The sequence below is a fragment of the Archangium sp. genome, assembly GCF_036277355.1.
Taxonomy (GTDB): domain Bacteria; phylum Myxococcota; class Myxococcia; order Myxococcales; family Myxococcaceae; genus Archangium.
The window spans coordinates 1-83,799 of record NZ_DASUNC010000064.1; the positions used below are offsets into that span (position 1 = coordinate 1).

Here is an 83,799-nt window from a genome sequence, read left to right on the forward strand (position 1 = left end):
GGTGGGCAGTTGCAGCGTCTTCGCGCCCGGCCCCTTCTTGCGCGGCGGCGAGGGCATGCCGATGTCCTGGCAGCTGAGCACCGGCAGCAGCATGTACGTGAAGGGCTCGTCCTCCACCACCACGGTGGAGCTGCCCATGAATGTCTCGTTCTCGTTGCCGGGCGGTTTGGCGAAGACGCCTCCCATCGGGAAGTGCGGCGGCAGCGTGCGCCCGCCCGTGCCCGCCTGCGCTCGCGGCAGCCCGTTCACCACCACCGTCGCCCCGATGATGGGCAGGTAGTCGAACGGGTCGAACACGATTCCAATATGCGGATGGGGAATGGGTACCACCGGCCCGGGCGGGGTGATGATGAAGTGGATGTCCACGCCCAACACCGGGTCCAGGTGCTTCACCGCTGGCATCATCGTGGCTGCCCTCCCTCGGCCGGAGCCTCCGGCCGCCAGTCAGTGCCCAGGAGCGACTCCACCTCCGACTCCATGGCCCGCGCCGCCTGCGTCCCCTGCCGCCCGTGGCTCAGCCGCACCAGCGCCTCCGCCACGTAGGGCAGCGTCGAGGTGTCCCGCGTCTGCGCGTCCATGGCCCGGCCCACCTCCCACGCGCGCTGGCCGTGCTCCCACGCCCGCTCCACCTCCTTCGTCACCTCGTGGCACCAGCTCGCCATCCGCCAGCACTCCAGCTCCATGCGCGCGTCCTTCAGCTCGCGCGCCAGGGGCGCCGTCTCCTCGTACAGCGCCGCCGCCTGGGCGTACTCCTGGGCCGTCACCCGCGCGGCGCCCTGCGCCATGCGCGAGCTCAGCCGCAGCTGCGCTCCCTGGGGCTGTCCTTTCGCCGCGGACTCCCCGGCCGCCGCCTCCGCCTGCTGGTACTGCTCGAGCGCTTCCTGGGGCCGCCCCGCTCCCAGCAGCGCTCCTCCCACCGCGAAGTGTGCCGCCACCACCAATTCGTACAGCCCCTGCCCGGCCGCCACGGCCACCGCCTGGGCCCCCAATGTCCGCGCCCTCTCCACGTCCCTCTTCGCCGCCGCGTTGCCCAGGCGCACGAAGAGCTCCCGGAACTGTCCTCCGGGGCTGTCCAGGTTGCCGGCCTCCTGCGACAGCTCCTCCAGCGCCCGTCCCATCTCCAGCTTCGCTGGTATCGTCACCACCCGGTCGGGCCGTGTCTCCGCCAGTGGCTCCAACACCAGGGTCCTCGCGTCATCCAGCACCACCATGCGCACGTGGGCGGACCGCGCCTTCTCCACCGCGCTGCCCAGCCACTTCAGCCAGGCGCTCGCATCCGTCCCCTGCGTCGGCAGCAGCACCACCACCAGGTGCTCGCACAGGCTCTCGTAGTGGCTGCGCAGCGAGTCGCACGCCGCCAGGAAGGCGTCCACGTCCGTTCCCCCCTCCTTCACCGGTGGGCAGCTCCAGTCCGGCCACCCCACCTCCTCCAGCCCGGCGCGGCTCTCCTCCTCCATCCGCACCAGTGCCTCACGCAGTGCGTAGCCGTACCGCGCCGGCTCGTCGAAGGGCTCCTCCAGGCGCAGGAAGAGGTCCGGGCACTCCCCCATCCGCTCATCGCCCTCCTTCTCCAGGAAGGCCTCCACCATCCGCACCTCGTCCGGATCCACCACCCAGCGCAGCAGGCGCGCCTCGGGGAGCTGGGCGAATTCCATCCACTGGTCGTGGAGCAGATCCAGCCGTCGCTCCACCGCGTTCTTCCGCACCGTCATCGGTTCCTCCCAGCGCGTCCGGGTCGACGTGGAACTCCTCGTCCGCTCCATCACCCGCGGCTGGTGGCCCGCCTCCGTCAGCAGGGAGCGCGTGTTGGAGAGAGCATCCGCTGAAGCGAACGCGCTGAATGGCTCCCAGGGTAGACGAACGCTTTCATGCCCCTCAACCCTCCAGGCCGATTCCAATCACTCCATGCATTTCCGTCTGGATCGGGTCCTCCAGCGGCTCCGGCATCACCCACAGCGCCGTGGGCTCCGCGTAACCCTTTTCGAAGGAGTCGAGGATCGGCGGCCATCGGTCCCAGAACGTCGCCCAGCCGTACTCCGTTGGCTGCGAAGTGAGGGGATTGCCGTCCCGGTCCGCATGGGCATACGCGTAATCCGCCAGCGTCCACTTCAACGTGCCGAAGTGCACCCCCAGCATCGGCGTCATCGTCCTCATCACCTCCGGGCGTGACACCTCGTCCGTATATGTTTGCGCCGGCGTGAAGGCTCCCTGCACCGCGTCGTGCTGCTCCCTCCAGGCCAGGTAGTTGTTGGCCACCGCGATGAGGGCCTCGCGCTCCGTGCGCTCCTCCGTGAGCCGCGCCTGCTCGTACAGCGCGAACGCCGCCACCACCAGGCTCCGACCCTCCATTCCCGGGAAGAGCGCGTCGAAGGCATGGGGCCTCGGGGTGTCGTGCGCGTGGGCCCGCGCGGAGTCGTAGGCGAGCCGCGCCTCCTCGGGGCTCTCGCCGGCCAGCGCGAACTCCGACAGCACGCGCTCGGGCTTCACCTCGCCGGCCGACTGGCGCCACGCGAGGTACGCGTTCGCCGCTCCGCCGATGTCCGCGAAGATGGCCACGTTGCCTCCGTGCAGCGTGCGCTCCAGCGTGAGCACCACCGCCTCCGCCTTGTCGAGCGGCATCAGCCCCGGTGCGCCCGCGTACAGCGCGGCGAAGCGCGACGCGGTGGTGGCGAGCGTGCGCGGATCCGCCAGGGCCTCGCCGTTCATCCCCGTGGTGAGCGCGCCGAGCGCCGAGGCCACGTCCGTGGGCAGCCCCCGCACCACCAGTTCCAGCGCGAGCTGCTCCACCGACAGGCGCAGTGTGCCCGTGAGGCCCACCCGCTCGAGCGCCTCCAGCACGGACAGCGAGGGTCTTCCCCGCGCCGCGTCGAGGATGCGCCTCGCGAGCGCCGCGTTGAGCATGCCCTTGCCCGCGGCCTGCGAGGCGTGGGGCGCGAAGGCGAACCAGTTGGGGCGCAGGCCGCTCGTGCCCCCGGGCTGGAAGTCCGGGTCGAGCAGCGCCTGGAAGGCATTGGCGAGCTGGATGTAGCCCTCGGTGATGCGGCGGTTGTCCTCCAGCGGGGTGGTGTCTTCCGAGGCGCCAGCGGGTGGGGAGGACAGCAGGGCACTCAGCAGCAGCGTGGTTTTCAGCATGAGGGGCTCCCGGTGTGGGGTCGGGTAGAGGGGAGCCCAAGGTATTCATCTCCCTCTCCCGGGGGGAGAGGGGTTGGTTTCACGCGGGACGGAAGCGTGTCGCCGCCCACGTGGCGTCCACGGCCACCTGCGCAATCCCTTGCCAGCCGAGCCGCTCGACGGACTCCCAGCCCTTGTCCCGGTTGAGGTCCGTCTCCACCTTCGAGGACTGCTTCGGGTAGGCCATCCAGAAGAGCGTGGTGGGCGTGAGCACCGGGCCCAGCTCCGCCATGCGCTGGCCGAGCTCGGCCCGGTTGCGCACGAAGGCGAGGATGAAGGGCGCGCCCTTGCCCAGCTTCGTCCTCACCCGGGCTCCCTCGGGCAGCTCGCCCAGCAGCGCCACCGCATCCCCAGGAGCCCCCAGCACCACCGCCTCCATGCCCGGCTTCAGGAGCATCTTCTGCCCCAGGGGCTTGGTGCTCGGTGCCGGCCGCGCCGCCGGAGGGGAGGGCGTCTTCGTTACCGTCTTCTTCGCCGCGGTCTTCTTCGTGGCGCTCTTCTTCACGGCGGGACGCTTCGTGGGCTTGCGAGTCGTGCGGGCCATGCGCGCCTGTCTAGCACGCCGGTGGTCCGTCACGCCCCGACCCACGACGAGGGACACGCGACCGCTCGCGATGTGTCAGGCTCTCCGTCACGGGGGAGTGTGTCCTGGAGCCCTAATCCGGAAGCGTGAGCGTCACTGTCTGGGATTGCACGTGGCACTCGTCCTCGCCCACCGAGACCGATTGTCTCGCGGTGCGCTGGCCGTCCGCGCTCGTGGCCGTGATGACGTACTCGCCCGGTTGCTCGTACCCCGTCACCCATGTGTCGCAGTTGCCCTGCGCCTGCTCGCTGCCATTGCACAGCGCCTGCTGCTCGGCGCTTCCATCCCGCGTGAAGGTGACGCGGGCGTCCCGCACCGCGTTGCCTCTCGGGTCCACCACGTTCACCTGCACCGAGGCGCGTGCCTCCAGGGTGCAGAAGCGCTCACCGGGAAGCGCGCAGGCGGACAGCAGGGTGGACAGGCTGAGCATTGCGGCGATTCGCATGGGGCCTCCTCTCGTGGGGGAAGACCCTCACCCTAACCCTCTCCCAGGGGGAGAGGGGAGCTACGCGAGGCCCAGTCTTCCCAGCGTCACCTCGCGCACCTTTTGAATCCTGAACCGGTAGAGGAACGCGTCCGCGAAGTAGTGCGCCAGCACGATCGCGTTCGTCACCGTCACCCCCATCGTCCACAGCGGCTCCTGCCTCAGCAGGAACTTCGTCGCCGACCCTCCCGTGCTCCCGTCCACCAACAGCACGAAGGGACTCTGCGCCACCCCCACCACGATCAGCGGCAGCATCACCCCCACCATCGCCACCCAGACCGCGCCCCCTCGCAGCCTCGCCTCCTTCTCCCGCTCCGTCGGCTCCAGCATCCGCCCCGTCAGGAAGAAGTACTCCAGCCCGTGGATGCCCGCGCTCAGGATGACCCCCCACGCCGGCCACACCAGGTACACCGCCACCACCGCCGCGTGCCCCAATACGTACAGCCGCCTCGGACCGCTCGGCCCCGCCTCCCCTCGCAGCGCCGCCACCAGCAGCCCCACGAATACCCCCCACACCGCCAGCAGCACCCACGTCGTCCCGTACGGCAGCGCCCCGCTCTCCGTCTGCCCCACGTTCACCAGCGGGAAGTCCCCCGCCTTGCCCGTCATCGGCACCGCCAGCGTGCGCACCATCATCAGCACCAGCGCCAACGGCACGAACACCCGCTGCAGCCGGCGCTCGGCCTCCGACACCGAGGCCACTCCCGCCCCTCGCGCCTTCAACCCGTGCAGCGCCCACAGGCCCTTCACCTGCGACAGCGTGTGGTGCGCCGCCAGCACGTGCACCCCCGCCGCCACCATCAAGTCGAGCCTCGGCGCGTACTGGTTCGCGTACCACAGCAGCGCGAAGCACACCGCGAACACCCCCGCCGAGCCTCCCACCAGCAGCCTCGCCTGCGTGGGTGTCGTGTGCAGCAGCTCGCGCCGCACGCCCACCAGCAGGAAGGACAGGATGACGTGCGTGCCGTTGAAGAGCACGTACTGCGATGCCCACCGGCCCAGTGCCTGCGAGTACCCGTCCACGCCCTCGCCCGTGACGTCCGCCAGCCACGCCGAGAAGAGCGTCAGCAGCGCCGGCATCAGCAGCAGGCTCACGTCCACCCGTGGGGAGAACAGCCACAGGCCGTCGAAGCGGAGCGCGGCCGGGGCCGCCGGGGGAGCGAGTGCGGGAGCGGATTGGGACATACCGCGCCCAGTATAGGACGCTTGCCGCCTCTTCCCCGAGCCCGCCCGGCTGCTCCGCCGTCGAGCGCTCGACGTCCCCGTACGCATTTCTCTGGAAGCCGCCCCGCCGCCCTTAAGATGCGCCCCCTCATGCGCTCCCGCTCTCTTGTGCTCTCCGTGCTCGCGCTCTCCGCCCTCGGCGGCTGCGCGACCGCTCGCGGCCCCTCCGTCGCCGAGCCCGAGTCCGTCTCCCACTCCCAGCTCTCCGATGAGGGCTCCGCTGGCTCCGCTCCCACTTCCGCTCCGGCGGCTGCCGCGGCTCCCGCTCCGGCTCCCGCGGCGGCGGCTGCTCCGGCTCCGGCTGCTGCCCCCGCCGTGAAGGCCGAAGACCCTCACCCCAGCCCTCTCCCAGAGGGAGAGGGCGCGTCCGCGGATTCGCTCCATGCCCGCGGCGTCGAGGCCCTCAAGGCCAAGGACGCCCCCGCCGCCATCGCCGCCTTCTCCGCCTGCACCCAGGCCGCCCCCTCCCGCATCGACTGCCACTGGGAGCTTGGCTGGGCCTACTCCGTCCTCAACCGCTGGTCCGAGGCCCTCACCGAGTGGTCCTCCGTCCAGAAGCTCGACCCCAACTACCCCGACCTCGAGGACGCCCTCACCCAGGCCCGCGGCCAGTCCTCCCTCCAGCAGAAGCTCGCTTCCGCTGACTCGAAGGCTCCTCCCCGCGCCGCTCCTCCCAAGGACGCCCGCGTCCGCATCCGCGCCGTCGGCGATGTGATGCTCGGCACCGACTTCCCCGAGGGCCTCCTGCCCCCCGATGACGGCGCCTCCAGCCTCGCCGCCGTCTCCCCCCTCCTGCGCGACGCGGACCTCACCTTCATCAACCTCGAGGGCCCCCTCTGCGACAACGGCGAGACCAAGAAGTGCCGCCGCGGTGGCAACTGCTACGCCTTCCGCTCCCCCACCCGCTACGGCAAGTACCTCGCCGAGGCCGGGGTCGACCTCGCCTCCACCGCCAACAACCACTCCGGTGACTTCGGCGAGCTCTGCCGCCGCGAGACCGAGGCCACCCTCGACGCCCTCGGCATCCCCTGGAGCGGCCCCGCCGGCTCCATCGCCACCGTCCAGCGCAATGGGCTGCGCATCGGCATGGTCGCCTTCCACACCTCCGCCTCCTGCAACCACCTCAACAACACCGCCACCGCCACCGCGCTGGTGCGCCAGGCCCGGCAGAATCACGACCTCGTCATCGTCTCCTTCCACGGCGGCGCAGAGGGTGGCAAGGCCCTCAACATCCCCAAGGGCCGGGAGATCTTCTACGGCGAGGACCGCGGTGATTTGCGTCTCTTCACCCACGCCGTCATCGACGCCGGCGCCGACCTCGTCCTCGGCCACGGGCCCCACGTCGTGCGCGCCATGGAGTTCTACAAGGACCGCCTCATCGTCTACTCCATGGGCAACTTCGCCACCTACGGCTCCTTCAACCTCAAGGGCCCCCAGGGCCTCGGCATGGTCGTCGACGTGGAGCTCGACTCCCAGGGCCGCTTCCGCTCCGGCCGCATCCTCCCCACGAAGCAGGAGGGCCGGGGCATTCCCGTCCCTGACTCGGCTGGCGAGGTCATTCCCCTCGTGCGCCGCCTGACCGGCGAGGACTTCCCCGAGACCGGCGCCGTCATCGGCGCGGATGGCTCCATCTCCTCGCGCAAGGGCCCCATCGCCACGGGCGCGCAGTAGCGGCTCACAGGGGGGTCCACCGGGTAGGAGCACCGGGACGGATACCCTCAGGAGACACGCCCGTTGATGTCGTCCAGGAGATATGCGGAGCCCACCGGAGCTCCGCGCTCTGCACCGGGAGTGGACGGAGCTTCGCTCGATGGGCGGAGGTGGCGGGCGCGTCTGGAGCGAACAGCGGGAGGTCCCAGATTGCGTCCTCCTCTGGCGAGCGGAACTCATGGGATGCTGATCTCCCGCCGCTCGCGTGCGCCAAGCTCGCTTGACCGAAGCATCTTCACGGCGAAGAAGAGGCCGCCGCGCTCCGCCGCCCCGACGTCGATCACGTCAGCGAGGAGGGGGCGGCGGCACGCGGGCCACCTTCTTCGCGTGCGCGATGGCCTCCATGTGTTCCTTGCGAAGGGGGTTCTCTCGACGGAGTCGGCGCACTCTTCTCTCTGTGTCCTCCAACATGGCCCACGCCTCGCGAGCCTGTCGAGGGAAGAGGTCCAGTGCCTGCACATAGAGGCAGGTGACGTGGACGAGCATTCCCAGATCGCGAAAGCCGAGAGTCTGGATACGACGAAGCCACCGACCGAACTCCTTCCACGGCATGCCGAACCCGAATGCCTCGGTGAGGAGGGTCTTTGCGATGATGCGCTGCACCGCGAGGCGCTGGGCTGGAGTCCTTGCCTTTTGCAGCCAGCGTTTCTCCAGCTTCAGGAGTTCGCGCCTGCATTGCTCGTATGGCGCATCTGACTTCATGAACTCCATGAAGAGGAGATCGAGCTCCTCACCGAATGTCGGGGCGCGCTCCTGGTGTGGGGGTTCCATGATCAGGCTCCAGGACAGGGCTTGTCGTTGGCTTGCCACGGCCAGAATCCATAGCGCATGCAGGCGGCGTAGCACGCCCTGCACTGTGACTCACCCCAGACCCGGCCATCCATGCTTCCGCCGCCAGCCTGGATGCACGTGTGCACATCCAGAAGACAGAAGCGCCAGACCTACGGCGAGACAGATCGGAGGGCACAGTTGGCGGCCATCGACGACACGGACTTGTTGCATGACCGACTCCAGAAGCCGGGTGGGGGTCCGGCCGCCTGGGGTTATCGGGCGGAGGCTCGCCGTAGTTGCTTCCCCCAGGCTGTTCCCGATGCGGAGCGAGCATCTCCGATTGAAGGCTCCAGCGCAGGTACGTCGAGCAGGGCGTGTCATATGGTTTGACCGGAACACTCAACTGACTTCCGTGATGACGTAGACCAGCGAAGAGTGCCGCCGCTGACGGTTGTAGAAGACCTCTATGTACTCGTAGAGGGCCAGCCGGGCCTGCTCGTGCGTGGCGAAGCTGGTGGTGTAGACGAGTTCCCAGCGCCTGCTGGTAGTCGGTGCTGGCGTGCTGGCTGCCCCGGTCCGAGTGGTGCCACAACCTCTGCGGTGGTTGGCGTCCCTTGAGCGCCATGTCCAGGGTGTTGAGCACCAGGTGTGTCTTGCTCCACCACCCGCCAGCCGAACTCGACCGTCATGAAGCGGTGGGCCCCCTCCCGGTTGACGGTGTAACGGGTACGGAAGAGCACCGACCCCTTCCTCGCCGCCAGCGGCGTGAGCTTCACCTCCAGTGACGAGGGCCCCGTGGCCCCCGCGCTCCCCGCCACCATCACGCCCAGCAGCAGCAACACCTTCATCGCTCGTGTCATGGCGCGTCAGCCTGATGCGTCAGTCCCTCCCTGGGCCAGCCTTCCCGGTGGAGGCTCGTTTCTTTTTTGTGTTCATACGAATTCGCCACCACTGGAGGCTTGCCGGGTGTCTGCCCAGCCAGTTGGCGAGCATGCACTCGGCGTCGTGTGCGCAGGTGCCCACCGAGCACGCGTCACCCAGGTGCGTTACAAGGGTCGAGCCGTGACTGCCCTCCACCTGTCGCGCTTCTCCTCGCTCCGTGCTTTCGGGCACCGGAACTTCGTCTACGTCTGGTCTGGTGCGCTCGTCTCCAACATCGGTACGTGGATGGAGATGCTCGCGCTGGGTGTCTTCGTCACCACCGTGACGGGCCGCGCCGAGGCCACTGGCGGTATCGCCGCCATCACCTATCTCCCCGCCCTCGTGCTCTCTCCCGTCGCGGGGGCACTCGCGGACCGCTTCGACCGGCGCACCTATGTCGCCGTGGGCACCCTGCTGCACGCGCTGCTGGCCGGCATCCTCACCGCGCTCGCCTTCACCGGCCACCTCACCGTGCCCGCCGTGGGCGTCATCTCCTTCTTCAACGGCTGCGTCAGCGCCCTCACCAACCCCGCCTTCTCCGCCCTCGTCTCCGAGCTCGTCCCTCCCGAGGACCTCCACAGCGCGGTGAGTCTCAACTCGGCCCAGTTCAACCTCGGCCGCATCACCGGCCCCGCGCTCGCCGCCGTGGTGCTCTCCGCCCACGGCATCGCCTGGGCCCTGCTCGTCAACACGCTGTCCTTCGTCGCCGTCCTCATCGCCCTGGCCTTCGTGCGCCCCTCGGCCAGGGCCAACGCCCTCTCCCGGGACGAGCTCTGGCCCGGCATCGTCCGCGGCGCCCGCGTCGCCCGCGAGGACGCCGGCATCTTCCTCGCCATGATGGGCACCCTCGTCATGTGCACCCTCGTGGCCCCCTTCATCGGCCTGGTGCCCGTGTACGCCATCCGCGTCTTCAACCAGGGCGCCGCCGCCACCTCCCTGCTCGTCACCGCCCAGGGCGTCGGCGCCGTGCTCGCCGCCGTCGTGCTCGGGCCCCTCGTCGCCCGCTTCGGCCGCCAGCGCGTCCTCGAGGCCTGTCTGCTCGGCATCGGCCCCATCGCCGCCCTCTACTGGATGGCCCCCACCCTCCACCTCGCCGCGCTCGCCATGGTGGGGCTCGGCTGGTTCTACATGGCCACCCTCACCGGCCTGAACACGCTGTGCCAGCTGCGCGTCCCCCGCGAGCTCCAGGCCCGCATCCACAGTCTCTACAGCATGATGCTCGGCGTGGGGTACGCCGCCGGTGTGTGGGCCCAGGGCGCGCTCGCGGATCGCATCGGCGTGCGCTTCGTCACGGCGAGCTGCGCGGTGCTGTTCCTCGCGCTGGTGCTCACCCTGAGGCTGCTGCGCCCCCGCGCCTTCGACGCCACCGAGGCTCCCTCCAAGCTGGTGCCCGCGGTGGCTCCGGGCGCCGCCGTGCCCGTCGAGGGCTCCGGCGACTTCTGAGGCGCCTCTCCGGGCGGTTCAGGCTAGTCGTCGCGGCGCAGGGGCTCGTAACGGTCGTACACCTCCCGGGCCAGGGTCTGGAATTCCTCCTCGACCTCGGTGCCCAGGACCGTGCGGCCGTTCTCGTCGAGCGGCTGGGTCTTGGGAGCCCACGAGAGTTCCGCATCCAGGAGCCGCCGTGCCATGTCGGGGTGTCCCAGCTTGAAGAAGACATAGGCCAGCAGGGATTTCGTTTTCCCCATCTTCCGCGTGATATCCACCTCATGGATGACGGCGAGCGCTTCCTCGTAGCGCTGGAGGCCGATGAGGCACTGCCCCTTCTCGAGCCGGGCGGCCACGTAGTGTGGATTCGTGCGGAGCGCTTGTTCGAGCACCTCGAGGGCTTCTTCCCATCGCTTCAGCTTCGCCAGCGAACCGCCGATGTTCCCCAGCAGGAAGTTGTCCTCCGGTTGCATCTGCTGGACGGTCCTCAAGCAGCTCAGCGCCTCCTCGAACCTGCCGAGCGTGTCCAGGTAGTGCGCCCGGGCCAGCCAGTAGTTCGCGTTGCGTTGCTTGCACTTGTCCAGGCACGCCAACGCATCTTCACCGCGGCCATGGAGGTGGAGCCAGTCGGCCCTCCCCATCCAGGCCTTGTCATCCTCCGGGGCGAGCATGCAGAGCGTCTCGTAGGCCGCGAGCACCTTGTTCCTCCTGACCTCGTCATCGGGGATGACGGCACGTGTCTTCAGGAGCTTGATTTGTTTGTAGCGGAGCCTGATGTTCCCCGGGTCCCTGAGGAGCGCCGATTCACATTCGGCGAACTCCACGATCTTCAGGATGGTGTCGGCGAGCCTCAAGGCGGCGCCGCTGGGCCGCTTCTGGCTCGCGGCCTCCTCGGGCACCCGCGCGCGCTCTCGTTTCCGCCGGGCCTTCGCGAGGGAGAGGACCTCGGGTTTATTGGCCACGAAGTTGCGCAGGGTGACCTTCTGCCCGACCGCGAAGAGGCAGGCCGCGGGCATCACGGTACAGCCGAGAGGAAGCTCGATGGGGAGCGTCCGCTCTCCATTCACGATGAACGTGAAGGTGTCGCTCTCGGCGAGATCCAGCTCCACGGCGATCACTCCCGAGTCCGGGAAGGTCGGGAGGCCCGAGTGGAGGGCCTGCTGGCGGGTCGCAATCACTCCTCGCAGCGGATCGTACGACCAGGAATTGCCTCCCGCGCCCAGATAGCCCGGGTGCACCCAGCAGGCAGGCTCCAAGATGACGCCGACGCCGAGCTGCTGCTGCCGCGAGGACTCGATGACGAATTCCCAGTAGAAGTGGCTGCCCTTGAGCTCGCCCGTGCTCAGGGCGCGGAGGAACACCGGTTGGTACTGGGATGAGCCGGGTTTGTCCCAGGACAGCGTCAGGTTCTCGTTCGAGACGGTGAGCGGCGCCTGGACCGCCAGTCTGTCCCACGTGAGCCGTGTCTCCACGGGTGCCGCACTCGAAGCATCCTTCTCCATCGGGCAGGCCCTCCCCTCGGCGGGTGATGGCCTCCATTCTACCGGGATTTCCGGGCTCCGTCCCCGGTCCGCTCTCCCTCACGGGGGGAACACGGGGGCGGGCACCCTCACCCCGTCCCTCTCCCGGGGGGAGAGGGGAGGGGCTCGCAGAGGGGACTTCGGGACTGCGATTACTTCGCGTCCACCGTCAGGACCATCCAGCGGTCCGTGGAGTGGTCGATGCGCACGTTGTTCGCGCCCGACTCCTGCAACTGCACCAGCACCTTCTCCAGGAACTGCAGCTGCTCCTGCGTCGCGTCCACGAACACGTTCTTCGCGCCGCCGCCCTTGGCCTTCGGCTTCTTCGCCGCCGCCGGCGCGTTCGCGTCGCCCGTCAGCACCGGCGCCGCCGCCACCACCCGCTGCTTCTCCTCCACCGGCGTCTCCTCGGGCTCGCTCGCGCTCTCCTCCTCCTTCTCCACGCTCTCCGCCTCGCGCAGCGCCTGCTCGCGCAGCTCGTTGAACGTCTTCGCGTTCAGCGACGCCCCGAACTTGTCCTTGTACGCGTCCATCGCCTCGTTGCGGCTGATGTCCGGCTGGTTGCGGAAGAGATCGAGCAGGAACGCGTGGCGCTCCTGCGCCTGGTCCTGGGAAATGCGTGCCATCGTTGATGTCCTCGGTTTGCTGCGTACTGCGGAACTGCCGAACGCAGGGCGGCGCAAACTACCCGAGCCCCGCCTGGAGCGGAAGTGGCCCCCAGCGAACCCCCTCCCCACCTCCCGAGAAGCGCGCCGTCCAGCAGGTGGACATCGGCTCGCGATTCACCGGCTGGGGGGGAACACGGCCGCCATCTGGCGCAGCTGGGCGAGCAGCTGGCCGTCGCGGCTCCACAGCTCCGCCAGGTCATCCGCGTAGCCGTGCGCGGCGTGACGGGAGTGGCCGGTGCGCAGGTAGAAGGCGTCCGGCGCGGCGTCGAGCGGGAGCGGCGCGTAGAAGTGCGCCGTGTAGTCCATGGTGGCGCCGTTGCAGAAGCCGTCCACGCGGGCGAACGCCGCGGGAGGAAAGGCATCCAGCAGGCCCACCACCAGCGGCGCATCGAGCGGCGTGGGGACGCGCGGCCGAATCCAGCCGCCCACGCGGGCCTCGTCGGCGCCCGAGTAGGGCACCGCGCCCACGCACCAGCGGTAGTCGAACCAGGCGCCGAAGGTGGGCAGCATGGCGCTCGGCACGGGGGGCACGTCGTCCGGGGGCGGCACCCGGGGCGGGCGCGCGTCCGCGTAGACGAGCGGCGTCTCGCGCGAGGTGGCGAAGGTGGCGCTCGCCAGGCACGTCACCTGCCCGCCCTGCTCCATCCGCGCCGACAGGTGCGTCACCTGCCGCCCGGCGCGCTCCGTGCGCACCACGAGCGAGGCCTCGCCTTCCGCCACGGGCGCGCAGAAGTGCACGGTGAGCGAGCGCGGTGCACGGGCGGGCTCGTTCAGCTCGCGCATCATCGAGCGCAGCAGCGTGCCGCCGAGCATGCCGCCGTAGGCGCCGCGTCCCTGGAACCACTCGGGGCGGACGTGTCCCTGGTAGCGCCCCTCCCCGAGTGCTTTCCAGGTGGTGGCGTTGAGGAAGGGAGCGTCGGAGAGGGGAGCGGACATGCGATGCAACCTAACGAAGGACCGGGAGGCGGGCCACGCTCCGTGAGCCGGTACTCGGGCGGTGTGCGTACGGCGCGTGTCAGTGGAAGGCGCAAGTGCGTACGCCGCGTGACGTGGGGGCCCGGGAAAGTGCCCGCGTGGCCCGGGGTTGCCGTATCCCGGGCCGGTGCATGGAGGTTGCAGGGAGGGGAGCCATGTCCGGATTGCTGGGAGTGATGACGGCCCTGGTGATGACGGCGATTCCGCCGGGAGGGGGTGCTCCCGAGGAGCCGGTGCCGGGTGATGGCTGGGAGGGACGGACGTACGTGGGTGTGGCGGTGCCGCTGGCCGCTGACGGTTTCGCGCTGGAGGCCGAGCAGGAGCGGGACGACGGGTTCTCCGTGACGCTGGGGCTGCGCGTGGGCTTCAACCTGGGGAAGTGGATTCCCGTCTTCGAGGATGGGGCGCCCGACTCCCTGCGGGTGGGCATCGAGCCGGGTGCCCGCTTCTATTTGAAGGGCCCGGTGCTGGAGGGGTTGTGGGTGGGCCCGCGGCTCGAGGTGGTGCACGCGTGGCGCACGCAGGCGGTGTGGCAGGTGGGCGGCGCGGTGCTCTCGGGCTACAGCTTCCGGTTCGGCGATGGCTTCACCGTGCAGGCCGCGCTGGGCCTGGGCGCGCTCTACCGGCCCCCGATTCCTGGCTTCAGCCTGTGGACCGTGCGCGTGGCTCCGCGTGCGCAGCTGTCGCTCGGCTGGTCGCTGTGATGGGGCGGGCCGGGACCTGAATGTGTCGAAGAACGGCTATCATGTCCTGGTGCGGATGAACGGCCGCGCTTACGACGCATACACTGGAGCGGCCGGCATGCCGTGGGCGGAGTACCTGGGCCGGTTGGGCGCACTCTCGGACATCACCCAGAAGGTCATTGAAGTCCTGCCGGAGACGCCATGAGTCCTCCATCTGGAGCAAAGCCTGTCGTCCCCTTGCTTGACGTGTTGTTGCGCATCCGCGAGGACATGCGGAATCGCACATCGGGACCGTGTCTCTACATCGGCATGCCCGATGTGGACCGCATGGCGTGCTTCATCGGGGGGTATGGATGGTGTCTTCACCTCCTCGGGGTCGACGAAGGCCCGGATGCCTTGTTTGGCGAGTGGCTGCTCTTCATCAAGAAAGCCTGGCCGGGCGAGGGCTGGGAACCCGCCTATCTGGAGGAGTTCCACGGTGATCACCGGCGCGCCCTGCTCAAGTACCTGGACTTCGTCGCCGAGTTCCGCGCCCTTCCTCCCGAGGCCCTGGCGTCCATCGAGTGGCGTGGCAAGGGCGAGCATCCCTCGGTCCGGGTGCCATCCCTGGTGCCCGTGAATCCACCCCAACCCACGCTCGACATGCTGCTGGGGGTCCGTCAGGAGATCGGTGACAGGCAAGGACGGCTCTTCCTGTTCATCGGTCCCATCGAAGTGAAGCGGATGGCGGGCTTCATCGATGGCTACCGGTTGTGTCTGGCCCTCGCGGGCGCTCGCGACGAGGAGTACCCCCGCTTCGAGCTCTGGCTCCAGGAAGCGAAGGGTGTCCCCGCGGGACAGGACTGGACACTGCCGTTCCTCCAGGCCTGTCAGGGAGACGCGGAACGGGCCATCCGCCGGCTCCTCGAGTGTGTCGTGGAGTTCCGCTCGCTCCATCCGTCGTCCAGGTGAACGAATCCCTCCGGCTCTGCCGTGAATCCGACGCCTGGAGTGTCCTTCACTCCCCCCTCCCGCCGTTTGTCGTCACCCCCGCCCGCCGTTGCTTCAGGGTACGGCAACAGCAGACGGGGGGTTTTTCATGCAGTCCATTCCGCCTCATGCCGAGGACCAGGCCACGCGACAATCCCATCCGGGGCTGGGCCCTGAGGCCCCCCTTCACCCCGAAAGGCTCATGGACTCCTTCGACACCCTGTCCTTCGACACTCCCGGCGCCTGGGCCATGGCGGGCGAGGGCCGTTTCCTCCCCGCCGGCCCCGGTCTCCTCGAGTCCGAGGGCGGCTCCGGCCTCCTCTGGTACACCCCCTCGGAGTTCTCCGACTTCCGCCTCCAGGTGGACTGGCTCGCCCACTCCGTCGAGGACAACTCGGGCGTCTTCTTCCGCTTCCCCACCGCCGAACTCGCCCGCAGGCAGCCCGATTGGAAGGCCGGTTTCGAGGTGCAGATCGACGAGCGCGGCGTGGACCCCGAGCACGAGACCCGGGGCCGTCCCCGCATGGGCAGCCCCCTGCACCTCACCGGCGCCCTCTACACGCTCGCCCCCGCCCTGCTGAAGGCCTCGCGGCCCCTGGGCGAGTGGAACTCCTTCGACATCCTCGCCCGAGGCCTGGAGCTGCGCGTCGTGCTCAACGGCGTCGAGGTGTGTGTCTTCACCGCGCCCACGCACAAGCCCCGCTCCGGACGCATCGGCCTGCAGGCCCACCACGCGGGCTCGCGCGTCCGCTTCCGCGCCCCCCGCATCCAGCGGCTCACGTAGCGCGCGAGGCCTGCTTCTCCACGTACTCCTGCATCTTGTCCAGGGTCTGCCAGCCCGATGGCGATCGGCGCGGCCACCGGCGGCACCCGCCCCGCCAGTCCGCACACCAGGGACAGGCGCGCCAGGGGGTTGTTCTGGCGCTCGGCGCCCACCTCCTTGGAGGGCCATCGAGGCGGCGGGGCCCTCATGGGCGCAATCTCCCACGCGCCGGGTTCCTCGTGCACCCGCCTGGCGAGCGGGCGCCCGTCCCTCCCCGGGAAGCTTGGAGCGTCCCCGGTGCGCCCCACATTGAACCTCGGAGGGTCGCGCAACCCCGCGCGTCCGCATTCCACGAGGAGCCTTCACCATGGCCGACAATGAGAAGCGGAGGAAGTACGACCCCGTGCACCCCAAGGAGCGGGAAGACGAGAAGCCTCCCTTCTCCCCCGATCGGGTCGAGCGCGGTCTCGAGGCCGATGACACCCTTCCCCTCTACGCCGCGGACTCCATCCACGGCACCCGCGAGCAGAAGTTCGCCCTCGACAGCGATGCCGAGGTCGGTGGGTATGTCCCGGACATCCGCAGCCCCATCGACGAGGCCGATGAGGAGATCCGCATCCTCCGCGGACAGGAGGAACGGGACAAGGAGCAGGACTGACCCGGTGACGCCCGGGTTCCCTCACGGTGGGGAACCCGGGGGACAGGCACCCTCACCCCGGGGGGCTTGCCCCCCCTTTGAACGACGGGGGGCTCCTCTCCCGGGGGGAGAGGGGAGAGTGGGGTTACTTCTTCGCTGGAGGTGCCACCGGCTCCCGGGCCACCAGCTTGCCCAGGTTCATCGGCCCCACCTGCTCCTGGATGACCGCCGGGTCTCCCACCAGCACCACCTGCATCGCCGCCGGGCCCAGGTACGCCTCCGCCACCCGCTGCACCTCGGCCGGCGTCGCCTTCTCCAGCCCCTCCACCGTCCGCGCGAACTCGTCCATCGGCCGGCGCAGGAAGAACAGCGACGCCGCGCTCGAGCCCAGTCCTTCCACTGACTCGAACTCGCCCGGAATCGCCCGGATGAGGCCCTCGCGTGCCGCCGCCAGCTCCTTCTCCGTGATGGGGCGCTCCTGAATCCCCTTCATCTCCCCGAAGAACTCGCCCAGCGCCGGGCCCGTCACGTCCTTGCGCACCGCCGATGACGCCGTCAGCGGCCCCACGCCCAGCCGCGCGTCCGCGCTCGCTCCCGCTCCGTAGCTGTACCCCTTGTCCTCGCGCAGGTTCATGTTCAGCCGGCTGCCGAAGAAGCCGCCGAACACCGTCGTCGCCAGGTCCAGCGCGTACTCGTCCGGGTTGCCCACCGCGATGCCCGGCCGGCCCACGACAATCATGGTCTGGTCCAACCCCGGCTTGGGCACGTACACCACCTGCTGCCTCGGCGGCGCCGCGGGCGTGGGCGGAACCGGTGGAGGCATGGCGTTGGCCTTCCAGTCGCCGAAGTACTTCCGGGCCAGCCCCACGGCCTCGTCCAGGGTGATGTCCCCCGTCATGACGAGCGCGGCGGCCTTCGGGCCCACGCTCTTGCCGTAGAAGGACTTCACGTCCTGGAGCGTCAGCGTGTCCACCGTGGCCGGCAGTCCGCTCACCGGGTGCCCGTACGGGTGCTCCGGGCCGAACACCGCGTCCAGGTACGCCTGCTGCGCCAGGAAGCCCGGGCTGCCCATGGCGCGCACCAGCTCGGCCAGCTGCAGCTTCTTGCGCCGCTCGAAGTCCTTCTGCGCCAGGTTCGGCTTGCGCACCACGTCCGCCAGCAGCGCCAGCGCCGCGTCCGCGTGCCGCTTCAGCACCCGCGTCCCGACGAAGGCCCCATCCGGGTTCACGCTCACCGCGGGCGACACCCCGAGGTCCTGGAAGGCCTGATCCAACGCCGTCGTGTCCTTCCCGGCCGCGCCCTCCAGCAGCATCTTGTACGTGACGTCCGCCAGGCCCCCCTTGCCCTTCGGGTCCTGCGAGCCTCCCGACGCGAACGCCACCCCCGTGTACACCAGCGGCAATTCCTTGCGCGTGCTCACCAGCACGGTGAGCCCGTTGTCCAGCTTCGCCTGCTCGAACTTCGGCAGCACCAGCTCGGGCGGCTCGCCGGGCTTGGGCGGCTGCTCGCGGAAGGCGTTGGGGTCTTCCCGCGGCGGAGCCGGCGTCTCGGGGGGCTTGGGGGCCTCGGGGACGGGCTCGGGGGCCGTCTTGCAGCCGGTGGCGAGCGCCAGCACGGACAGGGCGATGAACAAGCGGCGCATCAGTGGGTCTCCTTCGCGGCCGAGATGGGGCCCTTCTGCGCGGGCACGGCGTGCAGCACCACGCGGGCATTGGGCTCGAGGTACTCGCGGGCGAAGTCGCGCACCCGCTCCGCCGTCACCGAGTCGTACCGCCCCAGGTCCTCGTCGAGGTAGCCCGGGTCTCCCGTGTAGTGGTTGTAGCTCTGCAGCACGTCCGCCTTGCCGCCGAAGCCGCCCACCGACTGCAGCCCCGCCAGCATCTGCGTCTCGAAGCGCGTGCGCGCCCGGTCCAGCTCCTGCTGGGTGATGCCGCCGCGCCGCACCTCCTCCAGCACGGCGTCGATCTCCTGGACCAGCGCGTCACTGGACACGCCGGGCCGGGCTGTCGCCTCGATGAAGAAGACGGACTGGGCCCCGAGGCTCAGCTCGGTGGAGCTCACGCTCTGCGCCAGGCCCTTCTCCAGCACCAGGCGCTTGTAGAGGCGGCTGGACTTGCCGGTGGCCAGCGCGTTGGCCAGCATGTCCGCGGTGGCGTCCTGCTCGGTGAAGTACGGCGGGGTGAGCCACGCCATCGTCACCTGCGGCAGCGTACCCACCGTCTCGTCGTGGCGGATGACCTTCTCGTGGGAGATCTTCACCGGGGCCACCGTGGGCTTCACCGGCTTGGGGCCGCTGGGCAGCGTGCCGAAGTACTTCTCGATGAGGGCGCGGGCCTCCTGGGGATCGAAGTCCCCCACCACCGCGAGCGTGGCGTTGGCCGGCGCGTACCACGTGCGGAAGAAGGCCTTCACGTCCTCCACGGTGGCGGCGTCCAGGTCCGCCATCGAGCCGATGACCTTGCCGTGGTACGGGTGGGGCGCGGGGAAGAGCGCCTTCCAGAGCTTCTCCTGGGCGAGGCCGTAGGGGCGCGTCTCCACGCCCTGGCGCCGCTCGTTCTTCACCACCTCCTGCTGGGTGCGCAGCTTCTTCTCGTCGAGCGCGTCCAGCAGGAAGCCCATCCGGTCGCTCTCCAGCCACAGCGCCGTGGCCAGGTGGTTGGTGGGCACCGTCTCGAAGTAGTTCGTCCGGTCGTAGTTCGTCGTGCCGTTGAGATCGTTGGCCCCGAGCTGCTCGAGCATGGCGATGTGCACGTCGTCGGGCACGTGCTTGGAGCCCTGGAACATCATGTGCTCGAAGAGGTGCGCGAAGCCGGTGCGGCCGGGCTGCTCGTTGTAGGCGCCCACGTGGTACCAGACATTCACCGCCACCACGGGCAGCTTCTTGTCCTGGGCCAGGATGACTTCCATGCCGTTGGGCAGCGAGTACTTCTCGTAGGGGATGGCCAGTGCCTCACGCCCGGGGGCCAGCGGCTTCGCCTCTTGCTGCTGCTGCTGGGCGAAGGCCGGTAGGCCGAGGGCGAGGACGGCGGCGGTGATGAGCGCTTTCTTCATGCGGTGTAGGTGCCTCCTCCTCGGTTACGGAGGCAACCGCTTAGCACGTGCCTCGTTCCTCGTAGAGCGGGAATGCCCCCGGGAATCGGGTTTCGGGCACGGGGTTGTTTTACACCCCGTTACCAGGAGTGCCCGGGTGGTCGTCTCTTGCGTCTTCAAAACGTGCGGCGCCAGAAGACGAAGGGGCTCATGAGCGGGCGGTCGTGATGGGGTGGGCTTGGGGTGGTCGCCCGAGCAGCACGGCCGCAACACGCCTCGTGTCCGAGACGGAGCAGACGATGGCGCGTTCGGGAGGCGTGTCTTTCTGGACAAAAGAACTGATCGCCATGCAGACGGCAACCGGGCCACTTGCCGCTCCAATTTCCCCAAGGGACTCACATGGCAGGACGAAGCGGCACTGGTTGAAGTCGATGTGTTGGTTCAGTCTCACCTGCGCATGCCCCCAGGTATGGGCCTTCCACTCCTCTCCGTTGAGGTCAAGCAGAACCTCTCCTCGAAACGGCTCTTCCAGGACTGGCCCGAGCACGCTGCGCTTCAGCATCTCCGCCAGCGCGAGCCCCAGGCCCGGCGCGCTTGGTTGTTTCTCGTTGAGAGGGCCATCTAATGCGACCGCCTCGATGTGCGCACCAATGGTCGCGCCTCTCGCGCGTGCCGAGGATTCAGATTCGAGCAACAGACAGGCCCCCGCTTCTCCTGGCATGGCTCCGGTCTGGCGCGTGGGGGTCTTCAATCGTCTGTGTTGGGCGAGCCAATCCAGGCTCAGGGGATCGATGTAGGAGTCCGCCCCGAGGATGACGACACGATCCAGGCGGCGTGTCGCAAACTCGGCTTGGGCAAGCTGGACGGCTTCGGCCAGACCACAGTGGCCGCTTCCCAGTGCTCGCACGAAATTGTTGGCCACGGGAATACCGAGCAGGTCGATGAGCGGCCGTGCGTAGAACTCCAGGAGTGCTTCCGGTTGCGTCTCAAGAGACCAGAAAAACCGCTCCCGATCGATGATGGGCGCCAGCACGATAAGGCCGGTGCGGCGCCAGAAATCGAGCGAAGATGGGGAGGGGAGCGCTGAGGCATGCAGCATGTCCTCGAAGCTTCCCGCGGCCAGCCTCACCCAGGCACCTGCCTGAAAGAAGCCCTCCGCGTAACAGCTCGCAGGGTACCCCTTGGCGGGTTCTGCTCCACCCTCGCCATCCTCTACCACGCACCCGACCAGTGGTTGAGGACGGGAGATGCCTGCCCTCATCGCCGCGCAACTGCCCACCACTCCGTAGCCCAGGGCACTCACCATACCTAGAGCCGTGACGCAGGTTCTCATCTGGCGTGGTTCCTCTTAGCTGAGGTCGTAGTAGGAGGCGATGTGCCTCCAAGCATCCGGTGGTGGAAGGCGCGCCCGGCTCAGCATGCGAGCAACAGATGGCGCGAGAGGATGGTGCTCGGCTGGAGAGAGTCCGGCCTGCTCGGCGAAACGGAGCAGTGCCAACAGTTCCACCCAGAGACGGCTGGTGGTGGGAACGTCGTCCGGTGGAATCCGTTCGCCCTCGAGGCTTTCATGGATGTCCTTCTCCCGTTCCTCCACGATGCGTGCCAGTGAGTCATCGAAGAGCTTCTGATCGACAGTCAGATAGGAGCGGCATAGCCCCAGCCGTGGATCCCCTGCTCCTTGGAGCACCTCTTCATAGCGCCGCAGCAGCGCTTCGAGCCGCTCCCGAGGTGCTTGCTGGGCGAAGCGATTCATGAGGAAAAAGGCATAGAGGAAGTCATCCTCGTACTCCTCTCCCTGGTGCCAGCTCTGGCGTGAATGGCACGCGATGGCGGTCGCGGCCTCGCGATCATTGCAAGCGACGGCATCGAAGAAGGGTTCAGAGCTACTGGTGCGCTTGAGCTCGTCACCCACGCCCTCCAGGAAGAACAGGAAGGCTCGGGCGCTCTTCGAGAGATCCTCGAAGAAGGCATCCGGAAGTCCGCTCAGGAAGAGTTTGCAGATCCCCATGCGCCGATACTGGGTACAGAACGCCAGCATCTGCGCATGAGTGACCTTCCGGCGGATGACGGCCGGGTAGGCGTCCTCCAGGGAGATGCCGCACGACTTCTCGATCATGAACAGAGGGGTCCCGTACATGGATGGCTCTCTTCCAGCAGAGGCCCAAGGCAACCGAAGGGTTGTCGCCCACTAGGCGGATTGTTCCAGCTTCGTCAGGTACACGTTGGTCGGGTTGAGCTTGCGCAGTTCATCCACGAGCTGATGGCTCAGCACGCGGACATATGGGTCTTCCTTGATGCGGAAGAAGCCAGGGGCGGAGTGCAGCTTTTTGGGATCGAGGACGATCTTCTCGACTTCGACGATCTCCCCTTCATCGTAGATGATTTCGCTCTTCTCCAGATCGAGGCAGTCGAAGGTCCCCAGCGGGTTGATGATGAAGTAGTCGGTGCTTGCCACACGCTTCTTGTGGTCGTAGAGCGTGAAGGGTAGGCACTCCATGGGGACGCCCGTGCGTTCGAACACTTCCTTCATGCCACGCTCCACCACCAACAGGTTGGTGACGGTGGCGAGCAGGGAGGCGAGCTTGATGCCGGGGGACTCCTTGCGCATGTACCATTTGGCATCCTGCGGGTATTTATCCCCCATGGCGATGCCTTGAGACATCCGGTACTTCAACATGTTGGTGCCTTCGGGTTCGCCGTAGAGCACGCAATAACCGGGGTCGACTGCGGGGCTCATGTTGATCGAGAAATAGTCCATGATGTCGAGGGCTATGATTTTGGGCGTAGGAGCGGGGGCAGCGCAGATATCGCCTCTCCTGGGTTTTCATTGCCGAACTGGGTGACCTTGGCGTAGCAGTGTTGCGAGAGGACCTCCAACCGTTTCTTGGAGAGTTTGATGACGGGCCATGGGTCGCAGTTGGTTTGGCGCTCCCGGTCGCATGTGGCTTTGTACGAGTCGATGATGCTGTCCAACCGTGTCCTGACGTTCTGATTGTATTCCCTATGATTGAGCTTTGAGCCCTTCTCTTTGACGATTGAATCGTCTTCCAGGACGAGGTGGCGCGGCAAGTCCAGGACGCGCGCGACCTCTGTGTCCATGGGCAGGAGGATGACGTTGATGTGGTGATTGACGTTATACTCGGCGTGCAGAAGTCCTTCCCTCACGAGTTGACGGCAGTCATCCTCGGCGATTTCGTTGATCACCGTATTGAGCGTTCCCTTGGGGATTAGGTGGTGCGCGTTGTTCCAGTAGGGCCAGGTCCAGGTTGTGAAGTTCTTGCCCTGCGGGATGCCCTTACCCACTGCATCCGTCGCATTGGAGCGGAGAGGGCCCGAGACGTACCAATCTCCCTCTTCTGGGAGTTTGATCCTGTCGCTGTATTGAGTGGGCGAGGGGAAGCGTGACTTCCTCTTCGTGGTATATTGGGAAGTAGGTAGGAATCCAGAGGTGACTCGAGGATTCTTCTCAAGGTATTCGTTGGCCTTCTCCTGAGTAACGGTGGGATTCTTGTCGTAGACGCCTTGGCGCGCTCTGCGGGACTCGCGCACAGCCTGCCAGCGATAGGTGCAACTGCAGGCATCATCGTACCGGGTCGAGTGACCTGTCAGGCATGCACCACCCTCTTCGGTGCCATTGATTTGCTTATGGAGTTTCTCATCTGCCTCGCTGGGAAAGTGTTTCGGCGTCTTGGCCATGGCGCGTCCCTCCTCTAGACCTTCTCCTTGCAAGCCAGGCAGTTGCACCCGTTCTGGGTGTTCTTCATCGCGACGACAGGAGGTTGAATCAGCGGGAAGGGCGGCGTGTTCTTGTTGTTGTGCAACATGAGGTCAAAGGCCCGCGCGACGTTCTTCCCCTCGACCTTTACATCGAACGAGTAGTTGACGAATTCCGCTTTGCCTTTCGTTTTGCTGGACGCAACCCCTCCTCCAGCCGTCCCAGCTTCATCTCCCGTGCTGGTGCTGAAGTTGGAGTCCTTGAGGCAGATCGGTTTGCCCTCCACCGACACTGTCTTGCTGCCCTGAGCGGTATCCGCCGAGCGAGCGATGTTCGGGTAGGGGATGGGAATGGGGCCCCCGGGGCTCGGCGTCTTGCAGACATCCGGGAAAGCCACCGTCGTGCCGTTGGTCTCCTTGTGGACGACCGACATATTGTTGACTCCCACCGTCGTACTCATGGCGCCTCCGTTTCGTCTTCAGGCCTACGAGCTGAGTTCAAACCCTGGGCTCATGATGTCATGACCGCATCCAATCCGCGAAGGGACCCATGGGAATGCTCCTTTCCGGTCGTTCCCAAGCCGTCCGTACTTGCATCCGTTGGATGTGGGTGAAGTCTTGCGTCTCGATCTGATGCTGACCATGGCTTCGGATGGCCAGCTCCAGTGCGAGTACGGGTCTTCGTCGCATCGGCAATTGCTCGAGCCCATCCAGCAGGCGCTCGAACGAGAAGGGCTGACCACACAGGTAGCGAATGTCTCGACTGAAGTTCTTTTGCGCCTCGGCCCACCAGGCCTCGATGGCGGCTGGCTCTGGCAGGACCAGCTCTTCGTCTGGACCCGGGAGCAAGTCCGCATCCAAATCCTCATCCTCCAGCGCAACAGGTTCTTCACCAGTCTCTTGATCCCGCTCGCGCACCATGTGCCCCTGGAGTGACAGCCCGGTGATGGAGCAGAAGGCCTCGGCTGCGACTCCTGCTAGCGTTGGGTCTCTCAGCCAGCGCAAGCTGGCCTGGGCCGCGGCCAGCCGGCCACTGAAACCGAGAGCCCAGAGGACGCTCCGCTGGAGTGCTGGCACCGCGAGTAGTTCCAGCAGCTGCTCAAGGTCGTGCCGATCTCCTCCACAAGCCAGCGCTACCCGGGCGACGTGGCCAGCGGCGTCTGGCGCACTCGCCCATTGCCGGCACGAGGTCCACGCTGCCTTGAGTCCCAGGATGAGACCTGTCTCAAGGCCAGCCTCACGTACCGGAGGCTCTGGTGACGCGAGTGCTTGCCGCACGAGATTCGCGTCTACCTCTGTTGGCCATAATTTAGCGGCACGGAGTGCGGCTGCCTTCACCTCTGGGTCAGGGTGTGACAGTAGCTGAGCAAATGGCGTGCCCGGGTGGGTACGGCGGAAGCGGAGCACTTCTAGAACCGCAGATTGAAGACCCGGTTCCTTTATTGCCAAGAGCGGCCGAAGTACATCCGAGAGTCCCGTGCACTCACTCATCTGCAGAGCACGTTGAAGGCTGGCGCGGTTCGTCTCCTCTCCTTCTTCGGAGAAGTGCTCAAGAACACACGGGACGTCCTGTCCCTCTCCCGGGGAGAGAAGGACGAAGCCCGCAGCGCGAATACGCTCTCCGTCATCCTCTTCCAGGGTCGGCTTCAAGAGTCGGGCCGCCACGCGTCGCCCACCCGCCACCAGTGCATCAAGGTGCGCACGCAGCCGCCCTTCTTCCCCTTCGGCTACCTCCTTGAGCGTATGGGAGGGGGCTTTCAGCCTGTTTTCCCACTGCGTCCAAAGGAAGCTGGCCTCACTCAGGTGCTCTTCCAGCACATCCCACCGCAGGCTGCGATCGGGGCGTGAGAACATTGCTACTCCTGGCAAGGGGCAAGTTAGCTCTCCTTGAATAATATAACCCTGGCTGAGAGTTTCGCGCAGGTGATTCCCATCGTGGCTTCAATCATGCAAAGAACCACCGACCATTTCGTCGGGTCTCGCTGGTTGCAAGCCTGCCTGTGGCGTGTCACGGAGGTCGGGTGGGCACGGGCTCACGGGTGGGCCCACGGGAAACAACTCCGGGGCCCTGGCACCCTCACCCCGTCCCTCTCCCGGGGGGAGAGGGGTTCTCCGTGCCAGGGGACTCTGGGGCAGCCGCGCTGGGTGCGGCGGGCTTGTGCACCGGGAGCTCCAGGCGCAGCCTCGCGCCTCCCTCCGTCCGGTTCTCCGCCGTGAGTCTTCCTCCGAAGCGCTCCACCATCTCCCGCGACAGGCTCAGCCCCAGCCCCGTCCCCTTCTCCGGCCCCTTCGTCGTGAAGAAGGACTCGAAGAGCCTCGGCAGCACCTCCGGGGGGAAGCCCGGTCCGTTGTCCTCCACCAGCAGCGTCACCTGGCCTCCCTCCTCCCTCCCCGTCACCCGCACCTCCCCGCCCTGCACCTTCGCCTCCTCCAGCGCGTCCCCCGCGTTCACCAGCAGGTTCAGGATGACTTGCGCCAGTCTGCGTCTCGTCGCGAAGACCTCCGACAGCTCCGCCGGTATCCGCACCGTCAGCTTCGCCACGTGCTTGAGCCGCACCCCCGCCAGCCTCGCCGCGTCCGACACCACGTCCGCCAGCACGCACTCGCTCGGCTCCTCCACGTCCATCCGCGAGAAGCCCTTCAGGTCCGAGACGATCTGCCGGATGCGCTCCATCCCCGTGCGCGTCTCGTCGAAGACCTCCTGGAACTCCTGCCGCAGCGCCTCCGGCAGCGGCTGCGCCAGCACCTCCGTGCGCAGGTACTCCAGGTTGGAGCCCACGAAGGCCAGCGGGTTGTTGATTTCATGCATCACGCTCGCCGCCAGCCGCCCCACCGTCGCCAGCTTCTCCGACTGCGCCCGGTGGCGCTCGGCCTTCGTCAGCTGCTCCATCGACTCGCGGCGCTCGCGCTCCACCCGCGCCTCGTGCTCCGCCGCCTGCGTCTTGCGGAACTGCGATGAGCCGTACACCCCGAAGAACGTCGACGCCGCCACCATCCCCGCCCACGCCAGCGCGCTCATCACCGGGCCTTCCGTCCGCCACACGATGCCCAGCGTCCCCAGCGCACACATCACCCCGCAGATGATGGCCGGCTTCGTGTCCCCCGGCCGGATGAGCGAAATCAACAGCGGCATCGAGGGCACCAGCGTCATGAACGGACTGCTCGTCCCCCCCGTGAAATAGACGATGGCCATGAAGAAGCTGCTCATGAGGCCGGTGTGGATGCGCAGGATCAGCGGCAGCCAGCGCTCCTCCAGCGTCATCAACAGCCAGGTGTAGAGGACCATCTCCACGGACCAGGCGGCCCGCACCGCCAGCGTCGCGAGGCTCGGCTGCCGCAGCATGAGCAGGTCCAGCGGGTAGAGCAGCAGGATGGAGGCCGCGAACACCGCGCTCATCCTCCACCGCCGCCGCCTCTGCTCGGGCGAGGAGTGACGCGTGATCAACCCGGCGTCCGGGGGCGGCAACAGCGGAGACATGGGCTCGGCGGCGCTCCAGCGAGAGTGTCCGGCGATGCTATGCCGCCCGCGTCAATCCTGAACAGGCGGGCTTCCCTTCACTGCCGGGTAGCGAGCACCACGCACAATCCGTAGCGCGCGTATTTCCCTGGCAGCGCGTCCCGCCGCACCTCCACGTGGAAGCCTCGCGCCTCCAGCAGCGCCCGCGCGCGCGGCAGCAGGAAGGTCAGGTAATACATGACGAAGGGCGGCTTCCACACCGCGTTGCGCACCCGCATGGCCGCGTTGAATGTCTTCGCCATCCAGTAGCCCGGCCTCAGCCGCGAGGGCTCCTCCCCCGTCACGAACAGGAAGCGGCCCCCCGGTTTCAGCACCCGGTGGATGGACTCCACCAGCCGCGGCTCGTCCTCCTCGGGGATGTGACCGAAGGCGCCGAAGCTCGTCACGAGCTCGAACTTCTCGCGCCAGGGCAATTCCAGCGCATCCCCGCGCACCCACTCGAGCGCCGCGGGGCCCGGTGCGTCCGCGAGCCTCCGGCGTGCCTCGTCCAGCATGCCCTGGCTCAGGTCCACCCCCACCACCCGCTCGCGGCACAGCGCCTTCAGGGGACGCATCGCCGCCCCCGTGCCGCAACACACGTCCAGCGCGCTCGCCACGCTCCCCGGCGGGCCCACCTGCTCCACGCTCGCCTTCAGCACGTCGTCCGGCGTGCGGAAGGGCGTGTAGTCGAACTTCGGCGCCAGCAAGTCATACCCCCGCTCCACCGAGCTGAGGCCCTGCCTCACCAGCTCCAGGAAGCCCGGTCCTTTCGGGTGGAACATGGCTCAGGCGCTCGCGTGCAGGGGCTCGACGAACATGGGCAGGCCGCCCCGGGGCCGCAGGGTGACGAGCGGCTCGGGCTCCACGGTGTGGCCCGGCACCGCGCGCAGCCGGAAGTGTTGCAGCACCTCGGCGATGATGAGCGTGGCCTCCATGAGGGCGAAGTTGTTGCCGATGCACAGCCGCTGGCCGCCGCCGAAGGGCAGGTACGCCAGGCGCGGGCGCTGCGCGGTCTGCTCGGGCGAGAAGCGCTCCGGATCGAACCGCTCCGGCTCCGGCCACAGCCGCGGGTTGCGGTGGAGGGCGTAGGGCGGCGTGACGACGATGACGCGCGGGCTGGCGGGGATAAGCACCCCGCCGAGCTCGTCTTCCTTCACCGGCTGGCGGGCCATGATCCACGCCGGCGGGTACAGGCGCATCGTCTCCTCGAACATCTGCGTGAGGTAGCGCAGCTGGGGGATGTCCTGGGCCGTGGGCGCGCGGCCGCCGAGCACCCGTTGCACCTCGGCGCGGGCGCGGGCTTCCACCTCCGGGTTCTGGGCGAGCAGGTGCCACAGCCAGGAGAGCCCGTTGGCGGTGGTCTCGTGGCCGGCGAGGAAGAGCGTCATGGCCTCGTCGCGCAGCTGGGCATCCGTCATGCGCTCGCCGGTGTCGGCGTCCTGGGCGGCCATGAGCGTGGAGAGCAGATCATCCCCCCGCGTCTCGCCGGAGCGGCGGCGGGCGATGATGTCGAAGACGACGGAGTCGAGGGTGCGCAGGGCCTGGTGGAAGGCGCGGTTGCGCGCGGTGGGGAGGAAGTCCGGGGCGTGGAGCCCGAGCGAGAGGATGCGGTGGTTCGTCTCGGCGAGGGCGACGCCGAGGGCCTGGCCGACCCGGTTGGCGGTGCCGCTGATGTCGGTGGAGAAGAGGGCGCGGCCGACGATGCCCAGGGTGAGGTGCATCATCTCGGCGCCGACGTCGAGGGGCTCGGACGCCGAGGGGCGGGAGCGCCAGCGCGCGAGCATCTGCTGGGTGGCCTCCACCATGGAGCCGGCGAGCGTGGCCAGGCGCTCCTTGTGGAAGGCGGGCTGCATGAGGCGGCGCTGGCGCTTCCAGAAGTCGCCCGAGCTGGTGAAGAGGCCATTGCCGAGCACCGGCCACGCATCGCGCACCAGGCTGGAGGGTTTGCCGTACCGGTCCGCGTGGTCCACGAGGACGTGTTTGACGAGCTCGGGGCTGGTGACGGAGACGAGGCTGATGGCGGGCCCCATGCGGAAGCGGACGAGCTCTCCGTATTCCTGGTGGGCGCGTACGAAGAGCTGGAGCGGATCGTGGCGCCGCTCCTGGATGCTGCCCCAGAACCAGTGGCCCCGGGGTCCCGGGGCCTCTCCCATCGTGCGTGCTTCCGGCATGGCGCGTCCCTCGTGTGGCGCCGGCCTCCGGGCGGAGACCGGACGAGCGGGACGCTAGCGGCTGTGCCGGGTGGGACGCACGTGTCTCTCAACAGACGAGCACGGAATCGATGGTTGCTCCACGCAGGTGGAGTCCATGGAGGATGTTGACGAAGCTGTCGAATGCCTCGCCCCCGGCCGTCACATCTTCCAGGAAGAACTGCAAACCGTGGGAATGGATGAGCGGGTCTCTTGCCTGGTAGGTCTTCATCGTGCCGGGTGGAAAGAGCTCCTCGGCGAACCCGCCGCGTTGGACCAGTCCCAGCCATGACCACCAAGCGGCCGCGAAGCGCTGGAGCGACTCGGGTCCTTGTTCCTTCACGAAGTCTACCTCGATGAGCGCCTCCGTGCTGTCGGCTTCGAACGTGTACTCGAAGGGCAGGGGCTCATAGGCGAAGGGCAATACCTGCTCGGGAGCCTGTCGCTGACTGGGGAGCAGGCCGGAGGAGAGGGTGGCGTGTTGGATGCGGTGGCCCTCCATGTGGATGCCGTGGAGGACGTTCTCGAGGATGAACAGGCTGGAGGGGTGGAGGCGCACCGCCTCATAACGCCAGTTCCAGGTGTTGCTGGACAGCTGCCCATGGCCCGTGAGCTGGAGGGAGGATTGTGTGGGAGGGATGCTCTCTCCGCCCAGCCCTCCGAGCGCGGCGACCTCCTGGAAGTACTCGAGCGGGGCGAACGGGTGCTCCTGCTCGGCAACGGGGGCCTCGAAAGCCACCACCAGCTCCATCCGGGTGGGGGGGAGCATCGGGCGGTGAGAGAGCTTGAACGGGCGCTCGATCATGGCGCATCCCAGGGTTGGGAGGCCTTGTCGTCGTAGCGGGCGAGCCAGGCGAGCGCGTCGAAGACCTCTTGCGGCTGGCCGAACCCCTTGGCCTCGTAGCGGATGGGACGCAGCAGCCGTGCCACCTCCGGCATGCAGCCGATATCCGCGCACTGGCGGTTGACGTCTCCGAGCGGGGGACGTCTGGCCGCGCGGATCAGCAGGCCCTGGTCGAGCGGGCGCAGTTCGGCTCGTGGGAGCGCGGCCCGGAGGGCCTCCATGCCCCCCAGCTTCTGGATGAGGTCCGTGCGCAGCAGGGTGAGCCAGTGGGCTCCGAAGGCGCGCCCTCGCATCTTCATGCGGGCGGAGTCATAGGAGGGATCGAAGCCGTAGTACCTCGGCAGCAGCTGGTTGATCTCCTTCCTCACGTTGCTCTGGAGCACTCCCACGTGCTTGAAGGCGAAGCCCGCGTTGCCGGACTGGAAGGGGACGAGGTTGGCGATCCGGCTCACGAACCCGATGAAGGGCTCGAGCCACTCGTCTCCGGCGGGAGGCGGTGGGAACTCCAGGCGCAGCACGTGGGTTTTGTCGGGCAGGGGCTCGGGCTCGGCGAGCGAGCTGCCCTCGAAGTAGATGGCATGGGTGCCCACTTCGCCCTCCTCCCCCTGGTTGTAGAGAATCCGGTAGCTGTCACGACCCGCGGGAAGGTTGCGCAGGTTGCGCAGGTCCTTGGAGATCTGCTTGGACGTCAAGGGCCTGAACTGGCCGTTGTCCGCCATATAGGTGCGGAGGGTATCGGGACCGACCTGGGCCAGATACGCCTCCACGGCGTCAGCACACCTGGGAGCGCTCTCTGGCAGAGGAGTGTCGAGGTAGAGGTTGAGTGTCAGGCCGGGGCGGATGAGGACGACGTCCTTTCCTTTCAGCCGTATCGTTCGGGTGAGGGAGTCCATGGGAAGAGTCATGCTTCAGGGGCAGTTTTCGCTGCTGATGATCGTGGGCGGATTCTCATCCACGTCGATTCCAAGTGACTGGCTGAGTGCCTCGTATTTTTCCCGCTGACCCTCTCCCCAGCCGGTGGAAGTGGTTCCCTTGGAAGTGACCCATCCGCCGCCTTTCTTGCGGCGGATGCGCGCGCCCTTCGGGCACTGGAACTTGAAGTCGAAGAATTGGGAGGGTTTGCCCTGGTCATCCAGGGCGCATGCGTCTGGCCAGCGCGTGCCCCGCAGCTTCCGCAGGAACTTGCTCCAGATGATCCCCCTGAGGGTCCGCTCGGAGGCACTGGCGAACATCTCATCCTTCCTGACATCTCGTGAGATCTGCTGCTCGAGTTCCTTGCGTGTCGTGTGGATCTGCTGGGGTGGGCTCTGCGTGTCATAGCCGCGTTCCCCTCCCAGCTTGGGGGGTTTTCCGCTGTTCTTGTGCTGGGCCAGTTCCTTCTCGCAGCACTCGTGCTTCTTGTTGCCCAGCTCGATGCACGTGCTCTGCTCGTCGGCCTTCACCTGCTTGTCGCACTTGCAGGCGATCTGCTGCAGTTTCTCCTCGGCCGTGGGGATGGCGGTGGCGGTGGATTGGACCTCGCCGGGGAGTGTCCCCGAGTTGGCCGGGCTGCCGCCGTTGTTGGTCATGGCATCACCCAGCAACTGGATGTTCTTGCCCTCGGCCTTGGTGTCCATGGAGCCGGGGGCCACCCACTCGGTCTTGCCATGGGTCTGGCCGGAGATGAGCCCTCCACCCTGGGGCTTGCTGGGCATGTCGCCGGTGCTCATGAAGTAGGAGCCCTTGATGGCGATCTTCTTGCCCTCGATGAGGACCTTCTTGGTGGCCTTGTTGAGTTTGTCCCCGGAGGTGCCCACGTTGGGCAGGGGCGCGGGGACGAAGGGCGCCGGGGGACCCGGCATCTTGCAGATGTTGGGCAGCGTGGCGGGGGCCTTTCCGTCGCTGCCCTCCGTCACGGGTGTCCTGGGGGGGTTGACCGAGACCGTGCCCATGCTGGCATCTCCCTTTCCGCGATGTTCTCGAGGTGGAGGAGAACGGCGGAGCGCTCCCCCCCATACGAACTGGCCCACAACAGCGGCCGGGGACCCCGAGCATAACGCCTGCGCCCGGAGGCCGTGGCAAGACATGCGAGAAGGGGCCCAGTGGCGGCCCCGACATCTCCCCAGCAATCGCTCGGAGTCTCGTAATCAGTGTGATCTGCGAAAGCCAGCTGGCATCGGAGACTGGCGTAGGTGAACTCCTCGGAACGATGGGGCTCGCCGTTGAGATCGCAGTACATGGTGTCCGCCAGCTGGGTAGGGGGATCGCCCAGTACCCGGGTCGCGCCGGCAATGGCCTCGGAGAGGCCTCGTCCCACGTTGATGCCTTGGGTGCCGAAGGGGTGCTCCTCCCGCCGGGTCGCTGCGGAAACGATCCACGCCAGCGGAGACAGGCCGAGCTGGCGGATCACCCTCGCGGAGGCCAGCAGACAGAAACCCGCGCCCTCCCCCGGGATGAAGCCCGAGCGGTTGGCCGACGATTTCAGCAGCTCCCGCTCATCGAGCCACTCCAGGGTCTCCGCCTCCAGGTACGAATCAATCCCCCCCGCCAGACAGAGCTCGGCCCGGCCGGATTGGATGAGCTGCCAGCCGCGCTCGAGCGCCATGAGCCCAGCCGCGTGCCCGTGGGGTAGCCACTCGAGCTGCGCGAGGCGGATGGGCAGCGATGCGTCCTCCCGCAGCCAGTGGGTCAGTGCATCCGCCAGCGCTCCGGGCAAGCCGGGACGTGAATCGGGCAGTGCCACCACGGCGGGGAGGGCCCATCCCGCGCTCGCCTGGGACGCCAGGGGGCTCAGCGACTCCTCCAGAGCGCTCGAGGCCAGCGCCTGGAATCGCTTCGACCCCCCCAATTCCGGTGGCAGCAGACCGTCCCTCGCCACCTTCATCGGATGTCCCTGTTTGTCGATCATGAAGGGGTGGTTGCCGTAGCGGCAGATGCCAGCCCGTACCGCGGCGGCCGCATGGGGTGCCTTCACCCCCACGGGGGTACGGGCACCCAATCCGATGATGCCGACCCGAGCACTCATGCGAGGCCCCCCCTGGAGAGGTATTCCTTCTGGTCGATGACCGTGACGTCCAACTTGTCGGAGTCATGGTGGCAGGAGAGGCTGGTGTGCCAGACCAGGATGACCCGGGGGACCTCGGGTTCGAGGATGACGGTGTGGAGCCGGGCACGGTGTTCCACGGACCTGCGCCCGAAGAATGTCTTGAAGACCAGCCAGACCTTGGGCAGCGCGAAGCGAAGCCGTGGCCAGCGGGAGAGGTTGACGAGCTCGACCCTTTCTCCACCGGTGAGGAATCCGGGGACCTGCTGATCGGCCGGGGCGCATTGGTGGAACCGCTCATCGAAGTCCGAGGGGAGCAGAGGGAAGCGCGTCTTCTTCCAATGCGCGTCGTAGGTACCCGCCAGCTCCAGGCGGGGTGACCAGTAGCTCGCGATGGCTCCGAACCCGGCGGCGTGGGGCCGATCCTTCCACGAGCTGATGAGCTGACGGGGATCCTCGACATTGGGCAGGGCCATCTCCTCGGCATGGGCGGCGCGGGTGACGAAGCCCGTGCCCACGGGGTTGCTGGAGTGGAGACGGTGCTCGGACGGGTCATCCGCCCGGGAGTCCCGGCCACCGAAAGCGCGTTCGTAACTCAGGGGCATGGTGAGGAAGGGCCGCGGGGGCGTCATTCCCAACAAGCCCGGCAGGCCGCGCTTCCACTGACGATCTCCGAAGACACGCAGGTGTTTCTGGAGGGGACCGAGCTGGAACGAGACATCCACCGTCGTGGTGGGCTTGCCACCTGGAGCGTGCGCCAGGGCGTTGAGCAGGACATCCGTGGACGTCTTGGGCGCGGTCAAATCCACTTCATGGAGGAGGCTGGAGCTGCCTTGTTCTCCCCGGTACTGGGGCAGGAGCAGGGGCTCGGACTGTTCCTCGGCCAGGCGGGTGCGCTGATCCTCCAGGATGTCGTAGGTGCCCTTGACGGCGACGACCCATCGCTTGGCTCCATCCTTGTCGATGACCCAGGTTCGTTCGGCTGCGAAAGGAGTGTGGTTCTCGAGTGCCCACATGGTTGCCCTCACCCTCCTCCCAGTATGCCGGACAAAGGGCGCACGGAGAGCCGTGGAGCGGTGTGTCGAAGCCGGGCCAGTTCCCGTGCCCTGCCGCCGGGTCAAGGCGCGTGTCTGGAGCCTGCATGCGCCTTGACTGCGCAAGGCGAGCTCCAATGCATGGGCATGGCGCCGGCGCATGGGGCCTTGGCTCAACTCCGCCAGGAGGGCCTCCATGGAAAAGGAGCGACCGCGCAGGTAGCGCTGGCCGGGCGTGAAGTTCCCTCGGTTTTCGTGCCACCAGGTGCCAACCGCCTTCGGGTGGGGGATGGGCAGGGACTCCTCGGGCCGGGGGGTCAGGTCCGCGTCCAGATCTTCCTCTTCCAGCGGAAGGGGTTCCTGGGCGGATTCCTCCTGCTTCTCGAGGAGATAGTCGTCCCGCAGGGAGAGTCCGGTGATGGCGCTGAACGCCTCACCTGCCAGAGGTGCGAGTACCGGATGCTCCAACCACTCCAGGCAGGCCTCCGCGGCAGCGAACTGACCGCTGAAGCCAAGCGCCCAGAAGACGTCGGCGCGCAACTCCGCCACCTCCAACAGGTTCAGAAGCCGCTCGGTGCCGAGGCTTTCCCCACTGAGTCCCAGCAGCAGCAATTGCTGGCGGCTGGGGGCCGCGTGCCGCCCTGTCGTATCGAGGCAGCGCTCCCAGGCCACGCGAGCCCCGGATATCAATCCGGCCACCATGGCCGCATCACGGACCGCGGGACGGGGGTCCGCCAGGAGGCGGGGCAGATGGCCGCGAAGGAGGTGACGTGGCAGGGGTTGAATGCACCGCAGGGTTGCCACCAGCAGTCGCTCTTCCTCGTGTTGGAGGAGCACGTGCACAGCGGCGTCCTTGGGTGTGACGTGGTGGAAGGCCAGTACCTCCAGTGCCAGAGCCAGGTGCTCCGGCGTGGACTCCTTCAGCAAGGGCTCGAGGGCCTCGGTCAGCTCTTCCCGCTCGTTCAGTTCCAACGCTCTCTGGATGGGGGCGTGCAGATTCGAGGCTCGGGGTAACAGCAGCGCCAGGATGTCCGATGGCTGGATGCGCTCAGCGCCGTCCAGCAGCGCGAATGCAGTAGCGAAGAGGATGGAGGGGTCTTCTGATTCCAGGGACGGTTTCAGCAGCGCCTCGGCGACAGCCGCTTCACCCACGACAAGACCGTCCAGATGTGCGCGGAGCCGGGCTTCAACCGTGGCAGTCTCCTCGAGAGTGAAGTCGGGGGACTCCAGTGCTTGTTCCCACTGGGTCCACAGAAAGGCAGCTTCATCCAGGTGCTCCTCGAAGATGTCCAACAGGATCGATTCCATGGGCATGCCAACCGGGATTGCTACCAGCCTGCGTCGGGCTGAGCATACCGCTCATCCTGGTTGGAAATGCTGTCTTGGAATCAATGGCTCGGATGGACGTTGGCATCTGCCGCGGATGGGACCACGTTGCTCCGTGCTCCCGTCCGCTTTCCGCCTTCCGGTGGCGTGGTGCTCAATGCATCGTGGTGGCCTCGGGCTCCTGGAAGGCGCCACCGGAGACACCGGTGCGGGCCTCGAATTCCTTGCAACCACTCATTCCGGTCACCTGCAGCTCGAACTCCTGGAGCTCCGGCTGCATGCACTGGGCGACCTCGGTGTCATCGGGTTGGGCGTTGTGGCTGTTGAAGAAGCGGCAGCCCTTGCAGTTGCCCCAGGTGTGGTCCGCCATGGCGTATCCCTCTCTCGGTAGTGCCCTCCCTTTCGAGGGTGGGAGTGGACCGGGATGGCAACAAGCGGCGCCTGCTCCGCCCTTCGAGGAAGGGGCGGGCGGCTTCGTGGGATACTGGGGCCATGTCCCCCGCTCCCTGCTGTGCCGCGCACCCGGACGTCCCCGCCGAGGGCATCTGCGGGCGCTGCGGCGGCTTCTTCTGTCCGGGGTGTGCCACCTGGGTGCTCGGCGCCGTGTACTGCGCCGCCTGCGCCGCGCTCCCCGAGGTCAACTACCTGGAGGCCTTCCGCCAGAAGCTGTGGGGCCGGCGGGACACGTGGGCCTGGTTCCTCGGCCTGGGGGGACTGGTGACGCTGGCGCCCGGTCTCACGTTGCTGGCGTCCGGGGACGCTCTGGCGGGAGCCTTCCTGCTCGCCTGCTCGGCGGTGGGCGTGGGGAGCTTCTTCGGCCAGCGGTGGGCCCGCGCGGGGCTGCTCGCCCTGCCCGTGGGCCTGGGGGTGGTGGGACTGGCGTTGCAGGAGCCCCTGCTCGTCGTCCCCGCCCCGTTCTTCCTGGGCCTGGGGGCCTCCGTCCACCAGGACCCGAGGCACAAGCTCTTCCACCGGGTGCCCGTTCCGGACGGCGTCCTGCTGCGGCTGTGGAACCGCCACGAGAACAACCCCCTGGCGCTGGTGGGCCTGCAGCTCGGGCTGTACGGGGTGTTCTTCCCGCTCTTCGCGCCGGTGGCGCTGGGGCTGGGGCTGACGGCGCTGCGGCGCGTGAATCCCGAGGCCCGTCCGCCCATCGGCCGCCGGGGACAGGCCCTGGCCGCGACGGGACTGGGCGCGGGCGCGATGCTCTTGTGGGTGTGGCTCTGGCCGCGCTTCACCGTGCTGCTGGGCGAGCTGCTCGCCACGGGCTAGCCGGGGAAGGCCGCACGGCCCCCTCCAGGGTGGAGGCCTGGAGGGGGCCCGGTCCCGAAACCACGGTGGGAGGCACCCACCGTGTGCGGACCGGCGGTCCCGGCGCGCGCTGGGAGAGCGCGCGTCAGGGTTGCCGGTTCGGGGCTACTCCTTCGCCTTGCGCAAGTCGCCGCTGTTCTTGATGTTGTTCTTCACGAGCGTCTCGGCATCACTGCAAGCGCCCTTGGCCTGCTCGTCCAGGAGCAGCACGTTGCCGGACAGCCGCAGGTCGCCCGACTGGATGCACGAGGCCACGGGCAGGCCCTCGAGCCACACCTGGGGCTTGAGGAGCGCGAGCAGGGCGTCGTTCTCACCGACCTCGACGCCGGTGGCGGACTGGAAGCGCGCGTCCTCGCTGAACTTGAGCTTGAGGTCCAGGGTGTTGGCGGCGCCATCGCGGGTGAAGCCGGCCTTCACCAGGAGGCTGTAGCCCACGATGGGCTCCGTGGAGGCCACCTCGTCCGCCTTGGCCTCCTCCAGGCGGAAGTCGATGCGCTTGTAGGTGCCGGCGGGCAGGCGCAGCCCGGACAGGTCCGGCGTGGTGGCGCCCGTCATGAGGTCCACGACGATGGGGCCGGGGACGACGACGGTGCCCGAGCCGCTGCCGGACTCGCCGCCCTGGCAGGTGGCGCCCGAGAGCAGGCCGCTCACGTCGTTGCACTTGCTGCCCTGTGGCAGATCCAACCGGATGTCCTTGAGGTGGATGCGCGCCTCGGTGAGCGTGAAGGTGATGTCTCCACTGGTGAAGGTGGGCGCGGGGGAGGCCGCGGGGGACGCGGCGGCCACGAGGGCGCTGGCGGCCTGGGCCTGGCTCTCGCGGACGGAGAAGCGCAGCGAGGCGCCCTCTCCTCCACAGGCGGTGAGGGCCAGGGTGGCGCACAGCAGGGACTGACGGAGCGAGGGAGTCGGAAGGTTCATGGCGTCGTGGAACGGGGAGCGGCTGCCGGCCCTGGGCTTCCGGTTCCGAGAAGAAAGACCTCGGGGGTGGAGCGCCGGCCACATGCCGGGGATGTGGGGGCGGGACAGGGCGCATCCCACCCCCGCGTCCATGGAGGACAAAAGGGCGGGAGGTCCTTGAAGGGAGTAGGGACAAGAGGTTGGAGTCGCTGCATGAGACCTGCCCGAGCCGTGTTTCTCGCGTTGACGCTCGCCGCCGCGCCCGCCGTGGCGAAGCCGCCGGAGGAGACGAAGCGCATCTCGTTGAACGTCACCCGCGCCAACGTGCACGACGTGCTGAGGATGCTGGCGGACAAGGGCCGGCTGAACCTGGTGGTGTCCGAGGAGGTGCAGGGGACGGTGACGTTGTCGTTGCGCAACGTGGCGTGGACGGAGGCGCTGGACGTGGTGCTGGCCTCGCGCGGGCTGGGGATGGAGCGGCGGGGCAACATCCTGCGGGTGGCGTCGCTGAAGACGCTGCGGGAGGAGGCCGAGATGCTCGTGCGCCTGAAGGAGGCGAAGGAGCAGACGGCGCCGCTGCGCACGTGGCTGATTCCGGTCAACTACGCGCGGGCGTCGGAGCTGCTGCCGCACGTGCAGGGGGTGCTGTCGCCGAGGGGCCGTGTGACGGTGGATGCGCGCACCAACACGCTCATCGTCACGGACGTGGAGGCGCCGAGGCTGCCGTAGGTTCCACGACGCGGCCGTACCAGCTCAGGGCGAGCAGCACATCCCCCCGCCAGGAGGCGGAGAGGCCGCCCTCCAGGTCCACCCCGGCGCGAGCGGTGAGCGTGAGCCCCCAGGGCCCCAGCCGTCCGCGCGCGCCGAGCAGTGCGCGCAGGGGCACGCGGGGGCCGCCGGTGCGCAGGAAGGCCTCGAGTCCAGCCTGGGCGCCGAGGAAGCCCTCGAGACGGGGGCCCCCGAGGCTCGCGGTGAGGCCCGCGTGGGGACCCGCGCCCAGGTCCGCGGGGCCGCGCACCACGCCATGGGCGGTGAGCCCGAGCTGCGCCGAGGCGTGGAAGACGCCCTCGCCCGAGGTGAGCTGCCATTGGCCGGCGCCGCGCAACTCCAGCACCCCGGTGGAGGGCAGGACGAAGAGCTCGCCACCGAAGGCGGTGGGCCGGGAGCCGGGCATGGGGGGCGCGGCGAGGAGGAAGCCCAGGCCCACGCCCTGGGGGCCCGCGAGCAGCGACAGGTGCGAGGCGTCCACGCGGCCACGGGCGGTGAGGACGGGGGCCTCGGCGGCGGCCACCGGGGCGAGCAGCAGCGCCGTGGAGAAGACGAGGGCCTTCATCGCGCAATCACCTCCGTGCCGGGCACCTGGCGGATGGCATCGGCGCCGGTGCCCTGTCCGGTGAGCGCGGCGTCGAGGAAGCGCGAGAGGACCTCGGTGATGCGCTCGTGCGCGGTGCCGAGTGGCAGGGTCGGCGCGCAACCGTCCTCCACGTCCCGCCGGTCGCTGGAGGTGAACTGGAAGTGGGTGACGCCCTGGAGGACGGCGAGCACCGAGGGCGCGGGGAGGCGGGAGGCATCCTCCCGGACGCGGGGCAGCTCCGAGAGACAGTCCAGCTCACCGGCCAGCGAGAGCGAGGGCACGGAGAGGGAGGGGATGCGCTCGGCGTCGGCCGGGTCCGGGTAGCTGGCGAGCAGGACGAGGGCGGCGAAGCCCCCGTCGAGGGCGAGCTTGGCGGACACGACGCCGCCGAGCGAGTGGCCGGCGACGGCGATGCGCGAGGGGTGGACGAGGCCCTCGAGGAGCGAGCCCTCGGGAGGCGAGGTGAGGAGCTCGCGGGCGAAGTGGCCGTTGTCGATGGCGGACAGGGCCAGGTCGAGCGGGTGCGAGGGCATCGCGACGACATAGCCACGCGCGGCGAGGGACTCGGCGAGCCAGAGGTAGTCCTCGGGGGGCACGAGGCCGCCGTGGACGAGCACGAGCGCGGGCAGGGGGGCGCCGTCGGTGGGCCGGGCGGGGTGGCCCTCGGTGTCCGAGGGGAAGAGGACGCGCACGGAGACGAGGTCCGTGTGACGGGCGCGCACCTCGAAGAAGGCCTCGGAGACGGGAGTGGGCCCGGTGCGCAGCACCTTGCCCGAGCCAGGCGCGGGGAGCGCGCAGCCGGACAGGGCGAACACGAGGGACACGAGGAGGGACAGCGGGGCCGGCTTCATACGAGGGACTCGCGGGGGCTCACGGGTGGGCACTGTGTAAGGCCCGGATCCGCGGTTCGCCAGCGCCAGTGGCAAACCGAGTGCACGCGATACCCTCACCCCGTCCCTCTCCCGGAGGGCGAGGGGAGGGAGGCGAGGGGAGGGAGGCGTGGAGCCCTCCGGTGACGACGGGCGCGAACTGGTCCGATTGTTGGACCAGTTGGAGACGCGCGCGCCCGGCGGGGGCTCAGTCGCCCACGATGCCGACGCGGACGCGGTGGTGCTCGTTGCCGAGGGCCGTCTTGAGGGTGAAGTCGGCCACGTCCTCGGCGTAGACCTGACGGCCGCCGGTGGGGAGGGACTCGACGGCGGTGCGGTACTTGCCCGTCTTCACGCCGCTGGGCATGACGGGAGGGCACACCACCACCCAGTCGAGCTCGCTCTCCTGGAGCACCTGGAGCGCGCCCCGGTGGTCCTCGAAGGCATGGCGGAGGAAGGGGGGCAGGCCGTGCTCTCCGGTGAGGCCTCCGGCCGGGTGGGGCAGCAGTCCGGCGGCGCCCACGGTGACGAGCCGCTTGAGGCCCTCGGCCTTCATGGCGGTGACGATGGCGCGCGTGGCCTCGGTGACCACGGTGACGGCGTGGGTGGCGTCGCGGGCGCCAATGGCACTGACGACGACTTCCGCGCCGCGGAGGGCCTCGGCCACGGTGGCGCCGTCCTCCAGGCTGCCCTTCTTGACGAAGAGCCGCCCGTGCTTGATGCCCAGCCGCTTCGGGTCGCGCACATACGCCGTCACCTCGTGCCCCTGGCCCAGCGCCTCGTGCACCAGCGTGTGCCCGACGCGCCCCGTCGCTCCGAAGACCGTCAACCGCATGGGTGTTGCTCCTCCGTGCCGCGTCCCGTGTACAGGGGCCGGGCCCCTCGGGCCCTGGCTCGGACGAGCGCGGCTCCGGGTGTATAGCGCCCCCGGCCCATGCTTGTCCGCAAGCTGTTCACGGCCCGAGGCGTCCAGAGGCGGCGGGTGGGGCGTGGGTTACCGCTATCGGGACTCGCGGTGTGTGGCGTCAAGGTGACGCGGCCGCTCGCGGGACCTGGGTCAGGCGCTCATCGTACCGTTTGAGCGTTCTTTCCACCGCCTCCAAGCGCGTGTCGTGTTGAGCGAGCCGCTCGGACAGCAGGGTCCGGAACGAGTTCATCTCCGCGTACATGGTCTGGAGCGTCGTCTGTTGGGCACTCTTGATCTCACCCACCAGCCGGATGTGCCGTTCCCGGTGCTCATCCTGCAAGTGCTGCAGCTCGCTGGACAGATCCCGGTCCCGCAGCTTGCTGCGGATGGCTTCCTCCGCCACGTCGAGCCTCAACTGCGCGAGCTGCCGGTCCATGCCGTCCAGGCGCTGGTCGGTGCGCTTCTGACCCTCTTCCAGTGATTGCAGGCGCTGGTCCATGCCGTCCAGGCGCTGGTCCATGCCGTCCAGGCGCTGGTCGGTGCGCTTCTGACCCTCTTCCAGCGATTGCAGGCGCTGCTCCACGCCGTCCAGGCGCTGCTCCAACCGCTGTTGTCCCTGCTCCAACCGCTGCTGGCCCTGCTCCATCAAGGCGAGGATCCGCTGCTCGCCCGGCGTGAGGGACTGCTCGCCCATCCCCATGGGCACCGACGTGGACCGATCCATCGACGCACTCCTCCTGTGGTGACTTCTCCCGTAGGTTGACCCATGAGGTCACCTCCCGTCAAGTCACCGCTCAGGTCATGTGTCCGGATGCCCGCCCTCCGGGGCGGCACGGCTCACTCGCCGGTCAGCTTCGCTTCCAACTCGTCCAGCTCGCGCTTCACCCCGGCGTCCGTCTCGCGCAGCTTCTCCACCTTGCGCACCGCCGAAATCACCGTGGAGTGGTCCTTGTTGAACCGCGCGGCGATCTCCGGGAACGAGCCCTTCGTCAGCTTGCGGCTCAGGTACATGGCCACCTGCCGCGCGTGCGCCAGCGCCTTGTGCCGGCGGTCCTCCTTCAGCGCCTCCACCGGCACCTTGTAGAACCGCGCCACTTCCTTCTGGATGCTCTCCACATCCACCACCTGCCGCGACGGCAGCACGTCCTTGAGCACGTGCGAGGCGAAGTCCACCGTCACCGGGTGCCTCGACAGCGAGTGGATGGCGCTCACCTTCACCAGCGCCCCCTCCAGCTCCCGCACGTTCTTCTGGAACGCCCTCGCGATGAAGTGCGCCACCTCGTCCGGCAGGTCCAGCCCCTCCATCACCGCCTTCTTCTGCAGGATGGCCACCCGCGTCTCGAAGCTCGGCTCCTGGATGTCGGTGATCAGCCCCATGCTGAACCGGCTGCGCAGCCGCTCCTCCAGCCCGGGCACCTCCGCCGGCACCATGTCGCTCGTCAGGATGATGGCCTTGCCCTGCTCGTGCAGCGTGTTGAACGTGTGGAAGAACTCCCGCTGCGTCTCTTCCTTCCGTCCCAGGAACTGCACGTCGTCGATCATCAGCACGTCGCACTCGTCCCGGAACTTCCTCCGGAACTCGGGCATCCGCTGCTCGCGCACGCTTTCAATGTACTCGTTGGTGAACTGCTCGCTCGACAGGTACACCACCCGCTGCGTGGGGTCTCTGTCCCAGATTTTGTTGCCGATGGCGTGCAGCAGGTGCGTCTTGCCCAGGCCCGTGCCGCCATAGATGTAGAGCGGGTTGTAGGCCCGGCCGGGGGTGTCGGCCACCGCCTGGGCCGCCGCGGCCGCCAGCTGGTTGCTATCGGCCACCACGAAGTTCTGGAAGGTGAACCGGGCGTTGAGCCGGGGCGGCCGGCTCCCGTCCGTCTTGACCGCCGGTGCGGGTTGCAGCTCCGGCGGAGGCGCCAGGCCCGGCACCACCTCGTAGCCCAGCCGGTTGGGCGTGTCCGTCACCCGCGCCATCGTGGACTCGAGCAGCCCCCGGTAATGGTCATCCACCCAGTCCTGGTAGAAGCGGTCCGGCACCGCCAGCACGAGCACGTCCTCGCGCACCTCCAGCGGCTGCATCCGGTTGAGCCAGTTCAGCGCGTAGTCCTTCCCGTCCCGCTTGAGGCAGTCCAGGAGCATCTCCCAGACATTCTCGGCACTTGGCTGGTGGGGCAGAGGGCGGGCGAGCGCGTTCACGAAAGGCCTCCGGAACCCCGGCGAGACCGCCAGGGAGGGGGCCGACCGTGCTAACAGGCCCCCCCTGGGCGATCAAGTTTGCCGCCCCGGCTCCTGACATTCCGCGCCTCTACCCCCACTCGTCCGATCTCAGCCCCCGCGCGGAATCCCCCGCCCCCTCCCACCGGTTGTGGTGCGAGTCCTCCCACCCCCACTGCGTTTCACCCCGGGTGTGGGGCGCAAAAGGGCGCGGGCCGGTCAGGTCCGGACAGCCCGGAGTGATCCGACATTGACTTGGGTGGGAGATCGGGTTACGAGCGCCGCCTTCCTCAGTCTCGTGGATAAGGGCGCCCACTTCACGTTCGGGCGTCTCGTCGTCCCAGGAGTCCAGCCGTGTCCAAGCGCACCTATCAACCCTCGAAGATCCGGCGCAACCGCACCCACGGTTTCCGCAAGCGCAACTCCACCAAGGGCGGTCAGGACGTGCTCAAGAGCCGCCGCGCCAAGGGCCGTAAGCGCCTGGTGGTGTCCGCGTACAAGAAGTAGTTGGGACGCTCGCGTGAAGGCCGAGGGCCAGGCGCCACCTCGCGACGAGCGCTTTCCCAAGGCCCTGCGCCTGCTTACCCGGCGCGAGTTCCTCGAGGTCCAGGAGAAGGGTCAGAAGCTTCCCGCTGACTGTCTCCTGGGACTCGCCCGGCCCAACGCCCGGCCCTACAGCCGCGTGGGCCTCACCGTCTCCAGCAAGGTGGGCAATGCCGTGGAGCGTGCCCGCCTGCGAAGGCTCCTGAGGGAGCTCTTCCGCAAGCGTCGCGGGCAATGGCCCTCCGGTGTGGACGTAGTCCTGGTCGTGCGCCAGTCCGCCAAGGATGCGTCGTTCTCGGACCTGTCTCGCGCCTTCGATGGCATCACCCGCAAGCTGCAGAGGCTGTTTCCGTCCGGCCCCCGGGAGTCCACCCGATGAGCCCTCTCGCCTGGCTGCTCGCGCTTCCCATCCGCTTCTACCGGCGCTTCCTCTCGCCCCTCCTGCCCCCGGCCTGCCGGTTCCACCCCTCCTGTTCCTCGTACGCCCTCCAGGCCCTCCACAAGCACGGAGCCCTGCGCGGCGTGCGGCTCATCCTCTGGCGCCTCCTGCGCTGCCAGCCCTTCCACCCGGGCGGCTTCGACCCGGTGCCCTGACCGCCCTCCCCTCCCTATGAACGACGATCTGGATCCGCTCTCGTCCAACTCGGCTGACTCCCAGCGGCGACTGATGATTGCGCTCGCCCTCGCGATGGCGCTCACCTTCGCCTACACCTACTTCGCCGCCCCGCAGGGCCCGCCGCCCGAGGCCGGGGCCGCGGACGCGGGGCAGGTGGTGGCCGGCAACGACGCGGGCACGGCCGCACCCACCGCGAGTGCGGGCGGGACGCCGGGCCTGCCGCCGGCGGGCACCGGCTCGGAGGGCACCGTGGCCGCCGCCGACGCCACGCCGCCCCCGCCGGTGCGCACGCTCGACTTCCAGCGCGAGTCGGCCCACTACACCTTCTCCACCCAGGGCGCCGGCCTCGTCTCGGCCGAGCTCCAGGGCCCGAAGATGCGCGAGCAGGGGCAGGTGTCCGTCGTCGAGGGCTACAAGCTGCTCTTCGGGGGCAACGTGCCGCCTCCGCCGCAGATGAACCTGGCGCAGCCGGTGCCGGGCCAGCCCCTGCCGCTGTCCGTGTCCATCGCCGGCCCCGCGCCCCTGGCGGCCGACGCGCGCTACACCGCGGCCGACACGGGCTCCCCCGGCCAGGGCACCCTCTTCACCGCCCGCCAGGGCCCGTGGGAGGTCACCAAGAGCCTGCAGTGGGCGCGCGAGGGCTTCGAGCTGCTCTACACGCTGCAGGTGAAGAACACCTCGGCGCAGCCGGCCACCGGTGAGCTGCAGGTGCACTACAACCGCGCCATCGACTCGAAGAACGAGCACGCCCCGTCCTTCTTCGGCGGCGTGGGCAACCTCAGCTACGCCTCGTGCCACGTGGGCGAGGAGAAGCACAAGCTGGCCCCCGAGCAGAGCCTGCCGGACGCCGAGGAGACGCGCGGCCCCGTGCACTACTTCGGCATCGATCAGCAGTACTTCCTCTCCGCGCTCTACCCGCTGGATGGGCCCCTCCCCGGACGCTGCGAGTTCGTGGCCACCCCCGAGGCCCGTGGCATCACCGCCAGCTTCCCGCTCACCGCGGCCCCCGGCCAGACGGTGACGCTGCGCTTCGGCGGCTACTTCGGGCCCAAGGAGAATGACCTGCTCGCCGTGGTGCCCGGCCAGGCGCTGCGCGAGGCCACCGGCCTGGCCGCCACCGCCTACAACCCCCAGCTCACGGAGACGATCGACTACGGCATGTGGGCCGTCATCGCCAAGCTGCTGGTGGGCGTCATGAAGTTCTTCCACGGCCTGGTGGGCAACTGGGGCGTGGCCATCATCCTGCTCACCGTGCTGGTGAAGGTCATCCTCCTGCCCCTCACCCACCGCTCCATGGTGAGCATGGAGGCCATGAAGAAGCTCCAGCCCCGCGTCGAGGAGCTGCGCAAGAAGTACGCGGACGACCGCGAGCGCCAGAACATGGAGATGATGAAGCTCTATCAGGAGGCCAAGGTGAACCCGCTCGGCGGCTGCCTCCCCATGCTCATCCAGATGCCGGTGTGGATCGCCCTCTTCACCGCCCTGCGCAACAGCTACGACATCTACCAGGAGCCCTTCTTCGGTCCGGTGTGGCGGGACCTGACCTTCAAGGATCCCACCTACCTGCTGCCGCTCGCGCTGGGCGTCAGCATGATCATCACCCAGAAGCTCCAGCCGCAGATGGGTGACCCGACCCAGGCGAAGATCATGACCTGGTTCGTCCCCATCCTCTTCACCGCCACGCTGTTCAACTACCCGGCCGGCCTCGCGCTCTACATCTTCACCAACAACATCCTCTCCATCGCCCAGCAGTACGGCCTGAGGAAGTGGCTGGAGAAGAAGGGCGGCGGTGATGGCGGGCTGCCGGCGGGCACGGCCACGGCCACGGCGGGAGGCAAGCGCAAGTGAGCGACGTGCAGGCACCCGGGTCCACTGCAGCTCCCGCGGGCGGCGCGGACATGCGCCTGCGCGTGGAGCGGCTGCTCACCGACATCCTCGGCATGATGGGCTTCCCCGCCCGGCTCGACTTCAAGGACGCCAGCGATGGCAGCCTCTCCGTCGCCCTGCACTTCCAGGGCGAGCCGCCTCCCGGCGTGGAGATGGGCAAGCGCAGCCAGGTGGTGGACTCGCTCCAGTTCCTCCTCAACAAGATGCTCCACCGCCCGGGTGCCGAGCGGCGCTTCCTCCTGGTGGGCGCCGGTGTCCACCCGGAGCCCCGCAGCGAGCGGCTGAAGCGCGAGCAGGCCGCCGCCCAGGCTGCCCAGGCCGCTCAGGCCGCCGCCCCCGCGCCGCAGCCCGCTCCCCAGGCCGCCGCCCCCGCGCCCGCGCCCCGGCCGCAGCCGCAGCCCAAGCCCGCCCGGGGAGCCCCGCCGGCCCCCCCGCAGGCCAGGGCTTCCGCCGCCCCGGCCCGTGGGTCCGAGTCGGATGAGCGCTCCGTGGAGGTGGCCGAGGATCCCTCCCTGCGCGAGGTGGCTCGCAAGCTGGCCGAGAAGTCGGCCTCGCTGGGCCGCTTCTACGCGCTCGTTACAGTGAAGCAAGATGACCGCGCGCGCGTCCTGAAGGCAGTAGAGGGTGTGCCGGGGGTGAAGGTCTCTTGCGAGGGCGAGGGCCGCAACCGGCGCGTGGTGTTCACTCCGGAGAAGCCTGCCCCGCTCCCCAAGCGGAGCATGCTGCCGGACGACGATGACGAGGACGACCTCGAGGGCTAGGCCTTCGGGGCCCACCGACGAAAGGGCATTCCATGGGCAAGGCCAAGTCGCTCAAGGACAAGCTATACGGCGCCGCCGTGATGAAGATGAGCTTCCGGCTGCGCGGGGACGAGGAGTCCCCGGCCTTCAAGTTCGTCTACCCCGGCGTGCTCCGGGACCTGGATCTGGAGGACGCCGCGGTCGAGAAGTACATCGAGGAGAACCGCGAGAGCGTCGAGCGCGCCGCCCGCGGCTCCACTCCCGCGCAGGGGCCGCGCGGCTGAGCGCGGAGGAGGTTCCGGAGGACTCGTCCCCCGGTGCGATGTCCCCCGGTCCCGGGTAGGTGTCGCCCGGTGGGCTCGGCTCCCCGCGGGGCGCCGCTGGTGGACGTTCCGAGCGTCGCCTGGCAGCGCCCCGCTCCGGCCCGGCTGGACGCGGCGGGAGGGCGCACGTAGTTCCTGGAGGCTTCCCGCTGGATGGTTCCGGCGGGCCGTGCCCCCCTGGGGCTCAGGAGGCCTCTCCCATGCGGCGCCTCGTCGTCCTCCCCCTGTCCATCCTGCTCGTCTCCGCCTCCGGTTGTGGAGGCAAGGGAGACACCGGTCCCAAGGGAGACCCGGGCCCCGCCGGGGAGTCCGTCCCCGGGCCTCGCGGCGAGCCGGGTCCCAAGGGCGACACCGGGCCCATGGGGCCTCCCGGCAACTTCGCCCGCATCCGCGTCGTGCCCCCGGGGGACACCCCGCTCATCGGCGGCGAGAACCTGCGCAACGCCCTCCAGTCCATCGTGAAGGTCTCCGCCGAGGAGCCCTGGCTCCTCTTCGTCGAGCCCGGTGTGTATGACCTCGGCACCCAGGGGCTTCAGCTGCGCCCGTACATCCACCTGCGCGGAGCGGGCGAGCAGCTCACCACCGTGCGCTCCCGGGCAGCTGGCCCCACCGTGGTGACCGCCGACCATACCGAGTTGCGCTCGCTCACCGTGGAGCACCTGGGGGGCTCGGGGGAGGCCGTGGCGCTCTCCAACGCTTCGTCCCTGTTCCTCGCCCGCGATGTGGTGGCCGTGGCTCGCGATGGCGCTTCGCGCACCGTGGGCGTGGTGTCCACCGCGGGCGCTGGAGCCGGTGGTTTCGAGCACGTGCAGGCCCGTGCCGTGTCCTCTCGCGGCGACACCGTGGGCTTCTCGTGCGAGGGCTGCTCCGTGAAGGTGTCCGGCTCCTCGTTCCTCGCCCAGGGTGGGGCTCGGGCCACGGGTGTCTCCGTGCACGGGGGCACCGTGGAGCTGTGGGACTCCTCGGCCCTGGGGCAGGGAGGCTCGGAGGCCCTGGGCGTGGAGGCCGAGGGCTCCCGTGTGGTGCTCGTGCGCGCCGAGGTCTCCGGGTCCGAGGGCACCGTGTCCGTGGGGATGCGCCTGGCCTCTTCCCCCGCTTCCGTGCGCGACAGCACCCTCTCGGGCTCCGGCACCCCCGGGCAGCAGGCTCGCGCCCTGGAGGTCCTGCGCTCCGACTCCGCTCCCCAACTCGTGGACGTGCAGCGCTCCACCCTCTCCGGTGTTACCCAGACCCTCCGCTCCGCCGAGGGGTACTCCATCCGCATCGCCTCCTCCCAACTCCGTGGTGGCAAGGCCGATGGCAATGGCATCGTGTCCTGCAACGGTTGCTACGACGAGAACTTCAACTCCCCCGCCTCCCCCTCCGGCCTGTAGTCCCCGGTGTCCGGCGGGGGGCGGCTCCGATTCGATGTCCCCTCCATGAGCTCCCCCGCCACCCTCGCCGCGCTCGCCACCGCCCCCGCCTCCGGCGCCGTCGGCATCCTCCGCCTCTCCGGCCCCGCCTCCCTCGAGGTGGGCCGCATGCTCGCCCCCGGTGTCCCCTCCTCCCCGGCTCCCCGGCACGCCTACCTCGCCTCCTTCGTCGATGCCTCCGGCGCCGTGCTCGACGAGGGGTTGTTCCTGTTCTTCCGCGCTCCTCACTCCTTCACCGGCGAGGATGTCGTCGAGCTCCAGGCCCATGGCAGCCCCCGCTTGCTGCGCATGTTGCTCGCGCGTGCGCTGGAGCATCCCGCCATCCGCCACGCCGGGCCCGGGGAGTTCACCCGCCGCGCCTTCCTGCATGGCCGGATGGATCTCACCCGCGCCGAGGCCGTGGCGGACCTTGTCGCGGCGGACTCCGAGGCCGCGGTGCGGGCCGCCGCCGCGGGGCTCGCGGGTGCTCTGGCCGCTCGCGTCCGCGGGCTGGAGGAGCCCCTGCGTTCGCTCCATGCGGACCTCGAGGGCGTGCTGAACTTTCCCGAGGAGGCCGAGGGCGCCGATGCGGGCATGGAGGCCCGTGTCTCCGGGCTGCGGGCCGCCGCGGATTCGTTGCTCGCCGACGTGGGCCGTGGACGGCTCGTTCGCCGCGGGGCCCGTGTGGCGCTCTACGGGCCCGTGAACGCCGGTAAGTCCACGCTGTTCAACCGGCTCCTGGGTGAACAGCGCGCCCTCGTTGATGAGGAGCCGGGGACCACCCGTGATGTCTTGGAGGCCCGCGTCGAGTGGGATGGGCTCGGGGTGGTGTTGCTCGATACCGCCGGGCTTCGTGAGGCTCCTGGCCGCGTGGAAGCGCTGGGCATTGCTCGCACTCGCGAGGTGCTCGGTTCCGTTGACCTCGCCGTGCTCGTGCTTCCCCCCGAGGCCCGTGAGCTGGATGCTCAGCGGTGGCTCCGTGACGCGGGCTCCACTCCTGTTCTTCTCGTGGCTGGCAAGTGTGATGTCCGGGGGACTCGGTTTACCGCTGACCCTCACCCTGACCCTCTCCCAGAGGGAGAGGGGATTGACTCGGGCTCAACCTGGGATGCGGGCACCCTCACCCCGTCCCTCTCCCGAGGGGAGAGGGGTTCTGTCCGTGATTCTGTTTCCACTGTGGCTGCTTCCGCTTTGGCCGTCAGTGGGTTGACGGGCGAGGGCGTCGAGTTGCTCCGCTCCCAGATGCTCTCGCGCTTGTGGGGCGGCGGTGCTCCCTCCGCTGTCGCCCTCGTCTCCGAACGTCACGCCGATGCCCTCCGGCGCACCGCCGACGCCCTCTCCCGCGCTGAAAGTGCCTGCCGCTTCTCCACCCTCGAGGTCGTCTCCGGGGAAGTCGGCCTCGCCCTCGAGTCCCTCGGCGAAGTGTCCGGTACCTCCGCTTCCGAGGCCCTCCTCGACGCCATCTTCCAGCGCTTCTGTATCGGTAAGTAGACACCCGCCCCGCCTCCCGGCGTGTGTCAGACCCCTCCCTAGAATGCTTCCCCTGCCCGGCCCCCACTCACCAGGGCCGGAGGAGGACAGGGTGATTCCGATGTGCAACAGCCAGGCGGCGTACTCGGCTCTCGAGGCGCTGCCCATGGGATGGGTTGGGGAGATCCTCGACGAGGAACTGGTGGCTTCGCCCCGGCCGGCGCCAGGTCAGGCCCGTGCCGCCTTCATGTTGGGAGTGGAACTCGGTGAACGGCTCGATCCCCGCCGCGGGGGCTCCGGCCGCTGGTGCTTCCTCCGCGCTCCCGAGCTCCGCCTCGGCCGCGATGTGCTCGTCCCCGATCTCGCCGGCTGGCGCCGCGACAGGCTCTCCGAGGCGCCCACGCCCGATGAGCCCTTCCTCACGCTCGCCCCGGATTGGATCTGCGAGGTCCTCACCCCCTCCACCGCCGCGCTCGACCGCACCCGCAAGCTGCCCGCCTACGCTCGCGCCGGTGTGTCCCACGTGTGGCTCGTCGACCCCGCCGCCCACACGCTCGAGGTCTTCCAGCGCGTCAAGCGCGGCTGGCTCCTCGTCGCCTCCTACGAGGGTGACTCCATCGTCCGCACCGAGCCCTTCCACTCGCTCCCCATCGAGCTCTCCTCCCTCTGGATGCCCACCGAGAGCTTCCTCGAGCGGGTCCGCTGACCCCCGAGGCGCCTCAGCTCGCCGCCCGGAGCCGGGGCGCCTCCGCCACCGCCCGCTGCGCCGCCGGCACCCGGGGCCTCTCGCCCGCCGCGCGCAGCAGCCGCCTCACCGCCCGCAGCATCAGGTCCGTGTCCAGTGGCGCCGCCAGGAAGCCTCGCGCTCCCAGCGCCCGCGCCCTCTCCACGTCCAGCTCCGGCACCTTCCCCGCCACCAGCAGCTGCGCCACCGGCCTGCGCCTCATCGCCTCCAGCGACGGCAACGGCGCCAGCACCACCGCCCGCTCGTCCGCCGCCAGCACCTGCTCCGTGCTCGCCACGCTCGCCCGGAAGCCCGCCTCCCCCAACACCCGCACCAGCCCCGCCGCCGCCGCCGCTCCCCACCCGTAGATGAGCACCGCGCCCGCCTCCTCCACCTCCTCCGGCAGCGCCAACAGCCCCGCCAGCTCCTCCATCTCCAGCGGCTCCAGCAGCGGAATGTCCAACGTCTCGCGCTCGGGATTCAGGTCCGGCAGGAGGATGCCGCGCCCCTCGTCGAAGGGCCCTCCCTCCGCCATGCGGTCCGGGTAGACCGCCATGTCCGCGTCCGCCTCGGGCAGCGTGATGGCCTCCACCTCCGCGCGCCGCGACGCCGTCTCCGCTCCCGTCTGGTAGAGCCGCTCGATGGCCCGGCCAATCGCCGCGTCCGTCGCCAGCCACGGCACCACCCGCGCCTTGCACGCCACGCCGCGCACCGCGTCCAGTGATTGCAGGCTCGCCGGCGCGGCGATCGCCACCACCAGCACCATGTCCCGCGGGCCCTCCAGCCACAGCGGCACCACCCGGTGCATCTCCGCCAGCCGCCTCGGCACCAGCGCCGCCAGCCGCGCGTCCACCCGCTGCGCGTCCAGGTTCATCGCCGGCACGCCCGTCTGGTTCGCCAGCGCCTCCAACACCTGCTCCGCCGTGCAGAAGCGCAGATCCACCACCACCTGCCCCAGCGGCACTCCCCACTTGCGCTGGTAGGCGAGCGCCGATTGCAACTGCAACCCGTCCAGCACTCCCAGCCCCACCAGGATTTCGCCCAGCCGTTTCTTCGTCTGCATTGGCCGCTCCCCCGTGCGTGCGTGGGCGGCTCTCTAGAACATTTCCACCGGGGCTGTCTTGTCCGTTCGCGTCAGAAGGTTGCCCCCAGGCGCCAATTCCTGTCTGTCTTCAGGGGCTGTCTGGTTATCCGGGGCGTGCGACGGGCCCCGTGTCCGCTTCCAGACGGCGGCGGAGGACGCCCCCCCTCTGCCGGGGGAGCGCCCGGAACGGCTCGGGGCCGGGGCCCGCTCGTAGTGGTTCCCTGGAGTTCCGCAGGCGTGGCGTGACGGGCAGCCATGCCGTTGGCCTCCTGGGGCGTCCCGAGGAGCGGGGCGGGGGGTCAAGGCACGTTCTCGGGCTGGTTCGAGAAGAGCGCATGGAAGAGCATCGTCTCGGGAGGCTCCTTCCATTCCACGACGAGCGGGACGGGGATTTCGGCGACCTCACGCGGGAGCGCACTGACACCGAACGTCTCCTCTATCTTCCTGGCGAAGATGTCGGCCGGGTGCCTCATCGGGGGAGGGAGGGGCTCGAAACGGACCGTGGAACGGAGCCGCACCTTGCCGGCCCGCTCGAATTCGATTCCGTAGAGCATGTAGATGGGCGCCAGGATGCTGATGCAGCCCACGACGACCCAGTCGAAAGGTGGCAGCGGCCGGCCCTTGACGGGATAGGCGACACAGCGGAAGCAGGCGTCCGGAGTCGCGGTGCCATCTCCAATGGTGAAGTCGGGAAGCTCTTGAGCCAGGGCATTCAAGAATGCATGCCAGCGGTCGGCCTTCTGGAGCACTTCTGCCCAGCGTGCTTCGCGTTTGTGATCCTCCGGGCTCGGCTCTTGTGTGAGATGTTGGTACCTGTCCGGGCGCCAGTACTCTCTTGCAATGGAGAGCAGTTGCTCCGGGGTCAAGTCCGTGCGGCTCATGGGATCCACTCTCCAAACTGAACGGGGATGGTCTTCTCATGGCAGGCCGTCTTCACACGCGAGCCACGGATGGAGACGCCCAACAAGGCACCGAATTCCGCCTTGAAGTCCTCGCACAACAAACCAAGTCCGGATGCCGGTGTGGCGGAACTGAAGACGAGGCGGGCGGCCTCATTGGCGCGTTCTGCTGCGATGCGCTGTGCGAGGGGAACGGAGAAATGGGCGTCCTCGTTCTCGATAGGCACGTCCACTCCGAATTTGCAAAGGAAGGACTCTCCCGTGACTCGCTGGATGTTGACGTGAACGCATGCGGCGCGCCAGCCACCTGGTTTGGTGCCGGTCTGTTTGACGACCGTGACGAATTGGAAGTGTCTGGGTTCGATTGCACCCGTGACAATGGTTCTGGTTCGCTTGGCGGGTAGGCAGCCCGAGAGGAGGGCGAGCAGAACGGCGAGGGTCTTGAGGCGTTCAGTTCGTCTTGGAGTGTTCACGTTCGAGAGGGCCCCGAAATGGGAAGGGGGGGACTCCAGGAGGGATGATGGGCCTGCGTCCACCCTCCATCCGTTGGGCTGCCCGGGCACCATGCGCCAAGTGCCCGCTTCCCGACGGTTGCCCGGGACCGTGAAGGGAGGACTGGCGGCATGCCGCATGACCTGTTAGGTTCACCCGCCGCATGCGCGAAAAACTACTTCCGCAGTATACCCTGCTTCTGGTCCTCGCCGCGGCCGTGGCCGTGGCCCGGGGGCGGGAGCCCATCGAGCGGGCCCTCATCCTCTCGGAGCACCCGAGGAGCGAGGCGCCCCGGGTGTACGTGGGGGGAAGGGTGGCCACGCTCCTGCGCCTGGAGAAGCCCTGTGACCCCGAGCGCACGGCGATGCTGGGGTGGGAAGGCCACTTCGAGCCCGTGGTGTGCGCGGGCAGGTGGGTGTTGCTCTATCCCTTGCGCGACCTCACCCCCGGCAACCCGTTCCTGCTCCGGGTGACGCTCGTGGATGGGACGGAGCTGCCATTCATCGTGACGTCCCACGAGCAGTCCTATGGCAACCGCGAGGTGGACCAGCAGGTCAACGTGTTCGCCAGCCGTGAGGACTACGACGCGGTGCTTGCCTCCCTGTACCGCGCGCTCCAGAGCGAGCGCGAGCTGCGCGACCAGGTCGAGCGCTACCAGCAGGAGGAGAACTCCATCGACCACGCCTACGCCACGCTGCTGTCCAATGGCGAGGTGAAGCAGGTGCCCTTCCGGCGGAAGAGTTCCTATGAGCTGAACGATGGGGACGTGGGCATGAAGGTCGAGATCTTCTCGGGGAAGGGAAACGGCAAGGCAGCGGTCGTGATCCGGCTCGACAACACGCATCGGGACAGGCCGTGGAGCCTCAAGGAGGCCCGTTTGTCCTCCGATTCGACATCCCGCACGGCCCAGCCATTCGCGCTTCGCATGAACCGGGCGGAGATCGTCTCCGGGGCGTCGGGAAGTCTCGCCGTCGTGGTGGACAAGAGCGCGTTTGTTTCGGAGAAGGGCATGGTGGGCCTCGTCCTGGAAATCTTCCGCGATGATGGCCTCCAGCAACTGGCCGTTTCGCTGGATCCCCAACTGGTGCAGGAGTAGGAGCGAGCAATGCCCATGATGCGTAGGACGGAGGCCTTCCTTCTCTCCTCCCTCGTGCTTCTGATGTCGGCGGGTTGCGCCACGGCTCCCTCCCCGTTTCCGGGTAAAGTAGCGCTGCGAGCGGATGGATCTCCGGTGGCGGACGAGTGCCCGGCGAAGGCCCTCGAGGTGATGCGGTATCTGAGAATAAGCGTCGGGGATTCAGCCTGGGTCTCGCTCGATGCGAACCAGATGAGTACGAGGCCCATCACGCTCTACGAGGGGCCCATCGAGAGCATCCTGGAAGAGGATCTGGGGACGCTCAGCTCTCCATCCCGTCTGTACGGACGCGTCTGGACGGAAGGCCCCCAGGTCGTCATCCGGTACTACGAGGCCCACCCCCTGGAAGGCGACAAGGTACCCATCTGCGCGGTGGCCCGGCTCGGCAAGGGGCAGCTGCGCAAGAGGCCCGAGTCCAAGCCGGGGATCGCCATCCTGGAGTCCCCCACCGCGATGGTCTTCGTCGTGGACGCGTTCCGGTGAGCTGATTCAGCCCGGATTCTTCACCAGGGTAGATGCAGCGCTGTCACGTCTCCGCACGCCCGCCGATCTCTGGGAATCGCTCGTAGGCCTGTTTGAGCGTCTCGAGGTGGGCGGGTTTGTCCAGGTCGAGTGGCGCCTCGGTGAGGCTCACCACCCACCCTCCAGACTCCGTCCGCCGGGCCCGCGCCAGCAGCTCGGCATCGCGGGTGGGGTCCGGGAAGCCGAGCGCCTCCGCGGCGGCTGCGGACCAGTAGTTGATCCACCCGAGGTACTGAGGAAGCCTGGGCGAGCGGATGTGCCACGGGAGCTTGAGCATGGGCAGTCCGTGAGGAGGATGTTCCGGCCCACCTGACTTCGGGCCCGTCTGCGCCGCGATGACCAGCCTCACGGGTCCCGGCGCCACGACGCCCCACCGGGCGCGCACGCCTTCCGCGACATTCTCCAACATGTCTCCTGCCGCGGCGACAACGGCGTCGTCCTGCGGGAGCTTCGCGTGGACGATCAGCAGCGGCTCGCCCCCCGGACTCGCCATCGCGCTCTCCCGCCGCCCATTCATCGTCACCGGGTAGCTCTCGTCCCCATTGCACAGCAACCCGAACTCGCCGTCCGCTATCGACTCAGCCAGCCACGCCTCACGCTCGGGAAGCGCGATGGGCCGCCCCGCATCCGAGACCCGCCACGCCAATCGCAACCCGGGGAGTGCCCGCTCCATCCCTTCCACGGCCGCGAGCGGGCGCCCGTCGTCCGTGGTGAGCGCTGGCGCGTAGACGTGCAGATGGAGGCGAGCCCGAGTGGTCATGGTTTGCACCCTGTGAACTTAATTGTTGCCCGCCAGGATCTGGCGGAGTCCGGGAAGCGCCTCTTTCGTGATGGGGTGCTCCGGCCCCAGAGCGCCGAGCAGGGCGTCCATGGCCTGCTGGGCCGTGATGGCGGCTTCGGGCTTTTTCAACGCGGCCTGGACTCGTGCGAGCTGGGTAAGGAATTGCGCTGTCTCGGGATGTTTCGGCCCAAGGGCGGCACGGGCGATGCTGGCGGCGCGCAGCAGAAACGCCTCTCCCTCCTGTGGGCGATTCTGTGCGGCCAGGTTGGAGCCGAGGTTCGCGAGAACAGCGCAGAGCCGTGGATGTCGAGGGCCGAGTGCCTGTTCGATGATGGAATGGGACTGGCGGAGTAACGCTTCTGCTTCGGCGTATCGGCCTTGTTGTTGGAGCACGCTGGCCAGGACGTGGAGCGAAACGCCGTAGTGGGGGTGGTGTGTGCCGAGCGCCTGCTCATAGATGGAGAGAGACTGGCGAAGCAGAGCCTCCGCCTCGGCATACTTGCCCTGACTTTCGAGCACCCTGGCCAATTCGTGGAGCGAAACGCCGTAGCTGGGGTGGTGTGTGCCGAGCGCCTGCTCATCGATGGAGAGAGACTGGCGAAGCAGCGCCTCCGCCTCGGCATATTTGCCCTGACTTTCGAGCACCCCGGCCAATTCGTGGAGCGAAGCGCCGTAGCTGGGGTGATGTGTGCCGAGCGCCTGCTCATAGATGGAGAGAGACTGGCGAAACAGAGCCTCCGCTTCGGCATATTTGCCCTGACTTTGGAGTACCCTGGCCAATTCGTGGAGCGAAGCGCCGTAGTTGGGGTGGTGTATGTCGAGCGCCTGCTCATGGATGGAGAGAGACTGGCGAAGTAGTGCCTCCGCCTCGGCATACTTACCCTGACTTTCGAGCACCCCGGCCAGGACGTGGAGCGAAGCGCCGTAGCTGGGGTGGTGTGTGCCGAGCGCCTGCTCATAGATGGAGAGAGACTGGCGAAGCAGAGCCTCCGCCTCGGCATACTTGCCCTGACTGTCGAGAACTACTCCCAGTTCGTGAAGGATCCACCCGCGAGCCAGAGCTGAAGTCCGTTCAGCTTGAAGCTGGCGGCGGAGAAGTGATTCGGCTTCGGTGAATCGTCCTTGTTGGATGAGAGCCTGGGTGAGCACTTTCCACTGCTCATTGTCGGTCTCGAACGCTCTTCGAGCCCAGAGATGGGCTACATCCGCGTCTCCCGCCAGGAGGGCGATGTTGGCGGCCTGATCCCAGCGCCCACTTGTCCCAGGTGTCCTCCGAAGTAGGACTTCCGCCAACTCACCTCGGCTTCCGGTTGGTATGAATCGCGTGGAGCGGGTACTCGCGGCCCAGAAAGACGTTTCCTCGGCGTCTACCTGCTCTTCGCCGTGCAACCGCTGCTCGATGGTGTTCAGTTTCGCCTCATGCAGCCGCCGTATCCGGTCACGCTCCGCTCCAAATGCTCGCATCACGGGTGGGGGCGCCCTTCCACGGACCTGCTCCTTCTCCATCACCAGACCCTGCTCAGCGGCCAGCCGCCCGACAGCCGCTCCAGGATCCGCACTCTTCAGCAGCTCCCCGTCCAGGAAGTGCTCTTCGACGCCTCGTTCCAGCAGTCCACCCAGCAATTGGATGGTTTCGGGCTCCAGGTCCACCAGCGCCGCCAACCGGCCCGGTTGCTTCGACCCAGCGCTCCTCAGCCGCTCGCAGGCCTCCGCTGGCTCCGCCACCCGCGCATGCATCTCCCACCACCCGGGGGACCGCACGGCGGGTTCCACCAGGATGGTTCTCGTCCGGCGTCCCGCCTCGGCCATCGCCCAGCGAACCCGTCGCAGCCGGAAGTCTCCATCCACTTCCGTCCACGCGAGCCACTCCCTCCCGCCGGCTGCCTTCGCCTCCGCGACGAGCTCCTCGTACGGTCTCGCCGCGCTGATCCGCCGAAGTGTCCGGCGCGGTCTCGCAGCGGCGAAGCTCGCCTCCAGGTCTCCTCCCGTCCACACGATGCCAGGTACCCGGGCGGCCAGCGCACAGCGGAGCCCCGCCACCGCGTAGGGGGCCGGTCCCGCGGGGCACTCCAACCGAAGCGAAATCCAGTCCAGGAAGTCCACGGCGCGCTTCAACAACGCCTCGGACACTTCGCGCGTGCACCACAGCACCACTCGCAGCTCACGCGAGGCGAACAGCGGCCGGTTGATGTTCAGCCAGTCCGCGTCCTCCGTGCGCCCAATCAGCACCAGCATCGAGCCGGGCTTTGCCTCCGCCAGCCGGTAGGCCTCGGTGTGGACCTCCAGCTCCGGGGCGATGGGCAGCAATGTCCGCACCAACTCCCCCAGCCGCTCGGGGCGGGCGTGGTCCACCAGCACCAGCAGCCCGGCACGAGACAGCCCCAGCGAAATCTTCAGCCGGCGGAGCCAGCCTGGGGTGGCTGGACCCGATGCATCGTCAGCAGCGGATGGGGGTAGTACCATTCCGAGTCATTGGGGTAGGGCAGCAGATGATGGTAGTCGAGCAGCTCATGCGCCAGCTCGCCTGACGGCAGCTCGTGTTTCGGATCACTCATCACCTCCTGCAGGAGCCGGATGTGATCCTTGTTCAGTCCAGTCTCCTGTCTCAGACGCCATTCATCCAATACCTGCTTCACCAACTCCGGTGTCGCCGTGGATGCATCCTGGTCCCAGGCCAGCTCGACGAGCGAGCGGATGAACCGGACGAAATCCCTGGCTCTCCCGCCCGAGCGGTAGGCGAGCTCGACCAGCAGCTTCCGATCCACCAGTTCCAGGGCCTCGTTTCCGAGATCCTTCACCCGTTGAGCATACACATTGCAGAAGAACTCCACTCCCTTTCCGGGGCGGCTCGGGTCGTCATGGTCCAGGACGGGCTCATTCACCAGGGCGCTGGCCTTGAAGCCACGGACTCCAGCCGTGGCCACGTGGTGCCGGAGCGCGAAGGGACCACACACCACCAGGGGACAGCTGAGCTGGGAGAGCAGCTGTGACTCGACGAAGAGCTCCTTCGCGCGTTTGACATCCCGGATTCGATCCAGGCCATCGATGATGAGCAGCACCTTGCGGTGCTTCTGCTGCACTTCACCCAGCAGCAGGTTGACGGCGCCCAGCAGCTCCTGCACCTGCCGCTCCTGGTCGGGCACTGTCTTCTCACTGCGCCCCAGCGGCAGATTCCAGATCCACGACCGCATGGAGCCCATCACGGTCTTCGCCGTCTTGAGCCCCCAGGCCGTCCCCGCCGCCTCCACGCCCAGTGCTCCCGTGGTGGCCAGGGTTGCCCCCAACTCCAGGGCCTCCTTGGCGAAGGAGCCCAGGTCGAGCTGGGGATTCGGGGTATTCGTGGCCACAGCGAGCCCCTGCCAGGCCCGGCCGAGTTGCTTCACCATCTCGGGGTCGATCTCGAGCCCCAACCGCTCCTTGTACTGGAACACCAGCGCCAGCCCCGCCAGGAAGCACACTTCCCAGGCTTGAATCAGGTGCAGCGCATTCGGGTCCTTCACCACGTTGGTGAAGTGCCGCTCGAGGTCCAGGAAGACGACCAGCTCGCGGTTCTCGCGCTCATCGGCGACGCGCATCAACTCCGTCGTCTTGCCCGTGCCCACCGTTCCCATCAGCAGGATGCGCGGCGTGCCGAAGGGCCGATCCAACGTCTCCAGAATCTTCTGCGCCGGGCTGTGGGGACGGGGCGCCCGCCATTCCATGGGGGCGGGCAACTCCGGGTCGAAGCGCTCGTAGAGTTTCTGCCAGAGGTCACGGCGTGACATGGCCCGGCTTCTATCACCTGCCCCTGGCTCCGGCGAGCACATGGGCAGGCAGTCCCTGACTACTGAGCATTACCAGGTGGGCTCGGGCACCGGCGCGGAGAGCACGTGCCGGCGCGGCTCGCCCACCACGCCCAGCTGCACGCCCAGCCGGTACAGCACCCGCGTCTCCTCGAGCACCGGCTCCCACGGCGCCGTCATCCGCGCGCCCGCGGCCGCCTCGTCGTCGCTGTTGTCCCCCTGCTTCTCCCCCAGCAGCTCCGACAGCACCTCCGCCGCCCCCTTCTTGCGCGGGAACACCTCCACCCGCACCGGGCCCTCCAGCTTCGCCGCCTCCTTCGCCAGCTTCAGCGCCACCGGGAAGCCGCCCAGCTCGTCCACCAGCCCCCGCTCCTTCGCGTCCTCCCCCGTCCACACCCGCCCCTTCGCCACCTCCCGCAGCTGCTCCACCGGCATCTTCCTCCCCGCCGCCGCCTTGCTCGTGAAGTCCGCGTACACCTGGTCCAGGAAGGCCTCGTTCTTCGCGTGCTGCTCCGGCGTGAACTCCATGTCCGAGCTGTACATCGTCGCGTTCTTCCCCGCCCCCAACGGCTCCCAGTTCACCCCCAGCTTCTCCCAGAAGTCCGCCGTCACCATCTTCCCGTTGAACACCCCGATGCTCCCCGTCAGCGTCCCCGGCTGCGCCACGATCTTGTCCGCGTCCATCGCCACGAAGTACCCCCCGCTCGCCGCGTACGAGCCCATCGTCACGATGACCGGCTTGCCCTTCTCCCGCGCCCGCTGCACCTCGCGCCGCACCGTGTCGCTCGCCACGTAGCTGCCTCCCGGGCTGTCCACCCGGAACACGATGGCCTTCACGCTCGTGTCCTCCACCGCCTTGCGGAACGCCGCCGCCACCGTGTCGCTCCCCATCGTCACCTCCCCCGACATGGGGCTCGCCCGGCTGCGGCCCCGGGCAATCTCCCCCGCCCCGTAGATGAGCGCCACCGTCTGCCCCCCCGTCCGGTTCGGCCTCCCCGCCCGCTCCAGGTACTTCTCCAGGTACAACAGCTCCGACCCCTCGCCCGCCGCCTCCTTCACCTTCGCGTACACCTCGTCGCGGTACAGCAGCCCGTCCACCAGCTTCGCCTCCAGCGCCCGCGGCGCCAGCAGCGGCGCCTCGTCCATCGCCGCCCTCGCCTGCTCCTCGCTCAGGCCCCGGCCCTCGGCGATTCCCTTCACCATCTGCCCGAAGAGGCTCGTCAGGAAGCGCTCCGTCTCCTCCCGGTGCGGCGCCGTGTACGTCTGCTCCGTGTACGTGTTCACCGCCGCCTTGTACTCCTGGCGCTTGCTCATCCGCGGCTTCACCCCGAGCCTCGCCAGCGCATCCCGCGCGAAGGGCGTCTCGATGGCGATGCCCGTCACCGACAGCTCCCCCGAGGGCTGCAGGTACACCTCGTCGAAGGCCGAGGCCAGGTAGTACCCCCCCGTCGAGTTGTCCCCCTCGCCGAACGTGTCCGCGTACGCCACCGCCTTCTTCCCCGTCGCCCGGAAGGCCTTCACCGCGTCGCGCAGCTCCTGCACCACCGCCGTGCTCCCCGGCGTCCCGTTCACCTTCACCACCAGCCCCTTCACCCGCTCGTCTCCCCCCGCCCGCTCCAGCGCGTCCACCACGTCCCTCACCGTCAGCCGCTCCGGGCCGAACGCGCTCGCCCACGAGTCCTCCGGCACGTGCTCCACCAGCCGCTCGTCCAGCTCCAGCTCCAACACCACCTGCCCCGGTACCCCCGGCTTGTTCGACGCCCCCATGAAGAGCAGCCCCAACACCAACCCCGTGAAAAGGAGGGTCAGCGCCCCCACCACCGCGAGCAGTCCAATCAAGATGCGTTTCATGCGCGAGGCTCCCTCCACCTGCGTGTCCGTGTACGGCGAGGGCTTACTACTAACCGCCTCCCGTGACGACGCCCGCCCCTGTATGCCCTCCGTGCCCCCCGGCGCGCAGGGCGGCCAGACGTCTCCTGCCGCGCACTCCCGGCCCGCTCCCTGCAAGCCCCCCTTCCCTCCTCCCTCCAGGGAAAACGGATTGTCCGGGGATGGACGGATTTCCGGTGCGAGCCGGGCTTCCGGAGGACTTCTGGAGAAGGGGGGCTCCCGCTCGTGCGGGGGATGCCTATTCCTAGCGGAGTCGACTCCCGTGCATCCCGAAGGACTCCGCGCCATGATGGACGAACTCCTCTCCCTCTCCGTGCAGACGCCTCCTCCGATGGCGCGGACCCGCCAGGGCCCGGCCGTGACGGTGCTGGAGCCGCCCTCGGCGTGGCGGGACCCCGAGAACGAGTCGCCCTTCTTCGAGCCCATCCCCGTGCGCATCCACACCGTCGAGGGCGCCGGGGGGGTGTCCCTGCGCGTGTACGACGCGGGGGACGTGTACGGGCCGCCCCTCTTCTTCGTCCACGGCTTCTCCCAGTGCCACCTGGCGTGGCGGCGGCAGTTCCAGAGCGCCCTGGGCCTGGGCTTCCGGCTGGTGGCCATGGATCTGCGGGGGCACGGCCTGTCCGACAAGCCCCGGGGGGGCTATGGGGACGGGCGCGTGTGGGCCCGGGACATCCAAGCCGTCATGTCGGCGCTGGAGCTGGAGCGGCCGCTGATGGTGGGCTGGTCCTACGGCGGCATGGTGGTGGCCGACTACCTGCGGAACTTCGGGCAGGAGCACGTGGCCGGTGTGCACTTCGTGTCCGCCCTGGTGAAGAGCGGCTCGGAGGAGGCCTTCGGGCTGCTGTCGCCCGAGCTGCTCGCGCTCATCCCGGGCCTGTTCACCGAGGAGGCGGGCCACGGCCGCGCCACCCTGGAGCGCTTCGTGTCGCTGCTGCACCACCAGCCGGTGTCCCAGGAGACGCGCAAGCGCGTGTTGGCCTACACGGAGATGGTGCCGGCGTACGTGCGCGAGGCGCTCGGCTCGCGCTCCGAGGACCATGACGACGTGCTGCACCGGCTCACCGTGCCGGTGCTCGTGACGCACGGGGTGGAGGACCGCGTGGTGCTGCCCGCCTCCAGCCGCCACATCCTCTCCCTGGTGCCCGGGGCCCAGCTGTCCCTCTACCCCGGCGTGGGCCACTCGCCCTTCTGGGAGGACTCCCGCCGCTTCAACCGCGAGCTGGCCGCCTTCGCCGCGCGGTGCTGGTAGGGGGCGGGGCCTGGCTCACACCTCGGTGAAGCACGTGCCGGTGATGCCCTCGCGCTCCAGGGACTGCTTGAGGTCCTCGGAGACGAGGAGGGACAGGTACCAGCCCCACGGACGGAAGACGCGGGCGCCTTCTGTCCTCGCCGGGTCGATGCGCATTCCCCGCACGTTCTTGTACTCGCCGACCTTCTCGGGCTGGCCATCCTCGGGCGTGAAGTACCGCACCTCCGCACAGCGGGCGTCGTCGATGCAGCGGAGGATGCGCAAGGCATTGAGGATGAACCAGGGCTCGGCCTGGCCCTCCACATCCACGGGGATGAACTGGACTTCCTGGATGCCCATGCGCTCGAAGAGCTGGACGACGCGGCCGTGGACCACGGGGGTGGCGAAAGAGTCCAGGGTGAACTCCAGCGCGACTCCGTCGGGTCTCACGGGAAACCGGATGATTCCCTGGGGCTCGAGCCAGCGGCCTTCGGTGAATTGCCAGGGATTGAGCTTCTGCCCGTGCTCATCGACAGGCGTCCTCAGGTGCCAGCGCCCGGGGTGATAGAGGTCATCTCTCAGTTGATAGTACCTGGACATGTTTTTCGCTTCGAACTCAATCCCCTGACTTCGTTATCAGCCGGTGGAGATGTGAACCGGGAGTGCAGAGTTCGTCCGCGATTTGCTTGAGTGCTGTCACCAGCCTGCTCCTGCATTGAGCAAGCGTCCCGCAGTTCCTCATGGCTCGTTGGAGCCTGTTATATACCTCGTCATGGTACTCCTTGGGATGAGGGCCCTTATGGCCCTTGAGGTAGATGCGGTTCTCCTTCGCGTCCAGGCTCATCCCCGCCATCTCGAAGAAGTCCTCGAATAGGGGAGTCCATGGGCCACCGCGCAGCGTTGAAATGCTGTTCTTGTCGGTGGCGAGGTGGTGCCAAGAGTAGCCGTCCGTCTTCTCGGAGCCATCGGTGCAGGCGCTGCCTGCTGAGGTCGCCACCGTGCCCGCCGCCACGCCCGTGACGAGCACGGTGCCGTCGGCCACCATCTGCACCGCTGACGCGCCCTCCAGGGACAGGCCCTCGGGGAGGGCGTAGCGCGGGGCGCGCAGCAACGCCGTGAGTCCGCCCTCGGGCACCGGGGGCAGTCCCTTGGCCACGCCCAGGCTGGCCACCAGCATGAGCACCCGTAACCCCGTGCCACCCAGCGCCTTGCCGAAGCGCTCGGCCACCCGCTCGATTTCCTGCGGTGTCGTGGCCGCGTGGGCTTCCCGGTACAGCTGGACACAGGCCAGGGCCACGCGGGTGAGCTCCAGCACACCCACGGCCACAGAGAGGCGCAGCGTCAGCAGGGCCACGAAGGCCTTGCGGTGCCGCGAGCTGGTTTCACACCTCAAGGAAGCGTGTGCCGGTGATGCCCTCGCGCTCCAGGGCCTGCTTGAGGTCCTCGGAGACGATGAGGGCCACCGTCCAGCCCCAGGGACGGAAGAGGTGGGCATCTCCCACTTTCGTTGGATCGATTCGCATCCCCGCGACCACCCGGTATTGGCCTACCTTCTCCGGCTGGCCATCTTCGGGCTTGAAGTAACGCACCTCCTCGCATCGGGCGTCATCGATGCAGCGGATGACTCGTAAGGGATTGAGGATGAAATAGGGCTCCGGGTGGGCGTCCACGCGGGCGGGAATGGCCTGCACCTCGTGGACGTGCAGCCGCTCGAGGAGCCGGACGAAGCGCTCGCTGACCACGAGGATGCTGAAAGCGGCCCAGCAGAAGTCCAGCGGGTGTCCGGGGACCTCGAGCGGGAAGTGTGGCACGCACCCCAGCTCGAGGCTCCGCCCCTCGTCGAATTGCCAGGGGTCGAGCTCCTGCCCCTGCTCGTCCAAGGGAGCCCCCAGGTGCCAGCGATCGCGGGCACGCCTGTCATCCATCAATTTGAAGTACCGGTTCATGCGAGGTGTCCTGGAGGGCGCTCTACTTCCTCGTTGCCAACCGATAGAGCCGTGACCCGGGAGTACACACCTCCTGTGCGAGTTCCTCGAGTGCCCGTATCAAAGCATCCCGGCATCGTTCCCGGGTCCGGCATTGTCCGAGAGCTGTCTTGAGCCGTTCGTAGATCTCCACATGATAGTCCTCGGGATGAGGGCCTTTGTGGCCCGCGAGATAGACGAGGTTCTCCTTTGCATCCAGGTTCATCCCCGCCCTCGCGAAGAGCGACTTGAACAACGGAGTCCACGGCCCGCCGTAGACCGTCGAGATGTCGTTCTTGTCGGTGGCGAGGTGGTGCCAATAGTAGCCGTCCGCCTTCTCGGAGCCATCGGTGCAGGCGCTGCCTGCTGAGGTCGCCACCGTGCCCGCCGCCACGCCCGTGACGAGCACGGTGCCGTCGGCCACCATCTGCACCGCTGACGCGCCCCCCAGGGACAGGCCCTCGGGCAGTGCGTAGCGCGGGGCGCGCAGCAACGCCGTGAGTCCGCCCTCGGGCACCGGGGGCAGTCCCTTGGCCATGCCCAGGCTGGCCACCAATAGGAGCACCCGTAGCCCCGTGCCGCCCAGCGCCTTGCCGAAGCGCTCGGCTACCGCTTCGAGTTGCCGCGGCGTGCGGGCGGCGTGTGCTTCCCGGTACAACTGGACGCAGGCCAGCGCCACCCGGGTGAGCTCCAGCGCGCCCACGGCCAGGGACAGGCGCAGCGTCAGCATGGCCACGAAGGCCTTGCTGAACACCGGCTCGGGCGCCAGCCAGGCGGAGAAGTAGAGGAAAACCGAGAGGGTGACACTGGAGAGGAAGACGGGCGAGGAGAACAGCTCGCGCGCCGCCTCGCGGACGCCCGCGCCCATGTAGCGGGGGGACAGCTTCAGGGCCTGGAAGACAGGGCTCGTCTCCAGGGACTGGGGCAGGGAGAGCCGGGAGGGGCCGAAGCGGGAGAGGAGCTCCTCGTGAAGGAGCGTGCGCCAGCCCGGGGGCGGCTGCTCCGCCGAGGCCGTGGAGGCCAGGACGAGCCGCGGCCGGGTGGGCTGCTGGGGGCGCAGGGACGCGTGCAGGGACGTGAGCACGTCCCGGGCGTCTTCCAGGCGCATTCGCTCCAGGGAGGGGTCGGGTAACACCGGCTCGAAGGAGAGTCGCAGGCGGCCATCGGGCAGTGGAGTCGTGCGCACCTGTTTCGGCTCCACCCGTGGGCGCGAGGCTTCGGGCGGACCTGCCGGAGAGGTGGCACACGCGGCACTCAGGATGAATCCCAGCGCGAGTACCAGACGCAGCGGCGGACGGGCTCTCTTCATGCCGCGTAGCCTGCATGAGCTTCGGTGCGTCGTGCACCTGCGTTTGTTTTGGACTCGCCGTCCTTTGGGGGATTCGCGCTCCCTGGGGCAGAGTTCGGGGATGCTCCCTTCCCTCCAGAATCCGTGGTGGTGCCGCGAGCTGGTTTCACACCTCGGTGAAGCGCGTGCCCGTGACGCCCTCTCGCTCCAGGGCCTGCTTGAGGTCCTCGGAGATGATGAGGGCCACCGTCCAGCCCCAGGGACGGAAGAGGTGGGCACCTTCGGCTCTCGCCGGGTCGATGCGCAAACCCGAGACGCCCCGGTACTGGCCCACTTTCTCGGGTTGGCCATCCTCGGGCTTGAAGTGCCGTACTTCCCTGCACCGGGCCTCGTCGATGCAACGGATGACGCGCAGGGAATTGAGGATGAACCAGGGCCCGGCGTGGCTCTGGACTTCGACGGGGAGGAATTGAACGTCCTGGATGCCCAGGCGCTCGAAGAGCTGGACGACTCGACGGTGGACCACGGGGATGGAGAAGGAACTCTGGGTGAACTCCAGCTCCGTTCCGTCTGGCTTCACGGGAAACCGGATGAGCCCATGGGCGTCGAGCCGGCGGCTCTCGGTGAATTGCCAGGGATCGATTTTCTGCCCGTGCTCATCGACGGGATGCCGGAGGTGCCAGCGTCCTGGCCGGCTCATGTCGTCCGTCAGATCGTAGAAACGGCTCATCGTCCTCACCTGGTGTTGCGCCTCATGTCGTCGTCAGCAGCTGGTGGAGCAGTGTCCCCGGCGTACAGACGTCATCCGCGATCTTCTTGAGCTCGTCCACCAGGATGCTCCGGCACTGTTTCGGGGTGCGGCACTGGGAGAGCACGGCTTCCAATCGACGGTAGACCTCCTGGTGGTACGCCTCGGAATGAGGGCCCTTGTGACCCTTGAGATAGACGCGGTTCTCTTTCGCATCCAGGCTCATCCCCGCCATCTCGAATAAGTCCTCGAATCGGGGCGTCCACGGGCCACCGCGCAGCGTCGAGATGTGGTTCTTGTCGGTGGCGAGGTGGTGCCAATAGTAGCCGTCCGTCTTCTCGGAGCCATCCGTGCAGGCGCTGCCCACAGCGGCCGCCATGGTGCCCGCCGCCACGCCCGTGACGAGCACGGTGCCGTCGGCCACCATCTGCACCGCCGAGGCGCCCTCCAGGGACAGGCCCTCGGGGAGGGCGTAGCGCGGGGCGCGCAGCAACGCCGTGAGTCCGCCCTCGGGCACCGGGGGCAGTCCCTTGGCCACGCCCAGGCTGGCCACCAGCATGAGCACCCGTAACCCCGTGCCGCCCAGCGCCTTGCCGAAGCGCTCGGCCACCCGCTCGATTTCCTGCGGTGTCGTGGCCGCGTGGGCTTCCCGGTACAGCTGGACACAGGCCAGGGCCACGCGGGTGAGTTCCAGCACACCCACGGCCAGCGAGAGCCGGAGCGTCAGCAGGGCCACGAAGGCCTTGCTGAACACCGGCTCGGGCGCCAGCCAGGCGGAGAAGTAGAGGAAAACCGAGAGGGTGACACTGGAGAGGAAGACGGGAGAGGAGAACAGCTCGCGCGCCGCTTCACGGGCGCCCGCGCCCATGTAGTGGGGAGAGCGTTTCAGGGCGAGGAGGACAGGGCTCGTCTCCAGGGACTGGGGCAGGGGCAGCCGGGAAGGGCCGAAGCGTGAGAGGAGCTCCTCGAGCAGGTGAGCGCGCCAGCCCTGGGGCGGCGGCTGCGTCGAGGCCGTGGAGGCCAGGACGAGCCGCGGCCGGGGGGGCTGCTGGGTCCGCAGGGACGCGTGCAGGGACGTGAGAACGTCCCGGGCGTCTTCCAGGCGCATTCGCTCCAGGGAGGGGTCGGGTAACACCGGCTCGAAGGAGAGTCGCAGGCGGCCATCGGGCAGTGGAGTCGTGCGCACCTGTTCTGGCTCCTGCCGTGGGCGCGGCGTCTCGGGAGTACTGGCCGGAGAGGTGGCGCACGCAGCGCAGAGGATGAGCCCCAGCGCGAGCACTCCACCTGACAGCGGACGGGAGCTTTTCATGCCCCGGCAGCTTGCACGACCTCCGGCGCGCCGCGCACCTGTGTCCGTTCTACGTGGGTCGCACGCACGTCCCCTGGGGGATTCGCCCTGCCTGGGGCAGAGTCCGGGGATGCTCCCTTCCCTCCCTCGTGCCCGCCTCGCGCTCGCGGGCTGCGTGCTGGCCCTGTTCGCGGCGTGTGCGACGCATCCCGGCACCACGTCACCCCCTCGCGAGACCCGGCTCCTCCGCGTCGGAACGAGTGGTGACTATCCGCCCTTCAGCTCCATGCGGGACGGGCAGGTGTCCGGCTTCGATGCCGCGCTCCTGGAGTGCTTCGCCTCCGAGCGCGGATACCGGCTCGAGTGGGTGCGCTTCCTCTGGCCGGAGCTGCTGGCGGACCTCGGCGCTCAGCGCTTCGACCTGGCGGCCAGTGGTCTCACCCTCCGCCCCGAGCGCTCGCTGGCCGGGCGCTACACCGTCCCCGTGGCGCGCAATGGGGCCCTGTTGCTCCTGCGGCGCCCGGCCTGGGCCCCTCCGCCCGCGGCCGGTGACACCGAGGCGCCACTCGCGCTGCTGCGGGCGCTCGACCGGCCTGATTTCCGCGTGGCCGTGAACCGGGGCGGACACCTGGAGCGCGTGGCGCGTGCGCACTTCCAGAACGCGCGCATCCTCGCCATTCCCGACAACGCGGCGGTGCGCGAGGCGCTCGCCTCCGGGCAGGCCGATGCGGCGCTCACCAACACCGTCGAGGGTCCTCGCTGGGCCGAGGGCCTCTCCGGCATCGAGCGCGTGGGGCCCTTCACCCGGGACGTGGTGGCGCTCTTCGTGCAGCCCTCCCGGGCCGGGCTGGCCACCGAGCTGGACACGTGGCTCCTGCGGCAGGAGGCCCGCGGCGCGCTCGGGGCGCTCCGTCAGAGCTACCTGGGCCCCGGCGCCACCGGTCCCACCGCGACCCCCGTGGACGCGCTGCTCTCCGCCACCGCCGAGCGTCTGGCATTGATGCCCTGGGTGGCCACGGCCAAGCAGCGCGCGGGTCAGCCCATCGAGGTGCCCGCACAGGAGGCTCGGGTGCTGGAGGCCGCGCTGAAGGAGGTCCACGCCGCCGCCGCGGCCCTGGGCGTTCCGGCGCCTCCGGACGAGGCCATCTCCGCTTTCTTCCAGGCACAGATGGACGCGGCGAAGCGGATTCAGCTCCGCACACCTCCGGCCGCCGCGGAGGCTCCCGTGCACTCGCTCGACGAGGAGCTCCGGCCGGCGCTCGCGCGCATCAGTGCTCGCATCAGTACGCTCGTGCCGCGTGTGCCGCGAGGCCTGGACCGCGAGGCCACCCGGCGGAAGGCCCGTGAGGAGCTCGCGTCCACAGGACTGGAGGGCGGGGAGATCGATCGTCTCGCCGATGCGCTGGTGGCGCTCGGGGCGGCCCGTCTCGAGAACCCGTGAGGGTCAGCCCTGACGTCTGGTGCTCCGCTTCCCGTGAGCCGGTTGTCCGGCTCGGCGATGGGTGGATTCCAGGGTGCGTGCGAAACGATCCGTCTCCTTCTCCACCATCTTCTCCAGTCGCAGGGTGAACGCCGGTCCGAAGAGATCGGGAATCACCTTGGGAAATCCCAGCCAGCCGTCCTGCCCTCCCGCCCAACTCAGAGTGTCCGCATGAGGGGTGAGCTCGAGACGGATGGCCTGCAGGGCATTCTGTAGCGCCTGCATGGAGTCCATGCCCCAGGCCTCACGGACTTCCCGGTCGCCAAGGCCCTCGAAGGTGTAGGGACAGACGTAGTCGCCTGTCGTGCGATCCTTCCGGGGCTTCCCGATTCGGATCCTTGCGGACGCGTTCTTCTTCCCTTCGAGCGTCAGGTTCCGTTCGGCGATGACCGTTCCCAGTGGGCGGGGCCTGGTGGAACTCTTCTTCGTGGTGGCTCTCTTCGTTCTGGTATCCATCGGTCCTGGGGACTCGTCATTTCTTGCAAGACCCTCACCCCGACCCTCTCCCAGAGGGAGAGGGGAGGATGGCCCGGGTGCTCCCCTGCTCAGCTTTTTCCCCGCTTCGTTCAGCCCTGGGCTTTCTTCCCCCATGCCCCTCTTTCGGGAACACCCCCCGGGCATGCCCGGTTGGTAGGTTCCAGATGCCTATGACCCTCTCCGCACGCTTCCGCCTCCTCGTCGCGGCCCTCCTCGTCGCGGCCTGCACTCCCCCGCTCGTCAACGCGCCGGGCCCCTCCTCGCCCCCCGCTGACGCCGCCCCTCCGCCCCGCGCCGAAGCCCCCTCCTCCCCCGCCGCTCCCTTCACCAGCGTCGAGGGCATCACCGAGTACCGGCTCGACAACGGGCTGCGCGTCCTCCTCTTCCCCGACCCCACCAGGCCCACCGTCACCGTCAACGTCACCTACTTCGTCGGCTCCCGCCACGAGGGCTACGGCGAGACGGGCATGGCCCACCTCCTCGAGCACCTCCTCTTCAAGGGCACCCCCTCCACCCCCAACGTGCCCCAGGCCCTCACCCAGCGCGGCGCCCGCCCCAATGGCACCACCTGGTTGGATCGCACCAACTACTACGAGACCCTCCCCTCCTCCGACGACAACCTCCGCTGGGCCCTCTCCTTCGAGGCCGACCGCATGGTCAACAGCTTCATCGCCAAGAAGGACCTCGACAGCGAGATGACCGTCGTGCGCAACGAGCTCGAGCGCGGCGAGAACGACCCCTCGCGCATCCTCTTCCAGCGCGTCATGAGCTCCGCCTTCTCGTGGCACAACTACGGCAAGTCCACCATCGGCGCCCGCGCGGACCTCGAGCACGTCCCCATCGAGCGTCTCCAGGCCTTCTACCGGAAGTACTACCGGCCCGATAACGCCATGCTCGTCATCGCCGGCGCCTTCGAGCCCCAGAAGGCCCTCGCCGAGGTGCAGAAGACCTTCGGCGCCCTGCCCCGTCCCGCCGAGCCCCTCCCCGCCACCTATACCGAGGAGCCCACCCAGGACGGCGAGCGGCTCGTCACCCTGCGCCGCGTGGGCGATGTGTCCGCCCTCACCGCCGTCTACCACGTCCCCGAGGGCGCCCACCCCGACTTCGCCGCCATCGACGTGCTCACGCACATCCTCGGCAACGCCCCCTCCGGCCGCCTCTACAAGGCCCTCGTCGAGACCAGGAAGGCCTCCAGCGCCGGGGCCTCCAACTTCCAGCTCCACGACCCCGGCATCCTCGCCTTCTCCGCCGAGGTCCGCGAGGGCCAGTCCCTCGACGCCGCCCGCGATGCCCTCCTGAAGACCGTGGAGGACGCCGCCCGCACGCCCTTCACCCAGGACGAGGTGGACCGCGCCAGGACGGCCCTGCTCAAGTACGTGGAGCTCATGCTCAACGACTCGGAGAGCGCCGCCATCCAGCTGTCCGAGTGGGCCGCCATCGGCGACTGGCGCCTCTTCTTCCTCCACCGCGACCGGATTGAAGCCGTCACCGCCGCCGACGTCACGCGCGTGGCGCGGAGCTACCTCAAGTCCTCCAACCGCACGCTCGGCCAGTTCATCCCCACCGCGAAGCCGGACCGCTCGGAGATGCCCGAGCGCGTCAACGTGGCCTCCCTGCTCGAGGGCTACAAGGGCCGCGGCGAGGCCGTCGTGGGCGAGGCCTTCGACCCGTCTCCCGCCCACATCGAGCAGCGCGTGCAGCGCTCGCAGGCCGCGGGCCTGAAGCTCGCGCTGCTGCCCAAGAAGACGCGCGGCGAGATGGCCCACGTCACCTTCAACCTGCGCTGGGGCACCGAGAAGGCCGTCTGGGGCCGCTCGGACGCCGCGGACTTCGCCGGCATGATGCTCATGCGCGGCACGAAGAAGCACACCCGCCAGCAGCTGCGCGACGCCTTCGACAAGCTCAAGGCCCGCGTGGGCGTGGACGGCGGCGCCTCCGGCGTCAGCGTCTGGATGGAAGCCCCGCGCAAGAACCTCCCCGAGGTGATGACGCTGGTGGCCGAGGTGCTGCGCGAGCCCGCCTTCGACGCCCGGGAGTTCGCCCTGCTCCAGGAGGAGCGGCTGGCCTCGCTGGAGGCCCAGCGCAGCGAGCCCAACACCCAGGGCCGCATCGCCTTCTCGCGCGCGCTGTCTCCCTACCCCGCCGGGCACCCGTACTACGCGGAGACGCTGGACGAGTCGCTCGCCGGGGTGAAGAACACCACCCTGGAGCAGGCGCGGGCCTTCTACCGCGAGTTCTACGGCGCCTCGCAGGGCGAGCTCGCCGCGGTGGGGGACTTCGACGCCGAGGCCCTGCACAAGCAGGTGGCCGAGCTGTTCGGCGGTTGGAAGAGCCCGGCGCCGTACGCGCGCATCGCCGCGCAGCCGTACAAGACGGGCACCCAGGCGCTGATGCTCGAGACGCCGGACAAGGCCAACGCGCTGTTCCTCGCGGGCCAGGGGCTGGGGCTGCGCGATGACAACCCGGACTACCCGGCGCTGGTGCTCGGCAACTTCCTGCTCGGCGGCGGCTTCCTCAACTCGCGGCTGGCCACGCGCGTGCGCCAGCAGGACGGCCTGTCCTATACGGTGGGCAGCTCGTTGAACGCGGGCTCGTTGGACCCGGTGGGCGCGTTCTCCACGTACGCCATCTACGCGCCGCAGAACGCCGCGAAGCTGGAGACGGCGGTGCGCGAGGAGCTGGAGAAGGTGCTGAGCCAGGGCTTCACCGCGGACGAGCTGGAGAAGGCGCGGGCGGGCCTGCTGGAGTACCGGCGCACGGGCCGCGCGGATGACGGGGGCCTGGCGCGCACGCTGGCGTCGTACCTGTACTACGGGCGCACGCTGGAGTTCGACGCGGCCTTCGAGAAGCGCATGAGCGAGCTCAAGCCCGAGGACGTGCGCACGGCGCTCTCGCGCTACCTGGACTGGAAGAAGGTGACGGTGGTCAAGGCCGGCGACTTCGCGGGAGCGGAGAAGAAGGCCAAGGCCCCCGTGCCCACGCAGCCCGCGCCGCCCGCGAAGTAACCGCTTCACTTCCGCCAGTTCACCGCGGGCAGTTCACCGCGGGCATTTCCCCTCTCCCTCCGGGAGAGGGACGGGGTGAGGGTGGTGCGGACCCCGGGTTCGCCACTGCCCTCACCCTTCGTGTTTCCGGGGCTCCGCCGTCATCAGCGCAGGAAGGCGCGGGTCATCGCGGCGTACTGCCTGGAGTCCTGCTGCATGCGCTGGAGGATCTCCCGTGCCTCCTCGGCATAGGGCTGTTGGCCGATCTTGATGAGGTTCTTCAACGCCCTCACGTGGCCCAGATGCTCCCTTCGGCGCTCAGCCAGTTTCTCCCGACGGAGGCCCAGGGTGTGAATTGTCACCTCCCCGCGTGCGTTGCCATCCACTGCGTAGGGCACCTCTTCCCGGAATGAGATGAATGCCTCGGGGTCGTCCACGGAGGGGTCGAGCAGTAGCGGGTCCTCTGCCGTCACATCCTCCTTGTGGCTTCGGGCCCGCCGCGCGGGGGTCTGTAAGGGGAAGAGGTTCTCCTTGAACTGCTGATTGCAGAGGGTGCAGGACACGAACAGGTTGGACCACTCGTAGGCCAGCCAGTAATAGCCGGGCTGGTTCAGGGGCTCACCTTCCTCCTGGCGCCATCCCCCCTTGGGGCGTAAGTGCTCGACGTCTCCGTAGGAGATATGCTCGAACGGCGATTCGCAGAAGGCGCACTTGCCGTGTTGTGCCGCGATGAGCGCCTGCTTGACGGTCTCATGGGCGTAGAGGCTCGAGTCGAACTCGAACGTTCTCTTGCCCTTCTGGTAGCTCCGAGGGGCTCGCGAGTACGCCGTACTCATGGATCGCCGGGCGCGCTCGCCTTTCGTCTGAAGGACCTCGGGTGGCTCGGCCGGTTTGCGGACGCGGATCACTTCTGGCCATCCCGCAGGCGCTCGGCGGCGCGCTGGATGAGCTCGAGGGCTTCGCGCTCGGTCTTCGTCTCACCCGTGGGCAGGGGCCCGATTGCCGTTTCCAGCTCCCGCAGTCTGGTTTTGTCCTTGGGCGTCAGTCGAGGTTTGGCGAGAAGCGCGGTCCGCTCCTTGAGCAGTTCCTCGGCCTGGGGTGGCCGGGCCGTCTCCAACCCGAACAGGTCGCTCGTGAGGATCTGGTCCACCCGCCAGCCCCGGATGGATTCCACGTCGTTGTCGATGACGACGTGGTCACCCTCCCGCTTGAGGACCACGATGTTCGCATCCGCGGCGCTCTGGACGACGAGCGGGCTGTGCGCCGTCACGATGAACTGGGTGTTGGGGAAACGCTCGGTCAAATAGCCGATGAGCTGGCGCTGCCACGTGGGATGCAGGTGGAGATCGATTTCGTCGACGAGCACCACCGCGGGTTCAGCCAGCGGGTTGGGGCTGTCGGGGTAGCGCTCGAACATGCGGCTCGCGAGGTCCACCATCCAGGCGATGAGTGTCCGGTATCCCAGGCTCAAACTTCGCATCGCGACCCAACCGTAGGGAGTCTGGACTTCCACCCTGGCCGTTGGGTTGGTCACATCGGGAGGTGCGAAGCGCAGGTCATGCACCTCTGGCAGCAAATCGAGCAGCAGTTGTTTGATGCGATCACGCTTCTGCTTTGCTCCCCCCTTGTTCTCTTGTGCGAGTAGCTCCTTGCTGGCTGCGTAATCGGCTTGTAGGAGCCATTCCTCCGCGTTTCGAAGCGGTACATCCTCGAGGAAGAGGCTATCGCTGGAACGCGACTCCTTCTGGGCGGACAACGTGCCATTGCCCATTCGGCGAGTTGCTCCATAGCCATAGCAGACCAGATTCTGGAAGGGCGTGGAGACAATCGTCGCTTCGCTTCCCCACATGGGCTCCAATGCATACTCAAGCTCGGCTTGTTCTTCGTTTCCGCCACCACTTGCCAGCAGCGCTCCGGCCCTGACCTTGGCGGAAAAACGGGCGAGATACGCCTGGTGCCGAACAGGATTCCAGGACAGGGTTTCCGGCAGGAAGTACCCCTTGGGGAGGTGGTAGCGATCTCCCTCCTGTTCATAGGAAATGGGTTCGAAGGCGGTGAGTGCCTGCAGCAGGGTCGTTTTGCCCATGCCGTTGTTGCTGAGAATCACCGTCCATCTCGCCGGTCGTCCCTTGCCGTCGGAGAGGTTCAGGGTCTGCTCGGGTCCAAAGCAGCGCACGTTCTCAAGGGTCAATGAACGGAAGTACACGGGCAGTGGCTCAGAAGGTGTCGGCTTGCGTGAGCCCGCCCGCCCTCGTTTCGCCAGCTGTGCTCTTCCCCGTGTCTTCGTGGCCATGTCGCTCCTCGACTGGTGCCCACCTTGGCTCCTGTCGCGACCGGTGTACCACGAAGGTTGCAACCGAGACCGGTCCTCAGCCGCCGTACGCGGCCGGCAGTCCATCGGGTGAGGAGTCGCCCTCGTAGCGGCTCCCATCGAGGAATGCTCCGCGGGACGCTGGCTTCCCCGTGCCGCGGGCGCTCCGCCCTACCCGCCCATCATCTTCGCCATGCGCCGCTGCATCTCCTCGGGCGTCACGTCCTCCACGTGCTGCGCGAGCGTCCACTTGTACCCCTCGGGATCCTCCACCTGCGCCGTGCGGTCCCCGTAGAACTGGTTCTCCAGCGGCCGCACCTGCTTGCCTCCCGCCTTCAGGAAGCGCTCGTTCAGCGCATCCACGTTCTCCGTGTACACGCACAGCGCCATGGGCGAGCCGCCCAGGTCCTTCGCGCTCTTGTTGCCCCACTCCGGCATCGCGTCCGACAGCATCAGCCGCGACGTGCCCATCCGCAGCTCCGCGTGGGCAAGCTTCCCGTCCGGCATCAGCAGCCGGTACACCTCCTCCGCACCGAGCGCCGTCTTGTAGAACTCGATGGCCTTCGCCGCGTCGCGCAGCGCCAGGTACGGCGTCAGCGAGTGGTATCCGTCCGGAATCGCCTGGGGCATGTGTTCTCCTGGAGGTGAGGCTCCCCGCTTCTGACGGGGGCGGCGAGCCTCCCCGGCGCCTCGGCTCCAATCAAGTCCGGATGTCGGGACGGGACTCCCCCGCCTCGGCCCGCGTCAGGAGAACACGAGGGTGGCTTCTCCCGACAGGTTCACCTCGGTGTACGTCTCGACCTGCCGGGTGGTGGGGATGACGAACCCCGGGGTGCGCGTGGTGATGCCCACCGTGCGGATTCTCACACTGCGGTCCTGGCCGATCAGCTGGGCATGGGGAATCAACACGCTGAAGAGGATTCCCCCGGCATCCGCCGCGTTCGACTGCAGCTCGAGGGTGACCAGCGTTCCGATTCCCACATCCACCTGGCGGATTTCATCGCCGCTCGCGCTCACCTGGCGTTGGCGATCCCGGTACTGCAGGAGCGGCCGGCCGGTGATGCTCGTGGTCGAGAAGCTCACGTGAATGTCCTTCCCGCGCAACTCGAACTGGGTGGGCGAGTTGGAAACGATGTCCGCGCGTGGCGCGATGGGTTCCACTTGATCCATGGAGATGCCTCGTCTGTCTGGGCGGCGCCCCTGCGAGCAGCGCCGCGGGTTTCGCCGAGGCAGAGCGGGCTCGCGTGAATCGTGACGAGGGCTCGTCCTCCCGGGTCAGCGCTGCCAGAGCAGGCCGAGTTCCAGGCGCAGGGGCGTGAAGGGCTCGGCGTGCACGTACGCCTGGCCGGCGTGCGTGCCCAGCGTCTTCCAGTGGCCACCGTCCAACGCGTAGACCTCCAGTGCTCGACGCAGCGGGTCCACCAACCACAGGTGGCGCACGCCCTCTCGGGCGTAGACCTTCATCTTCTTCTCCCGATCCAGCACCTCCGTGGAGGGCGAGAGCACCTCGCAGACCCAGTCCGGCGCGAGGGTGAAGCCCACCACTTCGGGCATCACCGGCATGCGCTCGCGGCGCCAGCCCGCGATGTCCGGCACCAGCACGTCCTCGCCCAGGTGCAGCTCCGGCTCGGAGAGGATCAACCAGCCACCCGGGCCCCCCCTTCCCAGGGAGAAGGGTCCATAGAGCTCATGGTGCAGGGCTCCGTGTGCGAAGACATGGGGCGAAGCCGGACGGGGGCTCGTGTACAGCTCACCGTCCACCAGTTCCGCCACGAGGTGCGGAGGGACCGCCTCCAGGTCCGCGTACGTCGCCTTGCGTCTCTGGCCGGTGCCCATGTCTGGAGCATGGGCAGCCGGGCGGGTCTCTTCAAGGGGCGTCCAGGGTGCACTGCTGGATTCAGGGTGCATCCCCAGACACTACACCCTACTTCCGACATCAGGGAGTCCCGGGTACCCTGTCACGTTGTCCCGCCCCGGGCCCGTCTGCTTCCGCGCTCCGCTCAGTTGCCGCAGAACGTCGGGCGGCCGTACAGGCGGCAGAAGGTCTCGATGTCCTTCCCGGTGAGCGCCGTGCGCGGCTGGGGCTGCTCCCGGCTCATCACGCTGTCCACTCCCTCCGCCGGTGTCCCGATTCCCAGCGCCTTGCCCACCGCCGTCAGCCAGTCCCCTCGCGTCACCGCCCCGGGCGCGGCCGTGTCCACGTAGATGACGCTCTGCAGGAGCCGCCCCGTGCTCAGCCGCAGCGTGAGCGTCGTCTGCACCTTGTACCCCTCCACGCCCGCCGGCCTTCCCGACACCAGGTGCACGCGCCGCTGCGAGCTGTCCTCCGCCGGCACCGTGCTCTCCACCGGCGCCGTGAAGCACAGGTCGCTGCACGCCTGCGCGTCCCACGCCGCCAGTGCCGCCTCGAACTCCGGCAGCGCGTCCTTCATGTCCGGCGCGTAGCTCGTCTGGATGCAGCCCGCGGACAGCGCCCAGTGCGCCACCACCCCGCTGAGCTCCTTGAAGGGCACCGCCAGGTCCACCGGTGGATTCACGCAGACGTCATCGGCCCCATTCCCACCGTCCCCCTCCGTCCCCGGACAGCCCACGAGCAGTGCCGCCGCTCCCAACGCAATCATGAGTCGCATCCGCCCAATCTACCATGCGCGTCCCGCCCCACCCCCTCCGGGCCCCCCGGACGACTTGCTCGAATTCGTGGGATTAGCGCCGCACCCCCGACCCCTCCGCCCCCCTCGGCCATCCGGCGGGGTGGGTGCTATAGCCCGCCCCATGAGCACCGCCCCCCAGCCCTCCTCCGTCACGCCGTCCTCCGAGTCCTCCGCGCCTCGAGGCGGCTCGGGCGCCATGTTCGACATGATCGCCCCCCGTTATGACCTGCTCAACCGGCTCATGTCGTTCGGCGTGGATCAGCGCTGGCGCAACAAGACGGTGGATGCCCTGGAGCTCCAGTCCGGGGCCCGGGTGCTCGACCTGGCCACGGGCACGGCGGACCTCGCGCTCAAGGTGCTCCAGCGTCACCCGGACACCCAGGTGGTGGGCGTGGACCCCTCCGAGGGCATGCTCGAGGTGGGCCGGCGCAAGGTGGCCGCCAAGGGCCTCACCCGCGTGTGCGAGCTGAAGGTGGGGGATGCGCAGCAGCTGCCCTTCGAGGACGACAGCTTCGACGGGTTGTGCATGGCCTTCGGCATCCGCAACGTGCCGGACCGGGCCCGTGCCCTCCGGGAGATGGCCCGCGTGGTGAGGCCCGACGGGCGCATCGCCATCCTCGAGTTGTCCGAGCCGCGCGGGGGACTGCTCGGCCCGCTGGCGCGCTTCCAGATTCGCACCGTGGTGCCCTTCATGGGCCGGCTGCTGTCCGGGGCTCGCGAGTACCGCTACCTCCAGGAGTCCATCGCCGCCTTCCCCGAGCCCGAGGTGTTCGCCGGCATCATGCGCGACTCGGGCCTCGAGGTGCTGCGCGTCACGCCGCTCACCTTCGGCGTGTGCTGTCTGTACGTGGCCCGGCCCCGCTGAGGGCGCCGCGGACTGGATTCCGGGCGCGAATCGGGCCATCCATCGCCCGTGCCCACTCCGACACCCCCGCCCGTCTTCATCTCCTACGCGCGAAGGACGAGCCGTGCCCACGCCGAGGCCCTGCACCAGGCGCTCGGCGGCGAAGGGGGGCTGGCGTTCCTGGATACCTCCGGCCTGGAGCAGGGCGAGCACTGGCCGGCCACGCTGAGGGACGCGATGTGGGCCGCCAGGGTCGTGGTCCTCTTCGCCGAGGACGGCTACTTCCAGCGGCTGTACTGCTGTCGCGAGCTCCGTTTCGCCCTGGCGCCCTTCCTCGCGGCCCAGAAGCACCCGGGGCTGTCCGAGGCGCAGCGGCGCGAGGCCCTGGCGCCGCTCGTCGTGGCCCGGCCCGTGGCGGGCTCTTCGGGCCTGGCGCTCCTGCCCCCTCAGCTGCGCGACACCCAGTGGCCTCGCGCGGATGAGACCGCCCTCCTGGCGGCGCTGGTCCGCTCGAGGCTCGACGCCGCCGGAGCCACCCTGGGCGAGCGTCTGGAGGCACTCGGCGCCTCGCGCTCCCGGACGGCGGCGCAGGTGGTGGAGGAGCTCGCGCTCGAACCCCCCGCTCCCCTGGAGGTGACGCAGCCGCTCTACCCCGTCTCCCTCCCCTCCTCGCTCGGCACCGCCTTCGTCGGACGCGCGGACGAGCTGTGGGGAATCGATTTCGCGCTCCGGGCCCAGGCGCCGCTCGGCAACCCGCGCATCGCCGCGCTCCAGGGCGGCGGTGGCACCGGGAAGACGCGCCTCGCCCTGGAGTACCTGCACCGCTACGGGCGTCACTACCCCGGCGGCGTCTTCTGGATCGATGCCGATGCCGGCGAGGAGCGGCTGGAGGAACAGCTCCACGGCGTCCTCCAGACGCTCCGCCCCGACACGCCCCCCCTGCACGTCTTCCGCAAGGAGCAGCGGAACCTGTCCACCGCTCTTGCCCAGTCGCTCCGGGAGGCCTCCGCGCGGCCCGTTCTCTACGTCGTGGACAACCTGCCCGAGCCCTCGGGAACACAGCGCCCCCGGCCCCTCCGGGACTTCTGCCCCGGGCCAGTCCACGTCTCGCTGCTCGTCACCTCCCGTCTTCGCATCACCGAGCCGGGCGTCGTCCCCCTGCGCGTCGAGCCGCTCGCGCCCGAGAGCTCGCGGGTGTTGCTGACGCACGACGTGACGGAACATGCCCTCGGTCCCCAGGAGTGGGGGCGCGTCACCCACTGGGTGGGCCATCTCCCGCTCGCGCTGGAATTGCTCAACAGCGCCCTGCGCCTGGGGGCCATCGACTCCCGGGAACTGCTCGAGAAGGCCCTGCATGAGCGGCCCGCCCCGGAGCTGGACCGGCAGATGGACGCGCTCCGGGACCAGGTCCCGCGGGACTCCCTCCGGGGCGTCACCGAGGCCTTCTCCCTCTCCTATGAGCGGTTGCTGGAGGAGGTGCGCAAGGCGGCCCGGCTCGTCGCGTGGCTGGCCCCCGAGCCCATTCCGATGGCGCTGCTCGAGGCCCTGGGGCCGGAGGCCTCGGAGGCGAAGCTGCGTACCGCGTTGGTGGCGAGGTCCTTCATCACGCCCATCCCGGGACGGGACATCCCCCTCTTCGGCCGGATGCACCGCCTGCTCGCGGACTTCCTGCGCGGCCAGTCGCCCGAGCCGGCCGCGGAATTGCGGCATGTCGGCAAGGCGGCGCTCGAGATGGTTCCGCCGGAGGCGTGCCGGGACTCCGCGGCGTGGCCCATGCTCCAGCTCTGGTTCCCCCACGCCGAGTCCCTTCATGCCTCGCTGCGGCAGCAGGGCACTCCGCGCGATGCCTCGCTCGAGGCGAACCTCGGGTTGCTCATGGGTTCCTACCTGGCGGAGCGAGGGGCGCTGACGCAGGCCCGGGACCTTGGCTGGGAAGTTCTCGAGCGGGTCCAGGACACATTGGGACCGGAGCATCCCGATACGCTCGTCGCAGTGAACAACCTCGCCCTGACGTACCGGCAGTTGGGTGACAACGCCAGCGCCATCGCCTACGGGGAACGGTTGGTCGAGGTGAGCCGTCGCGTGATGGGGGCTGCCCACCCCAGCACGCTCACCGCGATGGGTAACCTCGCTGGGGCATTGCAGGATGAAGGATTCCTCGTTCGGGCGCGCGAGCTGAAGGAGGAGGTGCTGGAAGGCAAGATGTGGCTCCTGGGTCCCAAGCATCCCGAGACCCTCGTCGCGATGAGCAACCTCGCTCGTCTGCTCGCTGAGGAAGAGGAGTTTGAAGAGGCACTTGAACTGGAGGAGAAGTGCCTCCAGTTCTCCGAGGAAGTCCTTGGCCCGGCTCACCCGGACACGCTCCTCGCGATGGGCAGTCTCGCCAATATCCTTCGCTCGTTGGACAGACTGGATGAAGCACGAGCGCTCCAGGAAAGGGTCCTCACGGCCTTTCTGGGGACTCACGGCCTCCATCACCCCAAGACCCTCGTCCTGCAGTCGGAGCTTGCCGCGACGCTCTCGGATAAAGGAGACCACGCGGAGGCGCGACGACTCCAAGAGGAGGTCCTCGCCATCCGGTCGAAAGAGTCTGGAGAGGGGCATCCCGCCACCATTCTCTCGATGCAGAACCTCGCGAAGATCCTCAAGCGGGGCGGGGAGCTTCAACGCGCGTGTGTCCTCCAGCGGGACGCATTGGAGCGCTGTCGCCGGACTTTCGGCGAAGGCCACCGGGAGACCCATACCGCATTGAACGAGCTCGCCGGGACCCTCCGTGAGTTGGGCGTGGAACAGGAAGCGCATGCCCTGGAAGAAGAACTGCTGCGCTCAGGCCAACAGCACCTGGGCGAGGACCATCCCGGGACGCTCAGTGCGATGTCTCAGTTGGCCGCGGTTCATCATGCGAAGGGCGAGCTTCACCCTGCCCGGGAGCTTGGCCACAAAGCACTGCAAGCCTGGGTGAGGACCCGTGGCAATGAAGATGACATGACGACCCTCGCGGCCTGGAGCCATCTCCAGGTGCTGCGCGACCTCGGGGATTCAATGGCCTGTGAGGCCATCCTCTCGCGACACCTCCAGTGGTTGCTCGAGCGGGCGCCCGAAAACCTTCATCCGATTCAGCAGGGCATCCGGAACGAATTGTTGAAGGAGCGGGGGGCGCACGGCTCGAATCCGGAGACCGACGATCCCGTTGTCGCCAAGCTGGTGCATGAGGTCGAAGAATTGAGGGCCACGCCGGGCAAGGCCGATCTCCTGCTGCATGTCAGCGGCACGCCTGTCGAGTCGGACGAGGCGTACGAGCAGATCCGCTCGTTCCTGCTCGGGAAGCTGCTCTCGCGCGGCATCCACAAAGGCGAGGCTGTCGCGATGGTCGAGCGCAGGCGCAAGGAGTACCGGGTCCAGTTTCTCCTGTGGCAGGACCACGGGCCCGAATCGCTTGGCTCCATCACCGTGCCGCTGCAGGGCCATGGGGCCAAGGCGTTCTCTGCGGCGTTGAAGAAGGCGGGCATCACCCGGCTGGAGGACCCATCCGTTCGTGCGGTGGCCATCAAGTCCTTCGACCCCGGCGAGGAGTGACACTTTCTCCCCCGAGTGTGGACAGTGCGAGGCCGGAACCGGAGTGCGAGCCCCGGTCTCAGCTCCGCTTGAGCTTCGCGAGCACGCGATCGAGCTGCTTGGTGACCTCCAGCCAGGCTGGGTCTGTCTTGTCGTGCTCGTTCACGGGTTTGCCACCGGGCTGGATGGCCTGGAGCTTCCCGATGGCTCGTTTCAACACGGCGCCAGAGCGCCTGGCGTGCTTGGGCTCGCGGTGGACGTAGGTTTCCACGATGAAGCGGGGCAGCAGGCCTTCCGGAAGTACCGTGCCATAGCGGTAGATGAAGCCGAGGCACTCGTCCGGCGGGGGCACCCTTGAGGCGCTGGAGGGTTTCACCACTTTGAGCATCCCAGATACAGATACGGCCACTCATCCCGCCGGCAGCGAGGAACCGCCCATCGGGTGACCACGAGGGGCGGCCCATCCAATGGTCTTGAGTGCCACTGCGCACGGGGGGATTTGGACCCTTCAGCCAGGCTGGGTGTCAGTCACCTCGTGATGGTACGCCCGGCCCTCAAAGCTGGGGAGACTGGCGTAGGCGACGGAAGGGGCTTCGCCACGGCAAGCGAGTCCCCGCCCGTGAGCCCGTGCCCACGAACTGGCGCGCCTGCTGCTGGTGGAGCGCCGTGTCCGCCTGGCGCCAACTCCTCCAGTCCGCGGGCACACGACATGGCGGCGCGAACCGCCACTGTCCCGGGCGGGGCGTCTCCCGGTGACGAGCGCGTGGCTTCAGTCCCTACCGGGGCCCCTTGGAAGAACAACCGCCCAAGAAGATTGCGCGTGCCCGGCCTGCCCGGACAGAAGGCAGGGGATTGCCATGTGTGATAGTCGTCCTGTCGGAGTGAGCGGGTATTGCTTGCTTGGGCGCCGCCGTTCGGGGGTGCTTCCGGAGGGCGCAGACTGATGATGACTCACCCGTGGACCGTGATGCTGCTGTGTCTCTGTCCTGCGCTGGGTGGGGCAATGGATTCTCCCTCGCCCGACAGCGAGTCTCCCCCGCCACCTTCCCCCGCCACGTGGCGCGACCTGACGCGGGTGGAGGCCACCGGGCTGGCGCGCCGCTACTCCAACCGGGCCAACCCGGACGACCCCCCTGCGGGCGCCTCCCTCACCGGCACCCTGGGCCCCCTCTACGTGGAGGCCTTCGCCTCGGACGTGCTGGGGGCGCGTCTCATGGGGGCCCAGGCCGAGGTGGACTTGCAGCACCGCTTCACCGGGCCACCCAGGCAGCGGGGCCGCTACACCCTGGGGCTGTCGGCGGTGCATGACTGGGGCAGGGCCGGAGGTGCTTCTCCGCCGGTGACGCGGGCCCACCTGAACGGGACGGCGGTGGTGGTGCGCCCGGGTGCCTTCGCCTCGCTGGGCCCGGGGGTGGACCATGCGCGCTGAGGCGTGGGCGCCCAGGTGGGCGGCGCTGCTGGGCGCCGTGCTGCTCTCCACCGGCTGCGTCACCCTGGCGCCGCGACACGCTGTCAGCACCGCCGAGGGCCCCCGCGCGCTCTCCATGTCGCGAGAAGCGGGGGCCAGTACGCCCGCGCCCGAGACGCCCGCCCCTCTTGCTTCCACGGAGGCGGGCGAGCACGCCTTCTCCGCCGAAACGGGCGGGCAGGAGCGGCTGCACCGCCGCCGCAGCGCCCGCGGGCTGGGCCCGGACGCCGCCCTGGCCAGCTCGGGCGAGGCTCCCGCGCCCGAGCTGGCCGGAGTGGGGACTGCCCCCCAGGGCTCGCCCTCGTGCGGAGGGCAGGCCGTGCCCCCGGGCTGGCCCGACTTCTCCTCCAGCCGTGACGAACTGCTGGCGCCCTTCCTCACCTGCACGTCGCCCGGGGAAGTCCTGGCCCTCCAGGAGCGGGTGGACATGCCCCGGCTGGTGGAGGCCCTGGACGACTGGCGCGCCGTACGGCTCGGTGGCCTGGGACCGCCGCGCGAGGACGTTGCCCATCTGCTCAACCAGAAG

General features: G+C 68.5%; 79 protein-coding genes and 3 pseudogenes. 27 read left to right on the top strand and 55 right to left on the bottom strand.

Features of this window, described 5'->3' with window-relative positions; translation table 11 throughout:
- The 6 genes from VFZ09_RS17235 to VFZ09_RS17260 all read right to left on the bottom strand — a co-directional run.
- Window positions 1-405: PAAR domain-containing protein (locus VFZ09_RS17235; protein ID WP_329728677.1), on the bottom strand; the 405-nt coding region annotated here is incomplete at its 3' end.
- Complete coding sequence (locus VFZ09_RS17240; RefSeq protein WP_329728678.1) at window positions 402-1,712, bottom strand: hypothetical protein; 1,311 nt, start codon at window positions 1,710-1,712, stop codon at window positions 402-404. The genes VFZ09_RS17235 and VFZ09_RS17240, both read right to left, overlap by 4 nt.
- 163 nt (window positions 1,713-1,875) lie before the next feature.
- A complete protein-coding gene (locus VFZ09_RS17245) occupies window positions 1,876-3,132 on the bottom strand; it encodes a hypothetical protein (RefSeq protein ID WP_329728679.1) in 1,257 nt (418 codons plus the stop codon).
- A gap of 79 nt (window positions 3,133-3,211) precedes the next feature.
- Window positions 3,212-3,715 carry a hypothetical protein gene (locus tag VFZ09_RS17250; protein ID WP_329728680.1) on the bottom strand — a complete coding sequence of 168 codons (504 nt, stop codon included), beginning with the start codon at window positions 3,713-3,715 and terminating at the stop codon, window positions 3,212-3,214.
- Window positions 3,716-3,827: 112 nt separating this feature from the next.
- Window positions 3,828-4,199, bottom strand: coding sequence for a hypothetical protein (locus tag VFZ09_RS17255; RefSeq protein ID WP_329728681.1), 372 nt, complete (start codon window positions 4,197-4,199; stop codon window positions 3,828-3,830).
- Between the two features lie 60 nt (window positions 4,200-4,259).
- The gene (locus tag VFZ09_RS17260; protein ID WP_329728682.1) at window positions 4,260-5,423 is read right to left on the bottom strand and encodes a hypothetical protein; all 1,164 of its coding nucleotides are present in this window, start codon (window positions 5,421-5,423) and stop codon (window positions 4,260-4,262) included.
- Window positions 5,424-5,552: 129 nt separating this feature from the next.
- Between VFZ09_RS17260 and VFZ09_RS17265 the strand changes: the two genes are divergently transcribed.
- Entirely contained in the window at window positions 5,553-7,133 is a 1,581-nt protein-coding gene (locus tag VFZ09_RS17265; RefSeq protein ID WP_329728683.1) for a CapA family protein, read from the top strand.
- Between the two features lie 324 nt (window positions 7,134-7,457).
- Here VFZ09_RS17265 and VFZ09_RS17270 read toward each other — a convergent pair whose 3' ends face one another.
- Window positions 7,458-7,943 carry a hypothetical protein gene (locus VFZ09_RS17270; RefSeq protein ID WP_329728684.1) on the bottom strand — a complete coding sequence of 162 codons (486 nt, stop codon included), beginning with the start codon at window positions 7,941-7,943 and terminating at the stop codon, window positions 7,458-7,460.
- A 399-nt stretch (window positions 7,944-8,342) separates the two neighbouring features.
- A pseudogene (locus VFZ09_RS17275) lies at window positions 8,343-8,592 on the bottom strand (IS3 family transposase); the annotation flags it as partial.
- A gap of 413 nt (window positions 8,593-9,005) precedes the next feature.
- On the opposite strand from VFZ09_RS17275, the gene VFZ09_RS17280 reads away from it, so the two are divergent.
- Window positions 9,006-10,307 (top strand): MFS transporter, encoded by a 1,302-nt coding sequence (locus VFZ09_RS17280; RefSeq protein ID WP_329728685.1) that lies wholly within the window; start codon window positions 9,006-9,008, stop codon window positions 10,305-10,307.
- A gap of 23 nt (window positions 10,308-10,330) precedes the next feature.
- On the opposite strand, the gene VFZ09_RS17285 is transcribed toward VFZ09_RS17280, so the two are convergent.
- From VFZ09_RS17285 to VFZ09_RS17295, 3 genes are all read right to left on the bottom strand, one after another.
- Window positions 10,331-11,791 (bottom strand): tetratricopeptide repeat protein, encoded by a 1,461-nt coding sequence (locus VFZ09_RS17285; RefSeq protein WP_329728686.1) that lies wholly within the window; start codon window positions 11,789-11,791, stop codon window positions 10,331-10,333.
- Window positions 11,792-11,961: 170 nt separating this feature from the next.
- Entirely contained in the window at window positions 11,962-12,435 is a 474-nt protein-coding gene (locus VFZ09_RS17290) for a hypothetical protein (RefSeq protein ID WP_329728687.1), read from the bottom strand.
- 156 nt (window positions 12,436-12,591) lie between these two features.
- The gene (locus tag VFZ09_RS17295) at window positions 12,592-13,413 is read right to left on the bottom strand and encodes a thioesterase family protein (RefSeq protein ID WP_329728688.1); all 822 of its coding nucleotides are present in this window, start codon (window positions 13,411-13,413) and stop codon (window positions 12,592-12,594) included.
- A gap of 194 nt (window positions 13,414-13,607) precedes the next feature.
- On the opposite strand from VFZ09_RS17295, the gene VFZ09_RS17300 reads away from it, so the two are divergent.
- From VFZ09_RS17300 to VFZ09_RS17320, 5 genes are all read left to right on the top strand, one after another.
- Entirely contained in the window at window positions 13,608-14,156 is a 549-nt protein-coding gene (locus VFZ09_RS17300; protein ID WP_329728689.1) for a hypothetical protein, read from the top strand.
- A 55-nt stretch (window positions 14,157-14,211) separates the two neighbouring features.
- Window positions 14,212-14,340 carry a hypothetical protein gene (locus VFZ09_RS17305; protein ID WP_329728690.1) on the top strand — a complete coding sequence of 43 codons (129 nt, stop codon included), beginning with the start codon at window positions 14,212-14,214 and terminating at the stop codon, window positions 14,338-14,340.
- A complete protein-coding gene (locus VFZ09_RS17310; RefSeq protein ID WP_329728691.1) occupies window positions 14,337-15,086 on the top strand; it encodes a hypothetical protein in 750 nt (249 codons plus the stop codon). Before VFZ09_RS17305 ends, VFZ09_RS17310 begins: the two co-directional genes overlap by 4 nt.
- Before the next feature lie 220 nt (window positions 15,087-15,306).
- Complete coding sequence (locus VFZ09_RS17315; protein ID WP_329728692.1) at window positions 15,307-15,888, top strand: DUF1080 domain-containing protein; 582 nt, start codon at window positions 15,307-15,309, stop codon at window positions 15,886-15,888.
- 346 nt (window positions 15,889-16,234) lie between these two features.
- The gene (locus VFZ09_RS17320; RefSeq protein WP_329728693.1) at window positions 16,235-16,525 is read left to right on the top strand and encodes a hypothetical protein; all 291 of its coding nucleotides are present in this window, start codon (window positions 16,235-16,237) and stop codon (window positions 16,523-16,525) included.
- Between the two features lie 124 nt (window positions 16,526-16,649).
- Here VFZ09_RS17320 and VFZ09_RS17325 read toward each other — a convergent pair whose 3' ends face one another.
- From VFZ09_RS17325 to VFZ09_RS17410, 17 genes are all read right to left on the bottom strand, one after another.
- Entirely contained in the window at window positions 16,650-18,146 is a 1,497-nt protein-coding gene (locus VFZ09_RS17325) for a pitrilysin family protein (RefSeq protein WP_329728694.1), read from the bottom strand.
- A complete protein-coding gene (locus VFZ09_RS17330; protein WP_329728695.1) occupies window positions 18,146-19,555 on the bottom strand; it encodes a pitrilysin family protein in 1,410 nt (469 codons plus the stop codon). Before VFZ09_RS17330 ends, VFZ09_RS17325 begins: the two co-directional genes overlap by 1 nt.
- A 187-nt stretch (window positions 19,556-19,742) precedes the next feature.
- Complete coding sequence (locus tag VFZ09_RS17335; RefSeq protein WP_329728696.1) at window positions 19,743-20,663, bottom strand: hypothetical protein; 921 nt, start codon at window positions 20,661-20,663, stop codon at window positions 19,743-19,745.
- Between the two features lie 219 nt (window positions 20,664-20,882).
- Complete coding sequence (locus tag VFZ09_RS17340) at window positions 20,883-21,671, bottom strand: Imm49 family immunity protein (protein WP_329728697.1); 789 nt, start codon at window positions 21,669-21,671, stop codon at window positions 20,883-20,885.
- A gap of 51 nt (window positions 21,672-21,722) precedes the next feature.
- The gene (locus VFZ09_RS17345) at window positions 21,723-22,292 is read right to left on the bottom strand and encodes an imm11 family protein (RefSeq protein ID WP_329728698.1); all 570 of its coding nucleotides are present in this window, start codon (window positions 22,290-22,292) and stop codon (window positions 21,723-21,725) included.
- Between the two features lie 11 nt (window positions 22,293-22,303).
- The gene (locus VFZ09_RS17350; RefSeq protein WP_329728699.1) at window positions 22,304-23,230 is read right to left on the bottom strand and encodes an AHH domain-containing protein; all 927 of its coding nucleotides are present in this window, start codon (window positions 23,228-23,230) and stop codon (window positions 22,304-22,306) included.
- A gap of 14 nt (window positions 23,231-23,244) precedes the next feature.
- On the bottom strand, window positions 23,245-23,709 hold the full coding sequence (locus VFZ09_RS17355) for a DUF4150 domain-containing protein (protein ID WP_329728700.1): 465 nt from the start codon (window positions 23,707-23,709) through the stop codon (window positions 23,245-23,247).
- Window positions 23,710-23,767: 58 nt separating this feature from the next.
- Window positions 23,768-25,102: a TIGR02270 family protein gene (locus VFZ09_RS51630; RefSeq protein WP_414640710.1), complete on the bottom strand. Its 1,335-nt coding sequence runs from the start codon at window positions 25,100-25,102 to the stop codon at window positions 23,768-23,770.
- 223 nt (window positions 25,103-25,325) lie between these two features.
- Window positions 25,326-26,726: a sensor histidine kinase gene (locus VFZ09_RS17370; protein ID WP_329728703.1), complete on the bottom strand. Its 1,401-nt coding sequence runs from the start codon at window positions 26,724-26,726 to the stop codon at window positions 25,326-25,328.
- Between the two features lie 77 nt (window positions 26,727-26,803).
- A complete protein-coding gene (locus VFZ09_RS17375; RefSeq protein WP_329728704.1) occupies window positions 26,804-27,526 on the bottom strand; it encodes a class I SAM-dependent methyltransferase in 723 nt (240 codons plus the stop codon).
- Window positions 27,527-27,529: 3 nt separating this feature from the next.
- Window positions 27,530-28,915, bottom strand: a complete 1,386-nt coding sequence (locus tag VFZ09_RS17380) for a cytochrome P450 (protein ID WP_329728705.1) — start codon at window positions 28,913-28,915, stop codon at window positions 27,530-27,532.
- A gap of 88 nt (window positions 28,916-29,003) precedes the next feature.
- Window positions 29,004-29,738, bottom strand: coding sequence for a hypothetical protein (locus VFZ09_RS17385; RefSeq protein WP_329728706.1), 735 nt, complete (start codon window positions 29,736-29,738; stop codon window positions 29,004-29,006).
- Window positions 29,735-30,544, bottom strand: coding sequence for a type VI immunity family protein (locus tag VFZ09_RS17390; protein WP_329728707.1), 810 nt, complete (start codon window positions 30,542-30,544; stop codon window positions 29,735-29,737). The genes VFZ09_RS17385 and VFZ09_RS17390 overlap by 4 nt, the downstream gene beginning before the upstream one ends.
- Before the next feature lie 141 nt (window positions 30,545-30,685).
- Window positions 30,686-31,708 (bottom strand): PAAR-like domain-containing protein, encoded by a 1,023-nt coding sequence (locus tag VFZ09_RS17395; RefSeq protein WP_329728708.1) that lies wholly within the window; start codon window positions 31,706-31,708, stop codon window positions 30,686-30,688.
- On the bottom strand, window positions 31,669-32,781 hold the full coding sequence (locus VFZ09_RS17400; protein ID WP_329728709.1) for a beta-ketoacyl synthase N-terminal-like domain-containing protein: 1,113 nt from the start codon (window positions 32,779-32,781) through the stop codon (window positions 31,669-31,671). Before VFZ09_RS17400 ends, VFZ09_RS17395 begins: the two co-directional genes overlap by 40 nt.
- On the bottom strand, window positions 32,778-35,147 hold the full coding sequence (locus VFZ09_RS17405; RefSeq protein WP_329728710.1) for a TIGR02270 family protein: 2,370 nt from the start codon (window positions 35,145-35,147) through the stop codon (window positions 32,778-32,780). The genes VFZ09_RS17400 and VFZ09_RS17405 overlap by 4 nt, the downstream gene beginning before the upstream one ends.
- A 166-nt stretch (window positions 35,148-35,313) precedes the next feature.
- Window positions 35,314-35,529: a hypothetical protein gene (locus tag VFZ09_RS17410; protein ID WP_329728711.1), complete on the bottom strand. Its 216-nt coding sequence runs from the start codon at window positions 35,527-35,529 to the stop codon at window positions 35,314-35,316.
- A gap of 122 nt (window positions 35,530-35,651) precedes the next feature.
- On the opposite strand from VFZ09_RS17410, the gene VFZ09_RS17415 reads away from it, so the two are divergent.
- Complete coding sequence (locus VFZ09_RS17415; RefSeq protein ID WP_329728712.1) at window positions 35,652-36,431, top strand: hypothetical protein; 780 nt, start codon at window positions 35,652-35,654, stop codon at window positions 36,429-36,431.
- Between the two features lie 144 nt (window positions 36,432-36,575).
- On the opposite strand, the gene VFZ09_RS17420 is transcribed toward VFZ09_RS17415, so the two are convergent.
- Window positions 36,576-37,388, bottom strand: coding sequence for a hypothetical protein (locus VFZ09_RS17420; RefSeq protein WP_329728713.1), 813 nt, complete (start codon window positions 37,386-37,388; stop codon window positions 36,576-36,578).
- 192 nt (window positions 37,389-37,580) lie between these two features.
- Between VFZ09_RS17420 and VFZ09_RS17425 the strand changes: the two genes are divergently transcribed.
- Window positions 37,581-38,096, top strand: a complete 516-nt coding sequence (locus VFZ09_RS17425) for a secretin and TonB N-terminal domain-containing protein (RefSeq protein WP_329728714.1) — start codon at window positions 37,581-37,583, stop codon at window positions 38,094-38,096.
- Here the strand turns inward: VFZ09_RS17425 and VFZ09_RS17430 are convergent.
- The 5 genes from VFZ09_RS17430 to dnaA all read right to left on the bottom strand — a co-directional run bounded on the left by VFZ09_RS17430 (window position 38,065) and on the right by dnaA (window position 42,687).
- Window positions 38,065-38,700 (bottom strand): hypothetical protein, encoded by a 636-nt coding sequence (locus VFZ09_RS17430; protein WP_329728715.1) that lies wholly within the window; start codon window positions 38,698-38,700, stop codon window positions 38,065-38,067. The two genes, VFZ09_RS17425 and VFZ09_RS17430, sit on opposite strands and share 32 nt — an antisense overlap.
- The gene (locus tag VFZ09_RS17435) at window positions 38,697-39,572 is read right to left on the bottom strand and encodes an alpha/beta fold hydrolase (protein WP_329728716.1); all 876 of its coding nucleotides are present in this window, start codon (window positions 39,570-39,572) and stop codon (window positions 38,697-38,699) included. Before VFZ09_RS17435 ends, VFZ09_RS17430 begins: the two co-directional genes overlap by 4 nt.
- A 226-nt stretch (window positions 39,573-39,798) precedes the next feature.
- On the bottom strand, window positions 39,799-40,425 hold the full coding sequence (locus VFZ09_RS17440; protein ID WP_329728717.1) for an SDR family oxidoreductase: 627 nt from the start codon (window positions 40,423-40,425) through the stop codon (window positions 39,799-39,801).
- A 190-nt stretch (window positions 40,426-40,615) separates the two neighbouring features.
- A complete protein-coding gene (locus VFZ09_RS17445; protein WP_329728718.1) occupies window positions 40,616-41,221 on the bottom strand; it encodes a hypothetical protein in 606 nt (201 codons plus the stop codon).
- 113 nt (window positions 41,222-41,334) lie between these two features.
- Complete coding sequence (gene dnaA / locus VFZ09_RS17450) at window positions 41,335-42,687, bottom strand: chromosomal replication initiator protein DnaA (protein WP_329728719.1); 1,353 nt, start codon at window positions 42,685-42,687, stop codon at window positions 41,335-41,337.
- Between the two features lie 372 nt (window positions 42,688-43,059).
- On the opposite strand from dnaA, the gene rpmH reads away from it, so the two are divergent.
- The 9 genes from rpmH (at window position 43,060) to VFZ09_RS17495 (ending at window position 50,381) form a co-directional block, all read left to right on the top strand.
- On the top strand, window positions 43,060-43,212 hold the full coding sequence (rpmH, locus tag VFZ09_RS17455; protein ID WP_329728720.1) for a 50S ribosomal protein L34: 153 nt from the start codon (window positions 43,060-43,062) through the stop codon (window positions 43,210-43,212).
- 13 nt (window positions 43,213-43,225) lie between these two features.
- Window positions 43,226-43,627: a ribonuclease P protein component gene (gene rnpA / locus VFZ09_RS17460; protein ID WP_329728721.1), complete on the top strand. Its 402-nt coding sequence runs from the start codon at window positions 43,226-43,228 to the stop codon at window positions 43,625-43,627.
- A complete protein-coding gene (gene yidD, locus VFZ09_RS17465; RefSeq protein ID WP_329728722.1) occupies window positions 43,624-43,842 on the top strand; it encodes a membrane protein insertion efficiency factor YidD in 219 nt (72 codons plus the stop codon). The genes rnpA and yidD overlap by 4 nt, the downstream gene beginning before the upstream one ends.
- 16 nt (window positions 43,843-43,858) lie before the next feature.
- Window positions 43,859-45,712: a membrane protein insertase YidC gene (yidC, locus tag VFZ09_RS17470; protein WP_329728723.1), complete on the top strand. Its 1,854-nt coding sequence runs from the start codon at window positions 43,859-43,861 to the stop codon at window positions 45,710-45,712.
- Complete coding sequence (locus VFZ09_RS17475) at window positions 45,709-46,512, top strand: hypothetical protein (RefSeq protein ID WP_414640711.1); 804 nt, start codon at window positions 45,709-45,711, stop codon at window positions 46,510-46,512. Before yidC ends, VFZ09_RS17475 begins: the two co-directional genes overlap by 4 nt.
- Before the next feature lie 32 nt (window positions 46,513-46,544).
- Window positions 46,545-46,775 carry a hypothetical protein gene (locus VFZ09_RS17480; protein ID WP_329728724.1) on the top strand — a complete coding sequence of 77 codons (231 nt, stop codon included), beginning with the start codon at window positions 46,545-46,547 and terminating at the stop codon, window positions 46,773-46,775.
- Window positions 46,776-47,014: 239 nt separating this feature from the next.
- Window positions 47,015-48,187, top strand: coding sequence for a collagen-like protein (locus VFZ09_RS17485; RefSeq protein ID WP_329728725.1), 1,173 nt, complete (start codon window positions 47,015-47,017; stop codon window positions 48,185-48,187).
- Between the two features lie 45 nt (window positions 48,188-48,232).
- On the top strand, window positions 48,233-49,696 hold the full coding sequence (locus tag VFZ09_RS17490; RefSeq protein WP_329728726.1) for a tRNA modification GTPase: 1,464 nt from the start codon (window positions 48,233-48,235) through the stop codon (window positions 49,694-49,696).
- A gap of 100 nt (window positions 49,697-49,796) precedes the next feature.
- Entirely contained in the window at window positions 49,797-50,381 is a 585-nt protein-coding gene (locus tag VFZ09_RS17495; protein ID WP_329728756.1) for a Uma2 family endonuclease, read from the top strand.
- A gap of 13 nt (window positions 50,382-50,394) precedes the next feature.
- Here VFZ09_RS17495 and VFZ09_RS17500 read toward each other — a convergent pair whose 3' ends face one another.
- From VFZ09_RS17500 to VFZ09_RS17510, 3 genes are all read right to left on the bottom strand, one after another.
- Complete coding sequence (locus VFZ09_RS17500; RefSeq protein WP_329728727.1) at window positions 50,395-51,462, bottom strand: hypothetical protein; 1,068 nt, start codon at window positions 51,460-51,462, stop codon at window positions 50,395-50,397.
- 320 nt (window positions 51,463-51,782) lie between these two features.
- The gene (locus VFZ09_RS17505) at window positions 51,783-52,364 is read right to left on the bottom strand and encodes a hypothetical protein (RefSeq protein ID WP_329728728.1); all 582 of its coding nucleotides are present in this window, start codon (window positions 52,362-52,364) and stop codon (window positions 51,783-51,785) included.
- The gene (locus VFZ09_RS17510) at window positions 52,361-52,855 is read right to left on the bottom strand and encodes a hypothetical protein (RefSeq protein ID WP_329728729.1); all 495 of its coding nucleotides are present in this window, start codon (window positions 52,853-52,855) and stop codon (window positions 52,361-52,363) included. Before VFZ09_RS17510 ends, VFZ09_RS17505 begins: the two co-directional genes overlap by 4 nt.
- Window positions 52,856-53,037: 182 nt before the next feature.
- Between VFZ09_RS17510 and VFZ09_RS17515 the strand changes: the two genes are divergently transcribed.
- Both VFZ09_RS17515 and VFZ09_RS17520 read left to right on the top strand, forming a co-directional pair.
- Window positions 53,038-53,970: a DUF2381 family protein gene (locus tag VFZ09_RS17515; RefSeq protein WP_329728730.1), complete on the top strand. Its 933-nt coding sequence runs from the start codon at window positions 53,038-53,040 to the stop codon at window positions 53,968-53,970.
- A 231-nt stretch (window positions 53,971-54,201) separates the two neighbouring features.
- A complete protein-coding gene (locus tag VFZ09_RS17520) occupies window positions 54,202-54,492 on the top strand; it encodes a hypothetical protein (protein ID WP_329728731.1) in 291 nt (96 codons plus the stop codon).
- A 43-nt stretch (window positions 54,493-54,535) separates the two neighbouring features.
- On the opposite strand, the gene VFZ09_RS17525 is transcribed toward VFZ09_RS17520, so the two are convergent.
- The 4 genes from VFZ09_RS17525 to sppA all read right to left on the bottom strand — a co-directional run bounded on the left by VFZ09_RS17525 (window position 54,536) and on the right by sppA (window position 60,945).
- Window positions 54,536-55,291, bottom strand: coding sequence for a DUF5953 family protein (locus VFZ09_RS17525; protein WP_329728732.1), 756 nt, complete (start codon window positions 55,289-55,291; stop codon window positions 54,536-54,538).
- Window positions 55,292-55,309: 18 nt separating this feature from the next.
- Entirely contained in the window at window positions 55,310-57,664 is a 2,355-nt protein-coding gene (locus tag VFZ09_RS17530; RefSeq protein ID WP_329728733.1) for a tetratricopeptide repeat protein, read from the bottom strand.
- Between the two features lie 41 nt (window positions 57,665-57,705).
- Window positions 57,706-59,076 carry a hypothetical protein gene (locus VFZ09_RS17535; RefSeq protein WP_329728734.1) on the bottom strand — a complete coding sequence of 457 codons (1,371 nt, stop codon included), beginning with the start codon at window positions 59,074-59,076 and terminating at the stop codon, window positions 57,706-57,708.
- 69 nt (window positions 59,077-59,145) lie between these two features.
- The gene (gene sppA / locus VFZ09_RS17540; protein WP_329728735.1) at window positions 59,146-60,945 is read right to left on the bottom strand and encodes a signal peptide peptidase SppA; all 1,800 of its coding nucleotides are present in this window, start codon (window positions 60,943-60,945) and stop codon (window positions 59,146-59,148) included.
- Between the two features lie 325 nt (window positions 60,946-61,270).
- Here sppA and VFZ09_RS17545 point away from each other — a divergent pair, with 325 nt between their 5' ends.
- The gene (locus tag VFZ09_RS17545; RefSeq protein WP_329728736.1) at window positions 61,271-62,236 is read left to right on the top strand and encodes an alpha/beta hydrolase; all 966 of its coding nucleotides are present in this window, start codon (window positions 61,271-61,273) and stop codon (window positions 62,234-62,236) included.
- 15 nt (window positions 62,237-62,251) lie between these two features.
- Here the strand turns inward: VFZ09_RS17545 and VFZ09_RS17550 are convergent, their stop codons facing one another.
- The 6 genes from VFZ09_RS17550 to VFZ09_RS17575 form a co-directional block, all read right to left on the bottom strand.
- Window positions 62,252-62,815 (bottom strand): imm11 family protein, encoded by a 564-nt coding sequence (locus VFZ09_RS17550; protein ID WP_329728737.1) that lies wholly within the window; start codon window positions 62,813-62,815, stop codon window positions 62,252-62,254.
- Window positions 62,816-62,831: 16 nt separating this feature from the next.
- On the bottom strand, window positions 62,832-63,608 hold the full coding sequence (locus VFZ09_RS17555; protein ID WP_329728738.1) for an AHH domain-containing protein: 777 nt from the start codon (window positions 63,606-63,608) through the stop codon (window positions 62,832-62,834).
- Window positions 63,598-64,161, bottom strand: coding sequence for an imm11 family protein (locus VFZ09_RS17560; protein WP_329728739.1), 564 nt, complete (start codon window positions 64,159-64,161; stop codon window positions 63,598-63,600). Before VFZ09_RS17560 ends, VFZ09_RS17555 begins: the two co-directional genes overlap by 11 nt.
- A 22-nt stretch (window positions 64,162-64,183) precedes the next feature.
- Window positions 64,184-65,488 carry an AHH domain-containing protein gene (locus VFZ09_RS17565; protein ID WP_329728740.1) on the bottom strand — a complete coding sequence of 435 codons (1,305 nt, stop codon included), beginning with the start codon at window positions 65,486-65,488 and terminating at the stop codon, window positions 64,184-64,186.
- A 145-nt stretch (window positions 65,489-65,633) separates the two neighbouring features.
- On the bottom strand, window positions 65,634-66,197 hold the full coding sequence (locus tag VFZ09_RS17570) for an imm11 family protein (RefSeq protein ID WP_329728741.1): 564 nt from the start codon (window positions 66,195-66,197) through the stop codon (window positions 65,634-65,636).
- Window positions 66,198-66,219: 22 nt separating this feature from the next.
- Window positions 66,220-67,401, bottom strand: a complete 1,182-nt coding sequence (locus tag VFZ09_RS17575; RefSeq protein ID WP_329728742.1) for an AHH domain-containing protein — start codon at window positions 67,399-67,401, stop codon at window positions 66,220-66,222.
- Between the two features lie 232 nt (window positions 67,402-67,633).
- On the opposite strand from VFZ09_RS17575, the gene VFZ09_RS17580 reads away from it, so the two are divergent.
- A complete protein-coding gene (locus VFZ09_RS17580) occupies window positions 67,634-68,944 on the top strand; it encodes a transporter substrate-binding domain-containing protein (protein ID WP_329728743.1) in 1,311 nt (436 codons plus the stop codon).
- A 3-nt stretch (window positions 68,945-68,947) separates the two neighbouring features.
- Here the strand turns inward: VFZ09_RS17580 and VFZ09_RS51635 are convergent, their stop codons facing one another.
- Window positions 68,948-69,604, bottom strand: coding sequence for a DUF6968 family protein (locus tag VFZ09_RS51635; RefSeq protein WP_414640712.1), 657 nt, complete (start codon window positions 69,602-69,604; stop codon window positions 68,948-68,950).
- A gap of 26 nt (window positions 69,605-69,630) precedes the next feature.
- On the opposite strand from VFZ09_RS51635, the gene VFZ09_RS17590 reads away from it, so the two are divergent.
- Window positions 69,631-72,465 (top strand): pitrilysin family protein, encoded by a 2,835-nt coding sequence (locus VFZ09_RS17590; RefSeq protein ID WP_329728745.1) that lies wholly within the window; start codon window positions 69,631-69,633, stop codon window positions 72,463-72,465.
- 143 nt (window positions 72,466-72,608) lie between these two features.
- On the opposite strand, the gene VFZ09_RS17595 is transcribed toward VFZ09_RS17590, so the two are convergent.
- From VFZ09_RS17595 to VFZ09_RS17620, 6 genes are all read right to left on the bottom strand, one after another.
- Entirely contained in the window at window positions 72,609-73,352 is a 744-nt protein-coding gene (locus tag VFZ09_RS17595) for a hypothetical protein (RefSeq protein WP_329728746.1), read from the bottom strand.
- On the bottom strand, window positions 73,349-74,737 hold the full coding sequence (locus tag VFZ09_RS17600; RefSeq protein WP_329728747.1) for an AAA family ATPase: 1,389 nt from the start codon (window positions 74,735-74,737) through the stop codon (window positions 73,349-73,351). Before VFZ09_RS17600 ends, VFZ09_RS17595 begins: the two co-directional genes overlap by 4 nt.
- Before the next feature lie 189 nt (window positions 74,738-74,926).
- On the bottom strand, window positions 74,927-75,385 hold the full coding sequence (locus tag VFZ09_RS17605; protein WP_329728748.1) for a VOC family protein: 459 nt from the start codon (window positions 75,383-75,385) through the stop codon (window positions 74,927-74,929).
- Between the two features lie 114 nt (window positions 75,386-75,499).
- Window positions 75,500-75,925, bottom strand: a complete 426-nt coding sequence (locus tag VFZ09_RS17610) for a hypothetical protein (RefSeq protein ID WP_329728749.1) — start codon at window positions 75,923-75,925, stop codon at window positions 75,500-75,502.
- 105 nt (window positions 75,926-76,030) lie between these two features.
- Window positions 76,031-76,591: a Uma2 family endonuclease gene (locus VFZ09_RS17615; protein ID WP_329728750.1), complete on the bottom strand. Its 561-nt coding sequence runs from the start codon at window positions 76,589-76,591 to the stop codon at window positions 76,031-76,033.
- A 164-nt stretch (window positions 76,592-76,755) separates the two neighbouring features.
- Entirely contained in the window at window positions 76,756-77,385 is a 630-nt protein-coding gene (locus tag VFZ09_RS17620) for a hypothetical protein (RefSeq protein ID WP_329728751.1), read from the bottom strand.
- 142 nt (window positions 77,386-77,527) lie between these two features.
- Between VFZ09_RS17620 and ubiE the strand changes: the two genes are divergently transcribed.
- Together ubiE and VFZ09_RS17630 are read left to right on the top strand one after the other, a co-directional pair.
- The gene (ubiE, locus tag VFZ09_RS17625) at window positions 77,528-78,271 is read left to right on the top strand and encodes a bifunctional demethylmenaquinone methyltransferase/2-methoxy-6-polyprenyl-1,4-benzoquinol methylase UbiE (RefSeq protein ID WP_329728752.1); all 744 of its coding nucleotides are present in this window, start codon (window positions 77,528-77,530) and stop codon (window positions 78,269-78,271) included.
- A gap of 48 nt (window positions 78,272-78,319) precedes the next feature.
- Complete coding sequence (locus tag VFZ09_RS17630; protein ID WP_329728753.1) at window positions 78,320-81,826, top strand: toll/interleukin-1 receptor domain-containing protein; 3,507 nt, start codon at window positions 78,320-78,322, stop codon at window positions 81,824-81,826.
- Window positions 81,827-81,884: 58 nt separating this feature from the next.
- On the opposite strand, the gene VFZ09_RS17635 is transcribed toward VFZ09_RS17630, so the two are convergent.
- Window positions 81,885-82,181 carry a hypothetical protein gene (locus VFZ09_RS17635; protein WP_329728754.1) on the bottom strand — a complete coding sequence of 99 codons (297 nt, stop codon included), beginning with the start codon at window positions 82,179-82,181 and terminating at the stop codon, window positions 81,885-81,887.
- 714 nt (window positions 82,182-82,895) lie between these two features.
- Here VFZ09_RS17635 and VFZ09_RS17640 point away from each other — a divergent pair.
- A pseudogene (locus tag VFZ09_RS17640) lies at window positions 82,896-83,189 on the top strand (hypothetical protein); the annotation flags it as partial.
- 34 nt (window positions 83,190-83,223) lie between these two features.
- A pseudogene (locus tag VFZ09_RS17645) lies at window positions 83,224-83,799 on the top strand (hypothetical protein); the annotation flags it as partial.

What these genes read in the sequence shown, in the direction of transcription:
- VFZ09_RS17240 (WP_329728678.1), bottom strand. Translation starts at nt 1,712, where the DNA reads ATGACGGTGCGGAAGAACGCGGTGGAGCGACGGCTGGATCTGCTCCAC.
- VFZ09_RS17245 (WP_329728679.1), bottom strand. Translation starts at nt 3,132, where the DNA reads ATGCTGAAAACCACGCTGCTGCTGAGTGCCCTGCTGTCCTCCCCACCC.
- VFZ09_RS17250 (WP_329728680.1), bottom strand. Translation starts at nt 3,715, where the DNA reads ATGGCCCGCACGACTCGCAAGCCCACGAAGCGTCCCGCCGTGAAGAAG.
- VFZ09_RS17255 (WP_329728681.1), bottom strand. Translation starts at nt 4,199, where the DNA reads ATGCGAATCGCCGCAATGCTCAGCCTGTCCACCCTGCTGTCCGCCTGC.
- VFZ09_RS17260 (WP_329728682.1), bottom strand. Translation starts at nt 5,423, where the DNA reads ATGTCCCAATCCGCTCCCGCACTCGCTCCCCCGGCGGCCCCGGCCGCG.
- VFZ09_RS17265 (WP_329728683.1), top strand. Translation starts at nt 5,553, where the DNA reads ATGCGCTCCCGCTCTCTTGTGCTCTCCGTGCTCGCGCTCTCCGCCCTC.
- VFZ09_RS17270 (WP_329728684.1), bottom strand. Translation starts at nt 7,943, where the DNA reads ATGGAACCCCCACACCAGGAGCGCGCCCCGACATTCGGTGAGGAGCTC.
- VFZ09_RS17285 (WP_329728686.1), bottom strand. Translation starts at nt 11,791, where the DNA reads ATGGAGAAGGATGCTTCGAGTGCGGCACCCGTGGAGACACGGCTCACG.
- VFZ09_RS17290 (WP_329728687.1), bottom strand. Translation starts at nt 12,435, where the DNA reads ATGGCACGCATTTCCCAGGACCAGGCGCAGGAGCGCCACGCGTTCCTG.
- VFZ09_RS17295 (WP_329728688.1), bottom strand. Translation starts at nt 13,413, where the DNA reads ATGTCCGCTCCCCTCTCCGACGCTCCCTTCCTCAACGCCACCACCTGG.
- VFZ09_RS17300 (WP_329728689.1), top strand. Translation starts at nt 13,608, where the DNA reads ATGTCCGGATTGCTGGGAGTGATGACGGCCCTGGTGATGACGGCGATT.
- VFZ09_RS17305 (WP_329728690.1), top strand. Translation starts at nt 14,212, where the DNA reads ATGAACGGCCGCGCTTACGACGCATACACTGGAGCGGCCGGCATGCCG.
- VFZ09_RS17310 (WP_329728691.1), top strand. Translation starts at nt 14,337, where the DNA reads ATGAGTCCTCCATCTGGAGCAAAGCCTGTCGTCCCCTTGCTTGACGTG.
- VFZ09_RS17315 (WP_329728692.1), top strand. Translation starts at nt 15,307, where the DNA reads ATGGACTCCTTCGACACCCTGTCCTTCGACACTCCCGGCGCCTGGGCC.
- VFZ09_RS17320 (WP_329728693.1), top strand. Translation starts at nt 16,235, where the DNA reads ATGGCCGACAATGAGAAGCGGAGGAAGTACGACCCCGTGCACCCCAAG.
- VFZ09_RS17325 (WP_329728694.1), bottom strand. Translation starts at nt 18,146, where the DNA reads ATGCGCCGCTTGTTCATCGCCCTGTCCGTGCTGGCGCTCGCCACCGGC.
- VFZ09_RS17330 (WP_329728695.1), bottom strand. Translation starts at nt 19,555, where the DNA reads ATGAAGAAAGCGCTCATCACCGCCGCCGTCCTCGCCCTCGGCCTACCG.
- VFZ09_RS17340 (WP_329728697.1), bottom strand. Translation starts at nt 21,671, where the DNA reads ATGTACGGGACCCCTCTGTTCATGATCGAGAAGTCGTGCGGCATCTCC.
- VFZ09_RS17345 (WP_329728698.1), bottom strand. Translation starts at nt 22,292, where the DNA reads ATGGACTATTTCTCGATCAACATGAGCCCCGCAGTCGACCCCGGTTAT.
- VFZ09_RS17350 (WP_329728699.1), bottom strand. Translation starts at nt 23,230, where the DNA reads ATGGCCAAGACGCCGAAACACTTTCCCAGCGAGGCAGATGAGAAACTC.
- VFZ09_RS17355 (WP_329728700.1), bottom strand. Translation starts at nt 23,709, where the DNA reads ATGAGTACGACGGTGGGAGTCAACAATATGTCGGTCGTCCACAAGGAG.
- VFZ09_RS51630 (WP_414640710.1), bottom strand. Translation starts at nt 25,102, where the DNA reads ATGTTCTCACGCCCCGATCGCAGCCTGCGGTGGGATGTGCTGGAAGAG.
- VFZ09_RS17370 (WP_329728703.1), bottom strand. Translation starts at nt 26,726, where the DNA reads ATGTCTCCGCTGTTGCCGCCCCCGGACGCCGGGTTGATCACGCGTCAC.
- VFZ09_RS17375 (WP_329728704.1), bottom strand. Translation starts at nt 27,526, where the DNA reads ATGTTCCACCCGAAAGGACCGGGCTTCCTGGAGCTGGTGAGGCAGGGC.
- VFZ09_RS17380 (WP_329728705.1), bottom strand. Translation starts at nt 28,915, where the DNA reads ATGCCGGAAGCACGCACGATGGGAGAGGCCCCGGGACCCCGGGGCCAC.
- VFZ09_RS17385 (WP_329728706.1), bottom strand. Translation starts at nt 29,738, where the DNA reads ATGATCGAGCGCCCGTTCAAGCTCTCTCACCGCCCGATGCTCCCCCCC.
- VFZ09_RS17395 (WP_329728708.1), bottom strand. Translation starts at nt 31,708, where the DNA reads ATGGGCACGGTCTCGGTCAACCCCCCCAGGACACCCGTGACGGAGGGC.
- VFZ09_RS17400 (WP_329728709.1), bottom strand. Translation starts at nt 32,781, where the DNA reads ATGAGTGCTCGGGTCGGCATCATCGGATTGGGTGCCCGTACCCCCGTG.
- VFZ09_RS17405 (WP_329728710.1), bottom strand. Translation starts at nt 35,147, where the DNA reads ATGCCCATGGAATCGATCCTGTTGGACATCTTCGAGGAGCACCTGGAT.
- VFZ09_RS17410 (WP_329728711.1), bottom strand. Translation starts at nt 35,529, where the DNA reads ATGGCGGACCACACCTGGGGCAACTGCAAGGGCTGCCGCTTCTTCAAC.
- VFZ09_RS17415 (WP_329728712.1), top strand. Translation starts at nt 35,652, where the DNA reads ATGTCCCCCGCTCCCTGCTGTGCCGCGCACCCGGACGTCCCCGCCGAG.
- VFZ09_RS17420 (WP_329728713.1), bottom strand. Translation starts at nt 37,388, where the DNA reads ATGAACCTTCCGACTCCCTCGCTCCGTCAGTCCCTGCTGTGCGCCACC.
- VFZ09_RS17425 (WP_329728714.1), top strand. Translation starts at nt 37,581, where the DNA reads ATGAGACCTGCCCGAGCCGTGTTTCTCGCGTTGACGCTCGCCGCCGCG.
- VFZ09_RS17430 (WP_329728715.1), bottom strand. Translation starts at nt 38,700, where the DNA reads ATGAAGGCCCTCGTCTTCTCCACGGCGCTGCTGCTCGCCCCGGTGGCC.
- VFZ09_RS17435 (WP_329728716.1), bottom strand. Translation starts at nt 39,572, where the DNA reads ATGAAGCCGGCCCCGCTGTCCCTCCTCGTGTCCCTCGTGTTCGCCCTG.
- VFZ09_RS17440 (WP_329728717.1), bottom strand. Translation starts at nt 40,425, where the DNA reads ATGCGGTTGACGGTCTTCGGAGCGACGGGGCGCGTCGGGCACACGCTG.
- VFZ09_RS17445 (WP_329728718.1), bottom strand. Translation starts at nt 41,221, where the DNA reads ATGGATCGGTCCACGTCGGTGCCCATGGGGATGGGCGAGCAGTCCCTC.
- yidD (WP_329728722.1), top strand. Translation starts at nt 43,624, where the DNA reads ATGAGCCCTCTCGCCTGGCTGCTCGCGCTTCCCATCCGCTTCTACCGG.
- yidC (WP_329728723.1), top strand. Translation starts at nt 43,859, where the DNA reads ATGAACGACGATCTGGATCCGCTCTCGTCCAACTCGGCTGACTCCCAG.
- VFZ09_RS17480 (WP_329728724.1), top strand. Translation starts at nt 46,545, where the DNA reads ATGGGCAAGGCCAAGTCGCTCAAGGACAAGCTATACGGCGCCGCCGTG.
- VFZ09_RS17485 (WP_329728725.1), top strand. Translation starts at nt 47,015, where the DNA reads ATGCGGCGCCTCGTCGTCCTCCCCCTGTCCATCCTGCTCGTCTCCGCC.
- VFZ09_RS17490 (WP_329728726.1), top strand. Translation starts at nt 48,233, where the DNA reads ATGAGCTCCCCCGCCACCCTCGCCGCGCTCGCCACCGCCCCCGCCTCC.
- VFZ09_RS17495 (WP_329728756.1), top strand. Translation starts at nt 49,797, where the DNA reads ATGTGCAACAGCCAGGCGGCGTACTCGGCTCTCGAGGCGCTGCCCATG.
- VFZ09_RS17500 (WP_329728727.1), bottom strand. Translation starts at nt 51,462, where the DNA reads ATGCAGACGAAGAAACGGCTGGGCGAAATCCTGGTGGGGCTGGGAGTG.
- VFZ09_RS17505 (WP_329728728.1), bottom strand. Translation starts at nt 52,364, where the DNA reads ATGAGCCGCACGGACTTGACCCCGGAGCAACTGCTCTCCATTGCAAGA.
- VFZ09_RS17515 (WP_329728730.1), top strand. Translation starts at nt 53,038, where the DNA reads ATGCGCGAAAAACTACTTCCGCAGTATACCCTGCTTCTGGTCCTCGCC.
- VFZ09_RS17520 (WP_329728731.1), top strand. Translation starts at nt 54,202, where the DNA reads ATGAGTACGAGGCCCATCACGCTCTACGAGGGGCCCATCGAGAGCATC.
- VFZ09_RS17525 (WP_329728732.1), bottom strand. Translation starts at nt 55,291, where the DNA reads ATGACCACTCGGGCTCGCCTCCATCTGCACGTCTACGCGCCAGCGCTC.
- VFZ09_RS17535 (WP_329728734.1), bottom strand. Translation starts at nt 59,076, where the DNA reads ATGTCACGCCGTGACCTCTGGCAGAAACTCTACGAGCGCTTCGACCCG.
- sppA (WP_329728735.1), bottom strand. Translation starts at nt 60,945, where the DNA reads ATGAAACGCATCTTGATTGGACTGCTCGCGGTGGTGGGGGCGCTGACC.
- VFZ09_RS17545 (WP_329728736.1), top strand. Translation starts at nt 61,271, where the DNA reads ATGATGGACGAACTCCTCTCCCTCTCCGTGCAGACGCCTCCTCCGATG.
- VFZ09_RS17550 (WP_329728737.1), bottom strand. Translation starts at nt 62,815, where the DNA reads ATGTCCAGGTACTATCAACTGAGAGATGACCTCTATCACCCCGGGCGC.
- VFZ09_RS17560 (WP_329728739.1), bottom strand. Translation starts at nt 64,161, where the DNA reads ATGAACCGGTACTTCAAATTGATGGATGACAGGCGTGCCCGCGATCGC.
- VFZ09_RS17565 (WP_329728740.1), bottom strand. Translation starts at nt 65,488, where the DNA reads ATGAAGAGAGCCCGTCCGCCGCTGCGTCTGGTACTCGCGCTGGGATTC.
- VFZ09_RS17570 (WP_329728741.1), bottom strand. Translation starts at nt 66,197, where the DNA reads ATGAGCCGTTTCTACGATCTGACGGACGACATGAGCCGGCCAGGACGC.
- VFZ09_RS17580 (WP_329728743.1), top strand. Translation starts at nt 67,634, where the DNA reads ATGCTCCCTTCCCTCCCTCGTGCCCGCCTCGCGCTCGCGGGCTGCGTG.
- VFZ09_RS51635 (WP_414640712.1), bottom strand. Translation starts at nt 69,604, where the DNA reads ATGCCCGGGGGGTGTTCCCGAAAGAGGGGCATGGGGGAAGAAAGCCCA.
- VFZ09_RS17590 (WP_329728745.1), top strand. Translation starts at nt 69,631, where the DNA reads ATGACCCTCTCCGCACGCTTCCGCCTCCTCGTCGCGGCCCTCCTCGTC.
- VFZ09_RS17600 (WP_329728747.1), bottom strand. Translation starts at nt 74,737, where the DNA reads ATGGCCACGAAGACACGGGGAAGAGCACAGCTGGCGAAACGAGGGCGG.
- VFZ09_RS17605 (WP_329728748.1), bottom strand. Translation starts at nt 75,385, where the DNA reads ATGCCCCAGGCGATTCCGGACGGATACCACTCGCTGACGCCGTACCTG.
- VFZ09_RS17610 (WP_329728749.1), bottom strand. Translation starts at nt 75,925, where the DNA reads ATGGATCAAGTGGAACCCATCGCGCCACGCGCGGACATCGTTTCCAAC.
- VFZ09_RS17615 (WP_329728750.1), bottom strand. Translation starts at nt 76,591, where the DNA reads ATGGGCACCGGCCAGAGACGCAAGGCGACGTACGCGGACCTGGAGGCG.
- VFZ09_RS17620 (WP_329728751.1), bottom strand. Translation starts at nt 77,385, where the DNA reads ATGCGACTCATGATTGCGTTGGGAGCGGCGGCACTGCTCGTGGGCTGT.
- ubiE (WP_329728752.1), top strand. Translation starts at nt 77,528, where the DNA reads ATGAGCACCGCCCCCCAGCCCTCCTCCGTCACGCCGTCCTCCGAGTCC.